This is a genomic window from Salinispira sp. (genome assembly GCF_059431795.1).
Genome location: NZ_JBXWXS010000031.1, coordinates 1 through 115,343 on the forward strand (window position 1 = coordinate 1; position 115,343 = coordinate 115,343).

Consider the following 115,343-nt stretch of genomic DNA (forward strand, 5'->3'; position numbering starts at 1 on the left):
ACCAAATGGCAACAGTTGGAACTCGTTGAAGCTGGACGAGCCTTTAAGGACGGACTGCTAGTTGAGGAGTCAGCAGCCTAGAAAAAATTCCGAGGGATTGCTCATCCACTCAGATTGACAGTATCCCCCCCAAAAGGCTTCCAAGGTGAAATTGGGGTAGGACTAGGAGGCTTAGGATTGGGTTTCTCAGCAAATGGTTTTAACTTTAGTAACAATTAAGAGGAGGTATATGTTTTGAAACGGCCAAGGGTATTTTGGTTATTGTCATTTATTTTTCTTGCAATAGGAATTATAAGTTTGATATTTATTAATATTCAAACATCTAAGATTGGTGGTGATGCAATCTCTGGGATGAAAATAGAAAACAATTATTTCTTCTCAAAATCCTCTGGAGACGGATTTATTAAAGTAAGCAAAATAACATGGTATTCTAATTATATAGGTTGGATATCCTCTATAGTGGCTACATTTATTGGGTTCATATTTTTTGGTATTTCTATTGTTGTGAATTGGCTACCGTTATTACTAAATAAAAGAACAAAGAATTCACTTCACTAGCTATAATGTTCATAATTTTGGGAATTAGATTATATGGCATATTTTACTAGTCTAATATTCCTCCCCATAAGACCCAACTTGAGCTGCGCCGGATTCAATCCCGGCGTCAGCTCCAAGTACCCTTCTTATGGAGATACATTAAAGTATCAAATATCGCAATTGCAAATTTGTAACTACGAATATATAATTATAACTATGATCTTCGAATGGGATGAGCGAAAGAATCAGTCAAATATTTCAAAGCATGGAATCGCATTCGAAGATGCTCGTTTTGCATTCGCCGACCGGTTTGCAATTACAAGAGTTGACCACAGCGAGCAAGAACCGCGGTGGCAAATTATGGGTCATATAGGCTCGGTCTTGCTAGTGTTGGCTGTGTACACTCAAAGAACGGATGATAACGAAGAAATCATCCGTATAATCTCGGCACGGAAAGCAACTTCCGGGGAAAAAAGAAAATATGAAAAAGGTACATGGATATAATCCACTTTCAGATGAACAAAAGGATAGGCTAAGAAAGTTGGCTCAGCTGCCCGATTCGCAAATCGACACCTCTGATATTTCTGAATGGTCTGATGTTGAATTCTCCGAAGCTCAATCCTTTCGGGAAGTCTATAAACCGAAAAAACAACAGATAACTACTCGAATTGATGCCGATGTTCTTCTATGGCTTAAAAGCCATGGGAAAGGCTACCAAACACTCCTGAATGATCTTCTTAGAAAGGAGATGATTGAAGAACTCGAGAAAGGTGCATGACATGTTTGGTCCTACTCGGCCGGAGCATCTCAAATATGCGATTGGTCTTTGAATCACGTCAGTCAGTGACGCCCCCATCGAAGAGCATCTTGTTCCAGCTGAGCAAAAACTCTTCTACAGACCGCTGACTCTTTTGGGAGCCTGCAGATGCTGAAACCGTTTTCCGCTAGTTCTATCCCAGGGAGCGGATGGATATATAACCTCCAGCCTAGTGGCCAGAGCTGGTGACGAAACTTGTTTGAGGATGATAGAGTATTGAATACGATCACATATGGAGGTAAGGATATGTCTGCGCAAGTACAGAAAATGATTGAAAAGCTTGAGCACTTATCTGAAGATCGCCTGGCTGAAGTCTCAGATTTCATCGATTTTCTTCAGTTCAAGGATCAGGAGATCCGATTGAGATCAGATTTCACCAAAGCATCAGATGAGACTTTTTCAAAAATTTGGGACAACGAGGATGATGCTCAGTATGATAGATTATAAATACGGAGACATAGTTCTTGTTAAATTCCCCTTTTCCAATCTACAGACTACCAAACAACGACCAGCAGTGATTTTAAGTACAACACAATACAACGAACAACGTCAGGACTATATCTTAATGGCTATATCCAGTCGAATCCGAAAACCTCTCCAGATAGGGGAGGCATTAATTGAAGGCTGAGAATTTGATCCCCCTCCCATAAGACCCGACTTGAGCTGCGCAGAACAAAAGCGCGGCGTCAGCTCTATGTCGTTTCTTACGAATTTTAAGCTAAGAAAATCCGTTCTTTGACCGATGCCGGGACAGTGACGGATCAATCGAAGAGCTTCTTTCAGCTATTATACTGGAATTTCAAGAAGCTCTCGAAGCTACGAGCTGTGACAGGCTGAAACGCCATGACGGCGAGGAGCGAAAGAGATCATAAAAATCACGTAACAGTCTTTCTTCACCATACGTGACAATTGGTGTTCATCTGTGGTTCAAAACAACTCCCTGATCCGTGCATTTGTTCTCTGATCCTTGCTATCATTCCTTTCCCACCGCCAACAAGAAACAACAACTAACCAGGCCACCCGCCTTAACGGCAGAATTGGCAATTGGCGAATGCCTTGCATGAAGTCAATTCTTCGGGATGTAAATCTCCTGCTCCAGGGCATGAGATTCTTCATCAATAAGCCGGTGCCAGGCATATTTCTGGCTAGCATCCAGCATCTGCCGAAGCCCTTGTTCCTTAATCCGCTGGTGAACAATGCTGCTTTGACCGGCCTTTTTGTACAGGTCCCGCTGACTCATATCCAAATAGCGCTGCAGAGATTCTTCAAACTCATTCTCCAGATTCTCATAAAAACGCCGGCTGATCATTTGGTAGCCCCGAAGTACCTGATTTCCGTATATGGGAATGACTCCGTCGAGACCGCGTATCTGCTCCATTGCAGACAAGAGTGTTTCCAGCATATGTATTGCTTCCCGGTATTGCCGGCCTGAATTATAGCGCTCAAGAGCAATGTCGCAGCTGGAAAGCAGATCCTGTCGGCTGATATCTGCAACGGACTTGGCCCGTGTTTGATGCAGGGCCTGTCTGATTACCCCGATCATTGAAGTAAACACCTGATCCCGCCACAGCCCCTTGCGAAGTGCATTGATGAGCCGCACCAGATCCTTCTGATATGTAAGCTTTGACTGCTGATCCGGCCGGTACAGCAGCTCAAATACCGTCAGCTCCATGCCTTTGAAACGAAACCGTCCTAAAAAGAACACATCGGTACCAGATAAATCATCATCAGGATTACCGGCGGGACGTTTTTTTATCTGATGCGCCAGGTGGTTGCTCAGCAGTACACGGGTATGGTGGGGGTCCAGCCGGTTGGCGAAGCTTTGCAGCCTGGCGGCGGTATTCACAATATCTCCGGAAATATCGCCATCGGAGGTGATCACCATGGACGTATAGGTTTTCCCCCCGGCGATTCCCGCAGAAACAGCCATATCCGGGAGTACAATTTTATTGCTTACATTGCTGCGAAACAGCTCTGCGCCCTTAATTACCCGTTGGCGGGAAAAATACTCGATGATCTTAACCACCGTCCGGGCGATTCCTCTTGCATCGGCGGCCAGCAGGACCAGGCTGTCCCCTTCAATGCGCCAGGAGATCACCTGCTGTTCGGCGCACAGGCGGTGAATGTCATCCCGGATACAATCATCCAGGAGCTGAAGCATGGAGGGGTTTCGCCGGAATTTATAGCAGAAGGCCGAGTATCCGTGAATGTCCACGATGGCGGTGTAGACCGAAGAAATTGACGTGTTCCGTTTCAGCTCCCCGGCGCCGGATATCCCCCGATGGGGAACAACCAGCTCCTTCCACAGCGCAGGATAGCGTTGGGGGTTCAACGGGGAGAACCGACCCCAGTTCAGCTCCCGGATGAGACCGAACGCCTTGGCGTACACCGCATCAAGCTGGCTGCTGCGGGGCAGCTCCTGAACATAGTCCATGAGCTGAGAAAAGCGGAGAAGTTCCCGGTTGATGATTTTCGTGTAGAGATGTTCGAATAGCTCATAGGGCGATGTCTCGCTGCAGTATTCTTCCAAGTGTTTCACAGCTGCTTCCTCATCTGTTCCCCGAAACCCCGGAGATCTTCATAGAGTATATTAAGGAAATATCCTGCATTTTGCTACCGACGGATATCTGCTGTTGGCGTTCGCATTATATATGCTCTCGGTGCAGACCATTATTGAAAAAGAATGGAAAACAGGATAGCTTGCCCTACATTACTGCCCGGTCATAAGGATCGGCGCACTGGAAAAAGGAATATCCATGTTACTACACAACGAATTACTGTGGCTTGTTCTGCTGCTTGTAAATTTCGGGTCAATTCTACTGCTGTACCGGTTCTTCGGCCGGGTGGGGCTCTTCGTCTGGATTCCCATAGCTGCCATTTTGGCGAACATCCAAGTCCTGAAAACCATCGACCTGTTCGGCATACCTGCGACTTTGGGGAATATCGTGTATGCCACCAGCTTTCTGGTAACAGACATCATGAGCGAAAACTACGGCAAGAAAACCGCCCGCAACGCGGTGTTTTTCGGCTTTTTCACCCTCATTGTCACCACTTTGCTTATGAATCTGGCTATCTGGTTCGAGCCCAACAGCTTCGATATTTCCCAGAGTCATATTGAGGCCATATTTGGTTTTTTCCCGGCCTTGGTATTCGCAAGTCTTCTGGCCTTCGGGATAAGCCAGCTCCACGATATCTGGTCCTACAACTTCTGGAAGCAGCGGAAGCCGGATATCAAGTTTATCTGGCTGCGCAATAACCTTAGCACCATGGTAAGCCAGCTTTTGGACAGCCTTATCTTCACCTTGGTTGCAACCCTCTTCGGCGTTTTTCCCTGGGAGGAGTTTGTCCTGCTGTTTCTCTCCACCTATGTGCTGAAATTCCTGGTGGCTATTCTGGACACTCCCTTTCTTTATGCCGCCTCAGTGATGAAGCGCAAAGGCAAAATTCAAGAGCTGGAAGAACGATACTGAGAGCCGCAGCGGCTGGAGCGCTAGCAAAGGGGCTTGCCTGGGAATGGGCGGCCCCTTTTTTGCTGTGAAGAGCCGGGATTTACTCTTTCCAGGGGAAGATCATTCCTTTGAGGGTGCGCTTGCCGATTCGCTGGGAGTCTTCATACACCAGAGCCTTCCAGGGCACATGCTTGCGTTTCGCATCGGGGTGTTCTTCAAAGTAATCGTATTTGTACAGACGGAGCTTCAAAGCCACATGCTGCATCAGCAAAAATCCGCCGGGACCGAATAGCAGAAATGCAGTAAATCCCGACACAATGAAAATGGTGAGGGAAGTGATCAGCAGAAAAATGGAGAATCCGGCGTTATCAAAAAAGAGAATGAACATCTTCTTGAGGATCTTCGAGAGTTTTGTATCGAGCTGAGCCCGGATGGGGAAGAACCACTGCACGGCGAGAATGAATATCACCAGGGTCCAGAACAGAAAGGCCAGTGCAGCCACACTCCAGAGATTTCCCATGTTGCCGTAGAAGGGGACGATAAACGAGAAGGTGAAGATAATCAGGCCCCAGAAGATGCTGTAAAAGACCCCCAGCAGCCATGATTCCTTCAGAAACCTGAAGAATTGCTTTGGCTCCACGCTGCGCTCATGGGCAATCTCATTGATGTACAAGGAGGCCGCCGCCGTATAGGCTCCCAGCCACAGAATGCCGCCGATCATCACGATGAGGGAGAGAACCGGAGAGAAGGATGCGATCCACCCGGGAATTCCGAAGGCCAGAGCCACCGAGAAAACGAAAAACATATTGAGTATGACGAAGGTGAAAAAATTATCCCAGTAGTTGAAAAACCATTTTTTAAGCATAAAACCGAACATTGTTATTCCTTTAATATCTTCCGGGGACTGACACCGCCTGAAAGAGTGTTGAATACCGCCTTATTCTATGTGATAGGGAACCGGTATGTATACAGTATTTCCCGGAACTCCAGAAGTATCCGGGGGTCTCGTGGGGGGGCTAAATCATATGCGGGAGCCGGTTGCCGCCGTTTCTTTTTGTCCGCCTGTTCCCCGGCTGTGTAATCGCTTCAGCCGTTCTATGAGGCTGTCGGCCACCAATTCCCGTTCGCTGTCATCAACCACGATGTGTTCGCTGTCTTTCAGTTCGATAATTTCCACCGACAATGCGTTGGGCATGCGCTTTTTCAGAAATGCGCCGGTGCTGTAATGGACGGTGCTGTCGTTTCTGGAAACCACAATCTGCACCGGGCAGTTGATATGTTTCAGCCGGCGGATTGCCTTCCGGCGCATTTTCATCAGTTCGTTGCCCTGGCGGATCCAGGATCGGTATTTGTACTCGTTGTCCAGAATGATTCTATCGCCGCTAATGGCTCTGCCCATGTGATCTCTTTGTTTCCGGTCTTTCATTCTGGCGGAACTTTCCTCCACCGTGGGGCCCAGGGAGGAAACAAAGGGAGCAATGAATTTCGACGCCCAGAGCCAGGACGCTCCGGAACCGGGGGTGAACAGAAAGCCGGGGGCATGGAGGATCAGATCATCCGCCTTGAACTGGGCGGCCAGCAACGCGGCGATAATCCCCCCCATGGATAAGCCGGCGATCACAATCTTCGACGAGCTGTCTTCAAGCTCCGAGCGCAGTTCCAGCAGAGCTTCGCTTGCACTGCGATACCAGTCGGTCCACCTGCAGCTTTGGAAGTCATCTCCGTTGGTGCCGTGACCCGGCAGACGGGGTACGCGTACCGTGTAGCCTTCCTCTTTGAGCCGCTCAAACAGATATCCCATGTCATGGGGACTCCCGGTGAAGCCGTGGATGAGTAACACGCCGGGTTTGCCCGTCTCTCCCGAGTGAAAGAGGGGGCGGGAGCAGTCGAGAATTCTGGTGTTTCCGGGGGTCTTGAAATGCTGCATTTTGGTTCTCCGTTCCTGATCTCTGTTCCTATGGATTGTTTCTATGGACGACTGTCTTAGGTCAGATATTCTCCGACGCCTGCCGAACCATCAATATCAAACTATATCACCATTCAGGAATTGGCAAGCTTTTCCAGGCTGTCGGGGGTGTACGGGGCAATAGCTCCGCTGACACCCAGCCTGGGGGCGGATCGCCGCATTTCCCGATTATCCGGCCGAAATGATATTGATTATCCCGTCTATTAATACTAAACATATGATTAGTATGTTGATAATGCGAAGCTATTTTTCCCTCCTCAGGGGATGCAAAAGTCCGGAAGATATTGCCGCCCTGGCGCGCACCCGGGGCCTGAAACACGCGGTGATCTGCGACTGGATGAACATGTACGGCGCACTGCGCTTTGTTGCCGCATGCAGAAGAGAGGGCATACTGCCTCACGTGGCGGTTGATATTTCCACAGACCCCGCCGTCCCTCTGCCGGTGCTGTTTCACGGCAGGGCGGGCTTTGCCTTGCTGAACCGGCTGATTATCCGAAAGGGAGCACAGCATATTCGGCCCCGGGACCAGCGAAACAGCCGGCAAGACGGCCTGGGGCAAGACCGTAAGCAAGACCGTCAGCCAGACCGACAGCACAGGCAGGATGCCTCCCGTTTCCATGATCCCCTTGAAAATCTCCTCGGCCTGCTTGAACTGGCCGATTCCCCTGATGAACTTGCGGATCTGAGCTTCATTATTCATCCATCCAGGCTGGTAGATCTTGACAAAATGCAGCAGGGCAGGGGACCGTCGGCCTCTCCGGCCTCTCCGGCCTCTCCGGCCTCTCCGGCCTCTCCGGCCTCTCCGGCCTCTCCGGCCTCTCCGGCCTCTCCGGCCTGCCGAGCGACCCCCGTCGCCCTGAACATCTTCCCGGGCATGTTCCAGGACGTATCTCCCAGAGAGCTGCGCAGCCGGGCCGCCGAGCGGGGCATGAAAGCCGTGAGCATCTGCTGGGGAAGCTGGGAGACCCCCGAAGAGCAGGAGCGTATGGACCTTCTTCGGGCCATAGACCTGTGCATTACCAAAGCCAAACTGCAGGAGTCCCAGCGCACACCCGGCTCCCACAGGCTGCCCGCCCGGGAGGAAGCGGAAAGCCGCTTCGCCATGTTCCCCGGCGAGAGGGAACAGAGTGCCGCAATTCTGGGTAAGGGCTCTGCGGATTTTCTCATGCCCGGCCGGGTCATTTTCCCGGCGTTCCGGGGACTCAGCGAGGAGCAGGCCTGGAAGCGGCTTTCCGGGCTCTGCCGCAGGGGGGCGCTGAAGCGCTACGGGAGTCTGGGGCCGAAGGTGAGTGAACGGCTGGACTATGAGCTGGACATTATCCGGCGGAAGGGGTTCGCATCTTACTTCCTGGTGGTTCACGATATTGTCCGCCAGACCCCACGCACCTGCGGGAGGGGCAGCGCCGCCGCCAGCATTGTGAGCTACACCCTGGGCATCACCCATGTGGATCCCCTGGCGCACAATCTCTTCTTCGAGCGCTTTTTGAACATGGACAGAACCGATCCTCCGGATATCGACGTGGACTTTCCCTGGGATGAACGGGAAAAAACCCTTTCATACGTCTTTGAGAAGTATCCCGGACAGTCAGCCATGGTTGCCGACCATGTGACCTTCGGTCCCCGTTCTTCTATCCGGGAACCGGCCAAGGCCATGGGGGTCGAAGATGAGGAGATCGGCCGTTTTATTCGTATGTGGAAGCTGGGGCAGCGGGACCGTCTACCCGAATGGCTGCAGAGGGAGGCCTCAGCCATCCGGGGCGTTCCCCGCTACATGGGAACCCATCCCGGAGGGGTGGTGATTACCCCGGGGCCTATCAGCAACTATGTACACACCCAGATTTCTCCCCTGGGGTGGCCGGTGATTGCCTGGGAGAAAGATGCCGCAGAGGATGCGGGGCTCATAAAGATCGATATTCTGGGTAATCGGAGCCTTGGGGTGCTCCGGGACTGTATTTCCATGGTGAACCGCCTCCACGGCCGCTCCTTGAGCTGGACTAATCTTAAGCCCCTGAAGGATGCCGAGACCCGCCGTTTTATTGAGGGGGGCAACACCCTGGGCGTCTTTTACGTGGAGAGTCCGGCGACCCGTCAGCTTTTGCGGAAGATGCGCCGGGGGGATTATGAACACCTGGTCATCGCAAGCTCCATTATCCGGCCGGCGGCCAACCGCTATATTAATGAGTTTGTGCAGCGTCTCCACGGCAAGAGCTGGAAGCCCCTGGTTCCCGAGGTGAAGGATGTGCTTGCCGAAACCCGGGGGATTATGGTGTATCAGGAGGATGTGTCCCGGGTGTCCATTGCGGTGAGCGGTTTTAGTCCTGGAGAAGCAGACACCCTCCGGAAGGTACTCAGCCGCAAAGACCGCAGTCTCAAGCTGGAGGACTGGCGGCAGCATTTTGTGCAGGGGGGGCAAAAGCGGGGCATATCCGAAGAAAAGATGGAACTACTCTGGGAGATGGTGCTGTCATTCAACGGTTACTCTTTCTGCAAGCCCCATTCGGCTTCGTACGCTCTGGTGTCATACAAACTGGCCTGGCTGAAGCGCCGCTACCCTCTGGAGTTTTTTACCGCGGTCATCAATAACGGCGGAGGCTATTACAGCCGCCAGACCTATGTGAACGCCGTGCGCCGTCTGGGGCATCCGCTGCTTCTTCCCCACGTTAACCATTCCCACATTCTCTACCGCATTGAACCTCCGGCGGACCGGTACAGGGAAAAATCTCCCCTTCCTGCATTGAGGACCGGACTCATGCAGATATCCGGGCTTTCGGTGAATAACATGGAGCGGATTCTGGCCACCCGGGAGGAAGCCGGGCCGTTCAAAAGCTTCGAGGACTTTCAGCTGAGGGTTCCCGCGGATATTCTTCAGATCCGTGCACTCATTAAAAGCGGCGCCCTGGACGGTTTGGAGGAGGGCCTTACCCGGCCGGGGATGTTCTGGCGGCTGAGCCTGGGGATGAAAAGGCTGCGGGATCTTCGCCGCAGCGGATCGGAGGGGGAACTTTTTGATGAGCCCTTCCTTGCGGATGCCGCCCCGGAGGCGGGAGACTACGGCCCTGCTCAGAAAATCCGGGACGAGGGGGAGACTCTGGGGCTGTTTGTCACCATGCATCCCCTCAGCATATTCCTTCCCCGTGCCGAAAAGCTGGCCCGCCGCAGGGGTCTTGCTCCGCTTATCGTGTCCCGGCAGCTGAGGGGGTTCTGCAACCGTGAAGTCTTTATCGCCGGGTATCTGGTGAGCGGAAAGGAGGTGTACACGAAGCATCGAAAGGCAATGTCGTTTATCAGTTTTGAAGACCGTTTCGGCCTGTTTGAGACGGTGTTCTTCCCCGAGGCCTATGAGCGTCTCGCTCCTTTGCTGGATCTGGCAATGGCATATATTATTCAGGGAGATGTAAGGGAGGATCTGGGTGCTGTGAGCATACATATCTCTCATCTTTATCCGCTGAACCGCCGATATGTGAAGAGTAGATATTTTTCCGATTTCTTGTATACTGAAGGAGCTGGGGGAGAGTGTAGTGGCCGAAAAGTCGGGTGATCACATACTGTTGGGTTTAATATTTCTAAGCAGCGCATCGGAACAGGGAAATGCCCTCCTAGCGCGTCTGGCCTCTGAGTTCAGGAATATTCAGGGGCTTGAGATCGGAAGCAACTGGGAGGATCTGGACGGTGGTGAGCTTGCGTTTCAGCTGCGCCGCTATTCCCACATAGTCATGCTCTTTGATGATCGTGCTCCCGGGTCCCGCTGGCTGAGCTACCTTGCCGGCTACGCCATGGGCAACAGGAGCATGCTTATGCTGTACCGTGAGAGCGGCAAGGATTTTCCCCATTACCTGAGTACAGTTCCTGCGTACGGCGATGAGCATACACTGATCGACGCCCTTCACCGGGAGGTAGAGCGTCACCAGATCTACTGCCGGGTTGAAGAGGCCAGAGAGGAGCTAATCGGCAGGGGCTTCGGCCTGAATGACCAGGTGTTTGTAGATGCTGTAGTGGAAAACCGCCGGGATGTGGCGGAGTTGTTTCTCGCCGTAGGATTTTCTCCCGACACCTGCGACTCAAACAATGTTTCCCTTCTCAACCACGGGGTTCGCAGCGGCCATAATGATATCCTGATGATGCTCTTGGAAAACGGGGCCGATCCCAATGCGGTCAGCGGTGACCGGGGGAACACCCCGGTAATGGATGCCGCATCCACCGGTCAGACCGAGCTGGTGCGTCTGCTTTTAGCCGCCGGTGCGGATCCGGATGTGCGGAGCAAGAGCGGACAAACCGGACTCATGATGGCGGTGGGTGAGGGATATGCCCAAATATCTTCCCTGTTTATTGAAGCCGGCTGCGATCTGAGTATTACCGATCAGCTGGGAATGACTGCGGAAAAATATGCCCGCTTGTTTAATACTCCGGAAATCGTTAGCTTATTTGAATAGATGATGAACAACAAACAACGATTAATATTTCTTCTGGCCGACGGTCGGAACCTGCCATTTATTATCCATCCGTTCTCAGAAGGTAACCGCATCGGCAGTATCCCTGACGATGCGGTCATTCAGGGGCGCTACGGATCGGATCCGGAAGTGGAAGCTATGTCCCTTGTACGGAATACGCTCTACAGTGAAGTTGACCGGGAGGTCAGGGAATGGATGGCTGAACACCGTTTCTTCCCCCGTTTTCTTCTTTCTCTGGGAGTGTTTTTTATCGTCTTTTTCATGCTTTCTTTTGCCATCAGGGACGTGATTCCACTGGTGGATGAGCTTCTGGTCGCCACTGCGGCGGCGGTGACAACATATCTGGTAATGGACCGCAAGGGTCAGCTGAGTAAACCCGCCCTGGAACGGAAAATTCTTCTGAAAAAGAAGGTGGACCGGATCAACTTTTCCCAGAGCAGCCATCTGGTAAAACTGGAAAAGATTTTTCAGCAAATAACCGCTCCGGGAAAGAAGGATGCATCTATGCCGGCGGATCTCTTGGTACAGCTGCGCAGTGAATTGAACAACGACGGCGATAATACCGCCCTTCGGGAACTCAGTATTCTCCAGCAGCAGCTGGGAGATATGCTGAAACCTCAAAAGAAAAAGCGGATCGATAAGGCGGTGGAAAGAAACAGCAGAGGCAAAGAAGACAATGAGGGGGAGTCCAGCCTGTCACCTGCGATCTATTCAAACAGAGATGAGCAGCTCTATGCCATTATTCGGCTGCTTCGTTCTGATCTTCCTCTGTCCGATTCTGTTCAAAATCCCTGAACTCTGCCTCACGTTCAAGAGTGGTGCGTGCAACTTCCCGGGTGCGGTATGCCGGGGTGAAGCTGGGATCAAGTCCTGTTTCACGGTCGATAATACTGTTGCAGAGTTCAATTACCTTTTGAAATTCCCCGTTGCTCAATGCGCTAAGGGCCTGAATGTAGATATCATCCACCATCTTCTGCAGTGCTTCCCGGCCTTCGTCACCGAAGTTGATGGCGGCGGCAACGGAAAAATTATCCACACTGTTGAGTGAAGTGCTCAAGTCCAGGGTGTAGTTTACCTGAAAGCTTACCGGCTCCAGATTCACATCTGCTCCGAAACTTATGGAAGGGTTGTACCCCTTCCAGTCCAGACCGGTTTGAATGGAGAAAAAATCCACGAAACGAAAATCCGCACCCAGGGCAAAACCCAAGCCCTCTGATTTGGCAAAATCCACCAGGTTCATCATGTAATTGATATCCGAGCTGATCATAATAAACCGCAGAGGACGGTAGGAAAATCCCGCCACAGCCTCGGTGGGCAGGGCATCTCCCTTTACCGGGGGACCTAAATTGAGCACTGTGGCGCCAACGGAGAAGTTTTTGTCCCGGGCGGCGTATCCTTTAAGGAAATTAAAACGGGAGAGAAGCCCGATGTCACCCATAAATGCAAAGAGATTCTGATTGTACTCTTCGGGATCTAAAACCCCGGTGTATAATTGTCCCGGGACGTTCCGGTGGGCAAGCTTGAGGTTTGCACCCAGGGCCAGACCGCTGGAATAAAAGTTATCCAGAAAGTTATAGGACGCGTTGGCGGCAAACACCATTTCACTGGGGTTCGCAGCAGCTAGCTGATTTCCCCGGCTGTCCATTCGGGTGAATTCGAAATGAAGAAACTTTCCCGCAAAACCGTAGCCAAAGTTGTTGTGCCGCCGGGTAAAGAAGACCGAATCCAGACTTACATCGCTGATAATGTTACGGTGATAAAAGGCCAGTTCGGTGAACTCAAGAATGGAGCTTGCGGCCGCATTCGCTTCAATGAAAGAAACATCCCGTGCAACCGCCGTGTATGCGTTCCCCAGGTTCCGTTGTTCACCGCCGGCGGAGATTTCCAGTACAGGGAGGGTGGTGAGACCGGTGTTTTCCGGATTCTGCAGGCCGGGAAAGCTGTCGAAAATGTCTGACAGATAATCCTGGTATTCCTGAGACCATGCAGAAAAGCCGGTGAAACAGATGTACATTACAATTGTCATTACTATGGGGAAAAGTTTTTTCATTCCATTTGATATTATAGCGATGATATCGGTAAGTTTCTATGCGAATCTTCCGATTTACAAAGTAAGATGCCGGTTTCATCCAATTGGAGGTTTTGAATCTGTGTGCAGGCTCTAAGAAGCTGATATTTCTCATTCTTCTCACTCTGTTCGCCCTTAGAGTCCCGGGATTCCTGTACGCGGGAGGTGTGTCCGAAGAGCGTTACGGTCAGGCCCGCTCTCTGTTGCGGGAGCGGAATCTTGAGGAAAATCAGCAGGTGGAAAATGGCAGGGAAGCCTCCCGCATTCTCCGGGAGCTTCTTGAAGAATTTATCACCCAGCCCGACCGCTCCGATTCTGAAATTGCCGATGTACGAATGCTGCTTGCCGATGCCCTGTTTCAGGCCAAAGAATATAATGCCTCCATCGAAATGCTTACCCAGGTTATGGCTTTTCATCCCCAGCGCTTCGATGAGGCTGAGCAAAAGATTGGGGTAATACGGAATGTACGCAGCGAGTACAATACCCTCCTGAACGGCCTTCTGGCGGAACTGCGGAAAGATCCCAATGATCCCGACGATCCGTTTGATGAAGAAGAAGCCCTTGCAATTATCAGCCGGATGGAATCCCTGTTTCCCGATCCCGATCCGGGAACCGCCCGGCAGATTGCGGATAACAAGTCCCGGGTAAAGCTGGCGGTGGACCGGGGGTATCGGGACCGGATCATCGAACAGGCTCACGATCTGATCCTTCAGGGTGAATACCTGGCAGCCATAGACCGGTATCTCACTATCGATGATATAGATGAAAAGGGGTTTTATTCCCGGAGTTTCGATCTTCAGCGGGAAGAGTTTCTTGCAACCGGCCCTGCAGTTCTCTATTTGAATCAGGTTGATAATTTTATTTCAAGCGTCACCGAAACCAGCCGTTCCTACATCAGCCAGGCGGATGAAACAGGGCAGAGTATTGCACTGTTCGGCAACGATTTTAACCGTTTGTTTCCCTCCGAATCCTCCGGGGCTTTACGCGCTTCGCTTCCGTTGGAGAACCAGTCAGTGATTGATGCAGGCGTTCAACCGGAAGCTGAGAACGCTGAAGTCGAGCAGGGGGAAGATGGAGCTTTGGACAATGATCAGCAGGGCGAAGCCGGCCAGCAGGCTTCTGCTCTGGAGTCGGGAGTGTACCGCAGTGAAGAATCGGTGGCCGCACTTTATGAAGATTTACGCTCCCAGGCGGCTTTAAGAGACCGGCTGAGGGAGTCCGCCCGACGCTCTCGGGAGTTAAGGGAAATTTTTTCCGGCAATGTATCCCAGGCCGGTCCCGGTGAAGATTCCGAATACCTTCTGTATCTGCAGCAGTTCATAGACGGTCCCGCTCAGTTCGATAACGAAGGGATCCGGGGATCGGCGGAGCGCTATATCCGAGAGCAGAAAAACCTTGTGTTCGATTTGATCCTTCCCAGGATTCAGGAGTACGCTGCCCAAAGCGATGCCCTGTACGAAACCGAAGAATATGACAGCGTAGAACAGAGCCTGATCCCGCTCAGAGATTTAGGAATTTTCGCCTTTCAGATCTGGCAGATATACAGCGGTGAAGACGATACCGCCGTCTTTCAGCTCACAAGCGGAAACATGCAGTATGTCCCCCCGGAAGATGTAAGGGATGCGGCCGCTTTGCTGATCAACCATCAGCGCCTTCAGGGAAGGGGAGCTCTTGCATCACTTGCACTGGACTACCGCCGGCTTAATGAATTGACTCCCCTTTCAGCCCAGGACGCGTTGGCTGCCTATAACTCGGGTCTGGATATTTTGAGTCGGGTGGGAGAGTTCAGTGAACCCTTTCTTTCATCCCTTAACCAGCTTCCCCAGCAGCTTTTTGAACAGGTTCCCGAGCAGGTCTCCGTCCTTGTCTCCGATGCTGCGGACCAGCACAGCAGCGACAGGGCTGGGATTGTCTCAGGGCTTGAGACTGCGATAACCGGGTATTTCAACGATTACCTGGTGTTCCTCCAGGAGAATGCCCCTGAGCGTCTTGCTTCGGCGGTGGATCAGATCGATGAGGCCGACCGTCGTCTTGAAGGGGTCGAGCAGGAAAACGGGCTTGTCTATTACTATCCCGGGGAAGCCCTTCAGGCGTATACCGATTCCCTGGATGAGCTGGAAAATATTGTGAATATATCCCTGGATATCAATGCCCAAATCGCATCCAGTCCCGATTTTGTCCGGAATGCAGCTGAATTGGAGCAGCTGCAAAATATTTCCTCCAATGTTATTGACCAGGCCCGGGAAGAGATATCCCAGGTAGAACCGAAGATCAGCATCGCTGCCCGCCAGGTGGAGGAAGCTTCGGATCTGCTTCAGGATGCCCGTGTCGCCGAACAACAGACCCGTTCGGCAATAGCTAACAGCCAATACGAACAGGCTCAGAGTCAGTTCGACCTGATGATAGAAAGCTACGACGATTCCCTGGCCATACAGGATGATCCGACAGTTCGCCGGGAACGGGAGAACATACGCGATGAACTTGGCCAGGAGATTGGGGATCTGCTTGTGAGAATTAGTACGGACAGAAAACGAGAAGCCCTGGCCAGTGCCAAAGCAAGCTATGATGACGGCGATTATGCACCGGCTCTCAACTTCCTTGCGGATGCCACAGAATACCATGAGATAATCAGTCCCGACGAACCCGATCCTTCCATTGAATATTTGGAGGAATTAATTGTCGCCGCCAACAGCCTTGCACAGGAGCGGGAGCTCAACGAAACCGACCCCTTGTATCCAACTGTGAGTTCCTACCTGAATCTGGCGTCTTCAGCAGTATCCCGGGCCAGAGAAGCAGCAGGACGGGGAGACGACCAGGCTCTCAGGCGGAATATCAGCTCTGCGGAATCGAACCTGGTGAGCGTCACCCAGCTGAAGCCGTCAAACTTTCAGGCCGAGCTGCTGCGCCTGGAACTTCAGCGTTTGCAGAATCCTGAAGACTTTGAAAGCTATTTTAATGAACAGGTGGATGAGATTCTCCAGGATGTCCGGGAAGAAAACACCGAGCCGGGACAAAGTCTTCAACAGTTTCGGGAAGTATCCCTGACCCGTCTGGAGGCCCTGGATGAGATCTCCCCCGGGGATCCCCGGATTACATCGGCCATCCGGCAGCTGGAAGTGGATTTGGGAATTCGTGAATCTCCTCAGGAAGTAGCAAACAGGAACCGTTCTGAGAACCTCCTTGCCCAGGCCCGTCAGCTCTATACCAGCGCAGCGGCTGCAGGAAGTGAGCAGCAGGCGGTGAACCGACTTGAGGATGCTCTGGCTCTGGCGGAAGACGCTCAGCAGGTGTATCCGGCCAACCTTCAGGCTGGGAATCTCATCGATGATATTCTCTATGAGCTGGGACGTCCCACCACGGTGAGTCTCTCCTCGGTGGATAGTTCGCTTCTGGAACAGGCGACCACAGACTGGTATGTGAATAACCGTCAGATTCGAGCCAGAAATATTGTTGACGACTTATGGCAGGATGAAGAGAACCGCCGCTATCCGCCCCTTCGTGAACTTCGGGAAGAAATTTATATCAGCCTCGGTCTTCCATTAAACTAGGCGGGGAGAATATACTGAATATTCATATGCGGCGGGAACGGAAAGGGTATATCGGTACAGATTATGGGCATCCACACAGGATTTTTCCTCCTTCCGGGGTCTTGCTTCCCCTTCTGGCGGTACTGCTGACAATTCTCAGTGCACCGGGGGGGCTGTGCGCCCAGGAGGTGGGCAATACCCGTATTTATTTAGAGCCGCCACGGCAGGTACTTCAGGCGGATGTCAGGGTTCCGGAACTTATTTCTTTCGACAATAAACTCTACCTTTTCTATCAGCGGGTTCTGGGCGGAGAAGGGCGAAGCATTTCCGTAGCATATATTACCAGCGAAGACGGCAGACAGTGGTCCGAAGAGCAGTTCATCCGGGAGGAGATCCCTCTGGAGAGCGACTCAATTCCCCCGGTATACGCAGTGGCTGTGGGGGAAAATGAGATTGCGGCGGCCGTTACCGTATCTGAGAATGACGTGGAGCTGTATCACGCCCGCCGGGGACAATCCTTCCGTCTTGAGGAAGAGATCAGGTCCGGCAGCACGGTTGTAAATCCCGTGCTCCGCCCCCGGGACGAAGGGTTTATCCTCTTCCTTTCCCAAAGAAGCCAGCGTCTTTCCCAGGATGCGGTAATCGCCACCGAAGTGTTTAATATTGTATACAGTCTGCGAAGTTCCTCAGGGGGATGGAGCGGTCTTCAAACACTGAATACCCCGGATAACCAGCGACAGATTTTCAACCCCGCATTTCTGGATACAGGGGAGCGGGAATATCTCGTGTATGAAGCCAGAAATATCTCCGCAGAATTCGGGGCATATAATCAGCTGTACAGTATGGTGAGCCAGGATAACGCTCTTACATGGAGCGAACCGCTCAATATTACCGACTTTGTGGACTTTGAAGACAGCAATAACAGTTCCATTGTGTACCAGAATTACACCAACCAGAATCCCCGGCTCTCCCTGGGTGAAGACGGTCTGCCGGTGCTGCTCTATGAGCGAAACCGCCTGGGGTTGAATGCCCGTATAAGCCTTTCCCGTCTGGATCGTTCCGGCCTTGTACGGGTCGAGCGGAACCGGCGGAATGTATATATCAGCCCGGAAAACCGGGCTTCCGGAGCGCCCCGGCATATTCTTTTCCGGGGTGAAGAGTATGTGCTGTTCTACTATGATCCTCTGGGGCAAAGCCGGGTTTATCTTGCCGGGCGGGACATCCCCGACTGGGATACATACGAACTCACCGAAGGGTTTTCAGGGGTCTTCCCCCGGTTTGCCGAACACAACGGAAGGCTTCATATTATCTGGCTTCGTCGAAATTTGCAGGAGGGCGGCCCCGGCTCCCTGGTATACCGTGAACCGGACCAGTTTGTTGAACCGCCGATTGCCCGGCCGCTGAACTTTCAGCCCGGTGTACCGGATAACATACGGGAGCTTGCATTCGATATTCAACTTCCAGATGATCCCGCAGGAATTCGTTCCATTTCATACCTTTGGACTCAAGAGGATCGGGCGGAGCTGAGGGATCTTCAATCGGTGGGGCTTACCGGAAATATTATCCTGAACGCCGACCGTCATGGCCCCTGGAATCTCTTCATCAGCGCCCGGGACGGGGCAGGAAACCGTTCCCAAATCAGCCGAGTATCCTATGAACTGGATCTGGAACCTCCGGGAAAAGTGGAATTCCCCCCCTTCCCGGTGGACGATGAGGGATATCTGGAATCCAATAGCATCACCCTGCCGTGGAGAGAAAGTGAAGCCGACGACCTTGCAGGATACCAGCTCAGACTTGAATATATCGGTGAGTCGGACCTGGAACTGGTAAATCCTGAAGAAATTACCCGGAGGGTTAGGGAAAACTTTGCAAACCGTGTGTCCATTTTCCGTGAGGAAAATCGCTTGCAGCTGTCCAATGAAGACAACGGTTTGTGGGCTCTGGCGGTGAGAGCCATAGACCGGGTGGGCAATACCGGCGAAACCGGGGTGACGCTGATCAGGATGAATAAATACGTGCCGGTGACCCTCCTGAATCTGATCACCCTGGATGAGAATATTTTGGGTGAGAAACTCCTTGAATTCCAGGGCAGGGGATACACCGCCAACGGCAGAATTTCCCGAATTGTCTTCGACCGGGACGGAGCTGCGCCCTGGGATTACGAGCTGCTGCTTTCCGACGGCGATTACCGCATAGTTTCGGACCGGAGGATCAGCGGTATTTCACTCAGAGACGTGAGTACCGGTGATTATCAGATCGGTCTGTTCCATGAGGATCGGGGCTGGTATTTTTACTCCAGAAGTCTGGCACTGGATGCCAGCGGTGCGGTGAAGCTGGGGCGCTATGAACTGAATCCCCCGCCGGAGGTATCGGTAATAGGTGAGCAAGTACGCAGGCTTTCAGCCATGCAGATCTCTGTTATACTTATAATACCTCTGCTGATATTTGTGATTATCATAAGTCTGATCAGGATGCGGTCGATAATACGGGATAACAGGGCAATTCAGCAGGAAGTACTGGCTCTCATTGAGGGCAGTCAGAGCCCGTCATCCAGGGACTTGGAGGAAAAAGTTTCTACAATGCAAAAGCAGGGCATGGGCTTGAGAGCCAAGTTCACCATATTTATGCTCATTCTGGTTATCGCCGTGGTTGCCGTGGTTTCCCTTCCTCTGAGCACATTTATTCTCACCAATCAGCAGGAAACCCTTGCCCAGGGACTGGAAGACAGAATTGAGGTGATGATCCGCAGTCTTTCCACCGGTGCCGCCGGAGTATTGGATGACTCCAGCGCGTTGAATATTATTCGGGGCCTGGGGGATTTGACCAACCAGGTATCAGCCATGTCCGAGATCGAATACGTAACCATCACCTCCAGACCCAATGACGTGCAGTTGGACCAGGACAGCCGGGAATTTATCTGGGCAACCACAGATGATTTACTGTTCATGGACGAGGAGCAGCAGAACGAGTACCTCAGCCGCATCACCGAAGTATATCAGAATGATGAATATTTTATTCGGAGCACCGAACCCCAGGCTGAGAATCTGATCGCCGGACGTCTGCGGATCCGGGATTCGGTGAGTGAGGAAATTGTGAATCAGGTAATTCCCGATTTCAATGATTCCCTGGACGATCCCGAACTGGGGCAGATTATTGATGATTTACAGAGTCTTCAGGAAGCCCGTTCCGGTGCCAGTGATGAGGAATTTCAGCAGCTGCTGAATCAGGAAGATATTCTACTGGACAGACTCTCATCCGAACTTGAGCAGGAAGCGCAAATCCGCAGCGAACCTTCATTCAGTGTTCAGAATTACGATCTGGATTCCCAGTATTATACCTTCTATTACCCGGTGTACTGGATAGAGAATGATTTTTCCGCGGAGTACCAGGGAACCATCAGACTGGGAATTTCCACCGAGTCCATTAACAGCCAAATTCAAAGCACACGGCGTACGATTCTTATTCAGGTGGGAATCTTTGCCGCCATCGCCGTTGCGGCGGGTATTGCCGGGGCCCTTCTCTTGGCTTCCATTACCGTCAATCCTATTAAGCAGCTGGTAGCCGGCGTGGAACGCATCCGCGATACGGAAAAGAAGTCGGATCTGAAAGGGGCTCCCATCGTGGTGAAAACCCGGGACGAACTGAACTTTCTGTCGGAAACCATCAACCAGATGACCGCCGGTCTCATTAAAGCAGAAGCAGCCAATGAATCGGTGATGATGGGTAAAGACGTCCAGAAGATGTTTATTACCCTGGACCCAAACCCCCATGATGCAAAAACCAAAGCCACCACCCGGCACGAAATTACCGATGAAGTTGAGTTTTTCGGCTATTACGAGGGTGCCAAAGGGGTATCCGGAGACTACTATTATTATCAAAAGATAGATGACCGGAAGTACGCCATGATTAAGTGTGATGTTTCCGGCAAAGATATCGAGGCGGCCCTGATTATGGTGACCGTTGCCACCCTCTTCCTCCAGCATTTCGACAGCTGGCAGGATAAACAGCTGAGGGAGCGCCGGATAGCCCATGCTCTGAAGCAGAAGGTTCAAAGCGGGGCCCGGTTATCCCAGCTGGCAACCAATATCAATGAGATTATCTACGCCCGTGAGTTTAAGGGGAAATTCGCCGCATTCAATATGCTCACCCTGGATGAGAAAAGCGGTGAGATCACCTTCTGCAATGCCGGAGACAACATAGTTCACCTCTACCGGCGAAGTCAGAAGAAGGTGGTCCAGATCCAGCTGAAGCAAACCCCGGCTGCAGGGGCGGTGAGCGAACGGGTCATGGGAATGCCCATCGAATTCCCTGAAGAAACAGCCCGCCTGGAAAAAGGCGATATAATGCTTCTGTTCACCGACGGGTACGAGGAAGCCCGGCGCTATCTCCGCTATGAAGACTGGAGCGTGTACAAGGCCGATGATTTCAGTGGTGAAGAAGGGAAGAAAGCGATGGATGCCCTGGAAGAGGAAATGAAACCCTTTATTATGGGGCAGGATGAAGACGGTCTCGGGGAATCTTTCAGCATCCCCCGTATCCACGATGTGGTGGAAGCGGTAATGAACCGCCAGATGTACCGGCTTACCAAATTTCGAAATCCCGCCGGAGAAGAGGATCTTCTCTTCGATTTCACCGCCATGGAATCAAATCTGGAAAATCTGATTCTTGCTCTCATGTCTGTGGAAAAGGTGTTCCGTCTGGTTCCCGTTCCAGGTCTAACCCATGAAGACCGGATTAATGTGGATAAGAAAATCGATGAATTTCTAAAGAAGTATTTCCTCCAGTACAGCCGATATTTTAATCATCCGCTGGAAACCGACGAAAACAGTCTGTATCAGCGTTTCAGTCATATTAAAGAGGATTCTCAGTATGACGATTTGACCATTCTGGCGGTGGAGAAAAAATAGGGGAGTCTATGGAATGTCTCATGAATTGGAAAATGTCTATGACGAAAATGTCTGCGAAAAAAACGTCTATGACACAAAAAACTGCAGTATCGAATACCCGAGTGTATAATCATCCCCAGAGTCGAAGGATGTGCCTGGCCCCGTTCTTACTCGTCTTGGCAGCGCTGACAGCAATGGCGCCCCTCTCCGCCCAGTCCGGGAATGCGGGCATTGTAAATACCAGCGAAGGAACGGCCTATATTATTTCTCTGCCCACAGATTCCCGGCAGTTTCGGCAGCTCCAGGAAGCTCCGCTGAATCTGCCCGGCCTGATTCGTCAAAATGCAGGGAGCACAGTAGCCATTCCCGCCGGGGGAATCTCCCGGATGGTGCCCTCCTACCGTCAGGAGAGTCTTATTACAGGGTATGTGCACCTCAGCGGAAGTCTCCGTCATCCTCTGATTCTCATGCGGATACCGGCGAACTCGGCGGGAAAACTGTTTCAGCTGGATTCTTCCCATTTTGTCAGGGATGAATCCGGTGGACTGGTTACTGTCAGCAGCATGGATGATGCCCTGCCGGGAACCGGAAGTCAAAAAATCGACGGTCGGGTGGTGGACTGGATTCAAATTTCCGATACGCTGCGCTTCAAAGCCGACGCAGTTCCCCTGCGAATCCGGCGTGAGAGTCCGGGTACCAATACCGCAATTCCAGCCGAAGATTCCCTGTTTGTATCCCGGGGCGGCACAGGTCTGGACAGAGTCAAGTTCAGCTCCGACGATTTGGGACTGTATGGCATGTTTACCACCCACCAGCAGATTGTGGACGGCATGAGTTTCATTCTGTATTTCTATTCAGACCGCAGGGGGAATATCCGCAACAGCTACACCATTGAAGTTCCGGTTGCAGGGAGCAGCGGTCATGTCGTATTGTGGGGGCAGGACGGATCTGCCGAAATTGCCGGGAGCTACCGGCGTGGAGAGTTTTTTCTTGAGTTTCACATAACCCGCGAGATGCTTCCCGGTGAGATTACCCGGAGTCTTGAGGGCGGCAGCCAGGGCAGTTTTGACATCAGCACCGGATTCACCGATGGTCAGGTATATGAGGAATTTATGTACGCCAGTATACCTGCCGCAGGGTTGATATCCCGGTAAAAGGGGGGGATGTGTCAAAGGTTCATTTTTTCTGCGAGCATTGTGGTAAGGAAGTAAAAGCCAGAGATAAGGTATGCCCCCATTGCGGAAAATTCTTCTCTCAGGTCAGATGCCCCGAATGTGATTATCAGGGACCGGCGGAACATTTTATTATGGGCTGTCCCCAATGCGGGTACAGTGGTCATGGTAAGATTGAAGCGGTATACGAAGATGTGGAGCTCAGTGAATCACGAAAAAAGACACCGGGATATCTACGAAAATCCTCCAGTCCCATACCCGATTGGGTGTTTGCCCTCATGGGAGCGGTGTTCTTGGCGGCATTCGTAGGCCTGGTAATCGTCTACATGATCACCCGCTAAACGCGATTTTCCATTACACTTTGAGCAACGGAAGGAGCCGACGGATAAAATGGCGGGACGGAATCGAAAAATCATAGATCTCAAAGCTTTTTTTCAGACGGTCCGCGGATTGTTTCTCGACTTCCGCAGGGAGCGTCTGTTCTCCCTGCTCATGGTATTCTTCGCAGTGGTGATCTTCGGAGGCATCCTGGTATTTTTCACCGAACGGTTCATGGATGTTGAGAGCTATGATTCTCCCCTTGATGCCCTCTGGTGGGGTATCGTGACCCTCACCACTGTGGGTTACGGGGACTATGCGCCGGCCTCTATTCCGGCCCGGCTTCTTGCGGTGCTCATGATGCTCACCGGAGTGGTAATTACCAGCATTTTGTCCGGTACTATCGCTTCCATCTATGTTGAACGGAAAATACGGGAGGGTAAAGGTTTGCAGGATATTAATTATAAGGATCACATAGTTATTCTCGGATGGAACCGATATGCCCGGGGGCTTATCGAATCCCTGATTGCACGCTTTCAACAGGAAGATCTACGGGTTGCCCTTATTAACGAAATGACCCCCGAAGCATTTGATGAACTGCGGGTGGGGTTTCCGGACCTGGACATGAAATTTGTCCGGGGGGATATCGCAAGTGAAATTATCCTCCGCAGGGGAAACATATTGGCAGCCCGAAGCTGCATTATTATCCCCGATGAATCGGGGGGGAAATCATTCCTTGCAGCGGATGATAAAACCATTCTCTCTGCACTGGCGGTGAAAAGCATTAATCCCGAACTTACTCTCAGCGCCCAGGTTATTCATGATCAGAATGCCACCCATCTTCAGCGGGCTCAGGTGGATGAGATTATTTTTGGAGATGAAATTCTCAGACATATTATCAGCAATAGTACGGTGATGCATGGTATTCCCGGATTATTGAAAGAGCTCCTGGATCCTAATTCAAGCAAGAGGCTCCATCTTGCACCCATCCCGGTCTCATTTTCCGGAAAAAGCTTTAAAGATTTCGCCATGACATATCTGCAGGAAGACAAAGGGATTTGCATCGGGGTGCTCAGTGAAGAAAAATCCATGAGTCTTGTTGATATTCTCAGCGAAGATTCCTCAGGCATAGACGCGTTTATTAAAAAGAAATTCACCGAAGCGGAGATCAATCTTGAAAATGAACAGGAAGTGACTCTTCAGATCAATGTAAATCCCGATCCCGGCTATAAGATTCATCCTGATGATTCGGCCTTCGTCATAGGAGGTCTGGAATGACAAAGGTGAACCGGTCTGAATTCCAGACGCTGAAAAAGATAAACATCCTGAAAGATCTGGATGAGGAAGAGCTGAAGATTGTAATCGACCGTACCCGCAGGGTGGAAGCCCCGGCAGGTATGGTAATAATGGAAGAGGGCAGCATGGGCAATACCATGTATTTCTTCGTTAACGGAGTTGTGGATATCACCAAGTCACTCACATTGAAAATTGACCGTAAGGGATTTGAAAACGTAGAAAAGTCCATGATTAAGCTGGATTCGAACGTAGTTTCTTTTTTCGGCGAAATGGCTCTCATAGAAGAATCCACCCGGAGCGCCAATGTGACCGCATCAACCGACTGTCTTCTGTTGGAAATCAATAAGGAAGACTTTGATGATATCTGCGATCAGCATCCGGCGGTGGGATTGAAAATGCTCAGACGAATTTCCCAGGTCTTAAGCAGGAATGTCCGAAAGGGCAATGAAGATGTGCTCAAGCTCACCACCGCATTGAGCATCGCCCTCTCCAGAACCTAGGGAGCACTGCATGAACTCAACCGGAAAACGGCTCCAACTGTTGTTTTGCATCTGTCTCATGCTTTTTGCTCTCCTGTTCCCGGTAATGCTCGGTGCACAGGAAGGGGAAGCTCAAGGGGATACACAAGGGGAAGAAGCGGAACCCGGGGAAGATTCCCCCTCCCCCGGGGAAAATCCAGAAAAGGAATCTCGTCCCCTTCCCAGAGGATTTACCGATCTCCTGCTGGGGAGCGACCTGGAAGAGCTGAAACAGCGTCTTGAAACCAACCGTCAATTCGATTACCGGGGCGACCCCGATATACGTCTCAGTCCCTCCAGTAATCAGGCGCTTATCCGTACAGAGGGGCGGGGCTTTATGGAGTCAGGAGTGTTCCAGTTTCATGAAGAACGCTTGTTCTCCATTACCCTAAACATCGACATCGAGCAGATGGACTATTTTACCATGTTTCGGGATCTCACACAGAAATACGGTGATCCTGACTATCTTGACCCCCGGCTCAGCTACTGGAACGGAGATGGGATTCGGATGGTGTTGGAAAAACCTCTGTCGGTTAAATATATCGATATGCAGGCGTTTAACCGGATTCGCGAAGCCGGTGCCGCAGAGGAGAGCATGGGGGAATTCTCCCGCGAGCTGTTCCTGGACAATTTTTAGATGGAGCAGAATGTGCTGAAGAAACAGAACCATTACCCGGGAGATAAATCATGAAAAGAGGAATCGGCGCAGCAGCAACCCTTGTATTAATTACAGTGGTATCCATTTCCTGCTCCGGAGAAGATCAGATCTACTATCCGCTCAAAGTGGGAGACACATTGTTTCAGGTGGAACTCGCCCAAACACTGGAGGAGCGTGCACAGGGGCTCATGTATCGTCGGGAGCTGGATCCCGACAAGGGAATGCTTTTTATTTTCGATGAACCGCAACAGCTTTCGTTCTGGATGAAAAACACCTACATCGATCTAAGCATCGCCTATATAGATTCCGACGGGGTAATTATCGATATTCTGGATATGGAAGCCCTCAGCGAAGCCTCGGTGCCAAGTTCCGCTCCTGTGCAATACGCCTTGGAAGTGAGACAGGGAGGCTTCGACGAAAATGGTATTTTCCCTGGAGACAGGGTGGATTTGTCCACCATTCCCTTGAACTGACCCTCTCCCGACAACAAAAATTCAGCTGAATCGGCTACTCTTCTTCTCCGGTAAAATTATCCAGTTCGGGAAACAGATCCAGAACCGCCGGCTCATCCTTCCCGGCCGGGGCCTTCACCAGCTTTTCGATTTTTCCCTCAACCGAGGCCAGCTCTTTCTCAAGCCCCTTTGCCAGTTCTATACCTTCTTCAAATAATCTGGTAGCTTCCTGGAGTTCAACTTCACCGGTGCGAATAGTGTTACTTATCTGTTCCAGGCGCTCAAGCCGCTGTTCAAAAGATTTCATGTATGTTCCTCTGTAGTGTTAAGATCTCTCATCTTGGTGTTCCGGACATCTGCTTCCGCGGTCCCATCCCGGAATTGAATCCTAATATCGCTGCCGGTATGCAATGCATCAATACCGGATACCACACCCTTCCGGCTGTCCCTGACGATGGCATATCCCCGGTTCAGTACATCATAGGGGTCACAGGCGTTCAACTCCCGGAATGCACTTTGCAGGCGGCTTTTTCTCCTTTCAAGATATCGCCCCATCCCTTCCAGAAGCCGTTCCCGGTTATCGTCCAGTGCAAGCTGATGGGGTTGGGTGAGTCGTCGGAAACTGTCTTCCAGAAGTTCGGGGCGGAAGGGTTTCAGGGCAATGATCATTCTCCGCCGCAATTCGCCGAATGACTGGATAATCACCCTGCCGGCGCTGAGGACCCGGCTGCGAAGTTCCTCGCCGTTCACACACAGCATCTCCGCCGCAGCCGAAGGAGTGGGCGCTCTCATATCGGCGGCAAAATCGGACAGCGCCCAGTCAATTTCATGTCCCACTGCGGATATTACCGGGATTGAACAGGCGTGAATCCGGCGAACCACCTCTTCATCGCTGAAGGGCAGAAGATCCTCCAGGCTTCCTCCGCCCCGCCCGATAATGATCACATCTCCGAGCTTATGTTGATCGGCCATCTGCAGCTGCCGGCATATGGTCTCCGGGGCTTTTTCCCCCTGTACAGGAATGTTAATCACCACCACATCCATCCAGGGTGCCCGCCGACGGATTACCCTGATAATATCCCTCACTGCAGCTCCCGACTCGGAACTAAGGACTGCGACCCGCCGGGGAAAACCCGGAAGGGCCTTCTTGTGTTCCGGATTAAACAAGCCTTCAGATGCCAGGCTGCGCTTCCGTTCCTCAAGCATCTGGAGAATACGCCCCTCTCCTGAGGCCTCGAGGGAGGAACAGATGATCTGATAATTCCCCCGTTTGGCGTAGACCGAAATATTCCCCCGGACTTTCACCATCTGGCCGTCAGAGGGTACCATGCTCACAGAACGCTGGGCGCCCCGGAACATTACGGCCTGAATCATCGCGTCTTCATCCTTTATGCTGAAATACCAATGCCCGCTGGAAGCGGGCCGGAAATTACTGATCTCCCCTTCAAGAAGAATCTGAGGATATGAGCCTTCAAGCATCAGCTTGATTTCCCTGGTGAGTTGTGAGACCGTGTACGGCCGTTGTACAGTTTCATTCATTGCGGGTATGATACATGAGGCATATTCAAAAATCAAAGATTTTTGATAACCATTGACGCATATCTGTACGAAAAAATCGATAGAGGAAGGTCTGTGATGAAACATTCCGGCCCGGCTCAGAGGGTCTTCCCCGTTGTAAACTTCTCCCATCAGCGAACCCAAAAACTGCAAACTTCTCATTTGCAGGAGCTCGCATCTTTCTTGAAGAGCTTTAGCGGAACCCATGCTTCAGTGAGTTCCGATTTTCTTCTCATCTGCTCTTCTGAAGCCTCCCGGAGCGAAAGGGAACAGGCAGAAATTCGGGAATTCTCAGATTTCATTTCCGCCATGGAAGAGGTGAGTCTGCGCATAGCAGCATTGCCCCGGGGTTCTAAGAAAAAAACCGCAAACGGACAGCCCGAGCATACCCCCGACATGGAGTCCCTGCTTCAGGTCCTTCAGAGTGAGGTGGGGGCGGGGTACAATCCGGACACAGAAGAGCTTCCTCCGGTAATTTTTCACTTCTGGGCGGACGCGGCGTTTCTGAATCTCCAGGTGAACGGAGAAATCCTTAAGCTGCATGAAACCTACCTCAGCGAATATGTGTTCGCCGAGGGCTTTCCCGGAGGAGTTTCCGGGGTGCTGGTCAGTGCGGAAATCTTTCCCAAGCTGCTCCACGATGCCGGGGGTGCTGCCCTCACTCGGGACGGATTTTTCAATGTAATTCTCAAGGATTTCAACGCCTACGACATAGAAACGGTGGTTTCACCTTCAGATCTGCGCATGCTCAGGCTGGAGCTGTACAGGGACCGCTCCCTGAACTCCATGGTATGCGATTCGCTGAGTTCCTCCATAGATTCGGGTACTCCGGCAGACATGCTATGCAGCATTATTGAGAAAAACCGTGCTTCCTACCGGAGTCTTCCGGCCCATATTCTCATCGAAATACTTGAAAGTCCGAAACATATTCCTTCCTATCTTCCTCCAGGCCCAAAGAACACAGGGGAGCTCAGCAACGGTAATTTCAGCCGTATTCTGGATGCAATTCTTGATGTTGTGGAGGATCCGGTTATCACCATCGGGCCCCGTCATGAGCCATCTGTTCACAGTGATTTCCCGGCGATCCTGCGGACAATGGCCGCATACGCCGGAGCCGTAACTTTCGTAATTGAAACCTCCGGAATCGGTTGGACGCCCCAGGCCCTCCAGGCTTTGCAGGAGATCCCCCCACACTCGCTAAATCTGATTGTCTGTTTGGATGCGGTGGATCCTCAGCTGTATACATCCCTGAGAGGCGGCGGGTATGAAGAGGCCATGGGATTCATCGATCATGCAAGCCGGGAATTGAGCTGCGGATTTTTTGTACAGGCAGTTCGGATGAAGGAAAACGAAGAGCATCTGATGACCTTTTACAACCACTGGAAGGAGAAACATATCCAGGTGATTATTCAGAAATATACCGATTTCTCCCAAACCATGCCGGACAGAAAGGTAACGGATCTTTCACCCCTGAATCGGCATGAATGCTGGCATCTGAAACGGGAGCTGTACATCAGATTGGATGGTTCGGTCTTTGCCTGCCTGAACCATGCTATTATTCCCGGCGAGGAAACATTCAATTTCGGCAATGTGTATACCGACAATATGAACAGTATTTGGGAGGCAGGCAGGCATCTGTATCTCCGGCATCTGGAACATGATCTGCCGGAAGTGTGCCGAAAATGTGATGAGTGGTATACCTTCAACTTTTAACTCTTCAAGGAATTACACGGTTTTGGGCCGGGGCCCGGCGGGGCGTGACAATTCCATGAATTATAATATCTCGGTAATACAGCTGATTAGGGGCCGGAAATACCAGCGGGTGGAAGATATCCGCCGTCTGGCTGCAAAAAAAATCGCAGATACCATAGTTGTAATGCCCCGGGATGCTTCACTCCCCCTGGATGATCTCACTTCAGAATTCCCCCATCTGCGCATTGTGCTTTTTCCCCGTGAAATGTACTACGACACCGCTTCTGCAGGAAGTTTGATAAATATCAGCATGGGAGAGGCCAAACGGGATTTGGTATGCGTTATTTGGAACGATATGGAGCTTCACCTCTCTGAAAGCGCGTTTCGCGGCCTTGATCCCTCGGTGCTTTGCTTTTTACCCCTGCTGAAAGATTCCAAGGGAAATCCTGTTCCAAGCCTCTTTGTTCCCGCAGGAAATCCTTCAATGAAGAGCCTCACCTTTCGGGAACCCCTGGGTATTCTTCCCGACGGCCGGGAGCAGGAGAGCCTGTTGGCAGCCGACTACTGTGGTGTGTATAACAGACAACGCTTTATACGAAGCGGCGGCTATGATGAAGAGCTGACAAATCAGCATTGGCAAAAACTGGAATTCGGATACCGCAGCAGATTATGGGGGGAGCGCTTCGTGTCTCTCAATGCTCTGCGCTTTCAGTATCTGGAAACCATCTCCGCCGAGGAAAGTACGCCCGATGAGGATTATCTGAGATTTTATCTGAAAACCCTTGCTGTCAGATATACCGGAGACCGGGCTGAACTCCCCTGGGGGAAATTTTGGCCCTTTTATCGTGCCGGGAGAATTGGTGTGTTTCAGGCTTTGGATCAGTTCAGACGTCTGCGAAAATGGGTTCGGGAACACCGCTATAATTTCCGTTGGGATGTCCGTCAAATGATCGAACTATGGGGAGAACATCATGTTTTCTAATTATCCGAATATGCGTACCGGAGTTTTTCTCCAGGCACGCCTGGGCTCAAGCCGCCTGCCTCACAAAATACTGCTGGATCTCCAGGGCCGCACGGTACTGGAACATGCCATGCGCCGGCTTTCTCTGGTGAATACCGACGTGCATGCGGTGCTCACAGACAGCCATAGCTATTCCGTTATCAATAAAATTTGTGCTTCCGTTCCCGGCTGGGAGTGTTTCGAAGGACCTGCAGAAGATGTGCTTGCCCGCTATGTGTTTGCAGCCCGGCATTTTGCTGTAGATAGAATTATACGGGCAACCGCCGACAATCCCCTGGTGAGCTACAGGCTCGCAAATCTGTTACTAGATTTCCCCAATGGAGCACCCGGGCCCCGGCATAAATCCGGGCATCAGGAATCCGGGCATCAGCAATCCGGGCCTCGGCATAAAACCGGGCAGCAGCAATCCGGGCAGCAGCAATCCACCGTCCCGGAAACTGCCTCCGGAATAGGCCAATTCCCGGACGATCCGGCGGATTATCTTGCCCACAGCGGAATTCCCTACGGTTGTGGAGTTGAATCGGTGGCAAGCGCCGCACTTGAGCAGGCTTTTGTTGATTCTGTGGATCCCTATGACCATGAGCATGTATGTCCCTATATCTATAATCATCCGCATATATTTACGATCCGCACCGTTACTGCTCCACGGGAGTTTCAGGGGGCTGAACTCCGACTGACTCTGGATACCCGGGAAGATTACCGATATCTCAGCAGTCTGTTCCACAGCCACGAGATGGATGCTCTTCCTGAACTTCCTTCCATTCTCAAGAGCATTTATTCACTGGCGGTCTGAACATGGAAAAAGAAAAGCAGATAATCCTCGTTCCCGCACTGGAGCTTCGTAACGGAAGCGGCCACCTGGTACGAATCATCAGGCTCCATATGGAGATCGGCAACAGTTCCGTTTTCATTCCATCGGAAATGCAGCAAGGCCTTTTGGAGCAGTTTCCCCTGCTGAAAGAGTGCCGGTTGACCGGAGATCTGAATACTGCCCATGGTTCGGCTCCGCTATTCTATGTAATCGATATGCCCTTCATAGAATATTCCCGTCTCATGGAGTTGAAAGCACTGGCTCCGGTTGCGGCAATAGATCTTGGCGGCGAAGGACGGATGTACGCAGACTATCTTCTGGATAGCCTGCCGTATCCCGGAACCTACCATCATCGCAAATATTTCAAAGACCAGAGATCCGCATACCCTCCGCTTCCCCCGATTCCCGGTCTTAGCGGTATGAGCGCTATGAGCGGTATGAGCGGGAGTCGCGAAGGGGAGGCTTCAAACCTGTATGATCCGGGAATGCTCCGTCCCCGGCCAACCGATGGGGGACAAACCTCACTGACCCCGAAAATCGCGGCTGAGGCATCCGGAAATCAGGTAAGATCCTCCGCTTCCGGCAACCTGATACGGGTAAACAGCGTCCTGGTCAGTTTCGGAGGAAGCGATCCCGGACAACTCACTGCCCGTTTTGTTGACCTTCTCAAAGAACATAAATTTTTACGCTCCGTCTCTGGAAATATCATTTTTCCCCGCAGGCTGTCGAACTCCATACTCCCGGAACTTCCGGACGGCTGGAGCTGGATGAAACCGGTGGAAGACTTGACGTCCCGGTTCTCCGGCTACGAATTGATGATTTGCTCCTACGGTCTCAGTGCCTGGGAGGCCCAATTCAGCGGATTACCGGTTCTCATCGTGGATGCATCAGATTACCACCGAAGACTATCTCTGCTCTCGGGGTTTCTTTCGGTGCAGCCGGATAGCCTGGGAACCGCCGTGGATCAGCTGCAATACCCGGAGCTGGCTCGACAGCTTGTATCCCAGGTTGAACGGGTATGCGCAATCCCGGCCTCATCTCTTGGGGAACGGGTTCGCTCCATCCGACCTCAGGGAAATTCCTGTTGTCCATGCTGCGGCAACAGCGGTCCAAATCCGGTAATTTCCAGAGCAGAAAACCGGAGTTATTCCGCCTGCTCCCGATGCGGAACGGTGTATCTTTTTCGGGTCACGGCAGACAGCTTCGACTACGATGAAAGCTATTTCTTCAGCCAATATAAGGCACAGTATGGAAAAACCTACATGGAGGATTTTCAACACATTCAGAATATGGGAGCCCAACGGCTGAAGTACATCCGGAAGCATCTGTCTATCCAGAACGAACAGCCCTCCCTTCTGGATATCGGTTGTGCCTACGGTCCGTTTCTCCAGGCGGCCAGGGAGGATGGCTTTTCCTGCCAGGGAATAGATATCAGTCCTGCGGCGGTTGAATATGTACAGAATACGCTCCAAATTCCTGCGGCAAGCGGCGACATATCCGATCCGGAATTCCGACGGCAGTATGAAGAAAACGCGTTTTCCGTGGTTACCATGTGGTATGTGATTGAACATTTTTCAGAATTGCGCGACATTCTTGTCTGGATTCGGAAGATATTGAAGCCTGGGGGGATATTTGCTTTTTCCACTCCCAGCAATCGGGGAATCAGCGGCCGCCGGGATCTCTCCGGGTTTCTTCAGAACGGTCCGGAGGATCATTTTACCGTCTGGAATCCCCGGCAGGCCGATGAGCTGGGCAATATGTACGGCCTTATGCTCGCTGAAAGCCGTTCAACCGGTCATCATCCTGAGCGATTCCCTGCACCCTTCTCTCATCATTGGCTGAGGGGAATGAGCATGAGTGTGAGCAGGGCTCTGGATCTGGGCGACAGCTTCGAAGCCTATTTCATCAATATCCCCGAAGAAGATTAACCGCCTGTGAGGTACTATGTATCACCCTGATCTTGCTCTGAATGAACGAACCAGATCCTTTGTTGAATCCTGGAAAGCCGATTCCCCCCGGGGACGGCGCCTGTTGTTTCTTGGAGCCAACACAATGCAGCTGCCGGCCATCCATATTGCCCAGGCCATGGGGCTTGAGCTGTTCATTGCCGACGGAAACCCCCATGCTCCCGGTGCAGGAAGTTCCAGCGGTTTTTTTCATATTGACCTTAAAGACCTGCAGGGGCTCACCGGTGCCGCAGCCGAGATCAAAGACCGTGGAGGGCTGGACGGGGTGCTCACTGTGGGAACCGATTTCTCCGCTTCGGTTGCATGGGTGGCGCAGGCCTTCAACCTTCCGGGAATCCCGTATGAGGCGGCTCTGAACGCCAGCAGAAAGGACCGGATGCGCAGGGTGCTTCATGAACATAATATCGCCTGCCCGGGCTTCGTTTCTGTGACGGTCGAAGAGGCTGAGGTTCGCACACCCCAAGAGATCGCCGACCGCTTGCTGGGGGAAATCCGGCGGGAGGGGCTTAAATATCCCCTGGTTATAAAACCGGGAGATAATATGGGCGCCCGGGGCGTACGGCGGATTAGTTCACATAAGGATATTGCCCCTGCAGCCGCACAAGCGCTGGAATATTCCCCCGGCTCCACAGTGGTACTGGAGGAAGAGATTCAGGGCGTCGAGTATAGTCTCGATTCACTGATTTTCGATAATACCACGATGCCCATGGGTGTTGCCCGGAGAAACATTGATTACCCTCCATACTACATCGAGCGGGGACACGATTTTCCCAGCGGACTGAATGAAGATGAAGCAGATGCCATGTTTTCCATTCTCTTCCGGGCCGCTAAGGCCCTAGGGATCACCCGGGGTGCTGCCAAAGGGGATATTTTTATGACTTCCAGGGGACCTGTGATCGGTGAAGTTGCAGCTCGTCTATCCGGAGGATATATGTCCGGCTGGACCTATCCCCTTCACAGCGCTGTCCATCCCGCCGTGGGTGCCGTACTCATGGCACTGGGCGAGAATCCCGGGACATACTCGGGCTATTTTACCCCGGCCAGCGATTTTAGAGTGTCCGAGCGGGGAATTATCTCAATTCCCGGCAGGCTGAAAGATGTGATATTTGACCGGCGAGTTATCCCTGCGGGCGCTGCTCCCGGTTCCCGGGAAGAAGCAGGGGAGTTTCACTTCATCACGGTACGGCCCGGGGACGTATTGCAATTTCCCAGAAATAATGTGGAAAAATGCGGAAATATTATTTGTCGGGAATCCACCGGCCCTGAAGCTGCAACATCCGCCCAACTTGCGGAGGCGGGAGTCACCGCATATCTTTTCAGGCTGCAACCGGTAAGTTTCCGGGAACTTCAGAGTATTCTGCGCAGTGATTTCCCCCCTGCGTATCCAGAACTTTTAAAGACCTTTCTGCATGAGTACGATTCGGGGAACCGGAAATCTCAACTTCACCGCCCCGCAGAGCAGTTGCCGGGAAAATGGAAGTTTAATATACCTGCGCCCTATCTGAATTATGAAGGGAAAGACTGGAACTATCGAAGCATTCTCAACTCATTGCAGGACAGCGCACGTATAATTCCTGATTTCCGCTGGGAGGCTGGAGGGGATGCCTCCCGGAATCCTGAAATGCTGTTCGTCCTTCTAAGAGCAGGGTATCAGGGGCTTTGTTACTATCTGGATGCAGAGAACTCTCAAAATCAGGGAGATTCTACCGACATTAGTATTGATGAAGCTATCCGGAAGATCATTCAAGAGTTCAAAGACTCCCCAAGAGGCTGATGTGCAGTGGTTACCTGGCTCTTTCCATAATCAAACCATCCTCGGCTTTTTCTTAGCGGGGTGCATTCTTCTTCTTTTGCCTGCCGTTGCAGTTCATGCAGATGTTTCTCTGGAGAAGCTGCTGAACGATAATGAACTGGATCTGTATTGGGATGATATTTTGAACCGGGGCATGATTTGGAGAGGAGATGAAGTTCTCACGTTTATGCCGGATGTCCCTCTGATGACCCATAATTTCCTCGATACTTCGGTAATCAATCCTCCATATTTCCAGGACGGAAGACTCTATTTTCCCCGAAGCACGGCCGACCAGATTCAAGCGCTGTTTGTGAATCCGGAATCCGGTGATCAAAGAGAAATCTCCACCATTTTTATTGACCCCGGACATGGCGGCAAGGACCCGGGAACCATCGGCACCCTTGCCAATGGTGATCCAATATATGAGAAGAATATCGTGTTGGAGGTGGCCGCAGATCTTGCCAGACGCCTTGGCGACCGCTATCCCGACAAGGAGATCGTCATTTCCCGGGAGGACGACAGGTATCTAACCCTGGAACAGCGAACCGCCTTGGCAAACGGGTTAAGCAGCGGGCCGGATGAAAAGATTGTCTTTATCAGCATTCATGCGAACGCGGCACTGAGTTCCCGGGCGAAAGGCATTGAAGTGTGGTATCTTCCTCCTGAATACCGAAGACAGTTGCTGGAGCCGGGAGATGTGGATTCGGACAACACATCGGTGCTCCCCATTCTGAACAGCATTCTTGAAGAGGAATACACGGTGGAGAGCATCATTCTTGCTCAGAATATTGAACGGGGAATGCTTGCCGAACTGGGCGGATATACCACATCCCGGGGCTTAAAAGAGATGGACTGGTATGTGGTGCGAAAGGCGCACATGCCGTCGGTTCTGGTGGAAGTGGGATTTGTGACTAATTCTGAGGAGGTTGAACTGCTGAATAATCCCCTCTACTTGCAGAACATCAGCAAGGGAATCTATAATGGCGTAACCGATTTTATCCAGGATTTTGAAAGTGTATCTCAATAAAATAAAAAACAGTCTCTATACAGACCATAAATGGCTCATGGCGATTATCGCGCTATTTTTCCTTTCAGTGCTCCTCTATGGCGTATCCAACTTCCAACATGAAAAGGTGATTCTCTATTTCCCCGATGCAGTGGAGGGAAGGGTGATTGCCGAATACAGAACCCTTCCAAGGGAAACCGGACGGCGTCAGAGAATTGAGCAATATATAGAAGAAAGTATTCTCGGCCCCGCCAATATCCGCAACTATCATATTTTCCTCAGAGATACATCGGTCCGTTCAGTCTTCTTCCCCGGTGGCGGAGAACTGGTGGTGGACCTGGACAGGAATGCCATGAAACGCATTCCCGGAAAAGCCCTGACCCTGGAACAATCATTTAAGATTTTAGAGGACGGAATCAAATTGAATTTTCCTGCGGTGCGGCGGGTTTTATTTCTTCTGGAGGGGCAGGAACCCTATATTCCGCCCTATACTGCACCGGCGATGGGCGAATAGTCGTATCTCAGGCCTTTTCTCCATGATTTTTCCATGAACTCCCGGGAATTCAGTAAAAAGATTTGACAAAGAAATGGGTATAGATATAATTTGATAGAGCGAGTACATCGAATAAGGCTTGAAAATAAAGGAGCGCAGAATGAAAAGGTTCTTCATTCTTATTCTGGTAGCAATAATCGCAGGCACGTTCGTGTTTGCCGAGGAAGCGACACTGATTGATTTTAACACCCTGACTGCAGATTATCCCGCGGATAATCCCGTACAGAATGAAGCTACACTGATAGACTTCAGCACTGCCGCAGGGTCAAGTTTCACAGAAGAAGAAAAGGCTCAGATGAAAACTTCACTATACGTGGAAAACTGGGAAGTTATTCTGAACTCTTCAGCACGTTCTGTTGGAAACCAGTCCAGGTCCTATACAGCTGCAGCCCCCGTGCGGGACGATGCTGTACAGTACCCCGGCGAAACAACACTCGGTGTGCGAATCCATTTTCCCACCGAACCATTCAATGCATGGGGTATAGTTCAGCCTCCTTTCGAAATCCCGGCGTATTCTGATGTGAAAACAGTAAATGCCGACGGTACGCTCTCTGTAGATCCTGCTGATGAGGGTCAGGGCGAACAGTACGATGGATATGGAGTATTGAAAAATGTAGCTGTTGTAAAAAGTATTTCTGTGAATGTTCACGGTCTGAATTTTCCTCAGGGATTCAGCGTAATTCTTAAGGATCATGAAAATCGGGAACGGGAATACTTTCTCGGGTATTTAGATTTCGACGGATGGAGAACAATGACCTGGAGTAATCCTGCATATATCGAAGAAGTACGGAACAGGGAGCTTACAACATATCCTCTGTATCCTAAACTCGCGCCTATGGTAAAACTTGTAGGTTTTCGAGTATATCGTGATGCAGCCCAGGAAGGCGGCGACTTCGTAACCTACATTAAGGATGTGAGCGTTGTGTACGACAAAGCGGTTCTTACACTCGAACGCGATATCGATGATGAAGCTATATGGGGAATCCTCCAGCAGCGCGAAGAATCCCGGCGCAATGCGGAAGTTGAACGGCTTGGTAATATCCAGGTTCTGCGCTATCTTGAAAGCCAGAAAATGGATAATCCCGCCGATCGTGAAGGCGCAGACGAACAGCAGTAAGTTCACATTCACATACTGTATTGATCACACACGGCAGACCTCAGGGTCTGCCGTTTATAATTGTTGATTTTACAATGCAACAAGTGGAAGATAATTACGACGCTACCAGTTACTGGGTATTAAAAATTACGTATTGATTAAGTAATAATGATATAATTTCTATTGCATGGATTCTTCAAAAAGAGTGCGTAGAAGGATGCTTTGGAAAGATTTAATAAACAATTCATATTCAGTATTTTTTTCAATTCAAAGTCAAATATTTACATTTTAATATTGACTTACCATTTCATTAGTATATGATTTAAAACATGAGCGATTACCTAGATCCAAATAATGAAGAGCTGTTAAAAGATTTTTTTGTTGAAGCGGAAATGCAGGTGGATCTGCTTGAACAGAATATTCTTGTGCTTGAAAACGACCAGTCAAATCAAGACTCCATAGATGAAATTTTTCGGGCCGCACACACCCTGAAAGGCGCTTCTGCCACCGTTCAGATGACAGAGCTGTCTGAGTTTACCCATATTGTAGAAGATGTCCTTGACGACATCCGTGCCGGAAAACTCAAGATTAACGAAGCAATTATAGACACCCTGCTGGATGCAATAGATATTATTAAAGCCATGCTTTCTGAACGCTCACAGGGCAGCGTGTATGAAGAAGATATCAGCTCCACCGAAGAAACACTCAAGGGATTTTTGAAGGGCAAGACTGAATCCTCCAAAAAATCCAAGGATGGTGGCAAATCTGCTAAAAAAGCCGTAAAAGCTTCAAAAAACACCTCCGATGCAAAACCTGAGAAAACAGTTGCTTCAAATGAGCGAAATACTGCTGACCAGGTGAAACTTTCAGAGTACGATCTGCTGGAACTTCAGGAGAATGCCGATGAGGGCGATACTGTCTACCAGGTGATTGTCAATTTTAATCCCGATAATCCCATGAATACCGTGGGAGGAATCCAGGTATTCGCAGCATTGAAAGCCGAAGGTACTGTATTATCCACACGTCCCCAGTTTGAAGCATTATATGAAGATAATTTTTATCCCCAGGTGGTCTATTACCTGGCCACACAATCAGATGCTTCCCGACTAGAAACAATCTTGCAAATTCCGGATGTCACCACATCCATTGAAATACACCCCTTGTCCGAGGTTGAATCTGAGCCGGTTATCCAGGTTCAGGCAGCAGATACAGACCACGATAGCGAAGCCTACGAAGATGAACATACCCCGGCAGCGTTAGACGAAGAGACTGAAGCCGATGATGTTTCGAACTATGACAATATGGATGAAGAGGAAGATGAATCCGATATCCAGGAGGTCATTGAATCGGCAAAAGCAGGAATCAAGAACAGTGAAGCAGCCCCGAAAGAAATCGGAGAACCCCGTAAAACTGCTTCCAGTTCAATTCTCCGGGTGGAAAGTAAACGGATCGACGATCTTCTTAACCTGGTAAGTGAGACCGTAATTAACAAGGCGACATTTAATCAGGTGAGCAACCAGTTCACGGAAAATCTCAGCGATCTTCAGCAGGTACAGACCCAGTACCGCCAGCTAATTAAAGAACTCTTTGACTCCCTCCCTGATTATTTGGAGCAGATACAAAGCGGCAAAGGCATGAAAGATGTGAAACGGGATATGATTGAACAGTTCGGCCAGCTGTCTACCTTCTTCGACGGTTTCCATGGTTCAATCAAAACGTCCATTGCCAAATTCCGCAATACTGCGCAAAATCTTGGGCGAATTACTTCCGAACTGCAGGAAGGCGTAATGAGAATCAGAATGGTTCCCATATCTCAGATATTCTCCCGCTTTCCCCGCCTTGTAAGGGATCTCAGCAGGTCCCTGGATAAAAAAGTTAAGCTGGAAATCGAAGGTGAAGACACAGAGCTCGATAAGAGTGTAATAGAAGACCTTCTGGACCCCTTGATCCACTGTGTGAGAAACTCACTGGATCACGGTATTGAAACCGCTGAAGAGCGGAAAAAAAGCGGAAAACCCCCCGAAGGCAAAATTCACCTTAAGGCCAGCAATGAGGGAAATATGATCCTCATTGAAATTTTTGATGACGGCCGCGGAATAGACGTAAATAAAGTTAAGAAAAAAGCCATAGACCGGGGCATTATTCATCCGAACAAGGCTCTGACGGATATCGAAGCCTATAACCTTATTTTCGAGCCCGGTTTTTCTACAGCGAAATCCATAACCAATATCAGTGGTCGTGGTGTAGGCCTGGATGTGGTGAAAAAGCAGATCGAAAAACTGAACGGAAATGTTTCAGTCTGGTCATCCCAGGGAAAAGGATCGCGCTTCACCATTAAAATTCCTCTTACACTTGCAATTATTCAGGGACTTCTTGTACGGGTTGGTAAAGAATTGTATGCAATTCCCATTACTGCGGTTTTGGACAGTCACCGTATAAAGCCTGAAGAGATCAGAAAAATTGACAATTATGAAGTATTCAATGTCCGGGAAGATGTGGTGAGCCTGATGCGCCTGAACCGTATTTTTAATATTCCCACCGACGAGGATAAAGAACATTTCTTTGTTGTTATTGTTGGAAGCGGCGATAAGAAAATGGGGCTGATAGTGGATCAACTCATTGGAGAGGAAGATGTGGTAATTAAACCTCTCAGAGATCATTATACCAATGCACCGGGTATAGCCGGTGCCAATATCACCGGTGACGGAACTGTATCGTTGATTATCGACGTGAGTCAGTTGCTTGAGCTGGGGCAAAAGATGGAAATCGAAGCGCGGCAGAGAAGGGAAGTTTCACCCCGGTAGTGAGGAAGATGCATGAAAATTCTAACCAAATCAAAGAAATCAGCACATGCCCGGGCGGTTGAAGATCAGGATGCCAAGGTAGAAAATATAGATTTCAAAATGGTAACCTTCACCCTTGGCGGGAAGGATTACGGGATCGATATTATGAAGGTGAAAGAAATTGCAAAGTTCATTAATTTCACCTATGTGCCCAATACTCCCCCTTTTGTACGGGGGGTATACAATCTTAGAGGCGAGATTATCTCAATTATCGATCTGCGTGAAATGTTTAATCTTCCCCATGAGGACGATGAAACTCTGGATGAGGAAAATGGCCTCATTCTCCGCCTGGAAACAAATATGATCGGGGTTGTGGTCGATAAAATAGATAAGGTTGTGGGCATTTCAAAAGACACCATTCAGCCCCCCCATCCGATCTTCGGTGATATTAATATCAAATATATCAGCGGAGTTGTAGAAAACGATGGGCGGTTGTACATCATTCTGGATGTGGAACGCATTCTGGGAAAACCCGAAGAAGAAAAAAATAAAGAAAACCAAAATGAAATGGTCCGACAGGCTCAGCGTCAGGCCTTAGATACATCTCGACAGACTGAACACAGGGAAGCTGATGATGCGTCAGCCCAACCATCGAAAAAAATCCAGAAAAAGGCATCACCGAACAAACAGAAACAAAAAGAAGACAGTGAAGCAATTAACAAACAGTTTATTATAGAGACCCTAGAAACTTTCGAACACTTCTTCGTCAGCGAAATAAACAGAGACTGGTTTGAAAGCCGCTTTCAGGAGTGGAAGGACGAACGCAGTAAAGATAATATTCAGCTTTCCAATAAGTCTGATGCATCTCAGTTTCTTACAGGGTTTTCATCGAGATATACATCCCGGTTGTGGGAAAAAGACCTTTTCGATGCTCTGTATAACGCACTGCCCGATGAAGTGGATAACCAACTTCATATCTGGAATCCAGGATGTGGAAAGGGCTATGAAACCTACTCCCTTGCAGTATTGCTCAAGAAAAAGTATCCTAAGGCTAGATTAAAAATATGGGCCAGCGATAAGGATCTGCTTTCTGTTTCCAGTGCACCGAATATGATTTTTGATGAAAATGCAGTGCCTGAACTATACCGGGACTTTATGGTCAGCGGCCCCAACGGATTGAGTTTTAACCAGGAAATCAAGGATGCGATTCTTTTTGAATATCACGATATTGCCCATGCTCATGCAATGCCTCCCATCCAGTTACTGGTTTCCAGAGATTTGCTGTCGTATTTGAGCCGTGAAGATTCCAGTCGTTTATTGGAAGAACTTGATGAGCGGATGAAGGCCGGAGGTATTGTCATACTCGGGGATCATGAAAGAATACCTGATGCATACCCCTGGGAAGAGAAAACCGATAAGGAATTGCGTTTTTACAGAAAGAAATCAAACTGAAATAGGAGTCTTAATTTATGCGCGTAGAATACATTAACCCTTTTGTCGAATCTGCCTATAATGTTCTCACGGAAGTCTTAGGCACTGAGGTAAAACGGGGGGAACTGTACTTGAAATCAACCAGTATGTCCGTTCTCGGAGTTGCAGCAATCGTAGGGCTGGCAGGGGATGTTGAAGGGAGGGTTCTGTTTGATATGTCAAAAGAAACTGCTCTTGGTATTACATCCGTCATGCTTGAATCCATGGGAATGGATCCGGTGACCGAAATGAATGACATGGCCAAAGCCACCATCACCGAAATGGCAAATATGATTACTGGTCAGGCTGTAACAAAACTGCACAATCTGGGGTTTAGTTTTGACCTTACTCCCCCTGCAATTTTGACAGGAAAGGATATGGAAATCAGCGATAACAAGGTGGAAGCCCTTATTGTGCCCATGGACATGGAACTGGGTAAGATCGAAATCAATGTAGCCGTCCGGGAACGCAGTTAATCACATACAGGAGTCATGATACATGAGATCAAAAGGCGATTTTCCAAATATCAATGAACGAAAGGCTACAGGGATGGATCCTTCTGGACGGTCTTATAAGGTATTGGTCGTGGATGATTCTATGTTTGTAACCAAGCAAATCACCCAGATTCTGACATCAGAAGGATTTGATGTTGTTGCAACTGCTGAAAACGGTGAAGACGGCTTCGAAAAATACAAGGAACTTCATCCGAATGTAGATCTGGTGACCATGGACATTACCATGCCGAAAATGGATGGTGTAACATCCCTTCAGAAAATCATTGAGTTTGATAAGGATGCACGAGTAGTAATGATCAGTGCCCTTGGAAAACAGGACTTGGTTAAGCAGAGTCTGATGATCGGAGCAAAAAACTACATTGTAAAACCCCTGGACCGAAAAAAGGTACTGGAGCGTATCTCAAGTGCAGTAGCCCCCGATTAAGATTCAGCCCCGTCTTTCATTGACAGTTGGCATCTTTCAAAATTACCTCTTGAAAGATGCTGAATCGTAGTACGGAATCATAAGCCTTTTACAATAATGAATTATGATTGTTAAAAGTCTTAGCAATTTCTTTATGGTTTGATTTGCAGGCCCTTGTGAGGGCTTGTTGTGGAATCGAGAGTAAAAATATTACACGGGGGCGGTTAGCTCAGATGGTTAGAGCACCAGCTCGACACGCTGGGGGTCGCTGGTTCGAGTCCTGCACCGCCCATTCTGTTAATGAAGTCACTCACAATAGTGATACCCCATACATAGTAACGACCCACAAAGCGTCCTGAAATTTCTATAGCAGTACCCCAGGCCGCCGGCCGGATCTCCGACCATGCACTTCTTTGTCAGCTCTTGTGTAGCATTTCAGGACGTAATCTCCGAACCTCTTGACATCAGTACTTTTCCCGTTCGCACCAACTCAATTACCCCGTAACCTTCGAGAACCTTGTACACGCTGTCTATCCGCTCACTGTCACCAACTGTTTCCAGAATCACTGCATTTTCCGAAACTTCAACTACTTCGCATTCCATAGAACCGGCAAGCTGAAGTACTTCAAATCGGGGTGCTCCTGTGCACCCGACCTTGAATAAGGCCAGTTCCTTTTGGATAATGTCCTCATCGGTGCGATCTTTTGCAGAGACAACATCAACAAGTTTATTCAGCTGCTTGAGTATTTGATCAAGTACTTTAGCATCACCACGGGCAACAATATTCATGGTGGAAAAGCGGGGATCACTTCCTGAGGAAACCACCAGGCTGTCTATATTGTAACCTCTCCGGGCGAAGACCAACGATATTCGAATGAGTACTCCCGGCTTGTTTGCTACGAAAAGGCTTATAGTGTGCCGTTTCATTCCTTGTGCTGCTTCCATGATTTCTTGTGCTGTAACAGGATTTTTCACACTCCGCTCCTTACATATTCCCTGAATTACTTTCCGCCAATCCCTGCTGACCATCTGGATGTTCCAGTTAGTGAGGGTTAAGATCTACCTGAAGCATTCTCAGGTGGATCCCACAGGTTTTGCCATCTTTTGCTTGGGTTCTTCCAGAATCATTTCTGAAAGAGAAGCTCCGGCAGGGATCATGGGAAAAACGTTCCCTTCTTTTTCAACCATTGCGTCTATCACCACAGGTCCTTGAGTATATTCAAGAGAGTTCCGGATAATTCTTTTCACATCGGCACTGCGTTTGATCCTGAAGCCTTTGGCTCCGTAACTTTCTGCAAGTTTTACGAAATCAGGATTGCCTTCCATATCCACGCCGGAAAGGCGGTTATCGTAGAATAGATTCTGCCATTGCCGTACCATTCCAAGGTATCGGTTATTCACAACAATTATTTTCAGCGGGAGTTTGTGGATCACCGCCGTAGAAAGCTCGCTGAGAGTCATTTGAAACCCGCCATCTCCCACCACTGCAACCACCGTCTTCTCCGGATGGGCGAACTGAGCCCCGATTGCCGCAGGGAATCCGAAACCCATCGTACCGGCACCTCCTGAACTTATCCAGTGAAACCTATCGTTGGTGCGGCAGTACTGGGCGGCCCACATTTGGTGTTGGCCCACATCGGTTGTGACTATAGCTTTTCCACCGCTTTGGATATGCATCTCATCAATTACATGCTGAGCTGACAGCTTTCCGGTTCGCCGGTACTTAAGCGGCAGGTCCTTTTTCCATTTCTGTATCTGTTTGAGCCACGCGGAAGTGTCACCCGGCTGAACGGATTTGAGCAGGGAGGCGATAACGGCTTTGGCGTCGCCCTGAATAGTCACATCCATTTGAAGTATTTTGTTGAACTCCGCTGGATCAATATCAACGTGGATTTTTTTTGCATCCATGCAAAAGACTTCAGGTTTACCGATAATCCGGTCATCCCAACGGGAACCAATGGACATGATCAGGTCGCAGTCCACCACCGCCTTGTTCGCATAGGCGGTTCCGTGCATTCCCAGCATACCGAGACTTAATTCATGATCTTCCGGAAAGCAGCCTTTCCCAAGCAGGGTATTGGTAACCGGAATCTGAAGAGATTCGGCAAGTTTTTTTACTTCCTTTTCAGCCCCGGAGATTACCGCTCCGTGTCCCACGAGAAGGACCGGACGGCTGGCTTTTTGAAGAAGCCGTGCTGCGGTTGCTATAGAGTCTTCGTCACCTTCGTTCAGGATGCTGTATCCCGGCAGATGGAAATCCTGCTCATAATCCGGCTCTACAACCATGGAGGAGATATCCTTGGGTATATCCACCAACACCGGTCCGGGTCTTCCCGACTGACATATATGAAACGCTTCCTGCATAATCCGTGGCAGGTCATTCCCGTCTTTTACGAGATATGAATGTTTAACCACGGGAAATGATATCCCCGAAACGTCGGCTTCCTGAAAAGCGTCCAGCCCTAAATTCCAGGTGGTGTTTTGTCCTGTGATTATTACCATTGGCACAGAATCCATTTGGGCTGTGAGAATTCCTGTAATGGTGTTGGTTGCACCGGGGCCGGAAGTTACCAGTACAACTGCAGGTTTGCCTGTTGCCCGGGCATAGCCGTCCGCCATATGCGTAGCTCCCTGCTCATGTCGCGTGAGAATCATTTTAACAGGTGAGTCAACCAATGCATCGAAGATCGGAATAGCGGCTCCGCCGGGTAATCCGAAGATATATTCGATGCCTTCCTGATGTATTACATCCACAATTACTTCTGCGCCTGTTCTGGTTTTCGTATCCATATATCCTCCAGCTCTGTCTGAATACTAATTATTACTAAAAAAACATCAAAGTCAATGCGTTTTGGAGAATATACTGAAGAAATATACAAAAAAACATATAAAAACACGCTTAAATGGAAAATATTCTAGAAAAATTAACAAAATGAAACGGAAGATATAAATCATGATGCATTTGCAGAAGAAAAATAATTATTATCCGGTCACAATTGTAATCCAAAAACAATTGCTCAGACAGTATCCATATCTTCGCCAGAATTGAGAAAAAATTATTGAATATTTCAGTATGTGATTTTATATTGTCCCAAGTACCGGACTATATTAATTACTGCGAATGGGAGATGTGCATGAAACAGGCATTGGTTATCGGCGGCGGTTTCGCCGGAATGGCAAGTGCTGCCAAATTGAGCAAGCAGGGCATGGAGGTAACACTCCTCGAACGTCACGACCGCCTTGGCGGTCGGGGAAGAAGCTGGGAAAAAAACGGGTACACCTTCGATATGGGGCCATCCTGGTATTTAATGCCTGAAGTTTTTGAACAATTCTTCGAAGATCTGGGGAAAAACCGAGAAGAATATTACAGCCTGAAAAAACTTGCACCATATTACCGGGTCTTCTTTGAAGGAGAGGGAACGGTAGATATCGGTCCGGACAGGGACGGTATTAATAAGGTGTTTGATGATTTGGAGGAGAACGGAAGCGAAAAGCTTAAAAAGTATCTGGGGAAAGCCAGTTATAAATACAAGGTTGCCATTGAAGAGTTCCTCTATCGGGAATACCGTTCCATCTTTCAATTTATCAATCCCCGCTTAGTTCTTCAGGGAAGCCGACTGGGTGTGTTCGGCGATTTACACTCTCATGTTAAAAAGTACTTTACGGATCATCGGGCTCAAAAGATTCTTGAGTATGCAATGGTATTTCTCGGAAACAGCCCGTCCAACGCTCCTGCCTTGTATTCGATAATGAGCCATGTGGATCTGGTACAGGGAGTGTATTTCCCCCATGGAGGAATGAATAAAATGGTTGAGGGTATGCACAGCCTTTTGGAAGACCTGGGAGTGAAGATCAAGTTGAATACGGATGTAACAGGGATTACCTATTCCAACGGCATGGCTACCGGAGTAGAAACAAATACGGGGAATTTACCTGCCGATGTGGTGTTGGCCACAGGGGATTATTATCAGATTGAACAAAAATTACTGGATCAGAAAGTACGTAATTATTCCCCCAAATACTGGAACAAGGCGGTGGTGGCGCCTTCCATGTTCATTATGTATCTTGGAGTCAGCAAAAAGCTTACAGGTTTAAAACATCATAATCTGTTTTTTGCAAAAGAATGGAACAATCACTTTGATGAGATTTTTAAGCATCCCGAATGGCCGGATAATCCTTCATATTATGTGAGTGTCACCAGCGACGATGATGACAGCATGAGTCCCGAGGGAAAAGAAAATGTCTTTGTTCTTGTACCCGTGGCTCCAGGGCTTTCAGCGGATGAACAATTTCGAAAACAGTACGGAGATAAAATTATCCGTCATTTGGAGAACCTTTGCGGCGAAAAATTCCGGGACAGCATTGAAGTTCAACGATATTACAGCGGCGAGGAATTTACTGAAGATTACGGGGCACTTAAGGGCACCGCTTTGGGATTGGCGCATACTCTAGGTCAAACTGCAGTGTTCAGACCTTCCATGCGAAACAAGCACTTGAAAAACATGTTTTATGCAGGGCAGTATACACACCCCGGAGTGGGAGTTCCCATGACGCTTATTGCTGCAGATATCGTTTCAAAGGCCATAGGCAAAGAATTTAATGGCTGAAATTGGCACATATATCCGGCGGTGCACAACCGCAGTGGCTTGGATAATCCATAGGCTTAGGGAGGGCATTGAGCATACCCGCCAGTTGTCTCCAGTTGTGAAGCAGCGGAAGAGAGTTGGCAAGTCTGCCTGTCTCCCATCCGGGAACATCGGATTGGCGGTTGAACTCTGAAATATTTTGAGGAAACGAGATGAATGAACTGTACAGGTACAAGAAAGAAATAGAGACCAAAATATCCCTTCACATCCGAAGCTTTCTACAGAACTACGGTAATGTCAGTTCATTCAGCTCACAGCTGGCAGACAGACTGACAGATTATACACTCAGGGGAAAACATATCAGAGGTAGTCTTGTACCGTTTTCATACAGTCTGTTGCCGGGGCAGGATGTTTCCAGGGATACAGTGATGGATATTGCCGCCGCATTGGAAATTCTTCAGAGCATGCTTCTGATACATGATGATATTATGGATCAGGATGAACTGCGCCGGGGAAAAGCGGCCATGCATGCCCTGTACATCAATGACGGTAAAACCCTGACTGTTAAGGATCCCGCGCATTACGGGGACAGCCTGGGCATATGCGCCGGAGATGTAGCCACCTTCCTTGCCATGAGAATTATTTCTTCAATTCAGGCCGAAGATACTTTGGTGCGCTCCGTAGAGCGCTTTATTGAGGACGAGCTGATGCTGGTGGGGCTTGCTCAGATGCAGGATGTCCACCATGGTCAGATTGATGTTTCGATGGTCACGTATGATGATATTATCCGCACCTACCGATACAAGACGGGACGGTACACGTTTTCCCTGCCCATGAGTCTGGCGGGGCTCTTGCGAGGCAGCAGCCGGGAAGTAAGGGATGCGCTTGAGAAAGCAGGCGAACTGATCGGCATTATTTTCCAGATAAAGGACGATGAACTTGGACTGTTCGGAGATCCCGGGAGCACCGGCAAGCCCAACGATTCGGATCTCCGGGAAGGAAAGAAAACCGTATACCTACAGCTTCTCAGGGATCAGCTTGATAACCAGCAGAGGACCAAACTGGATGGAATTCTTCAGCATTATTCGGGCACCGAAGACCTGGATTGGTTGTTGGAGCGGATGGCCGAGCATGGAATTAGAGAGCGGGTCGATTCCGATCTTCAGGGATTCAGGAATGAGATCACGGAGGTTCTTTCCACCCTGCCGCAGGAGTTCGTCGATCTGCGAATAGGCTTGGAGCACCTGACCGATTACAACATGAACCGCTCACACTGATCAGAGTCTCTGGAGAAATTCAAGCATCAACTGGGTAGCTCTCTCCTGCTGGGCTTCAGGAGATATTCCCGCTGCCGCATCTCCGGCCTGGGGTCCGTAGCTACCAAATTGGGCGTGGTTTCCTCCGTAAATGGTAATAAGCTTTGCATCGTCGGGGTAGAGATTCATGCTTTCGCGGATTTCCGGGAGGGATATCAGGCCGTCACGTTCCCCGGCAACGCTGAGAATGGTCAGATCGCTGTCGCTGAGGTCATTTCCTTCATTGCTGTAGGATGCAAGATATATCATGCTGTCAACCGTAAAATCCGGCGGATCATCTCCGTTCCGTTCTTTATAATTTTCCAGTGCTTCCCAACCGGCCACCGTTCCTCCCAACGAATGACCTGAGAGAGTCCACCTTCCAATGGAGCTAAACTGAGGCATTGCCTTGTGTCCGGCGTTCTGTTCAAGAATTGCAAAATGAAAGGGGAATTTCAGGATAATTACCGGGTATCCCCGGGCGATAAGGGGGAGAAGCAGCGGGGAGTATGCGATGCCCTCAACCTTTGCTCCGGGGTAAAATACCAGTCCTCTGTCGGCTTTTACGGAAGAAGGATTAAAGCCGTTCCCCCCTGACTCCCCCCTGTTGCTGCCAGGGAAACTGCCAGAAAATGTTGAAGCAGGGATCAGCGCAGTGAAATCTTCACCCCGGTAAATAAATACATCCTCTTCGCCGATATCTGCCTGGGATATAAATTCCTCAAGCGTGTATTCCGCTTCATAGTAGGTGGTGAGGTAAAACAGAAGAGCGAGAAAAAGCATAAAACCGATTAATGTGCCGTACGTAATGAGCTTGATTTTTGTCCGCCGAGTCATTGTTCCTCCGTCATGCCTATAAAGTACTTATGAATTCGTTCGTCATCGGTGAGTTCAGGGTGGAAGCTGGCAGCAAGAATAGTCCCCTGGCGCACCAGCACCGGTGCGGAATTAAACTCTGCCAATACCTTCACTTCATCGCCCATTTCTTCGATTTTCGGAGCCCGGATGAAAACTGCAGGAAAATTGGGAATGCTGATATTTTCATCCTGAATATCAATGTGAGCTTCGAAACTGTGGACTTGACTGCCGTATGCGTTTCTCAGAATACTTGCGTTTAATGCAGCAAAGCTGTGCTCCGAACGGCCGTCAATATGCCGGGACAAGAGAATCATCCCCGCACATGTGCCGAAAACCGGCATTCCATTCTCAATCCGACGGCTGATGTGATCATGAAGCCCTCTGCGCTTCATGATCATTGCAATGGTGGTGCTTTCACCCCCGGGAATGATCAAGCTGCTGCATTTATCCAGTTCTTCACTGTGTCGAACCGGGAGTGGGTGGGTCCCCAGGCGGCTGAGGATATCTATGTGCCGTTGAAATCCACCTTGGAGGCTGAGTACGCCTATATGTTTCATGTTCTTCACCTTTTCTGTGGGTTGAGATCTCGGGGGATCAAAAAGCCGGCGTATGAAGAAAACAGGTTTCTGAATAGAAAAAAGCCGATCTTCGGGAACGCCCCGGGATCGGCTTTTGAAATAACCGGGTAATCCCGGAGAGAAACGTTACCAGCCCCTTTGGGCCAGTCTTTCATCTTCGGACATGCTGCTCACATTAATCCCTGTCATTGGCTCTCCCAGATTCCTGGAAATTTCAAGCACTTTCGCCGGTTCATTGTAATAGCTCACGGCGTCAACAATGGCCCGGGCCCGTCTCTTGGGATCCCCGCTTTTAAAGATCCCTGAACCCACGAAGACTGCTTCCGCACCCAGCTGTACCATTAGTGCCGCGTCCGCAGGGGTTGCCACTCCGCCGGCGGAGAAATTGGGAACCGGAAGTTTGCCGGTCTCTGCAATCTCATACACCAACTCGAAAGGGGCGCCCAGATTCTTGGCTTCGGTCATCAGTTGTTCACGGCTCAAACCCTGGAGACGCTTCATACCGTCCCGTACGGTGCGCAAATGACGAACGGCTTCCACAATGTCTCCGGTACCGGCTTCCCCTTTGGTCCGGATCATGGCGGCACCTTCGCCGATCCTCCTGAGAGCTTCGCCGAGATTCCGGCACCCACATACGAAGGGTGCTTTAAAGTCATGCTTCCAGATATGATACTCATCGTCAGCGGGGGTTAATACTTCACTTTCATCAATAAAATCGACACCAAGGGCTTCCAGAATCTGGGCTTCGGCAAAATGCCCGATTCGCGCTTTCGCCATAACAGGGATTGAAACGGCTGATTTAATTTCTTCAATCATGGCCGGGTCGCTCATCCGCGCAACTCCGCCGTACTGTCGAATATCTGCGGGAACCCGTTCCAGGGCCATAACCGCCTGTGCACCGGCGTCTTCTGCAATTTTTGCCTGCTCAACATTAATAACATCCATGATGACGCCGCCTTTGAGCATTTCAGCCAGCCCCACCTTGGTTCGCCAGGTGGAAACCTGCCGTTCTGACCAGAGTGTAGTACTCATTATCTTTACCTGCCTTATATCACGTTATGAATGCCCCATCTTATTCCAAAGGAACTGGATGGTAAATAGGGCACTGACTCTGTGTTTGTATTTTGATACTATAGTATAATGATGAACAACATAGCCGGCAATTACAGCCGTATACAGGAACGAATTGGCAACGCCGCCCAACGATGCGGCCGCCAGCCTGAGGAAATCACCCTTGTGGCAGTAAGTAAAACCCATGGTTCCGATCAGATAGAGGAAGCTATTTCCGCAGGAGTCCGTGTCTTCGGGGAGAACAGGGTGCAGGAGATTCTGCAAAAATTCGACCCTCCACCGATCCCGGATGTTGAACTTCATATGATCGGTCATCTTCAGTCCAATAAGGTAAAGGATGCCGTGCGTCTGAGCAGCTGGATTCAGAGCGTAGACAGCGAAAAGCTGCTTCGCAAAATCAGCTCACAGGCGGAGAGTCAGGACAAAAACATGGATATTTGCATAGAAATGAACACCTCGGGTCAGGACAGTAAGTTCGGTCTGCGAACGGCAGATGAACTTTTTCATCTTCTGGAAACCGCCGAAAACCTACCAGCCATCCGCTTGAGAGGGCTCATGACCATCGGGCCGCTTCTCAGTGACGGGGAAGTTCCTGTCCGCCGTGCTTTTGCCTCTCTGCGGAAAGACTTTGGTGAATGCGTTGGACGGTTTCATCTTCCCCACTGGGACAGCCTCAGCATGGGAATGAGCAACGATTTCGAGATTGCCGTTGAGGAAGGAAGCACTATGGTGCGGGTGGGAAGCTCAATTTTCGGCCCTCGGGAGTACGCATAATGCCCATTAACAACAGAAATTCAATGCCATTGGCAGCGATTCTGCTTATGATTGCCTGGTTGTTTCTTTTTCCCGGAACAATGCGGGCTCATCCTGCCCCCGGCGTAAAACCCGGGGCATGTATAGAAACCGGGGCATTAATCCAAACCGGGACAATTCTGGGGACACAAGGCTCCCCCAATAGTCTGGGCGTGCTACAGGCAGCAGCCGATCTTGAGGGGCCCGACCACAGAAACACCGGAAGCATTGAAGACGGCAGATTCAAAAGCCCCGAATATGGGATCCTCGAATATCGAAGCCTCGAATATCATGGCAACGGCGGGAATCCCGATGGGGGACAGGAGGGAGGAGGAACAGGTTCTGCCTTTTTTTCCGGTCTCAGGCGCTTTGAGATAATCAGTTTCGGAACGTTTCCGTTTACCTTTCTGCTCAGCAACATCGCTTACGATCTTGGAAGATATGGAGTAAGTGTGTTTCGCTACGGCTCAGAGGATGAGCGGAGCGTGGAACTTCAACCCACGCTTTTCGGTGAGAGGAATCTGGAGCAGAACGAACGCTATATTATCCTGGGCAGTGCTGCGGGTCTGAGCCTTCTTCTGGCAGCTATCGATTTACTCATTGAGAATCGAACTGCCGGAAATGTCCGTGATGCGCAAGTAGGCGGCGGCCCGGGGAGTGGAGAATGAGCCGCCCCGATTCAATTCGTTTTGAAACCAGGGCGGAACAGGATGCTTCCCGGCTGGACAGTCTGGCTGCCAAGGAGTTTGAACTTTTCAGCAGGAGTCAATTCAAGCAGAGAGTTCTCCAGGCTTTTGTAAACGGCAAACCCGCCAAAGCCAGCAGCAGTGTGAAGGTCGGCGATTTGCTTTGTATTGATTACCTGCCGGAGGTTCCGGTGTCATTGGAACCCCAGGCCATGGAGCTGGATATTATCTTTGAGAATCAGGATGTACTTGTGGTGAATAAACCCCGGGGACTGGTGGTTCATCCCGGCGCAGGAAATCCCGACGGAACCCTTGTGAACGGTTTTCTCCACCACTGTCTCAACGGCCCCCATGGCGGACAAACCAACGGTAAAGGGGGGAATTCCCTGGAGGGAGAATTCCGGCCGGGTATAGTTCATCGTTTGGATAAGGACACCTCGGGGGTAATCATTCTGGCAAAGCACAGCAAAGCACTGGAGCATCTCTCCTCACAGTTTAGAAACCGTGAGACCCGAAAGAAGTATGTGGCCATCGTTGAAGGGGTTTTTACCGGCCCGCTTCGGGGCTATATCCGGGGATTTATCAAGCGTAGAGAACGACAGAGAATTTTGTTTTGTCACGATGAACATGAAGGAAAAGCGGCGCACAGCGCGTACCAGGTTCTGGACCAAAATAGCGACAGCGGGAAATCTCTTGTGGCCCTCACCCCCCATAGCGGCAGGACCCACCAGCTGAGAGTCCATATGCAGCATATCGGGCATCCTATTTGCGGCGATCCCCTCTATAACCGAAAGCAATACTCCCACCCGCTGATGCTCCACGCCTTGGCCCTGGAGATACTCCTGCCCGGCGAAGATCTTCCCCGGGTTTTTCAGGCGGATATCCCCGAAGATATATTGAGTACCGCAGAATCCTACGGCCTGAACTTCAAATCAGTCGGGATAGAGGATAATCGGGACAGAGGATAGTCGGGACAGAGAATAGTCGGGCCAGAGTTCCGGACAACCGATGCATCATGACTCCTGTAGACAGGGCAGGGCGCACTACTCCAAAAGATCCTGAATAATGATGTTGGTTTCTTTTTCAATGGCAACCGTACTGGGCGGACCAAAAAGGGGTAGAATGAGACTGTGATCGGTAAGGTTGTACACAGATTCCCGGATGCATTGGGCCATAAGCGCCCTGCCATAACTGTCGTCCGCAAGCACCAGATTTCCCGCGCTGAGAATATCGCCGGTGAATAGCAGCCCGTTTAAAAGATACATCAGCGAGTCGCTGTAATGCCCCGGAAGAAAGAGGGGATCCACCGCAAAACCCGCCACATAGAAGCGTGGAGTTTCCTTCACATTTTCCACATCAATATGGAAAATAGAATCTCCCCCGCCGTAAAAAACCGCATGGTGATATATTTTGGGAATTGTTTTCACCGCGGTAAAATTCTTTTCATCATGGTGGGTGAGGAGCACAGCGGTTACCTCAAGATCATTGCCTTCAAGAATCTCAAAGAGTCCGCTGTCCAGGACCACAGGATCGATGAGCATCGCTTCCCGTCTATCCTTATGCCAAACCACATAGGTGTTCATCATGGTATCTGAGCTGAAATAGGTGTATAACTGGAGGTCATTGGCTTGAAATAGCCGGGAATTGTTGGGCTCTCTGGATTTTTCAGTGCTCATATTCGAATACCGCATCCTCTCTATTAGAATATTTAAAGCTCACTTCCTTCAGTTGGCTTCCGGGAAACATCACCCCTTTCACATTGCAATCTTCATAGTTGCTATAATGAATGTTGCAATTAATAAACCGGGAATACATGAGATCCGAACCGCTGAATGTGGTATTAATAATGGCGCAGCCGTTGTAATTGTTCTGGACAAGATCCGAACCGTCGAATTTGCAGTCCTTAAACGAGGAGCAGGCGAAGACACATTCCAAAGCCCTGACATTTTGAAAACTGCAGTTAATGAAATGGGAATGATTCAACACTGCAAACTGAAAAACCGAGGCATCGAAACGGCAATTTTCATAATAGCCGTAGCTGAGATCGCAATTGATTAACTGTTTGGACCGTAAATCCGCATCTGAGATCCTGAGTCCGGGAAAGAAAAAGTCTCTGATGAGGGTTGTTTCCCTGATATAGTTTCCGGCCAATGCATTTAATGCTTCACCATCATCATGATGCTCCAGACACAGTTCGCTGTTAGGCAGTGCCCGGGAGCTGCAGCCCGGAGTACTGCAGGTTTTCCGTGTATACATGGGTTCAGACTAGTGCAGTTAAAAAAAGAATTCAATATACTTGTTTCATGGAAAGTGAATGTTTCCGCTGCAAAACTCCTCTTCAAATTACTCTTCCGGTTTCACGTAATGAAACCTGCCCATCCTGTGATGCGGATGTGCGGGTTTGCAAGAACTGCCGATTTTACAGCCCAGGATCATACCGGGACTGTAAGGAACGCATTCCTGACGAAGTCCGAGATAAGGAGCGAAATAATTTTTGCGATTATTTTTCCCCCCGAAAGGGCTCTTCGGCAAATGGCGGGGACAAAGATCCAGGAGCCAAAGCCCGGGATGCATTCAACAGTTTGTTTTCCGATGACCTGTAAGTTTCTCATGACCCGCAGAGCCCAAATATGATATACATTAAAAATACATGAAATCGATAGCATTTATAGATTCGGGCATAGGCGGCATACCCTATATGCAGCATGCTCTTCGGCATATTCCCGGTATCACCACACAGTATTTTGCCGATACGGACTTCTTCCCTTACGGAATACGGAAACCCGCTGAGCTGACTCAACGTCTCCACCGCCTGGTAGAGCACATTGAGAGGCAGTACAACCCCCATTTATACGTTCTCGCCTGCAACACCGCAAGTGTAGTTGCTCTGGAACATCTTCGCCGCAGCTTTTCCAAGGCGATCATAGGAACTGTGCCGGCAATCAAGCCTGCATCTCTGTACAGCGTAAACCGCCGGGTGGGGATCATGGCAACCAGGCAAACCCTGCAGGATCCATACCTTGAATATCTCATACAGGAGTATGCCTCAGATCTGCAGCTGCAGAAAATCGCCGCCACCGATCTCATAGAGGGAATCGAGCATGATTTTTTCCGGAGCAAGGGAAACGGGTATTTGGAGGATATCGCAGAAGCCTTTCTATCCGGGAAAAACGATACGGTAGTACTCGGATGTACCCATTTTATTCATCTGGAAAGCCGGCTGAAATCCCTGTGGAAAAACAGAATCCGTCTGGTGGATTCCCGTGAGGGAATAACCCGGCAAATTCTCAGGGTGCTGAACAGTCTGCCCCTGGACAGCTTTCCCCCATTGGAGCCGGTGCGCCCCATGCTCCAGTGTTCTCAGATGGCGGAACGAAGCAGTTTTCACATCACTTCATCCCAGAAGATGGAATATTATCAGGATATCGCCGCTCATTTTTGCAGCAGTTTTAAGGATGTGCTTCATGTCGGATAAAATGGCCGTGGTGCTCTGGGGAGCAAACAACATATTCTCTATTGCCGATGCGGTGGACGACAGAGTGTATGAAGCCCGGATTAAGGGGAAAAAGCTGAACACCGGAAGCGCCCAGTATAACCCCTTGGCACCCGGTGACCGGGTTATCTATGAACCGGTTGGCGGACCGGATGATTCACAGGCCTCCGCCATGATTCTCAGCCGGGTGGATAGAAGAAATGAACTCACCCGTTGGAATAAAAAGAGGAAGCAAAAACAGAGCATTGCGGCGAATATCGACGAGCTCTGTATTCTCAGCTCGGTGCAGAGTCCGCCGTTCCGCCCCAGATTTGTAGACAGAGCTCTGGCCCTGGGGGAATACAACCGTCTCTCCACCCGGATAGTGATTAACAAGGCGGACCAGGGAATCGACGACGAACTTGAACTGAGGGCGGCGTATTACCGGCAGATCGGGTATGCGGTATCGGTCATCTCCGTAAAAGCAGGTATCGGAGTGGACGATCTCCTTGATCAATGGGTGAATAAGGAAATTTTGCTGCTGGGGCAGTCGGGGGTTGGCAAATCATCGTTATTGAAGGCAATATTTCCCGGACAAGATATCCGTATCGGCGATATTAATATGAAATATAACCGGGGAAGGCATACCACCGTTCTTGCCAAGGCCTATCCCCGGCCGGGCCACCGGGGATGGATTATCGACACTCCGGGAATCCGGGAACTGGATCTGTACGGTATTCCGCCGGAAGATCTGGGGTTTTACTTTATCGACTTTATCCCGTTTGCGGAAAAATGCAGCATACGCTCCTGCAGGCACGTACATGAGCCTGACTGCGCGGTTAAGGATGCAGTAGCTGAAGGCAAAATTCTGGAGGATCGCTACGATTCCTATTTGAACAGCCTTATTGTTATGGAAGAGAGCGCACGAAAAAGCAAAGATTGGAACTATAATAAATTATGAATCAACACAGTATAGAAATTCTTGAATTCGACCGGATTATCCGGATCTGCAGCAATTACAGCATATTCAGCTCCTCGTCAGCGGAGTTTCCGTTTTTCACCGATGCTTCCCGTCTTTCCCGGGAGCTGGAACTGGTCCGGGGGATACGTAAGCTGCATCAACATCGGGCACACGGTCTGCAGGAGCTTTCAACAATTCAAGATATTCTTCCCCTTCTGGACAAAGAGGGGATGGTACTGGAGATGGAGCAGTTTTCCAGGCTGATGACGCTTATCAATGCCTTTGCCTCCATGCTTCAATGGCTGAATCAGGAAGACGGGCAAGATGTAATGAATCCTGTTGAATATGAGCGACTTGAAGAATTCCGGCAGGATTTATACCACCCCCGGGAACTGCTGAAAATTCTTTCTCCCTATTTCGATACCTCAGGCAGGTTCCGGGAGGATGAAATTCCCAGCCTGAGAAAAATTATCAGCCGTATTCAGAAGATTCATGGAAATATCCAGGAGACAGCCCGGGAATTTATTTCCGGACGGAAGGATATCTGGAGCAGTGATGAAATCGCCCAAAGGGACGGACGGGTGGTTCTTGCCCTGAAGAGCGATCACCGGGGAAAGGTTGACGGGCTGGTGCACGGCAGCTCCAACTCCGGCCAAACCATTTATATTGAACCCCGCCAGCTGTTGGAAGAGAACAATGCACTCAGCGAGGCGAAAAGCGAATATCAGGTGGAGGTACACCGGATTCTCAAGGAATGCAGTGCAGCCCTGAGGAATTACCGCAGCGATTTGGATATGTACCAAAGCCGTCTGATCCGCTTCGATTCCCTCCAGATGCGCTCCAGACTGAGCCTTTCACAGAGAGGCATCAGCCCGGAAATTTCCGAAACAGGAATCAGTCTCCTCAGCGCCCGTCATCCTTCCCTGGGAGGAAACGCCGTGCCCATTACCATCGAGATGAAGCCGGGCACACGGATTCTGGTGCTTTCAGGCCCCAACACCGGCGGGAAAACGGTGAGCATGAAAACCCTGGGGCTGCTCACCCTCATGCACCAAAGCGGAATGGAAATCCCCGCAGCCGAAGGAAGCGGTTTACCCCTGTTCAGTGATATTCTGGTTGATATTGGTGATGAACAATCCATCGATGCAGGATTGACCACATTATCTGACCATCTTAAGAACCTCAGTGAGGTGGTGAAGGGTGCCAAGGATAATGCACTCATCCTCCTGGACGAGCTTGGCAGCGGTACGAACCCCTCGGAAGGTTCCGCCCTCTCCATGGCGGTGATGGAACACCTTGCAACAACCGGCGTGTACGCAATGGTGACCACCCACCATGATGCACTGAAAGCCCATGCATTCACCCGTGAAGGAATGGAGAATGCATCGGTGGAGTTCGACGGGGAGAGCCTTGAACCCACGTATAATATCGTTGCCGGGGTTCCCGGTGAATCACATGCCCTGGATATTGCAGCACGGGTGGGAATGGATGAAGAAATACTGAAGCGGGCCAGGGAGTACAGCAGCGACGACGGCCTACGCATGCAGGAGCTGATCGAAGACCTACGGAGTTTGGAGCAGGAGCTCAAAGATGGGAAGCGAGATTTTCAGCGACGATCAGATGAACTGAAGGGCAAAGAAGAGGAGTACGGCCGACGTCTTCAGGAGCTCCGCGAACGGGAACTGAGGGTGAAGGAGCAGAAGCTCAGGGAGCATGGAAGCTTTATAGATACATCCAGGAAGGAAATCGAATCCCTGCTTCAATCCCTTCGGGCCAAAGACCGGGATGGATCATCCGAAGATTTGTCCGCGGACTTTCAACGATCCCGGGAGCTTCTCTCAGATATCTCCCGAACACAGAAAGATGAGCTGGAACAGAATCTCGACGATCAGGAAGTTCAATACGAAGCTAAAAAATACCGCAGCGGCCGGGCACATGTTTTTCAGCCCGGTGCCATGGTCCGCTACAAGGGCAGCGCAAAACCCGCGCGGATCGTTGAAGCGGGAAAGAAAAAGAACAGCTGGGTTATCCTGGCGGGAAGCATGAAGATGACGGTACAGGAGAAGGATCTTGAACTGGTAAAAGCAGCTGACGCAGCCGATGCCAGCGGCCGGGTGCATGTGGAGTACGAGCAAAACTCCGGTGGCGGAACTGAAGTGTCCGGCAGCCGCTCAAGGGGACGTTCTGCTTCTCAGACGGTGCATCCGTCACTTACCCTTGATATCCGGGGACGCCGACTTGAGGATGCCTTGAAAGAGTTGGAGCGTTTTATGGATGCTGCGGGAGTTCAGGGGCTGGGGTTTGTCGCCATTATTCACGGCAAAGGCACCGGGGTTCTCCAGAAAGGGGTGCATGAATTTATACAGGAACATTATGATATTCAGGGCATTCAATTTGCACCCCCCGAGGACGGCGGTTTCGGGAAATCTTATGTATATCTCTAATGCGGCTTGAAACATCTTCCCGGCTTCGGATACGATGCACCTCGAATGTTTTAGCTTTCATGAGCGATAAACCCCATCGTTCATGAAAATTGTCTGCAATCAGATATGTCCGGGGCGGAGGCGCCAATGTACCATCCCAAAATGAATGAATTCAACAAACGGATGAAGGTGATGTTTGACGAGGTGGACGACTATCTCGAGGATACCTATGGGGAGAAGCTTCGTATTCACCCCAATAGACCGGAGCGGGGAACAACCTCTAACAAGGCTCACGACGGGGTTTTCAATGTGGGCCCCCAATTCACACCAGGGTACGGCAGCGAATACGGCAGAGGCTATGTGGTGGATCTCCAGATATCCACCATTTCAAAGCTGGACGATCAGCAGCGCCGCAGGATCGAAGATGATCTCCAGAAAATTCTGAATGAGAAAATCCCCGCCCATTTTCCCGAACGGGAGCTTGAAGTGAAGCGGGATCTCAGGGGATTGAAAATTGTGGGTAACTTTAATCTGGGAGCAATGTAGCATCCCTGTACATGAGGGAATGCTTGCGGCGCTCGGTAAAATTTATATTATAATACGAATTAACTTATAAGATATTGTCGTGTTTGATGATAAATATAAGTATTTCGATAAAAAATTATTTACATAATAGCTTGTTGCAGTAATAATAATCTCCTACAATTTAGGTAGACTATTAAAATCTCGATCATTAGCCGGGGGAAAGAATGGAAGTACAGGTACAGGATCTCCTGAACACGATTAAAAAAGAGGGCGTTGAAAGCGCCAGAAAGGAAGCGGACGATATTATCGCCAAGGCCAAAGCTGAGGCGGACTCAATTATCGCCAACGCCAAGAAAGAGGCCGGACAGCAGAAAGAACAAGCCAAGGTTGAGGCAGAGCAGTTTGAAGCATCCGCCAAGTCGGCAATCAGTCAGGCGGGCCGGGATATTCTTATCACCGTCCAGAAGGCATTGCAGAGATCATTTGACCGGATTGTGGAAGAGGCAATCGCCGAGGATTTTTCCGGAGACAAGCTTGCGGATGCGGTCAGCACAGTAGTGAAATCCTTCAAGATATCCGGTGAAATTGATGTGCCTGAGAAGGAAATGAAGGTGTTGGAAACACAGCTGAAGGCCAAGCTCGGGGAAGAGTTCAAATCCGGACTTGAGCTGAAAGTGGGCAAAGGATTGTCCGGCGGATTCATCCTCAAGGAAAAAGACGGTAAAGCATATTACGATTTCTCTGAAGAAAGCATAGCCGAGGTGATTCAGAATTATCTCAGTCAGAGCATTTCCGAATTAATCCGCGTACAGCAGTAAGGAGGTAATCCATGGGTTCCTACTACTATGCTGTGGCGAGTCTGCCGTATCTCACATTCGAAACAGAACAGGTTCCCGGAAGGGAAGAGTTCCTGGAGATCTGCAGGCAATGGGGGACACAGCGGGATCTGGAAATTCTCACCCGGATCTCTCTTGAGCCGGATGCATCAGGTCTTCATCCCCTGCTCGACAGATATCATCGCTTTGAGACCGGGCTGCGCAATGAACTGGTGAAGCAGCGCAGTCAGAATCTCCAGCGCGACCCCCAGGAGTATATTCACAGTGATAATATGGGAGATGATCATACCGCAGTGAGCGGGCTCAGCGAACAGGTGAGAGCCGCCATACAGGCTCCGACCCCCCTGAAAGCTGATGAAATACTGGACAGACTTCGCTGGCAATTTCTGGATGAACTGGAAATCGGTCAGTTTTTTAATGTTCAGCAGATGATTGTATATTATCTGCGTCTGCAGATTCTTTTGCGGAGAAATGGCCTGACCAAGGAAACCGGAAGAGACGAGTTTGACCGACATTACGAGCAGGTCCGCTCTCAGATGCAGGAAATTCAGAACGATAATGGAGTGCAGGCATGACAAAAACATCAGGAAAGGTCATCGGTGTAAACGGGAATATGGTATCCGTTGAAGTGGACGGTGACGTCGCACTTAACGAAGTTGGATATATCCTGGTAGGAGATAAACGGCTGAAATCCGAAGTTATCCGAATCAGGGGCAGCCAGGTTGAACTCCAGGTATTTGAAATGACCCGGGGTATCGGGGTGGATGACCAGGTTGAATTCAGCGGGGAGATGCTCGCCGTGGAATTGGGTCCCGGACTGCTCAAACAGGTCTATGACGGATTGCAGAATCCGCTGCCCCAGCTTGCCGACCAGTGTGGTTTCTTCCTCGACCGGGGTGTGTACCTAAACGCCCTTGACCGTGAAACAAAATGGAAGTTCACACCCTCTGCCAAAGCCGGGGACCGTGTATCCCGGGCCGATACCCTGGGAACAGTTCCCGAGGGGATATTCCAGCACCGAATTATGGTACCTTTTAACTTTCCCGACGAGTACACGGTTAAATCCGTTGCATCTGAGGGTGAGTACACGGTGAAAGAGACCATTGCCGAACTGGAAGACAGTAAGGGCGATATCCACAAAGTCAGCATGATGTTTGAATGGCCGGTGAAACGGGCCATTACCAATTACGAAGAACGTCTGAGGCCCACCGAACAGTTAATTACCAAGGTGCGTATTATAGACACATTCCTTCCGGTTGCCCGTGGGGGAACATTCTGCGTACCTGGTCCTTTCGGAGCGGGAAAAACCGTTCTCCAGCAGGTGATGAGCCGGAATGCTGAGGTGGACATCGTAATCGTTGCGGCATGCGGCGAACGTGCAGGGGAGGTTGTGGAAACTTTGAAGGAGTTTCCCGAACTCATCGACCCCCGAACGGGAAAAACTCTCATGGAACGTACGGTAATTATCTGTAACACATCATCCATGCCCGTTGCCGCCCGTGAAGCCTCGGTATATACCGCGGTAACCATCGCCGAATACTATCGGCAAATGGGACTCAATATTCTCATGCTTGCGGACTCCACCAGCCGCTGGGCTCAAGCCATGCGGGAAATGTCCGGACGTCTTGAAGAAATTCCCGGGGAAGAAGCCTTTCCGGCCTACCTGGAATCGGTAATCGCCTCCTTTTATGAACGGGCGGGTCTGGTTCGTCTGAAGGACGGCTCCACCGGTTCGGTTACAATCGGCGGTACGGTAAGTCCCGCCGGCGGTAACTTTGAAGAGCCTGTGACCCAGGCGACTCTGAAAGTCGTGGGGGCCTTTCACGGTCTCAGCAGAGACCGGGCCAATGCCAGAAAATATCCCTCCATCCATCCCTTGGACAGCTGGAGTAAATACGAAGGGGCAATCGACTCTGCCAAGACCGAGTACGCCCGTTCTGTGCTTTTCCGGGGAAATGAAGTGGGACAGATGATGAAGGTGGTTGGTGAAGAAGGTACCAGTCTTGAAGATTATCTGGTGCATCTGAAAAGTGAATTCATCGATGCAGTATATCTTCAGCAAGACAGCTTCGACCCTGTAGATGCTTCGGTCAGCAAGGAGCGTCAGGAATATATCTTCAGCATCCTCCTTGATATTATTACTGCGTCTTTCGATCTGGCCAGCCAGAAGGATGCCCGGGATTATTTCAACGATCTCCGTCAAAACTTCAAGGATTTCAACGGTTCAGAATGGATGGGTGAAGATTTTAAGAAACTGGAAAAGGTCATCAAGGATCTGATCGCCCGGCATAAAACGGGTGTGGTTCATGGTGCTGAAAAGATCATGGCAGAGACACTGTAAGGGAGAATTCAGATGCGAAAAGTATACAGCAAAATCGAATCCATTGAAGGAAATGTTATTACCGTCTCTGCGGATGGTGTGCGATACGACGATCTTGCCATGGTTACCTCGCCCCATGGTTCATCCTTGGCCCAGGTAATCCGATTGAACCGGGAGAAGGTGAGCCTTCAGGTGTTCACCGGTGCCCGGGGAATTTCCACCGGAGACGAAGTGAGATTTCTGGGACACCCTATGCAGGTATCGTTCAGCGACAACCTTCTGGGGAGAATATTCGACGGATCAGGCCGTCCCAAAGATGGGGGACCGTCCCTGGAAGAAAACATGATTGAGATTGGGGGCCCGTCTGTGAACCCCGCAATGCGGATTATTCCCCGGAATATGATCCGTACCGGAATCCCCATGATCGATGTTTTCAATACCCTGGTTGAAAGCCAGAAGCTTCCTATTTTCTCTGTTTCAGGAGAGCCCTATAATCAATTGCTCTCAAGAATTGCCCTGCAGGCTGAGGTTGATGTAATTATTCTTGCGGGAATCGGGCTGAAAAACGACGACTACCTGGCGTTCAAGGACGCTCTGGAAGAGGGCGGTGCGCTCAGCAGGACCATTTTCTTTGTGCACACAGCGGCGGATCCGGTTGTAGAAGCACTGCTTGTACCGGATATTTCCCTGGCGGTTGCAGAAAAGTTCGCCCTTCAGGGCAAGCGGGTGCTGGTGCTCCTTACGGACATGACCAACTTTGCGGACGCCATGAAAGAAATTGCAATTACCATGGAGCAAGTTCCCTCAAACCGTGGGTATCCCGGTGATCTGTACTCCCAGCTGGCCAGCCGCTATGAAAAGGCCGTAGACTTTGAAGGTGCAGGATCCATCACCTCCCTTGGGGTGACCACCATGCCGGGTGATGACGTGACCCATCCCATTCCCGACAATACGGGTTACATCACGGAAGGGCAGTACTATCTGAGAAACGGACGGATTGAACCCTTCGGTTCACTCAGCCGTCTTAAGCAAATGGTGAACAAAGATACCCGGGAGGATCATCGGGCCATCATGGACTCAATGATCACCCTCTACGCCAGCTATAAAGAATCTCTGGAAAAGAAATCCATGGGATTCCGTATGTCCGACTGGGATGAAAAGCTGCTGAAGTACGGTGAGCTTTTTGAGGATCGGATGATGGACCTTTCGGTGAATATTCCTCTGGAAAAAGCCCTTAACCTGGGCTGGGAAATTCTTGCCGAGTGTTTTGAACCCAATGAGACCGGAATGAAAACCGATTTGATCAATCAATTCTGGCCGGCTACGGAAACGGTGTAAGTACACCGGAGGGGCAGTATGGCAACCGTTAGGCTTACAAAAAACGAGCTTAAAAAACAAAAAGATGCCCTCAAGCGCTTTCAACGATATCTGCCCACGCTGCAGCTGAAAAAACAACAGCTGCAGCTGGTTCTCCGCCAGATTCAGCAGAAACAGGCAGAGATCGAGAAAGAGAGAGATGAGCTTCAGCAGGCCATCGATCAGTGGATAGCGATATTCTCCGATCACCAGGACCTTCCTTCATTTATTCATGTAAAGGATATGAAGACCTCGGTGGGGAATATCGCCGGGATCGATATTCCTGTCTTCGAAAATCTGGAATTTGAAATCTCAGAGTATGATATCTTCACTATCCCCTTATGGGTTGATCAGGCTTTGGAAACATTGAAGAAGATACTCAGTCTGGATGCCGAGCTGGAAGTGTTAAAAGAGCAGTATCGTCTCATAGCTGAAGAGTTGAGGGTAACCTCCCAGAGGGTGAATCTCTTTGAAAAAATCAAAATTCCCGAGACAAAAGAGAATATTAGAACAATTCAGATTTACCTTGGCGACCAGCAAACCGCTGCGGTAGTGCGGGGTAAAATGGCCAAAGGAAAGGTTGTGAAGGGGGGCAAGCAGTGATTGTACCCATGAAAAAAGTCCGGGTCCTGGCTCTTTCGCATAAAAAGAAGGATGTCACGGCGGCTCTCGGGAAACTGGGAACCCTCCATATTGAGACCCGTACGGCTCAGAGTCAAGATCTCGACGCCCTCAGGGAGCAGTATCAGCGCTGGCAAAGGGCGTTTTTAACCATACCAGAAGACAAATCCGCGTCAGTACCCTCTGATCCTTATGCGGACCTTAATTCGGTGGAGGAAATCGCGACAAAGGTGCTGGAAACATCCGGCGAATTAAAAGATGCGGAAGATACGGCAGTCAGTTTACAAAAAGAAATTAATAGGGTCGAATCCTGGGGTGATTTTGATCCCGAGCTGTTCCGGATGAATCTGGGCAGCGAACAGCATCTTTATCCCGCTGAGCTGAATAAAGATCATTTCAGAAAAATTCCCGAAGAACTGAGGTATATTCTTCTTCCTTCCGGAAAGGATATTAAACGGGTGATCTTTCTCGATAATCCCGACCAGGCCGGAAGTGATTTACAGTATGAGGCCTTTCGTCTCCCGGAAGATTCATTATCAGTTCTGAAGAAACACCGGGATGAAGCTCTTGCAGAAGCAGACCGTCTCAGGACCAGCATCGAGTCCTTCCAAACCGAACGGGCTCAGCTGGAAAAGGGCTTGAAACTTCTGGAAGCAGAACAGGAATTCGCTGCGGTTGAAGCAAGCCTGGAAGACTATGAAGAACTCCAGCTCATTACTGAGATTGAAGGGTTTATCCCGGAGAAAAAAACCGATGAGCTGAAAAAATTCGCATCCCGGGAAGGATTAGGTCTGGTAATCCAGGATCCTGCATCCGACGATAACGTACCGACTCTTACCGATAATCCCAGAGCAGTTCGGATTATTAAGCCGATATTCAACTTTATGGGTACAACTCCCGGCTATAACGAACTTGATATTTCATTCTGGTTTCTTCTGTTCTTCACCATCTTCGTTGCAATGATTATCGGAGATGCGGGGTACGGTGCAATCCTTGCGGTGGCTGCGGTATTCTTAAGCATTTCGTCCAAGGTGAAGACCGGAAAAATTCCCGATGGCCTGATTCTCTTCAATGTGTTGAGTTTCGCAACAGTTGCCTGGGGTGCTGTGACGGGAAACTGGTTTGGATACGGCCCCATAGCCGATCTTCCCGTACTGAATCAGCTGGTTATACCTGCTCTTGACAGTTTCGATGTGGAAAATTCCCAGGCTGTAACTCAAATGATTCAGTTAATCTGTTTCGTGATCGCCTTGGTGCATCTGGTGCTGGCCCACCTGCTGGCATTCTCAAAAAAGATCCGGGAACGTCCCCGGATTCATGCCCTTGCCGATCTGGGGTGGCTCACAGCAATCATAGGGTTGTTCTTCCTGGTACTGAATGTGGTAATCAGCGTGGAGCGTTACCCGGTTCCCCAGTGGTCCATGTATCTGATCGGCGGCGGTATCGGGGCGGTGTTTATTTTTTCTGCCCAGGAAGGGGACGGATTCTTCAAAGGGATCGCCAGAGGGCTTGGTAATTTCATCAATATTGCCTTGGATGGTGTTAGTGCTTTCGCGGACATCATTTCCTATATACGTCTGTTCGCCGTAGGTCTGGCATCCATTGAAATCGCCAGAAGTTTCAACGATATGGCCGAAGGGATGATGGAAAGCGGCGTCGGCGGAATTATCGGCGGTATTGTGGTGTTGGCCCTTGGACACACCCTAAATTTAGTAATGGGAGCACTCTCAGTAATCGTTCATGGTATACGCTTGAAGATGCTCGAGTTTTCATCCCACGTAGGAAACGAATGGGCGGGGTTTGAATATAAGCCGTTCAAAAATTAAATACCGGAAAACTTTACACCGGAAGGTGCGAAAGTTTTCACAATGGGGTACAAATACATTCGTATCTGATCAATGGATATGTTTGGTTTCTGAAGGTTCTGGCAATTTAGAAAATCTTCGATTTCTTAAATTGCCTCACTCTACAAGTTTAAGGAGTAAGACATGAATTTTGGTTTTATTGGCGTGGGCGCAGCCCTCGCAATTGCGGCAATTGGTTCAGCATTTGGTGCTGGTAGTGCAGGTATGTCAGCGGTGGGTGCCTGGAAAAAGTGTTATGTTCAGAACAGACCGGCTCCTTTTATGCTCGTTGCATTTGTTGGTGCTCCCCTGACGCAGACCATTTACGGCTTCATACTCATGGGACGTCTCAGAGCAGCTGCGGAGGCCGGAAGTGCCGACCCTTGGCTTCTTCTGACCATCGGGGTTCTGGGCGGTATGGCCATGGGTTTCTCAGCCTGGTTTCAGGGCAGAGCAGGTGCCGTGGCATCCGATGCATTGGGTGAAACCGGAAAGGGATTTGGTAACTACATCCTTGTTCTCGGTCTTGTGGAAACCGTTGCACTGTTTGTGATGGTATTTATGCTGGGGCTTCTCTAAGAACCCGGTGTATTGAAACACAGGCAACAGATCTATTCAGTTCACACTGAATGACGCAGCAGGAACCGGTGGTAATGCTCATGTGGCAACCGCCGGTTTTTTTAAATTATCTTCCCATTCCCGCCGTATCTGGTCATCCTTGAGACTGAGACATGTGCGGCAAAAAAAGGTTGAGTGCAGCCACCTGTGTTACGATGATAATAGTATGAAAATCCCAGCCGCTGTCTGTCTCCTGCTGTTGCAGGCGTTAACTATTTTTGCCCAGCAGGGAATGGTCAGCACCCAGGTTCCCGATGACCTCACCACCATTAGCAGAGAATATCCTGCCTGGCTGCTGCGCAATTGGGGACGTTCTGCCAGAGAGGATCGTCGAATCAGCGATGCCTTTTTACTCTTAAACCGTTCCCTTGAGAAAGACCCCAACAACCCCGAAACCCTCACCGAACTTGCGTTGACCTACTTTGCAAGCAACGATGTTCAACAGGCAACCTTTAATCTTGAGCAGGCTCTGGAAAATCGTGTGAGGCTCAGCAGCAAGGATTTGGAGTATTCAATTCTGTATGAACTGGCGGATATCTATCGCAACGGGAATGAGTATGTAAGAGATTATGAGCGAATTCTTCTGGATATAGTTGCGCAGGATCCGGCGTTCGCAGGATCGGACGAGTTCAGTACGAATCTCAAGGAAAGCATCATCGATACCCTGAATGAAGGAACCCACCGGGGATACGACAGTAGTCTTGATCATGTTGTGACCCTGTATCGGCTGGAAGATTCGTTTAGTCTTAAGGCCCATGTTGAGCTCGGCGTTTTCTATGTTCACTCCGGAAGATACAGGGATGCACAGGAGCATCTGATATTCGCCGTTCTCAAAATGTACAGCAGGCTCATCAGTCAAATACGGGAGAACGACCCCCTCTATGCCTTTGAGGACTCGGCGGGTTTTTTTCAACGGGTTTCCCGCCGACCGTCCTACCTGACGTATCTCCAGGAATCGAGGTTCGCTCAGGCCCTGTACTATCTGGGATCCGCATCCTACGGCAGCAATACTGCACGCAGCGGGGTGTACCGGGGAATATGGAATACCGTAAGCCTTCTACCCTTCGATACTCCATTCAAAGCCCGGGCACAGCGGCAGTTGACTTCGCCGATACTTGAAGACATTCTGTATGGAAGCCGGCAGTATCAGAATGAAGTCAATTCCCGCAATTAAGCGGTTTTACTATTTTACTTGATTCTCCCACTGCATCTCATGTAATTTGCTTGATATGAGCAATATAATCATCAAAGGCGCCCGGGTTCATAATCTGAAAAATATTGATATTGAACTTCCCCGGGACCGTCTCATTGTAATCTCCGGACTCAGCGGGAGCGGAAAGAGCAGTCTCGCATTCGACACCATTTTTGCCGAGGGACAGCGGAGATACGTTGAATCCCTTTCGGCATATGCCCGGCAGTTTCTGGGGAGAATGGATAAGCCCGATGTTGATTATATTGAGGGTTTGAGTCCTGCAATATCCATCGAACAGAAGACCACCAATAGAAACCCCCGCTCCACGGTGGGAACCATCACGGAAATTTATGATTACCTGCGCCTTCTCTATGCCCGGATCGGTACACCCCATGACCCGGTCAGCGGTGAGGTGATCGAAAAGCAGAGTGTGGATCAGATTATCGAAAAAGTTCTTGATCAGCCGGAGGAATCCAAGCTGATGGTTCTTGCACCGGTTATCAGGGGACGGAAGGGGGAGCATAAAAAGGTACTGGACGATGCCAAGCGGGCCGGTTTTGTGCGGGCCCGGGTGGACGGTGAAGTGCTCCAGCTTGAAGATGACATTTCTCTGGATAAAAAAAAGAAGCACGATATAGACGTGGTTATCGACCGGCTGATCAACAGGTTGGATAACCGGGCGAGAATCGCCGAGGCCATTGAACAGGCTCTTGAACTCGCTTCAGGCTTAATGAAACTCTACGTGAATGACGGGGGGCGGGAATATGAGCTCTCCTTCAGCGAGCATCTGTTTTATCCAAACAGTACCGTATCCTTCCCGGAACTTGAACCCCGGCTCTTCTCTTTTAACAATCCGTTTGGTGCCTGCCCCGGCTGCTCGGGGCTGGGGACAACCAAAGAATTCGATATTGATAAAATTATCCCCGATCCCTCCCTGTCTTTCGATGAACGGGGTTTTATGCCGTATAATCCCGATGCAAACTGGTCGCGGAGTAAATTTCAGGCCCTGGCGGACCATTTCGGTTTCAGGCTGGATCAAGCGATTAATCAGATTGACTCATCGGTAATGGATGCCATTTTGTATGGAACTACGGATGAGATTGAATTTCATTATGTAAATAAAAATCAGACCGGCCATTTTGAATACCGGGGACGTTTTGAAGGGATCACGAAAGATCTCGAGCGCCGTTACCGGGAAAGCAGCTCTGCGGGGATCCGGGATTGGCTCGAAGGTTTCATGACCATGAGCCGCTGTGTCCAGTGCGGCGGAAAGCGTCTAAGGCCTGAAGCGCTGGCGGTGCGCATCCAGGGGCAGGGAATCTTTGAGGTGAGCGAGATGTCGGTGCGGGACGCCCTGATGTTTTTCCGTCAGCTGGAACTTCACGGCTCACAAAAAGAAATTGCAGCCCAGATTCTCAAAGAAATTCTGGATCGACTCAGCTTCATGGAGAGTGTGGGGCTTGAGTACTTGACCCTGAACCGTACCGCCGGCACCCTCAGTGGAGGAGAGGCCCAGAGGATCAGACTGGCCACCCAGATCGGCAGCCAGCTGGTAGGTGTGTTGTACGTTCTAGATGAACCAAGCATCGGACTTCATCAGAGGGATAACGAAAGACTCATTCACACCCTTGAGCATCTGCGGGATTTGGGAAATACCCTGGTGGTGGTGGAACACGATGAACAGACTCTCAGAACCGCCGATTACATTGTGGATCTTGGGGTGGGTGCCGGTGTGCACGGCGGTCATGTGGTGGCTGCCGGCCCCCTGCAGACAATTCTGGATTCATCGGAAAGTCTTACCGGTCAGTATCTTCGGGGAGATATTTTTCTCACCCCCAGAGAGGAACGCCGGCCGGGCAAGGATGAGTGGATAGAAATTCTGGGAGCCAGTGAACATAATCTCCAAAATATAGATGTCCGTTTTCCTCAAGGGGCATTTACGGTGATCACCGGGGTATCAGGTTCGGGAAAAAGCACCCTTATGTCCGACATCCTTTTCCCACGGATTGCCAACAGTTTGAATAGAAGCCATCACAGTGAGGGGCAGGCCACAGAAGTGAAAGGCCTGACGGAGCTGGATAAAATTATCAATATAGATCAGAGCCCCATAGGCAGAACCCCCAGGTCTAATCCCGCAACCTATGTTGGTCTTTTTACGCCAATTCGGGATCTGTTCGCACGGCTTCCCGAATCCAGGGCCAGGGGCTATAAACCCGGACGTTTCAGTTTTAATGTTAAGGGGGGGAGATGCGAGAACTGCGAAGGAGCAGGGACCAATAAAATTGAAATGCACTTTCTACCGGATGTGTATGTTACCTGCGAGGTATGCAAGGGTAAGCGCTTTAACCGGGAAACCCTTGAAATTCAATACAAGGGAAAATCCATCCACGATGTACTCGAGATGACCATAGAAGAAGCAGCTGATTTTTTCAGCAGCATCCCCACCGTACACCGGAAACTTGATACCCTGCTCTCGGTGGGGCTGGGGTACCTGAAGTTGGGCCAATCGGCACTGACCCTCTCCGGGGGAGAAGCCCAGCGGGTGAAGCTTTCCCTGGAACTTTCCAAACGCAGCACCGGGAAGACGCTCTATATTCTGGATGAACCTACAACCGGTCTTCACTTTGCAGATGTCCAATTACTGATGAATGTGATTCAACGATTGGTCGATAAGGGAAATACTGTTATTCTGATTGAGCATAATCTCGATGTGATTTCCCAGGCTGACTGGATTGTGGATCTTGGTCCTGAGGGAGGCGATAAGGGCGGCCTCGTTGTGGCTATGGGCACACCTGAACATCTCATGACCGTTGAAGAATCCCATACAGGACGCTTCCTGGCGGATCATTATCGAAACCATCCTGCAGCTGCCCTGAAAACTGCTGTAGACAGTCCGGAGGAATAAGGAGACGCCAGCCCGTTATCCTAAACTGCATGATTACACCCCGCATTCGGATCATTACAGGTATTCTTATTGTACTCTCCTTTTCCGTTCTCTCTGCTCAGAGCGATTCAGCTGTCAGGGATTTTTCATCCTACAGCTATGAGCAATTGGTGGAACTGGCAATTAAAAACGGTCTTCCGTTTTCCGGGGATCGGGTGGTCCTTGAAGCACGGCTTGAGTCCCTGCTTGCCGGGGCGGAAATACAAAGGACGGTAATTCCCGAATCGGATGAATCCTCTTCCAGTGTAGAACAGGCAGATTCCGGCTCGTATGTGACAAGAGACGGGGGCAGTGAGCTGGAGCTGCTGGGAAATGTGATCATCAGGGTGGAAGATGATGCATACAGCGTCATTCACAAAATTTCTGCAGATAGAATTGTTTTTAATGATGATCTGGGGCAGCTGTCCGCAAGGGGAAACGTGGATTACCTCATGCTTGGTCCTAACCGAGAGGATCGTTTTCAGGGCGAGGATCTTCTGTTTATCCTGGATGATAATGAAACCCTGTTTTTAGAAGGAGAAGGGGAGACCCGCAGCGAAAGCGAAAGCGAAGCGGCTGAAATTGCCCGGCGACTCGGCCGGGACAGTCAGCTCAGCTACCGATACAGGGGGGAATTTATCACCAGGAATCAGGATAATGTAATTATTCTCGACCGTGGAATGATCACTTCTTCTGCTTCTCCCTCTCCATACTATCGGCTCAGGTTCAAGAAGCTTTGGATTCTGTCTCCAGGGGAGTGGGGTATTGAAGGCGCAAGCCTGCTGGTGGGAAACATTCCCGTCCTGGCTCTGCCGTTTATGTATTTACCCGGCAACGATGTCCTTTTCCACCCGGTGGTTCAGTATGAGGGAATACGCGGGTATGGAATTAACACAACCACCTATATTGTTGGGAGACGGGAGGCCGACGACAGTCCGTTTTCTTTTCTGCAAATGACAAACGAAATGGAATCCAGCGGACAGTCGAGGATGGGGATGTTCCTTCAGCCCGATGACAGTTCCCCTCCTGATACATGGGCTCAAAATAATTTAGATATCATGAAAATCTATGCTGACGTCTACAGCATCCGTGGGGTCACCCTGGGTCTCGCCATCCGGAGAAATTCCGATTCGGGTATTGATATCGACGGCTTGACGGTTCTGGCTCTGACCCGTGAGCTGTATCGGGGCTCTGACGGCAGCATTACCGCATTTTATCCTGAGAAGGAAATTCCCGAATCCAGCTGGCACACGTCCCGGTTCATGGATATTCCATTTCCCTTTCGCTATATTTTGGATCTGAACGGTGAACTGCAGGGAAGCTGGGGAAGAGTCAGTCTCGGGCTCCCCATCTATTCTGATCCTTATATTGACGATGAGTTTCACAGGCGAAGTGAGCGGATGCCCTGGGAAAATATTCTTTTCGGGGGGAGTTCAGATACCGCATCGGGCTTCTCCCGCTCATCCATGGACTGGACTCTGAGGTTCAGCCTCACTCCTTCAACGCCCGCTGTGCTGCAACCCCTCGTCAGCAGTTTTCGCATAAGCAATATAAGCACCAACGTAGAGTTCACCACCGAAGAGATTCCCGAACCTCCTGCGGCTCTATCTGATGCCTTGAACAGCCCGGTGCTTGAGCAGTTCACCCCCTCCGGGGTTCAGTTTCCCTCTGGGTCTGCGGTGCTGAGCGGCACCCTGCTGCGTTTCCCCGCTGGGGAAAACACGCAAAACTCCGCCGGGGAGAGGGAAGAAGACACGGATTCCGGTGAGATGCCTTCCGGCAGCGAAGAGAGTCCGGGCCGGGGAGATAGCGGGCTTCCCGAATTGCTTCCCCCGGGCTTTTCATCGGATTTTTCCTTCGGGTCAGCGAGTCTGGAAAGGGCAAATTCCCCCGATGCATTCCCTGGGGGGGGAGATGCCGATGAATCCGCCGCCGGAGGCGAAGCAAGCAAAGCTCGGAAACCTGTTTCAGGGGAGTTCATCCTTCCCCGTCTGGAGGGGGAAAACATTCCGGGGCTGGGCAGTAATGGGGCCGGAAATTACCGGTTAAGCTATTCTGTGTCAAACAATCATTTCCTGGCATTGCTGATTGAAGAGACATCGGATGAATCGGAAGATGACGGAGCAATTCAAAACCGGTCATATTATAACTTTCAAAACTCCCTGAATGCTTCCTTAACCCAGTCTCTGGGAATCCTTGATTCCCTTGGAACACTTCAAAATATCCTACGCTACAGTAACGTATACAGAAGAAACTATGGATTCTCCGAAAACTATGATGAGGATTTGCAGCAAAGTCTTCAGGAAAATGCTCTGGATCAAAACCGACAGGAACTGACGCTTCAGCAAACGAGCTCTGTGAATCCATTTTCCCTGCTTTATTCCCCGTCTACCCTGGGAATTACCCATAATCTATCCTTCAAACTGTGGTCCCGGGATGTTCTTCCGGACGCTTCGTATCTGGATGAATCATTTTCCTGGGATAAAGAGCATATATCCGACCATACAATCAATATGAGATTGAACATTCCGGAATTGTTCGCCGGAGAGGATCATGAATTCGACATAGGGTATCAGCTTCCTCCCCTTGACCAGGAAATCAGCCTGGGATATGGTCTGCAGGCCCGGGGTTTCAACCTTGGTTTCCGCTGGGGTGCGGCGTTAAACGACGATGCCTGGGAGTTCGAAAATATCCGGGCGGATATGATTCTCAACGAAATTGAGTGGATCACCCCCTCTCTAAATATTGAACTGAATACCCGGGAGGATAGACTCGAAAAGAGCGAGTTGAAACTCTCCGATGTGTTTGATATCTACGGAGCATCGTTTTTGGCAGAATATGGGGAAGATTATGAACTGAATCAAAATCGGACCGCATGGATCGAAACCGGCGAATCCAGTTTTACTGTTTCCCAGCTGAACCAGCATATCTCAATTCCCTGGGAGTACACAGGCCCCGGAGGCGCGGAGTTCCGCGTAGACGGCCGACTGGGATGGAACCAGGATTTTGTGCAGTTCACCCAATCTCGGGCGGACTTCCAGCTGAGCATTTCATATTTTCTTCCTGAGTTTCTGCTGCTTCGGATCAGCAGCAAGAGCAGCAATTCCCGTGTGTACCGCTATTTCCAAACCTACAGTTCGCAATTGGGGCTGCAGCGCCGTTCATTATTCCAGGATCTTCTCTGGAGCGTAAATGTTTTTGACAATTCCCGCCGGGAAGCGTCGTTTTTCAATCTGGATTCCTACTCAGCTGAGCTACTTCATGACCTTGGAGACTGGATGCTTCGGCTTGAGTATGAATGGGTTCCCCGGCAAATAACCGGTGATAACGGATTAAACCGGATAGAAATTGATAATACACTCAGCTTTTTTCTCCAATGGCTTCCCATATCCGAGTTGAAAAACGAATTTGATCTCACCATCAATTCCGATGAGGTGATCCTTGAATATTGACCAGGAACTGTCCAGAACATACAATTGCTTTATACCTGTAAGCCCTGGGGATCACGATGACGGGGAGCGGGCAATGGAACAGGAGTTACCCGAAGCATGAGCAAAGAGGTGTGCGCACATTGACGAATACTGCCAATATTGACTTCAAAGACAGCCAGGAGTTCGCAGATATATGCGGTGTGAACGATAAAAATCTGCATATAATTGAACGCTTGCTGGGCCATCAGGTGTTCAGCCGGGGCGGTACCCAACTTGCCGTACAGGTGGAAGATCCAAAAAAGATCTCTCTCTTCCGTAAGCTGATATCCGAGCTCATTCAGCACCGCAACCAGGGGCAGACCATCAAACCGGCACTTATTGAGTCCGTATATACATCCCTGACCGAAAATCCCGAGCGAATCCAGGAATTGAGGGAAAAATCCATAGATATTCCCCAGGGTTTCTCACGAATTTTTCCCAGATCCTACAACCAGAGTGTTTTTCTCGATGCCCTGAACCAGAACGATCTCATTTTCGGAGTGGGTCCTGCGGGAACCGGAAAAACCTATCTTGCGGTTGCCCATGCTCTTTCTGAAGTGTTGAATCATCAAAAAAGAAGACTTATTTTAACACGGCCTGTGGTAGAAGCAGGTGAAAGCCTGGGATTTCTTCCCGGCGACCTTTCACAAAAGCTGAATCCCTATCTCAAACCCCTCTATGATGCAATGGATTCACTCATACCCGGTGAGATTATTAATCGTCTTGAATTAAACCGGGTAATTGAAATCGCTCCTCTGGCGTACATGCGGGGCAGGAGCCTCAAGGATTCCTATATTATCCTGGATGAAGCCCAGAACACCACCAGGGAACAGATGAAAATGTTCCTCACACGGCTAGGAGAAGGAACCACTGCAGTAATTACCGGCGATATCACCCAAATCGATCTGCCTAAACACGGAAGTTCAGGTCTCATCCATGCTACGAAAATCTTAAAGGATATCGACGGAATCCATTTCAGTTATTTTCAGTCCAGGGACGTGGTGCGAAGTGCCCTGGTAAAGAAAATTATATCTGCCTATGAAAATGAATAAGTCGGACTCATTCGTTTCCCGAAGCGGGGAAGGAGAGAAATGACCATGGACGAACAGGAAAAGCAGAGCCAAATTCATGAAATTGATGTAATGTGTTTCAACATCAGCGAACCTGAATGGCTCAGCGCTCTGGAACGGGTCTGCATGCAAATTCTGAATGAGCTGGAATATCCCCCCTGGAGTCTTTCAATTGTGCTGTGTGATGACTCTTACATCCGGGGGCTGAACCGGGATTACCGGGGCAAGGATGCTGCCACAGATGTACTCAGTTTTCCCCAGGATGAAAGCGCTTCAGGGAACGAAGTTCCTGAAGCAGAAGAGAATGCACCCTTTTATGCAGGAGATATTGTGATTTCCCTGGATACTTTGGCCGAAAATGCCCGCTACTTTGGTGTTAATGAGGAAGAAGAATTGAAGCGACTGCTTATTCACGGTATTCTACACCTTGCAGGTTGGGATCATAGCGATAACTCACCCGAGCAGAAAATGCTTCAACTACAGGAGAGTATCCTTGCTGGACTCTCAGAGGAGAAAATTTACTGACATGAAGACGTTCCTTTCCCGACTGTTCCGACAGAGTGAAGATGAGGAAGAACCGTCGTTTAGATCATTGAACCTTGAAGAGAAAGACATGATCCGCGGTGTAGTAGAGCTTTCGGATACCAATGTGAAAGAAATTATGGTTCCCCGGATTGACGTGGTGAGTTTGTCCTCTGAACTCGACCAAGACACCCTCTTTCAAAAAATCATAGAATCGGGACATTCCCGTTTTCCGGTGTATCAGGAGACCATAGACAATGTGACCGGTATTCTGTATGTGAAAGATCTCCTCAGCAACCTTGCTCAGAATATGGAAATTCAACTTCAGAAACTGAGCCGAAACGCATATTTCGTTCCCGAGAGCATGAAGCTGGATGCTCTTCTTCGTGAAATGAAGCGGAGACGGGTTCATATTGCCGTTGTGGTGGATGAATACGGAGGTATGAGCGGGATTGTCTGCATGGAAGATATCCTGGAAGAGATCATTGGTGATATCCAGGATGAATTTGACAACGAACGGGAAGATGTCATTAAAATCGGCGAAGGGGTGTATCTTTGCGATGCCCGGGTGAACATCGACGATTTAGATGAGGAGCTGGGAATCAATCTTCCCTTCGACGATTTTGATACCCTCGGCGGGTATGTGTTTGACCTTTTCGGAAAAATCCCGGTGAAATTCGAAAAAGTGGAGAAGGATAACTGTACCTTCATAATCCAGGAAATGGACGGTCATAAAATTCGTAGCATTAAACTAATCGTTCGCCCGGCGGGAGAGTTCAATGGAGAGTAAATTCTCCAGACTGACGAAATATTACCGGATCCTAATTCCGATTCTCCTGCTGTTCCTGTTGATCCCTGCGGGCAGAGGGGTGTTTGCTCAAACCGTGGAGAATCCTGCCATTCAGGCCTATGAGCGGGCACGGCAGGCGTTTCAAAATGACCGGCTGCTGGAAGCGGTGCGCTATTACCAGGATGCATTGGCTATGAATCCCCGCTACACCGAAGCATACCGGGGACTCGCCCAGGCGTTCTATTTTCTCGATGAACAGGATGAAGCCGCCCGTTATATCCGGCAGGCACTTTCCCGGGCTCCAATGAACAGCGCAAACCGAGCGCTGCTGGGCCGGATTCTTATCGCCCGGGGAGAGATTACCGAGGCTCAGGAAATCTTCCGGGATATTCTTTCAAGAGAGCCGTACAATAGGGATGCGCTGATGGGGCTTGGCGAAGGGGCTCTGAATTCAGGACAGATCATACAGGCTCGGAATTTCTTTAACAGCAGTCTGGAGTATCATCCTGGAGATCACAAAATACTGATCAGCCTTGCATACATCCATGCAGAACAGGGAAGCGCAGAAACCGCAGAAGACTATATCAACGCAGCCATTCAGGCAGACAGCAGAAATCACTGGGTGCAGTATCATGCTGCTGAGTTTTATTTTATCACCGGTGATCTGCGGCGGGCAGAAGCCCACGCCCGCTTATCCATGGAGCTTCAAGAAGGATTTCCCCCGGCGCTGGAATTACTGAGCCGAATTCAGCTTGCCCGGAACGACTATGAATCCGCTCTGGAAAGCATTACCAGAATGCAGATAGAGGATATTCGCAGCAACGCCCTGATTCTGTATACGAAAGCTTTGGCAGAATACAACTCCGGGCGGAGCGAAGATGCATTGCGTACTCTGGCCGCACTTCTGAGGGAAAATCCGGAGGATGAGGTTGGGCGGCTGCTTTTAGAATCCATTATCATGTTCCAGGATAGCTTTGATTCACCCCGGAGAGCCCGTTTTGCCGAATATCATTTCACCCGGGCAGGTGAATACATTCAACGCAACCGCTATGACTCGGCCTTGTATCATTTCCAGAGGGGGCTGAATCTGGCGCCCTTTTCCCCTGAAGGCCGACGTGCATACGCCGAATTTTTCAAGGAAAAGGGTGAGTACCAACGGTATCTGCAGCAGCTTGAATTTTTGAGAGACCAGCTGGAAATTACCGATACCGCCATTATGGATGACCTTGAAATATTTCAGGATCTTCTCAGAGATTCAGTTTCCCGAAACTGGGGGGTGGATCAGTTCACCATGGAACGGAACACTCTCAAGCTGGCAGTTTTTTTTGATCCCACGGTCAGGACCAGACATGACCGTCTGGGATATCTTTTCTCCAGCCATCTCATGAACCGCCTCTATTCCAGTTTCCGGGTTGAATATATAGATCCGGGAAATACAGGGTCGCTGGAGTTCGAACCCATCGAGGCGGTATCCCCGAGTCGGGCGTTCCGGCTGGCCCGGGAAGAAGATGCCGATATGTATATTATGCTCTCGGTTTTTGAGGATGATGACAGCCTCCATACCAGAGCCGCGCTCCATCTTGCAAATACCGGCAGAGTAATCCGGGAATTTTCCGTGCTTCGCAGCGGTAATACCCGGGTAAAAGACAATGTCCTTCAGTTGAGCCGGGAAATTCTTTCCGTCATTCCTTTGGAGGGGCGTCTGATCCAGCGGCAGTTTGAGAGGGGGCTGGTGAACATCGGATCCCACGACGGGCTCACCGGCGGAGAGGAATTTCTCATTCTGAAGGCCGGTTCTGTAGAGTATGCGCCGGGAGAAGGAGAATTCCTGTATAATCAGAGTGATATTGCCGGCTACGGAAGAATTTCCCGGGTCGATTTCCTGATCAGTGAAATGGAAATGGAAACTGAAGGGTTCTTTGACCGAATCAACAGCGGAGATGTGATCGTTTCCGTCCCTGCTTCGGCTGATGAGGGTACCGACGAAAGCACCTCTCAAGAGGCAGACGGCCAGGGCACCGGCAATACGGTAAACTCGGGCATCCAGAGCCCGGGAGGCATCAGCGGTCTTGGAATGAGCATCTATGAACGCATCAGGAATATTCGATGATTCCGGGTCTGAAAGCAGCGCCTTTTTAATAGATATAATTTTATCGATATGGCTCTTGTATAAGTTTTATAAATTCATTAAACTATTCGTGAATTCTATTCATTGACTGGGTGCACATTTCTTGCATAACAGGCAATGAAAATACACCACCATTATTAATTTTACAGGGGGACCGATAATGAAACTCGCAATTAACGGTTTCGGCCGTATTGGCCGCAATGTTTTTAAAATCGCCCTTGAGAAGGGTGTAAAAGTTGTAGGTATCAATGATCTTACCGATACCAAGACTCTTGCTCACTTGCTCAAGTACGATTCAACACAGGGAAAATTTCCCGGTGAAGTAAGCTACGATGACAGCCATATTATTGTAGACGGAACCAAGTACACAGTAAGCGCAGAACGCAATCCCGCAAATATTCCCTGGGGAGCCGCTCCTGATGTGGTTGTTGAGTCAACCGGTATTTTCCGCTCAAAGGAAAGCCCCAAGGGTGGATACGGCGATCACATCAAGAACGCCAAATATCCTGCAAAAAAAGTTATTCTTACCGTTCCCGCCAAGGATGAGATAGATAACACAATCGTACTGGGTGTGAACGATGATGATCTGAGAAAAGAAGATACCTACATTTCCAACGCCTCCTGTACAACCAACTGTCTGGCACCCATGGCGAAGGTTCTTCACGATTCCTTTGGAATTGAAGATGGTCTCATGACCACCATCCACAGCTATACCAACGACCAGAGCATCCTGGACGGACCTCACGCGGATCTCCGCCGTGCACGGTCTGCTGCGGTATCCATCATTCCCACCACTACAGGTGCTGCTAAGGCTGTAGGCAAGGTTATGCCCGACCTGAACGGAAAACTTAATGGTCTGGCAATGCGTGTACCCACACCCACTGGATCCATCACCGACCTGGTTGCAACTCTTAAAAAAGATGTGACCGCTGAAGAAGTGAACGCTGCATTCAAGAAGGCAGCAGACGGACCCATGAAGGGAATTCTTGAGTACACCGAAGATCCCATCGTTTCTGTGGACATCATTCACAACGCCCATTCCTCCATCATCGATGCCCAGAGCACCATGGTTATTGGCGCAAATAAAGTGAAAGTTCTCAGCTGGTACGACAACGAGTGGGGTTACTCCAACCGTGTAGTCGACCTTGCCATCAAACTTGAAAACTATCTCTAAAGAACCAAGGCCGGCATATCTTCATGCCGGCCTTTTTTTCTGATTTTCATATTGGAAAATGCATTGGAGGTCTCGCAGAGTATTCTGCGGTACATTCAATGCAGCGCAACCACCGCTGTATCCCCAAATTTTTCATAAAGAGGTAATCCCATGGCAGTAAAAACAATCAATGATGCCGATCTGAAAGGAAAGAAAGTTCTCTCCAGGGTGGATTTCAACGTTCCCCTGAAAGACGGAGTCGTAACAGACGATACCCGCATCCGCGCAGCCCTTCCCACCATAGAAGCTATCCTGGCGAAGGATGCATCACTTGTACTCATGAGTCATCTGGGCCGTCCCAAGGGCGAGAAGAAGCCCGAATTAAGTCTGGCTCCCGTTGCCCGCCGGCTTGCGGAACTTCTGAACAAGGAAGTTAAAATCGCTCCGGATGTTATCGGAAGCGAGGTGGAAAGCATGGTGTCAGCACTGAAGCCCGGTGAAGTACTTCTTCTGGAAAATGTGCGCTGGTATGCCGGAGAGGAAAAGAATGACCCCGCTTTTGTATCCGAACTGGCCAATTTCGGCGAAGTTTTCGTAAACGATGCTTTCGGAACAGCCCATCGGGCGCATGCCTCAACAGAAGGCCTTGCTCATAAAATGCCGGCGTATGCAGGGCTTCTTATCGAAAAGGAAGTGAAATTCATGGAACCCTTCGTTACATCTCCCGAACAGCCCATGGTTGCGGTTGTCGGAGGAGCGAAGGTATCTTCCAAAATCGGTGTTTTGGAAAGTCTGCTTCCCAAATGCAGCTCCCTTATTATCGGCGGAGGTATGACCTACACCTTTCTGAAGGCTCAGGGCAAGGAGATTGGAAATTCTCTTCTTGAAGAGGAATACCTGGAAACGGCGAAATCGCTTTTGAGTCAGGCGGAAAAAGCAGGTGTTGAAGTGATTCTCCCCGTTGACCATGTTGTTGCATCCGATTTTAAGGAAGACGCAGCACCCGAACCGGTGGACGATGTAAACGTACCTTCAGGTAAAATCGCAATGGATATCGGTCCCAAAAGTATCGCAAAATGTAAGGAAGTGATCGCCAAGGCCAAGTCCATTGTGTGGAACGGTCCCATGGGCGTATTTGAATTCGATGCTTTCGCGAAGGGTACCGAAGAAGTTGCCCGGGCCATCGCCGAATCATCAGCGGTAAGTGTGGTTGGAGGCGGAGATTCAGTGGCTGCAGCCAACAAGTTTAAGCTGGCAGACCGGATGAGCCATGTTTCTACCGGCGGAGGCGCAAGTCTTGAGTTTCTGGAAGGCAAGGATCTGCCGGGAATTGCAGCTCTAAAGTAACCGGGCCGCAGCCCGGTTTCCGGGCAAGCAATCAAGAAGATCAAAATTACAGGAGAAAAGAATGAGAAATTATTTCCTTGCAGGTAACTGGAAAATGAATAAAACACCCTCTCAAGCAAAAAGCTTTGCAGGGGAACTAAAGGCATCCCTCAAAGGTGCCGGTCACAAACTGATGGTTGCACCCAGCTTCATTGCAATTCCCGGTGTTGCCGAAGAGCTGAAAGACAGCAATATCCTGGTTGGTTCACAAAACATGTCAAATGCCGAATCCGGAGCCCATACCGGAGAAGTCAGCCCCGAAATGCTGAAGGATGCGGGCGTGGATGTTGTGATACTGGGACATTCCGAGCGCCGTGCAATTTACGGTGAAACTGATGCGTTTATTAACGAGAAGCTGCAGCTGGCATTGAAGCACGGGTTCGAAGTGATCCTCTGTGTTGGTGAAACTCTTGAGGAACGGGAAGGCGGCAGGCTGGAAGAAGTGGTGCGCACCCAGACGGTTGAAGGGCTGAAGGAAGTATCAGCATCTGCTCTGAGCAAGGTGACGATTGCCTATGAGCCGGTTTGGGCCATCGGTACCGGTAAGACTGCAACTCCCCAGGATGCGGACGATGTACACGCGTTTATCCGAAAGGTGCTTGCCCAGATTTATTCAAACGATGCAGCGGAATCCATGATTATTCAGTACGGCGGATCGGTAAAACCCGGCAATGTAAAAGAGCTCATGGCTAAGCCTAATATTGACGGAGCTCTTGTGGGCGGCGCAAGTCTCAAAGTTGAGGACTTTACAGCCATCGCAAAATTTGATACATAATACCCTGCCGTAAAAAGCATTATGCGGGGGTGACTAAAAAGTGAGGCGCTGACAGTCCGTTTTTTACGGATGTAGCTGTTCACGCCTCCATTTCAGTCACCCCCGATTTTTATTTTCAGGATAAGGATAAAATCTATGGCAGCATTATCAGTTCTTCTTCTGGTTATTTTTGCTATTTCTGCAATTCTCCTGCTCATTGTTGTACTCCTTCAGGATGAACAGGGAGAAGGTCTGGGCGGTATATTCGGCGGCGGCGGAATGTCAGGACAGATCGGAAACAGAAAAGGCAATTTTCTCACCAGAACTACAACCCTTCTCGGTGTCATTTTTCTTCTCAGCAGTCTGGGGCTTGCATGGGTTAACCGCAGCCCGGACACCAGCGATATTGAAGCCGCAGCGCTTCAGGCGGAACGGGAAGAAACCAGCACTGAATGGTGGACGACTCCCGAAGGCGATGAAGACGGCGAGTAATCAGTTCTTTGCCCGCCGGATCGCCTCCGGCAGGGCAGTTCTCTTCTTTTTCCCCCTTTTTTCGTGTATACTCTAAATGATTGTTCATTACTCGTGTATTGAACGGTCTTTTCTTTGGGGGTCAAAACGTAAATATATACTATATATATTTACTGGTTCCAATGGTACCGGTGGTTTTGAAAGTCCGCGATTTTTGAAATGGCCGCCCCGCTGATTACATGGAGTACAGCCTTCAGGAGACGTACATATGAGAGTAGCAGTGGTCTTTTATCCCGTAAAAAATCGGGACAAAATTCTGAAAGTCAGCAAAGCGCTTGCCAAAGGTCTGGAATCACAGGGATTTCAGGTCGATTTAATTGACGCCGGAATGGACGTAAACAGTAAACTCACCATTTATCAATACATAGCATTCGGAACTGAAGTTCCCGGTCTCTTCAACCAAAAGCTTCCCCGCCAGGTGGGCGATTTTCTGAAAAATTCGGGCATGGTGGCGGGCAAACGCTGTTTCGGATATATTTTACCGAAACCCTTATTTGCCGCAAAGTCCCTGAACAGGCTTATGTCAGTAATGGAAGGCGAGGGAATGTTTCTCAAGTTTTCCGAGGTGATCGGCGATGAAGCCTTGGCCGAGGAAATCGGAAAGAAACTTGTGGTTCAGCATTGATTCCTGATTTTTCAGCCGGCTGATACAAAGACGCGGATGTCATGGATTATGTAGACGGATTCCCAGATTATTATAAACTTCTCCAGATAGATCCTGATGCGGACAGCCAGGGTATTAAACGGGCGTTCCGCAGAAGAGCTAAAGAGATACACCCGGACACCGGGAACAGTTCCCCCAAAGCATTGGCAGCAATGCGTGAACTCCTCAGCGCCTACGAAACCCTCATTGATCAAGGTCTCCGGAGAGAGTATGATATCCGGTATAAACAGGTGTTTCCCTCCGGCGGCTTCGATTATCGGGATTTTCTCCTTTCCCGGGAAGATGATCTGGACTCTCAGGGAAAACTGATTTTTTTTGACCTTCTTCATGCACACGAACGTGAGGCGGTGGATTTATACGATACCCTCGTCCGGGAGAAGGACTTTGATCTCAGTATGCATCTGGACAGGGAAGATTTCATGGATTGCAGTTTCCTTCTTGCGGAGGAATACGAGGATAATGGCGATTACCCTGCAGCGTTTAACATCTTTAAAACGCTCATCGATTTTGAACTTGAGCGTCCCTATTTCCGGCATTTTTTTCAGGAAGTCCTGGATCGGATGCGAGTTCTGGTGACCCAAAAAATGACCGGTAATGTAACCACATTGGTGCACATTGATTTTGTATTAAAGATGGCCCAGCTTCCCTTGGCAATGAAGGAGCGGGCTGTATACATGAAAAAGCTCGCTGAATTGCATCTTGCCGCTGCGGATAAACGGAAGGCACGATTTTTTCTCAGCGAAGCCAAGAAGATGAACCCGAAGATTCAGGGAATACGCGGTCTTGAAAGCCGGCTTTCCCGAAGAGGGTTCAACTCATAATTACCCCGGAAAACACTATCCGGAGGTAAAATTTATTATTTAGGTGATACTATGATTAACAGACGAAGAATCATTTCATCAGTCCTCATACTGACGGTTTTTTCCACATTTCAGCTGACTGCACAGCTGCTGGACAAGACCTTAGCCACAGTCCGCCTCACAGAAACAGAAGTGGTGAGCCAGAGTGAGATGGACGACCAATTTGCAATGCTGGAACAGCAATTCCAGGGAAATCTTAACGCCCAGCAGAAAGAGGAAATCTTTCAGTCCCGGATAAATAGCATTCTTATTAATCAGGCCGCGGACAGGGAAGGGCTCACTGTGAGTGATAATGAGTTATCCAACGCGGTGCAAATGCAGAAATCTAGTATGGGAGTTCAGGTAGATGATGCCCGGTTCCGTCAAATGGTTGAGCAACAGACGGGCATGAGCTGGGATGAGTATACCGCTCAGCTTGAACGCCGGATCATCCAGGAAAAATACATCGGTGCCGCCAAACCCCAGTTACTGCAGAATCTAGCTGCACCAACCGACCAGGAAATCAATTCTGTGTACGAAGAGAACGCCCAGAGTTTCCTCTCTCCTGCAATGAGCGGCTTCACTCATATTTTTATTGATACACGGCAGATGAGCGATGCCGAAACCGCCGATGCACGGGAGAAAATCGACCGCTTTGCCCGCAGGGTGCGAAACGGAGGAACCCAGGAATTTGATGCCATTGTGCGTGAAAGTCTCGATGATGCAAGCTACACCGGAGGGGATTTTGGATATGTAATTAACGGTGATCCCAATGCAGTTCAGGTTCTGGGTCAACAGTTTGTACGGAATGTACTTGCTCTCCAGCAGAATGAACTCTCAGGGGTTCTGGAGTCTTCCATCGGGTTTCATATCGTTAAAATCACCGATCGGCGCCGACCAAGGCTCCTGGATATTGATGATCCCCTGCTTCCCGGGCAGAAGCTCACTGTACGCCAGCAGATAACCCAGTACATCATGAATCAGAAACAACAGGCTGCCATACAGCAGGCTCTGGATGAGATTATTTCAGATCTTCGCAGCGAAGCCGAAATTCGTATCGTCGAAAATAATATTTCCTGGTAGGTGGTAGCATGCTCTCAAGGCGGAAAAGCAGGGTCCTGGTAATCCAGGCCCTGTACAGTCAGGAGTTCAATCAGCGTGACATGGGGAGTCTCCTTGATTTCCCGTGGTACGAATACCAGGGAAACGACCGGGACGAGAAACTTTTGTTTTCCCGAATGCTCCTTCATGGTGTGGTGGAGCATCTTGTGGAAATCGATGATCAAATTAAAAAACATTTAAATCATTGGGAATTTGAACGGCTCAATAAACTCGATCTGGGAATAATGCGCCTGGGCTGCTATGAATTAGTGTATACCGGCGATACACCTGCCCAAATTATTATCAATGAAGCCGTGGAAATTGCCAAAGATTTCGGTTCAGATCAAACTTTCAAAATAATCAACGGCGTCCTGGACGCCATCAGAAAGGAACATGGCTGATTTACGGGACTGGATAGACAGGCATCGGCGGAGCATTACGCTGTTATCGCTGATCTTCTCAGCTCTGATTCTCACAATTGTCACAACCCGGCTGCTCACTATGCGAAGCAGCGCAGCCTATCGGGAAAATTTAATCCAAAGCGATATATATTTGGAAGAAGAACGCTATGATGCGGCCCTTCAGAAGCTAAAGGCCGCATTATCCGCATCCCGCAGTTCAGTAGATTTTCTCCGGATTATCAAGCGGGGAGAACAGCTGAAAGAGCTGGGAATTGCAGACGGTTTCCCCGGGGAAGTAATCAGAAAAGGTCAGTCTAAATTCCCTGGAAATCAGCCGCTTCTGGCACTGTATGTGAACTATCTCCTCGAACAGGAAGAATTCCAGGCCGCAGCCGCCAAGGCCCTGGGGTTGGATTCAGACCGTTTTGTGCAGCTGAAGATCGAGGCATATCTGCGGGGAGGGATTAATCCCGGAAGTCTGGGCGGAACACCTTTTCTTGAAGATTCTATCCTTCCACTCACTCCCCAGGCCATGGCGGATCCCCAAGCCATGTATCAGGCAGGTCTGCTTACCGGCGATCATAGATATTTTGTGAATGCAGTGCTCATGTATGCAGCTTTGGGAGATGTTGATAAAGCTTTTGAAATCGCATATGCCAGGAAGGAGCTGCTTGCATCCCGGGGTGAGGCGTTACTGCTTACCCGACTTGCCTATGACGCCGGATTGTTCACTCGCGGGGGCGAGCTTTCCACTTTGGTACGTTCAAAAAATGATCCCGTAAGCTCTGAGGTCGATCGTATGCTGGCCGACCTCTACTTTTTCAGCGGTGAACCGGCAAAGAGTTACGGAGTGCTGGAAATGCTTGCTCTGAATTCTAACGATCCGGGGTCCGGAGTCTATGAGAACCTCATCGCCCTGGAGCATGCACATGGAGTGCTGCCCGGCGGCAGAGTGGCGGGAACCGATCTGAGAGAACGGGCTGCTGAGGCCTATCCGGGCTCAGAGGTGCTCAGCGGGCTTCTCAGCAGCACCGGTGCCCGCATGGAAAATCAGGATTTTAAAGATCTCAATATATTTTATTTCAGAAACCTTCCCGGTTCTTATCGTTCGGATATACTTGTAATTTTAGATCGATATCTGAGCGAAACCGGGGATTTCGCCATAGAGGACGGAATTAATTTCTTTTGGGATTTGTACAATCAACATCCCGATGATACGGAGCTGAGAAATCTTCTTCTGTATTTTCTGAGTATTCATGATCACCGCAGAGAGATTGATCAGCTTATCACATTAAACTCAACTGCAGTTGACCGGGATATCAATCTATATCGCGGATTTCTCCATTTTCTCAATGGTGAAGAGGATGCAGCCAGGGATTATTTGCAGGCTGCCTCGGATGCAGGGAGTTATGCCGCTTCGTTCAACCTGGGACGGCTGGAATTATCCCGGCAGACTCCCAGGGCTGCACAGAATTATTTTCGCCTGAGCAGGTCTCAGATCCTGACCCGATCAGGCTATACCGCAGGAAACAACGCATTGTTGTACACAAAGGAATACCGGGAAATTCTGGTGTATTTGACACTTTCCTATCTACTGAATGAGCAAATAGATGAAGCCCGGGAGCTAATGAATGAACTTCATGCACTAAAAAGCAGACACATATTGATGCCCAGGCTCGAAGAAATGTTTGCTCAAACCCAACGCAGATAATACTTTAGACATGAGGAATATATGATAAAGATAAAGAACCGTGAACAGCTTGAAGGTATCCGCATATCCTGTCGGCTCCTCGCCGACCTTTTTGATGTTCTAGAACCGGAAATACAGCCGGGGGTTAGCCCTAAGGAACTCGATCGCATGGCCCGTACATTTATTTCAGATCACGGCGGGACTCCAGCATTTCTGGGATACGGCGGCTTTCCCGCAGCTCTGTGTACGTCGGTGAATTCCCAGGTTATTCACGGAATACCCAACACCAATCCGTTGGAAGAGGGGGATGTAATTTCCATCGATTGCGGAATTAATCTGAACGGGTATATCAGTGACAGTGCCTACACATTTGCCGTGGGATCCATCTCGGAAGAAGTTACTGCACTCCTGAAGACCACCGAAGAAAGTCTGTATAAAGGGATTGAAGCCGCAGTATACGGAAATAGAATCAAGGATATATCCCGGGCCGTGTATAAACACTGTAAACCCAAGGGCTACGGAGTTGTCCGAGAGTACTCTGGACACGGTGTAGGACTGGACGTTCATGAGGAACCCAGCGTCCCCAATTATCCCGGCAGCGGTCCCAATCCCAGGCTCAAACCGGGAATGGTAATTGCCATTGAACCTATGATCAATATGGGTGGAGATTCCGTATACGTTCAGGATGATGATTGGACGGTTGAAACCAGAGACCGGAGCATATCCGCACATTTCGAACACACTATTGCCATCCATGAAGATCATACAGAGATTCTCACCCTCCGCCGAGAAGCCAGATGAGAACTCAGCATTGGAGACGGCAGAGAAGCCAGATGAGTACCCTATGAAGGGCGATTTTTTATTGAGCTGACGATTTCGTTACACGTAGAATTGGTTAGAGATGTAATTCAGGAGGAAGGTATGAAAATTCACAACAAGATTCTTTTTGCAGGTATAGCGGCGCTACTTCTTTTCAGTGCTTGTAATTCCACCGGCGAACCCTCAAGTAGCCAGGAAGCTCCGGTAAGAGTTTCCGCACCGGCTGTGATGGATATGGAGGAAATGCAGAACTCCTTCCGTTCAGTCATTCAGGCAGTACTCCCGGCAGTTGTGAGAGTAGATGTGGTTGAAGTGCGGAATGTGCAAGTTCCCCGGGGGGAGAATGGCATCCCTTTTTTCGATTTCTTCTTTAGCCCTGACGGCGAAGAGGGAGAACAGGACCGGGAATTCCGCAGCGAAGGTCTCGGGTCGGGAATAATTGTTCGCAGGGACGGCAACAGTTATTATGTGCTCACCAACGCACATGTGGTGGGTGACGCGGAAGAGATCACCATTCGTCTGGATGATGGCCGATCATATGTTGCCAGTCTGGTCGGAAGGGACGAACGCAAAGATTTAGCTCTTGTGGAATTTACATCCAGAGAGCGGGATATTGTCATTGCCACTCTGGGCGATTCGGACACTCTTCAGGTGGGTGACTGGGTGTTAGCCATGGGCTCTCCTCTGGGTTTTCAATCAACTGTTACCGCGGGAATTGTTTCTGCTGTGGGCAGAACCGGCGGACCTCAAGGGAATATCAGCGATTTCATCCAGACTGATGCGGCAATAAACCGGGGTAACTCCGGTGGTGCACTGGTCAATATTTACGGAGAAGTGGTTGGAATTAATACCTGGATCAGCTCACAGACAGGAGGCAGCATCGGATTGGGATTTTCTATTCCCATCAATAATGTGAAGAGAGCTGTGGATGATTTTATCGAGCAGGGAATGGTGGAATACGGTTGGCTTGGCGTAAGCATCATTTCAATTGATGAAACCATAGCCGAAGGTCTGGATATTGAAAATACCAACGGGGCCTTAATCAACTCAGTGTATCAGAACTCTCCCGCGGGACGATCCAGTCTGCAGCCCGGTGACTTCATTACCTCAATCAATGGAATGGATATTTCCAGTTCAGACGCCCTTGTTCGGGAAGTGGGAGATCTTATTGCCGGTGAAACCGCCGAATTTCAGCTTATCCGCAATGGTGAACAGATAAACCTCCAGGTTGAGATTACTTCCAGGGATACCGAGGAAGAGATAGCCGGGCAGTCACGAGATCTTTACCCGGGCTTCTCCGTATACCCCTTAACCGATGAAATTCGTGAACAAATTGAAGAGATTTCTGATTTGCAGGGCGTCATAGTAAGTCAGGTCATCCCCCGTACACCCTCCGCCATAGCAGGTCTTTCTGCCGGAGATATTGTCACCGCTGTGAACGAAAGCCCGGTTTCAAATCTTGTGGAGTTTTACGAAGCACTCGGTCAATCGGAAGGAGAAACCGAAATCAGTTACTGGCGGGAAGGTGTTGAACTGAAAGTGACTATCGTAAAATAAACCGCTTTGTAGTATAGTTTAGTAAGCACATACAGCCCGGTATTCTCAAAATGCCGGGCTGTCCAATTCATCCCGGCTTGGGAAATCCGCAACCGTGGTTGCAGCCATAGAGGAAAAGATTGAAAGAGTTTATCAGCTACAGAAAAATCCGCGACAATGCCATCAAACTGGCACATCGGATTCATCAGGATGGATTTATCCCCGATGTGATCTATGTCAGCCTCCGGGGCGGAGCGTATCTCGGAAACGTAATCAGCGAATATTTTAAATTGGTCCGAAGGGATGATGAGCGTCCGGTATTTTATGCCGCCGTCGTAGCACATTCTTATACGGGGGTGCAGCAGCAACAGCATATCCGCATCGATGGCTGGACCTATGATCCACAGCATCTCCGCCACGGGGACAAGGTCCTGATCGTAGATGATATTTTTGATTCTGGACGGACCATTAATTATCTGGTTGAGGTCATAGTTGCCAATGGAGTTCCCCGGAATGATGTTCGGATTGCAGTCCATGATTATAAAATCCGCAACTTTCAGAAAGAGCAGCTGGCAATCCACCCTGAATATTATTGCCGTAAAATCGAAATGAATAGCCCCCAGGAGGATAACTGGGTTCATTATCTCAGTCATGAACTGGTTGGCCTTACTGGGGAAGAAATTGAAAGCCATTATTCCCAGGATCCAGAGGTGGCCGGAATCCTGAAAAATCTGAACAGCTGAACGAAGTGATTCATGGAGGAATTGGGTGAAGCGCTGGGTATTGTGCATTATTTTTTGTCTTTTCTTTTCTCTCCATCTGCTTGCCCAGAATCCGAGCCAGGAGCTGGGGCTGTCATCTCCGCCGGGTCGTTATTCACGGGATGTAATTCTTCAAATTCAACCTGAACTGGATTTCAGCGATATTCTGTTCAGGTATACCTCTGCCGGGCAATCAGATTTTGCGCGCTATACTGATCCGCTGGTACTTCGCACACCGGAGAACACCCAGTACCGCTATGAAATTGAGTTGCTGCTGGTCCGAGATGACAAAGTGATCCGAAGAGAATTTATTCAATATACCATTGATAAAATACCTCCGGGTCCCGTCAGGCTGGATCGCCCGGCAGGAAGATACATGAGACGAGGTGAATTCTCTCCATTGGCTTCTGACGCTGAAGAATTTGAAGTAACGATTAGTTCGGGGGCGAGCCGCAGGGAACTTCGGTTGAACGAAGGGGAGCACTTCAAACTTGATGGAACAAGTGGAAAGTTTACACCATATGCAATCAGAGTATACGCCCTGGATGAAGCGGGAAACAGGTCTCAGCCTTCTGATTTCAGGATAGAAATTGATCGGCGGCAGGAAATCGAAGCGGATGCAATTCCCATTGTAAGTCCGGTTCCCGGGGATTTTGCAAATCGCCAACTGCTCTACATTGATGATAGAGGCTTCTCAGCTTTAACTTACACTCTGGACGGAAAAGATCCCCGACTGGGTGGACGCAGCTACTCCAATCCGGTTCTTTTGCCCGCCGGAAATGATATCCGTCTCAGAATACACGGTACTACCCATAATGGTGAGCACCTTCATAAAGATATTGTTTTTTCTGCAGCTGACGGAAACTATGGAAGTCTTGAGCAGGGGTCTGTTTCCAGACCATTACAGGTTCCTGCGGTCCGCAGCGGATTATTCTACCGTGCAGATGATCGGAATGAAGTGAGCCGCTTTGACAGTCCTCTTGACCGCCCACTCCGCATAAGGCCCCAGGAAGGAAGCCTCCGGGCTTTGCCGTTGCGAATTCTTGACAGCAGGGACAACCGTGAATACCGCTATCTTTTTCTTCTCGATGGACGTCGGCCCCGTCTTCCTGCACTGGATCTGCTTTATTTCAATCAGGCGCATGATGATTTTGTTTCCGTTTCTGAGACAGCTACTGTTTCAAGGCGTCTGCGCATACGCAGCAGTACCCAAAACGAACCCGGGATACGGCTTTTTTATACACTGGACGGCAGTGCCCCCTCTGCCGAAAGTGATGGAAACCTTAAAGAAATATTTCTTGACGAAGAAATTCTCTTGCCCGGTGACAGGACAGAAATACAGCTCCGTATTCAGGCACGGAAAAATGAAAGCTCCTGGAGCGAAGTATATGCGCGGGATCTGAGTATTTCCTCCCCTCCGGATTACAGCCTGGAAATCACTGAAGCCAGAGAAGATAATCAAATCACCCTCAACCCTGTTTTGTCAGGACAGACTGCTGCCGGGTCTTCAGGGTATCGGCTGAGCTTTTCTTCAGGGGAGTTTAGAACAGGTTTGATTCCTGCGGATACATCGTTGGAGCTTCCTTTGCTTCCCGGATCCGCGGCTGACCGGGAGATGTTGATTACACGCTACAGTTCTTCCGGTACGGAATCTCAGGAGATATTGTCCAGGAATCTGAATCTCTCGGAGGGACACAACATCGGTCCACGTATTGGAATAGATGGTGAGCAGATTTCAATTACAGCCCAGGAAAATCATGAGATACTGAAGTTGGACTACCGGGCGATCCGAATTCCCGATCCTTTAAAGCCCGATACTTTCAAAGGGGATGAGCCGGATGAAACGGTGAGCGGTTCCTTTCGAAAGTACGATTCGCCTTTTAGTCTGCCTGTCTCTGAAGGCAGCAATATTAATTTTATTATTGAAGCACGCTCTCACCATGAAAATGGCAGCATAGGGATCAATAGAAGCGGAATAGTACCTGTACATCGGCGTGAACCTTCTTCTGCGGAAATTGTCGGAGCAATCCCGGGTGCAGCTGTTTCTGAAAACCCCATTGAATTGGACATTCACCGGCCGGAGCCGGGAGTCCGCTATTATTACAGCGTAGGGAGAAACGGCCGCCAGGCAGAACCCCCGGATACGGAGAGTCCCTGGACGTTGCGCAGCCTGCAGCTGCGTATTTCACCGGACCGAAGCGATGAGCAAATTAGTATACGCGTTTTACCCGTTTCCCAGGGGAATCCCTCATTACGGGGTTCTGAGAGCCGGTTCGACATTCGATACGATACGATTCCTCCTTCACCCCCGGAAGTAAGCGGTGTGGATGAGGGTGTGGAGTACGGCCAAACGCTGGAGTTCCGACTCAGCTCAGATGAGGGCAATCGAATTATTTACAAAATTCGAAGAAAAGACGCTGAACAGTCCATTGAGCCTGAAAGCGTGTATGCCGGTCCGGTTACACTTCCCGGAGTAGATGGACGGCGTATAATATATGAGCTGCGGGCTCAATCGGTTGATCCGGCGGGTAATACCAGTGAACCGGTGGAAATCAGCTTTGCCCTTGACCGGGAAAAGCCGGAACTGCCTGGATTGAGAATCTACCGACAGGGCGAAGTAATCAAGCAACAGCTGGGTCAATATATTTTTCGAAGTTCCGACAATTTACGCATTGAATTCGAATCGGATGAGTCAGTACTGTATGAATTGAGTAGAGACGGAACTCCTCCAGTGCCCGGTACTGCATCAAGTCGTTCGGGAAAGAGCTTGGAATTGCAGGGAGTTCCGGGAAGTGAATTAACCTACACGCTCCTTTTTCGCAGCAGGGATTCTGCTGGTAATCTTGGAGAGGTAAGTAACAGCTTTGAGTTTACCATCGACAAAGAGAACCCCGATCCTCCTCCTGAGCCGGAAATCAGCAGAGACGGCAATAGTGGAAAGATCAGCTGGGCTACTGCGGATGAAAACAAGATAGAGTATGCGTTGGTATCGGGATTGGACAGAACTGCCGATGAATTTTCCCCCTATGAAGCGCCGTTTGAATGGCAAATTCCCGACGATTTCTCACGAATGCGTCTGCTTTACCGAGCGGTGGACAATGCAGGAAACCGAAGCCGTATACAGGAGCGGGTGCTTCCGCGACTTCAGATCGCAGCTGTTCCGAAGGTGTCCGGTATACAGGATGGAGCTGTCTACACATCTTCCCAGAGCATTCAGGTCTATCCGTCTTCCGACGGGATCGTCCGCTATGAAATCAGCTCCGACGGAACTGATCCCGAGGCAGTAGACCAGCGTTCAACCATCTGGAATTCCCGGCTCGATTTCCAGGCCGCCGAAGGTGAAACAGTGCAATATCGCATTCGCCTGCGTCAATTCATACCAGGATATGAACCCAGCCGGGAGCTTCAGTTCAGTTTTACGCTGGACAAAACCCCGCCTCTTCCACCGGCCATTTCCGGGCTTTCTACACAGGAATATCTCCACGAGGATCAGAACATTCGGATGTCTGTAGAGAATGAGGGCCAGGTTGTGTACCAGCTTCGTTCATATATCTATGATTCCGGAAACTTACCCCGGGAGTGGGATCGGGATTTTGTAGCCCCGTCAAGCATGAGCCCCGGCGAATTTGAGAACTATACTGAGCCGTTCACATTACAGGCTGACCCCGGGGAACTCAAGCTCTACACCATTCGCGGATATTCCTATGACCGGGCGGGAAACAGAAGTGCACAGGACCGCAGCTGGAATATCATTATCGATAAGCGAAATGTTTTTGTGGATCCTTCAAGATCGGAAACCGGTAATGGCAGCAGAAGCGAACCGTTCAACCGGCTTGCCACCGCCGTCGGGTATGCCGGAGAGCATAATCTCAGCGAAATTTATTTGCAAAGCGGGAATTATCCGCTGGACGCACCATTGAGTATCCCCATGAATTTGGGCATATATGGATCCTTCGATACTTTTTGGGAGTCAGATTCAGATGAAGATAGCTACCTCTATGCAGATAAATCATTCAGGGGTGAATCTCTTATCGATACCCGTGCCAGTTCTCTGGTTCTCGATTCAGTTTTTCTCAGCGATTCTGCAAAAGATCTTGAGAGTCTTATTAATTCAAGCGGCGGATCCATAGATCTTTCGGCTATACGCATGAGCGTAGCCGGAAGGAGTCGGGGTATTGAATCTGAAAAATCCCGAATTTCACTGATGGATTCACAGATTATCGGTTACGAACTGGAAGAGGGAATGCTGATAAAACTCCGGGACTCCCAACTTCGCATGAGCAATTCCCTTGTAAGTGCTGAAGAACTTCCGGATTTTCTTGATGAGGGAATACACTCCAGTTACATTCTCATACACAGTCAGGAATCCCAACTGGATATTTCTTCCAGTCGGATTTTGCCCGGCTCCGGCGATAATACCATCGCCCTGTATCTCTATAACTCCAGTCTGGATCTTCACAGCAATTCAGTATTGGGCAGCGGATTCGGAAGTTCCACTGCCAATGCGGTGTATGGGGAGAACTCCGAGCTACGACTTCGTGACAGCACTGTGCAGGGCAGCAGGAATGCAGCAGTTGTGAGCCTTCTTGCGGTCAGCAATTCGGACCTTGAACTCAGCAGGATGGAGTTAAATCTTGAAGCCAATTTTGGGGTTAAGGGAATTCTTATTACAGGCGGGCGATTAGCCATTGAGGAGAGCAGTTTTCAGGCGGTGGGAGCAGGAGATTTCGTAAATGCAATTCATGCGAGAAACTCCGCAGAACTTTCCATCCATTCGAGTGAATTTACCGGTCTCATTACGGCCGAATATACCTTGGCATTGCTGGAAAAAAGTTCCGGCGAGTTTACCGGAAATCGTCTGGCACTCAGCGGCGAAGAGGGATTTGCAACTGCCTTTCAAATTAGCGGAGCCGGTAGCTTTTTAATTCAGGACAACAGTCTTTCGGGTATCAGCAGCGCTGCAGCGATCCGGCTGCAGAGCACACTCTCAGATATTTCTCTGGAAGTGGCTTCTAACACATTCGAAAACTGGGGGGTATTACTGGAAGAATTCACCGACAGTTTCCGTAGTTCCGCCCGTCAGGCCGGCCGATATCAGACGCTGCAGGAACTGGAAACCCTGGATAATCAGGGCGTAATATTCAGCAACAATATTATTAATCAAGGATTATAGTACTATAGGAGTGCCCCAAAAAGAGTGCCCCAAAGAGTGTGGATGAAACTTCAATAGCTTGCATCAGCGCTCAACAGAGGCGCTGGGCAGCTGTTTCCACACTCTTTGGGGCATTATCAATTGATATTATTCGCGAACCCAAATGAGACGCTGATCCTGCGAACTTCCACGCCAGAGGGAATTATTCGGTGTAAGAGCGAAGACACTGTTTCTGCCCCCTTGGCTATCATGTACCAGCATTGAAATATGTGATTTGTATAAATCTGTGTAATATAGATTAGTGCTTTCCACATCCTCAGCATCATAATACACGGCACTCTCTTCATCCGTGTCGAGTAATATATATCCCTCGTTCTCTGAACCAGCTGCCAGCACATTATCGCCGAGGGGAGAACTGGACATATAGAGCAAATCGGTGAAGCGCGTGTACACGCCGTCGGGATTAGAGAACCTACGGGGGTTACCATCTGAATCGCTGAAGACGCTCCAGGAGCCGTTCCATGAGTAAATAAACCCTTTGCTGCTTGTTACATACAGAATATCGCTGCCGGTACTTTCCAGTCCGCTGAAACCGTAGGTTTTCAGGTCACCGCTTGAATCCTGGGGTTTGAGATTGTCGTTATCGAAAACGGAGTCTTGAGCATCCAGTTCTGGAATGCTGCTGAAGGTGCTGAGATCGGCTGAATCGGCGCGGTAAATTCGGGAGGAGGAAATAAACCAGGTATCTGTACCGCTGGTTTCCCCATCTACAATGGGTGCGGGCAGATCACTGGCTATTTCTGTGGCTGTAGCGAAGTCGGAACTGAGCTCATAAAGAGTATAGTAGAGTATTCCATCGTTTTCGGTTTTCTCTTGGAGCTGTATAATAATACCGGCTTCGGTGATGAAGAAACCCGCAGGTCGCCCGCCTGATTCGGGATTATTTACTGCGGATACCGGATTCCATTCGGGACTGATCTCTTCATCTGTATAGCTCAATTCGCTTTCAGAGCTGTAATAGAGGCCGGCTGTCAATCCGTCAGAGGTATCATCGTTGAACTGGACCAGCAGATTACCGTTTACCAGCGCAGCTTTAAATGCGTTTCCGTAGCTCGTACCGCTTCCATATACCGGAGCAGTGATCTGTTTCCAGGCATACCCAGTCTCGGTGCTCTCCGAGGCAGCAGCTACGCGGGTGAGAAGGGTGCTGGTAGTGATAAAATATTGTTCGCTCCCGGCTGTGAAACTGCTGATAGGAGCGTCATCAGGCAGATCCCTTCCTTCCTCATCGACTTTCACAACATTCTCCACGCTGTAAAACAGTCCCACTGAATTCCCGCAGGAAGAGATCAGTATGAGGCTTGCAAAAACCACATACAGGATTGAGACTAAATGTCCTGGGGATAATGTATTTTTATTCTGATGTATTCGCATAAAAACTCCGTTTTTGATTATCGAAATTCGTTGAGGCAATTTCATAAATCAGCGATCTTGGAAATTGCCAAGACCCTTAGAAATTATACATTGCGCGAACCGTAACTTCCAGAAAGTTTCCGAACCGCGTCATGCTTGCCGGCGCACCAGAGTCGTTGTCCCGGTAAATCTCCGGGAGCCACCAGTAATTGAGGTTGAGACCGAACGACCAGTCTTCCGTGGCATTCCAGTACACGGCGGTGCCGCCTTTCAACATGAAACTGAAACTCGTGAGGTCTTTATATCGGGAAATGGTGAGTCCGCTTCCAAAGTGAAGTGGCACTTCAAAGGGAAAACTTCGAAGGAAATAATTAGTCTGAAAACCCATTGGTACGATGAAAAATCCTTCGCCGTTGGGGTCGGCGTTGTAGGAGGCGTTTACTTCCAGGCCCAGACTCAGGTTATTGCCTATGAATGCCGACCAGCCAAGGCCGCCTGCCATTCCCATTTTAAGATTCATTGGTTTGACTGCAGATTCGCTGTCAGAACCGGTGGGATCAAAAATGAAAAGAGGTATGGGAGTTCCCAAGCCTATAGTGAGATACTGGTCTCCTAAAACTCTGGAGATCTCAACTCTCTCTTCTTCGGGCTCCCCTTCGGGAAGGTCCTGGGCGCTCAAAGGCAGCGCAGCAATACAAAGGATGCAAAAAACGAATATAGAACGGTATAGGGGGTGGTGTGATTTCACAAACTACTCTCCAAAAATTAGGTTCGCCCTGCTTATTCCGGATTGTGCCGGAATAAACCTGTGCAATAGTAGCACAGCATAAGTGGGGTTTCAATGTGAATAACATCCAAGACCGTTTCTGATTACATAATCTGTACAGGGTTTATCCGGAGAATAATCAGGCAAAACGAATCGAGTTGAAATTTGTTATTAGCTATGCTACATCCTTTCTATGCAAGCAAAAATAATTGATGGAAAACATGTCGCTGCCCAATTACGCAGCGAAATTAAATCTGAAACTGCCGCATTGGCAGAAAAAGGGATCGTTCCCGGACTGGCGGTAATCCTTGTTGGGGATGATCCTGCCAGCAGAAGCTATGTGGCGGGAAAGGAAAAGGCTTGTAAGGAAAACGGCCTGTATTCCCGGGATTACAGGCTGGATACCGATTGCAGTGAGGGGGAGCTTCTAAGCATTATACACGAGCTGAATACCGACAGTGAAATTCACGGTATTTTAGTACAGCTTCCGCTCCCCGGCCATATCGATTCGGATACAATCATTCAGGCCATCTCCCCCAACAAGGATGTTGACGGCTTTCATCCGGTAAGTCTGGGCAACATGATGCTCGGGCAGGAAGGGTTTCTTCCCTGTACACCCCACGGAGTTATTCAGCTATTGAAATCCATAGATGTATCTCCCCAGGGTAAGCATTGTGTAATTGTGGGAAGAAGCAATATTGTGGGCAAGCCCCTGGCAAATCTCCTGATGCAAAAAAGCGATTTAGGCAACGCAACGGTAACAGTTTGTCACAGCCGTACCCCCGATATCGCCAAACATACCCGGGAAGCGGATATTGTTATTGCCGCCGCCGGAAAACCGGGCATGATCACAGCAAATATGATCAGGGAAGCTGCGGTTGTAATAGATGTTGGTGTGAACCGGGTGGAAGACAGCAGCCGCAAGCGGGGGTATCGTCTGGTCGGCGATGTTGATTTCGATGAAGTGTCTCAAAAGGCATCGTACATCACTCCTGTTCCCGGTGGAGTTGGTCCAATGACCATCACCATGCTGTTGTGGAACACCCTTCAATCTGCAAAACGTAGCATGACTGAATAAAACCGGTAAAAGAGTAAACACATGATGAAAGACATCCAAAATACTCCAGACACCAGGAATCTTGCCCTGGATAAAGTGGGGGTAAAAAATATTAAATATCCCATTACAATCCTGGATAAAGAAGAGGCGGTTCAGCACACAAGTGCTGAAGTTGACCTCTTTGTTAATCTTCCCCACCATTTCAAAGGAACCCACATGAGCCGTTTTATTGAGGTGTTCCACGCCCACTCGGATGATATCCGAATGAATAATTTTCTGAACATGCTTGAAAAGATTAAGCATGTACTGGATGCGGAGAAGGCCCTTGGGGAAATTCGGTTTCCGTTCTTTATGGAAAAGCATGCGCCTGTGAGCGGACAGGCGAGCAAAATGGAGTACAACTGCAAGTTCATCGGCGAGGTGAACAGTGACTACCGGGAATTTTTTGTGGGAATTGAGGTGCCTGTTCTTACTCTCTGTCCCTGCTCCAAGGAGATTTCCGCATACGGTGCCCATAACCAGCGCAGCTATATTCGGATTTTGGTTGAATTGGGGGAGTTCTTCTGGATTGAAGATATGATTTCGGAAATTGAATCCTGCGCTTCCGCTCCTCTCTACACCCTTTTAAAGCGGGAAGATGAAAAGTTCGTTACAGAGTATAGCTATGACCATCCGGTATTTGTGGAGGATCTGGTCAGGGAGGTAACGATGCGGCTGGAGCAGAAGTATCATTTTCCCTGGTTCAGCGTGGAAGCCGAGAACATGGAAAGTATTCATAATCATGAAGCATATGCATATATCGAAAGGGGAGAAAAAACCTATGAACATCGTGCAAAAGGTTCCTGATCAAGTGGAGATCAAAAATGCTCTTATCTCTGTCTCCGACAAAACCGGCATACGGGAATTTGTAAGAGGGTTGGTTCGCCATGGGGTGAATGTGTACAGTACCGGCGGTACCTACAGGACAATTCAGGAAGAGCTCGCCGATTTTGACGGCGGAATACATTCCGGCAAGCTTCATCCGGTGAGTTCCTATACCGGTCAACCTGAGATGCAGGGGGGGCTTGTAAAAACCCTGGATTACCGCATTTATCTGGGGCTGCTGAGTGAACCGTATAATCCTGATCACCGAGCCGATATGACCCGCACCGCCTCCATAGATTTCGATATGGTGGTTGTGAACCTGTATCCCTTCAGCAGTCAGATTGCCCGGGAAGACAACACCCTGGAATCTGCACGGAGCCATATTGATATTGGCGGTCCTACCATGCTCAGGGCCAGTGCGAAGAACTATATCCGGGTTGCTTCTGTGTGCAATCCTGAGAGCTATGACGGGATTCTCAGTGCCATGGAAGAGGGCAATGGTTCGTTGAGTCTCAAAAAGCGCTTTACCCTGGCCAGACAGAGCTTCGCCCACACCGCTGAATACGATCAGGCTATCAGTAAATATCTTACAGAATGCAGCATTGAAGAGCTTCCTTCGGTGTATCAAATCAGCGGGGAGGAATGGCGATGAGCGATCTGAAAAAGATGTACAGAGAAATAAACAGTGACAATTTCCCTGGAAAGATGGAGATTGCCTTTGAAGAAAACGGGAAACGGCAGGTTTTATTCTACGAAAAAGCCAGCTGGGATATTAATGGTGAACGCAAGGGGCTGCGCTATGGTGAAAATCCCGATCAGCCTGCAGCTCTGTATCGGCCGGTAAACGGGAACCTTCATCTTGGCGGGGTGGAAACCCTGGAACCGGGGAATTATCTGGCCAGCGACGCGGAATTGCTCCAATCCGGGAAACATCCGGGAAAAATAAACATTACCGACATAGATGCAGCCCTGAACATACTCCGGTATTTGCACTCACAACCTGCTGCTGTGATTATTAAACATAATAACCCCAGCGGTGCGGCGGTGGGCGGTGATCTGTACAATGCGTACCATAAGGCTTTTCAGGCAGACCGGCTGGCCGCCTTTGGCGGAGCGGTGGCAGTTAACCGGCCTCTGGATAAAGAAACTGCCGAATATATGGTTTCCAGTTACATAGAAATTCTTGCGGCTCCTGATTTTGAAGATGGTGTATTGGAAATACTGGCGAGAAGAAAAAATCTCCGGGTCATGAGGATCCACAATATCAACCGGCTTCAGACATACATCGGCACGAAGGTTCTGGATTTTTCCAGTCTCATAGACGGCGGGCTGATCCTTCAATATCAGTTTGAGCCTGCGATTCTATCTCCTGATCAGTTCCTTCCCGCAGAAACCGAATATAAGGGTACGAAATACCAGGTAAGTACAGAACCGAGTCAGGCTCAGCTTGAAGATATGCTATTCGGATGGCTGGTTGAAGCGGGGATTACCAGCAATTCGGTTATCTATGTGAAAAACGGAGCTACGGTGGGGATCGGAACAGGAGAGCAGGATAGAGTGGGGGTGGCGGAAATTGCCAGGGATAAAGCGTACCGGAAAAGCGCCGACCGATTGAGCTGGGAGTTATTCAATACCCCGTTCAATCTTTTGCAGGACAGCCATAAAGAAGCGGAAGTCATGAAACGAACCCGTGAACTCCGGGGAGATCTGGAAGGAAGCATAATGGTGTCCGACGCCTTTTTCCCATTCAGAGATGGTGTTGATGTTGGAATCAAAGAAAAAATCGGGGGAGTTGTTCAGCCCGGCGGCAGTCTCAGAGATTTTGAATCCATAGAAGCCTGCAACGAAGCCGGCATACCTATGGTTTTCACCGGGCAAAGAAGTTTCAAACATTGAATAAGGACTGCCGGATGAGTATTATTAACCTGACAGCCAAAATATCAAAGTGAAATATTATTCAGAGGTGACTATGGAAAAGGATACAAACACTTCCAAGATTCTGGCGGTTTTTCAGCCCCCGGCAAACCAGGACGAGCGAGTTAAAGCCACATCACTTGGCCTGGCTTCGATCACGGCCTCGGTGGGAATCTTCCTGCTGAACGGAATCAGCAGTCTTGCCATTCCCGGCTTGCTCATTGCAGCAGTTTTGGGGAGCATGGCCTACTGGATCCAGCATAAGTATCCGAAATGGAAGTCTATTGCAGCAGTGGTTGCCGGTGTTGCAGGATTGAGCTTCCTGAACATCATACCCGGGATTCAGGTTATCAGCAGTTTCATTCTGGGTGCCGCCGGAGTAATCAGTGCAGGATTCGGTTTGTGGAAAATCGGAAGTTCCGTGTACTCTATATTTAAGAAAAAGTGATGAATCTTCACCTGATAACGCTAGAGGCCATTTCTAAAACCAGCGATTTTGGAAATTGCCAAGACCTATAGAAATCATTTTTCCCGTCGTGTAAAAGGGGTATGATTTCGACCATTTATCCAGCATCTTTCAAAATTCAATTTTGAAAGATGTTCGGCAGTGTTTCAAGAATCCGGAACAGTGCCCAGACGGCATGTTTCGAATTTGTTCAGAACCATAGGAGAGTTGTATGCCCTGGAAATTAATTTCGGTAATTGTTTTTCTTGCAGTGATTATATTACTCATCGGATTTAACTGGGGCTACACCTCCAGCATCTCAATAGGCCTCCATGAATTCTCTGAAGTGCCGATAATTATCACAATTGGTGTTTCATTTCTGGCTGGTGCGGTATTCGCCATACCCTATACCATCAGGACAACTTTGAAGATCAAGAAAAAACAGAATGAGAAAATTGAGCAGGCAAATGCAGATACTAAAGACTCAGGCTCCGCTGGACGGACGAAAAAACGGAAAATGGCAAAAAAGTCCGGTTCCAAACCGGGCAGGAAAGGCGGAAATTCAGCTCCACCGCTTCCGGATACTCCTCCGGAGAATTAAGTTCCAGCTTCAAATGACCCCAGGTAAGTTAATGATACTCTCTGTGCTTCTTGTTCTCCCCCAATTTCTTCATGCAGATCCCGGGAGCGAAACAGATGGAAGAATGGGGGATTCCAGTGCACAGAATGGTTTTTCCCGCTTAGCCGCATGGTCCCAACTTCCCGAAGAATGGCAGGAAAGGTTTAATTACAGGTCCGTTCCGTCGGGTGAAGATCTGCAGGAACGAGTGTTTTCCAATCTCCTGGAATTCTTCAATGAAGTCTATGATGCGGATTCCGGCGAGCCCCATGCCGAAGTTGGTGATGAGCCCGGTGCAGAAGAAGGTGAAAATACTTTGATATCGGGCCTTCAATTCACCGCTGCCCTGCTTAATCGTCTGGAAAGAGTGGAAGAGCGCAGTGCCCGTTTTATCATTTCTGCTCGGCAGAGAGAGTTTGCACTGAAGGTGATGGAGTTTCGCCTGCATCAGTATCTTCTTATGAACAATTTACAGGAAGCCGCTCTTTTATCCGACGAGCTGACTCAGTTTTTCCCGGATCGGGGATTTCTGCTTCAGGCTGCGGAAATATACATGGCCCTGGGAAATCCTTCCCAAGCGCGGAAAAGACTGCAAACATACCTTCAACAGGCTTCTCCGGGAGGGGAAGATTATGACCGGAGCAGTTATTTACTCAGTAGAGTGCTGATCGATGAGGGTTCAACCCCGAGGGCCTTGGATCTTCTCTACCGCAGCTATGCAGAAAGACTTTTAGAAGCAACCGGACTCGGGACATGGAACAGATACAGCATCCAGAATCTTCTTATCCTGAGAAACCTTTTACGCCTGGCGGATAATGATGAAACCCTTTCAGAAGAGCAACGGGAGGTATACGCTGAACTTACCTTTCTCCTGGAGGAATTTGCAGGTCGGAATCCCGAGAGGGCGGTACCAGAACCGGGATTGGAATATTTCCCCGGTCCCCGGGTGCTCAGCACTGCCGAGGATCAGGTTCCCCGCTATATTCGGGGATACATTGGAGAACCGCAGGAACCTCAGGAAATCCAAGAACAATATAAACTCCAGGAAACACGGGAAGCTCCGGAGGGTAATTCTCCAAGCGGTTCCACCCCAGCCGCGAGCTTATCCACCGAAACAGCTGACTCTGATATGGCGCTTATTCAACTCGGAGTATTTTCAAACAGGGAAAACGCCGCCGGATTTCAAAAGCGGCTACAACAGCGGGAATATCCTGTGTTTCTCAGTTTCGATGCCGATAGGGAACTATACCGGGTACTTCTGGACAGCAGGGATGAACAATTAATAGGAAGTGATAATTACGCCAACCCGCGACGCCTATTACTGCAACTCAAGGAAGAGGGCATTGAAGGGTTTGTGGTTGATGAATAAGAGATGATTACTCATCTTCTTCGCGTCGTATCACCTGTTCAAGCTGAATCTGTTCATCCCCAAGGGAAACCGGTCCATAGCTGTTCAGCCTTACTTCCTGAAGAGTAATAATTCGGTGTTCTTCGTTATCTTCACTATACTCCTCGTAGTCGAGTATAAATTGCTGCTTTCTTTCACCGCTTCCATTTAGATAATGGATCTGCATAATGCTGACGCCGTTCAGACTGTAGATCGCATAACCGCCGCTCTTTTCTTCCTCCTGGGTTCTGAACGTTATATATGGGGCCGAGAAGAACATTTCCCAGTTTGTGTCACTGACATACAGCCCTGAAATTTCATGGGGATACAGTTCTTTTCCGCTATTCATTCGTACCGGAGCCAATCCCCGTACTTGTTCACCGTTTTGCTGCAATCGATTATATGTACCAGACCAGAATTTGTTATTCTCCTCGCCGCTGAGTTGAATTACCATGGTATTCAGGTCAAGAACAGAAACCTGCATTCTTCGGATAACGCTGCGGATAATCTCATTTTCCATTTGAATTCGAATACTGCTCCCGAAGCCCCAACGGGAAGAATCGGTCCAGCTGAAATTCAGCTGCCGATCATCGGTGGCAAGCTGGATTGATTCGGTTATCCGTGAGAAGAACACTAAGCGGTTCCCGTCCTGGTGTTCCCAAGGACCATCGATAAAGCGATGGTAGTCATCCAGGTTACCCGAATAAAGCTCTGCAAGCTGATCCTCCTCAACCCTGCTTCCCGGGATTTTTTCTGAAAACGAGAGGAGATAACGCCCCTGGGTTGGACGCCAGGTGTACACGGATCGGACCATATCCAGGGGGTTGTCAGATTCTAGATCCTGGTTCAAAGCCCGTACACTGAAAGCTATGCCCGTACCTGTACCGTTATTATATGCTTCGTTCCGTTCCACCACATCAATATCTGCTTCAATATCTGCTTCCACACTAAGTATGGAGGAAAATTGAAGCCCATAGGCATTGCCGGTTTGCTGCCGGAAAATATCCAGGGTCTGCTCCCCCCGATTATTTGTGCCTATGGCTACAAGTTCCTGCTGCCGGTCACCGATTACATCCTGAGTGTATAGAACAAAGGTTTGAAGACTGGTGGCCTTGGTCATGGACTGCCAACTGATGAAATAATCGTCTCTGATAGGATCGTAGTCGGCTATGAGAAGTCCGATATGGTCATCCTGACCTTCTCTGAATTTAAATACAATTACCTGCTCATCGGGCGCATCCAAATCTAAACTGAACTCGTAAATCTGATGAGGAATATAGGCAGGCGGTATGGCGATCCGGGCGGACAGCTGAACCTCTGTGATGGAATCTTCAACGTCATTTTCCGGAGGAGCGAAAAGCTCAATATTTTCGCCGGCTCTGGGAATGAGAACTCCGCTCTGATCTGTTCCCCCGGGAGCGGGAAGGGGAGTGCTGTCATGACTGCACGATGTAAGCAATACGGCGGTTATGATTACTGAATATATAAAAATTCCTGATATTATGCCTGGTCGATTATTTTTCATACAATTGTATTCATATCCTGAATTAAAATGATTGTGAACACCCACTTTACAAAGCAGGGACTTTTTGTGATTATACGACATGGAACAGCACTCTATTTTCGCAAACATCTCCCCTCTAGATCACCGGTACTACCAGTCGAACAAAGAATTGTTTGACCGGTTACGGAAGTACATCAGCGAAGAAGCATCGGTTCTCTACTGTGCCAAAGTGGAAGCTGCATTGGTGAAAAGTCATCTGCATTTTCAAAATCAGTTGAACGAGGAAATGACACAGGCATTAGACGAGGCCGTGGAGCACACCAAGCCTGTATTGGTGTATGAAGAAGAATCGAAAACCCAGCATAATATCCGCGCTCTGGTGAACGTGATGAAACAGTTCGTTCCCGAAGAAGTCCGCCATTTTTTACACATGGGTGCCACAAGTGTGGATATCCTAGATACCGCAAATGCCCTGAAGCTCAGGGATGCGGTACGCCGGGTGATACTTCCTCAGCTCATTGAATTGGAACAGCAGCTTATCCGGTTTGCCACCGAGCACGCAGAAACTCCCCAGGTCGGCAGAACCCATGGGCAGTATGCCGTTCCTATTACTCTGGGTCATAGCTTCGCCGAGTATGTCTCCCGTCTTGGAAAAAGCATCCGTGAAATTGATATCCGCAGCTTGGATCTCAGAGGTAAGCTTGCCGGGGCAGTCGGAGGCTATAATGCCACCAGCATGATTTATGAGGATCCGGTGGAGTTTGAACGTCATACCCTTTCCTTGCTTGGGCTCAAACCCTCCGATCATTCAACCCAGATGGTGGAGCCGGAACATGTTCTTCGGCTTTTTCTGGAAATCAATACGGCCTTTGGCATCATTGCGAACCTCGCGGATGACCTGAGGCATCTTCAGCGAAGCGAAATAGATGAGGTAAGGGAATATTTTTCCCCAACCCAGGTGGGTTCTTCCACCATGCCTCAAAAACGCAACCCCTGGAACTGTGAACATGTAAAGAGTCTCTGGAAGGCATTTTCTCCCCGCATTATGACCCTGTATATGGACCAGATTTCCGAACATCAGCGGGATTTAAGTAATTCTGCATCCGGGCGTTTTACTGTGGAAATCCTCGGCGGATTTGCTGCGGCCGTTCGGCGAATGGTGAAAATTCTCGAAGGGATGACGGTAAATAGAAAAGGCCTCCAGCGCAATCTGGATAATGCAGGTTCCAGTGTACTTGCCGAACCTGCATATATTCTCCTTTCCAGTCAGGGGGAGGCCGATGCACATGAGATAATTCGGAAATTCACCCTCAAGGCGGAGCAGGAAGAAAAAAGTCTGTCTGAAGTGATGAAAGCCGACGGCACAGTTTGGGAAAAAATCTCCCGGCGACTCCAGGCGGTTGGCGTGGACAATCCCGATGAATTTTTCTCGAACCCCCAGCTTTACCGGGGGCGTACCGCCGAGCGCGCTCGGGACCTGGGCAGCTTTTGGTCACAGGAAATGGACGCCCTCTCTACGGGGCTGAAACACGAAGAATGATTAACACGGTCAGGCGCCCCCGCGCCTGGCCGTTTTTTTTAATCGGCGTGCTCCGCGTACATCGCAGCGGTATGCCCGCCGTCAATACGGAACTGAATACCAACCCAGGAGGTTTATGTATGGAACTTACAGAATCCTACAGTTATGATGATGTGCTCCTGAAGCCCGGCTACTCGCAGGTGCTTCCCGGAGATACGGATGTGAGCCTGGAACTCTTTCCCGGAGTGAAGCTGAATGTACCGGTAATATCTGCCGCCATGGATACGGTAACCGAAGCCAGGCTTGCAATCGCTCTGGCCTTGGATGGTGGAGCAGGGGTGATTCACCGGAATCTAACCCCCGAAGCTCAGGCGGAGCAGGTTGCCAAGGTGAAGCGCCATTTGAACTGGGTAATTGAAAACCCTGTTACTGTCAGGACCAATACCCATCTTCAGGAAGTTAAACGGATCATGGAGGAAGAAGGGATCAGCGGTCTGCCGGTGGTTGATTCCGAAAATCATCTTGTGGGCATTGTTACCTCCCGTGATATGCGTTTTAACAGCGATCTGAACAGCACGGTTGAAGAAACTATGACCCCTGATCCTGTGGTTGAAACGGGAACTCCAGATATTGAAAGCGCTCAGAAAAAATTTGACGAACACAGAATTGAAAAGCTTCCTGTTGTGGATAATACAGGCAAGCTTACGGGACTGATCACCGTGAAAGACATGGAGAAGCACAGAAACTTTCCCAATGCCGCAGTGGATTCCCACGGCAGACTTCTTGTAGGAGCTGCGGTCGGTCCCACAGATATTGATTCCAGACTTTCCCTGCTCACTGCGGCGAAAGCAGATTTCATTGTCATTGACTCGGCCCACGGGTCAAGCAGTAAGGTGATAGAATCGGTTGCCTATATTAAAAAACACTGGGATATACCGGTAATCGGGGGCAATATTGCCACGGCTGACGGTGCCAAACGTCTGATAGAAGCCGGAGCGGACGCCATAAAAGTAGGGGTTGGCCCGGGATCGATTTGTACCACCCGCGTTGTAGCCGGTATCGGGGTGCCCCAGTTTTCCGCAGTCCTCTGGGCGGCTGAAGAGGCCGCAAAACATAACATACCGGTAATTGCCGATGGAGGTATTAAGTACTCGGGAGATATCGCCAAGGCGATCGCAGCCGGGGCGAGTACGGTGATGATCGGTAGTCTCTTTGCAGGACTCAAGGAAGCACCGGGAAGGGAGATTATCTACGAAGGCAGAATTTTCAAAACCTATCGGGGAATGGGAAGTATCGGTGCCATCAGAAGCGGCTCTGGTGACCGATATCAAATGAACGCGGACGATGAGCCCGTACCCGAAGGCGTAGAAGGCAGGGTTCCATATAAAGGCGAGCTGCGGCCGTATCTGCATCAGCTTGTGACCGGCTTGAGGAAGGGGATGGGATACACCGGATGCGCCAATCTGGATGAATTGCGGCGATACAAAAAATTCATTAAGATAACCGCTGCGGGTCTGAAAGAGAGCCATGCACATGATGTGGCCATTACTCAGGAACCCCCTAACTACTCACGCTAAGGATATCTCGTATGAATCTTGTTGTAATTGGTGCCCAATGGGGAGATGAAGGGAAAGGAAAAATGGTGGACTACCTGGCTTCAGAGGCAGATATGATTGTCCGCTTCAGCGGCGGAGCAAACGCCGGCCATACCATCGTTCACGGAGAACAGACGTATAAGCTTCATCTCGTCCCCTCGGGGATACTGTATCCCGAGAAAACCGTTCTGCTGGGAAGCGGAATGGTAATTGATCCCCGCAGCCTCTTCCAGGAATTAGCCGACCTTGAAAAAGCTGGCATTGATTGGAAGGGACGGGTGCTGATATCCAGCCGGGCACATTTGGTTCTCCCGGGATATAAGGAGTTGGATAAACGGCAGGACAGTCAGCGTAAGAAGCCGATCGGAACTACGGGTCGGGGAATTGGCATCGCCTACAGCCTGAAATCTAGCAGGGACGGCATTAGGGTTGGCGATCTCAGCGATGACAACCGTCTGAGTCTTTTAGAAGACGCAGACCGCAAATTTCTGGAAGAATATAAAGATCTGCTTCAAGAAATGATGGTGGATATTACTTCATTTATTCACCGTAACTCACCAGAGCGGATGCTCCTGGAAGGAGCCCAGGGGGTACTCCTGGATCTTGATCTGGGAACATACCCGTTTGTCAGTTCAGGCTATTCCGCAGCTGCAGGTGCCAGTCTGGGAGCCGGGATCGGACCCCGGCAATTAGACGGAATTCTGGGGGTTTTCAAGGCGTATTCCACCAGGGTGGGAAACGGACCCTTCCCCAGCGAGTTCAATCAGGAACGGGATGGGGAACTGGAACACCGCATTCGTGACATCGGCAGGGAATACGGCGCAACAACCGGACGCCCCCGACGCTGTGGATACCTTGACCTGGTTGCCCTCAGGTACGCATGTATTTCAAATGGTATTGACGCTCTGATCCTCACCAAAATTGATGTGTATGACGACTTTGATGAAATTCAACTGTGTGCGGGGTATGAAATTAACGGGAAGGAATTCAGGGATTTTCCCGTTGCGGGTGAGGATTTGCAGAAAGCAGTACCTATTCTGAAAAAATTTCCCGGGTGGAAACAGGATGTATCCGGGATCAGCAGCTATGAGCAGCTTCCAGAAGAAGTAAAAGCGTACATTAAATATATTGAAGATTTCACCGAAACGCCAATTACCGTGGTATCGGTGGGGCCGGAGCGCAGGCAGACAATCATCAGACAGGAATTATGGACACAATACTAATACTCGATTTCGGCGGACAGACCGCCCAACTCATCGCCAGGCGAATCCGGGAACTGGGAGTGTACAGTGAAATTATCCCCGGTGATACCGGGTATGACAGTATTCCGGATGCAGTTAATCCGGATGAAGTAAAGGGCTTTATATTTTCCGGAAGCCCCGAATCCGTATATGATCGGAATGCTCCCGCCCTGGATCCACGTTTCATTGATGACGGCAGACCCATTCTGGGAATTTGTTACGGTCTTCAGAGATTCACCCATGATTTGGGAGGGCGGGTAGAGCAAAAGCATACCCGGGAATTCGGCAGGAACCGCATAAGATTCCGGCAGAAGAGTCCACTCTTCCGGGATATACCCGAAAATTTCATCAGCTGGATGAGTCATGGTGACAGCATAGATTCACCTGCACCGGGATTTCAGATTATTGCGGAAAGTGAGCACCAGCATCCTGCCGCCGTTGCTCACGAAAAATTGCCCATTTACGGTCTTCAATTTCATCCTGAGGTAAGCCACTGCGAGTACGGAAGCGAAATTCTTGCCAACTTCACATTTGAAATATGCAAAGCCCGGAAAGAATGGAACATGCATATGTATATGGAGGAGGCGGCGGAGGCGATTCGGAAACAAGCCGGCTCAAATCCGGTGCTATTGCTGATATCCGGGGGTGTGGACTCCACCGTCGTAGGCGGTATGCTGCTGAAAAGTCTGAGCCATGATCAGGTTCATCTCATGTATATTGACACCGGATTAATGAGGAAAAACGAATCGGTCAAAGTGGAGAAGACCCTGAAGGCGCTGGGCGCTACCCACCTTCATATAATTCACGCCGAGGACGATTTTCTTATTCCTCTGGAGGGTGTTTCCGATCCGGAGAAAAAGCGCGAGATCATTGGCGACGCGTTCATAAATGTACAGGAACGGGAAATTGCAAAACTCGGTGTTGAGAATTCGATTCTGGCCCAGGGCACACTTTATACGGATATGATCGAGTCCGGCAAAGGCGTAGGCAACAAAGCCAAGGTGATCAAAAGTCATCATAACGTAAGAAGCCCCCTTGTTGAGCGCAAACGGGAACAGGGAATGATCATTGAACCACTGGCAAAACTGTATAAAGACGAGGTGCGAGCCCTGGGGCTTGAGCTGGGAATAGATACTGATGTGGTTAACCGCCACCCGTTTCCCGGTCCCGGCCTTGCGGTGCGAATTATTGGGGATATAACCCGAGATAAACTTGAGGTCCTGCGGGAAGCGGATCATATATTTATCAGTGAACTGAAAGCCCGGGGACTGTACCAGAAAATATGGCAGGCTTTTGTGGTGCTCCTGCCGGTACGTTCCGTGGGGGTCACCGGCGATGCACGGGAATACGGCTATGTCTGTTCTCTGAGAGCCATTAAATCCCGAGACGGAATGACCGCCGACGTGTACCCCTTTGAAATGAATGATCTGCTGGAGATATCATCGAAGATCACCAACCAGGTCCGTCATATCGGACGGGTTGCCTACGACATCAGCAGCAAGCCGCCGGCTACCATAGAGTGGGAGTAATTTCATCGGGAGATAGGTATGAGGATCAGGGAGCAGAGCCTCTGTTCAGCTCACCCTCCCAGCGATACATACCGCCGAAATCGCTTACATTGCTGAAGCCCTGTTCGGATAGCATCCGCAGCGCCTGGCCGGACCGGTTACCGCTGCGGCAGTACACAACAATACGGGTATCTTTGGGTACCTCGGGCGGGTTTTTCGGGATATCCACATGCGGAAGGAGCTTGGCGCCGGGAATATGCCCCTGTTCGTATTCCGGCAGGGTACGGACATCCAGGAGGAGAACTTCATCATTGCTTTCAAGCAGGTTTTTGAGATCCTGCCAGCTATTCAGTTCGGTTTCACCCTGAGCACCCTGGGCAGCAAGTACGGTTACGGCGCATACCAGTACAGATATTGTAAGAATTAGTTTTACGTTCATGATAGAAATCATCAGGAATTTTTCCGGCTAAGTCAAGCAGATTTCCCCAGTAGTCTGTGTCATTGTGGATTCTGCATGAGATAGATGAGCCGGGCAGGAGCACATATGAATACTGAAGAAATACTGAATTACAGACATTCGCGGATCATAGAAGTGCGTTTCATCGATCTGGATGCTCTGGGACATGTGAACAATGCAAGATATCTGAACTATCTTGAAGAAGCCAGGCTCGCATACGCCAAAGATGTTCTGGGCTGGGACGGCGATATCCGGCATCTGGGTCTGGTTGTGGCCGGGGTAGAAATTCAATACAAGCTGCCCATTTTTCTTAACGATAAGGTTGAAATCCGGACTCGGGTAAGCAGGATCGGTGGCCGGAGTTTTGAAATGGAGTATCTCATTCTGAACATCGGCGGTGAAGAACCCGCCCTGGCGGCACAGGCGAAAACCGTTCAAGTCAGCATCAACGAAGAAAGCGGGAAAAGTACACGTCTTCCGGAAGAGTGGAGGCAGATAATTAAAACATATGAGCCCGGAGAAATTCAGGGAGCATAACATTAACATCGTATTCAAATCCCCATAGCGCAAAGAAGGGGAAATAATACAATAACGGAGTTGAAAATGAACAAATTTTTTCAGCTTGAGAAAAACAATACCACAGTACGCACTGAGGTGCTTGCAGGTATTACCACTTTTCTCACCATGGCGTATATTCTCGCCGTAAATCCGGCTACGCTTTCTGCTACCGGTATGCCAGCACCGGCACTGTTTACCGCTACAGCACTTGCTGCAGTGGTGGCCACACTGGTCATGGCTTTGTGGGCAAAACTGCCCTTCGCTCTGGCTCCCGGAATGGGACTGAATGCGTTTTTTGCATTCACCGTAGTACTGGGAATGGGAAAAAGCTGGCAGTTTGCACTGACGGCAGTGTTTCTTGAAGGAATTATCTTCCTGTTCCTTACCGCGTTTAATATTCGGGAAGCAATTATCAGTTTGATTCCCTCGAATATCAAGAAGGCAATCTCGGTAGGTATCGGCCTGTTTATTGCCTTCATCGGAATGCAGAATGCAGGAATCATATCCGGTAATTCCGCGGTATTGGTTGAATTAGGGGACTTCTCCTCTCCAGCTGTTCTCCTTGCTGTACTCGGTCTGGTTATTTCATCTGTCTTGCTTGCCTTTAAGGTCAAAGGTGCGTTGCTTTGGGGAATTATTGCTTCAACTTTAGTAGGTATTCCCTTGGGGGTAACAAATCTTGAAGGATTTACCCTTTTCCGCAGGCCTCCAAGCCTTGAACCGATTTTTTTCCAGTTCGAATGGACGGAAATTCTCAGTCTGGAAATGCTTCTTGTACTCTTCACCTTTCTCTTTGTGGATATGTTTGACACCGTGGGTACCCTCATCGGCGTATCAACAAAAGCAAAGATTCTGGAAAAGGACGGGAAAATTCCCCGGGCCAAGCAGGCACTGTTCGCTGACGCCATTGGTACAACCGTTGGTGCCATATTCGGTACTTCCACAGTCACCACCTATGTTGAAAGTGCATCGGGCATAGAGGAAGGCGGACGCACCGGCCTTACCGCACTGGTTACTGCGGCACTATTCGCCATAGCACTCTTTTTCAGCCCTCTCTTTCTCATGGTTCCGGGAGCGGCCACGGCTCCGGCACTCATACTTGTGGGTGTATTTATGATGAGTCCGGTGAAAGACATAAATTTTCAAGATATCAGTGAATCGCTTCCTGCCTTTCTCACCATTATCATGATGCCTCTTGCCTACAGCATCGCCGAAGGTATTGTATTCGGGATCATCTCCTATGTGATTCTCAAGACCCTTACCGGAAAATATAAGGAAGTCCCAGTGGCTACATATATCGTTGCTGCGGTCATGCTTATTAAGTTTTTCATCTGATTACCTTCGGCTTAGCTGCGGGTAATCAACTCTTGCAGCTTTGGCCGGCAAAACCGGGAACCGTTATCTACTATGCGGTTCCCGGTTTAAATTTCATGATGCAATTACCAATCAATTATGCTATGCTCCCCTCACATGGCAGAAGATACAAATCGGAGATGGTTTGCCCTTGATAATGCGGCCCATCTTTTTCCCACCATCGAAAGTGATAATCGAACCGCAGTCTTTCGACTGTCCGTAACTCTCAAACAGAAGATTCAAAAGCAGGTTCTGCAGGCTGCGCTGGAACGGGTATTGGGACGATTCCCAACCTTCCGGGTGCGACTCGTTAAGGGACTCTTTTGGAATGTCCTGGATGAAAATCGTAATCCAATTACAGTGGAAGAAGACGTTCGAAATCCATGTATGCGGCTGGACTACCGACGAAGCAGAGGACACCTGCTGAGAGTCCGGTATTTCAATAATCGGATCGCAGTGGAATTTTTCCACAGTCTTACCGACGGAACCGGCGGTATGTCCTTTCTTTTGACACTTGCCGCGGAGTATCTCGACTTGCTCGGACATAGCATACCCCGCAACGGCATAATTCTGGATACATCCAAATCCCCGGAGGCTGAAGAACTGGAAGATGCGTTTGTAAGATATTATAATCCGGGCAT

The 115,343-nt window shown here is 49.7% G+C and carries 96 protein-coding genes and 1 tRNA gene (1 of these 97 running past the window's edge); 80 read left to right on the forward strand and 17 right to left on the reverse strand.

The genetic code is table 11. The features are described from left to right. Positions 1-753: 753 nt before the first annotated feature. From AC52PS_RS09905 to AC52PS_RS09920, 4 genes are all read left to right on the forward strand, one after another. Positions 754-1,041: a BrnT family toxin gene (locus tag AC52PS_RS09905; protein ID WP_495562904.1), complete on the forward strand. Its 288-nt coding sequence runs from the start codon at positions 754-756 to the stop codon at positions 1,039-1,041. Continuing rightward, positions 1,019-1,315 carry a BrnA antitoxin family protein gene (locus AC52PS_RS09910; RefSeq protein WP_495562905.1) on the forward strand — a complete coding sequence of 99 codons (297 nt, stop codon included), beginning with the start codon at positions 1,019-1,021 and terminating at the stop codon, positions 1,313-1,315. The genes AC52PS_RS09905 and AC52PS_RS09910 overlap by 23 nt, the downstream gene beginning before the upstream one ends. Positions 1,316-1,600: 285 nt before the next feature. Beyond that, complete coding sequence (locus AC52PS_RS09915; protein WP_495562906.1) at positions 1,601-1,801, forward strand: hypothetical protein; 201 nt, start codon at positions 1,601-1,603, stop codon at positions 1,799-1,801. Continuing rightward, positions 1,788-1,982, forward strand: a complete 195-nt coding sequence (locus tag AC52PS_RS09920; RefSeq protein ID WP_495562907.1) for a type II toxin-antitoxin system PemK/MazF family toxin — start codon at positions 1,788-1,790, stop codon at positions 1,980-1,982. Before AC52PS_RS09915 ends, AC52PS_RS09920 begins: the two co-directional genes overlap by 14 nt. Before the next feature lie 438 nt (positions 1,983-2,420). Here AC52PS_RS09920 and AC52PS_RS09925 read toward each other — a convergent pair whose 3' ends face one another. Beyond that, on the reverse strand, positions 2,421-3,893 hold the full coding sequence (locus AC52PS_RS09925; RefSeq protein ID WP_495562908.1) for a nucleotidyl cyclase domain-containing protein: 1,473 nt from the start codon (positions 3,891-3,893) through the stop codon (positions 2,421-2,423). A 217-nt stretch (positions 3,894-4,110) separates the two neighbouring features. On the opposite strand from AC52PS_RS09925, the gene AC52PS_RS09930 reads away from it, so the two are divergent. Next, positions 4,111-4,824: a queuosine precursor transporter gene (locus AC52PS_RS09930; RefSeq protein WP_495562909.1), complete on the forward strand. Its 714-nt coding sequence runs from the start codon at positions 4,111-4,113 to the stop codon at positions 4,822-4,824. Between the two features lie 79 nt (positions 4,825-4,903). Here the strand turns inward: AC52PS_RS09930 and AC52PS_RS09935 are convergent, their stop codons facing one another. Both AC52PS_RS09935 and AC52PS_RS09940 read right to left on the reverse strand, forming a co-directional pair. Then, positions 4,904-5,668: a YesL family protein gene (locus AC52PS_RS09935; protein ID WP_495562910.1), complete on the reverse strand. Its 765-nt coding sequence runs from the start codon at positions 5,666-5,668 to the stop codon at positions 4,904-4,906. Positions 5,669-5,824: 156 nt separating this feature from the next. After that, positions 5,825-6,730 (reverse strand): alpha/beta hydrolase, encoded by a 906-nt coding sequence (locus AC52PS_RS09940; protein ID WP_495562911.1) that lies wholly within the window; start codon positions 6,728-6,730, stop codon positions 5,825-5,827. A 256-nt stretch (positions 6,731-6,986) separates the two neighbouring features. Here AC52PS_RS09940 and AC52PS_RS09945 point away from each other — a divergent pair, with 256 nt between their 5' ends. Genes AC52PS_RS09945 through AC52PS_RS09955 form a run of 3 tightly spaced genes read left to right on the forward strand, consistent with a single transcriptional unit; the run spans position 6,987 to position 12,012 of the window. Further along, positions 6,987-10,307: a helix-hairpin-helix domain-containing protein gene (locus AC52PS_RS09945; RefSeq protein ID WP_495562912.1), complete on the forward strand. Its 3,321-nt coding sequence runs from the start codon at positions 6,987-6,989 to the stop codon at positions 10,305-10,307. After that, entirely contained in the window at positions 10,288-11,199 is a 912-nt protein-coding gene (locus AC52PS_RS09950; protein WP_495562913.1) for an ankyrin repeat domain-containing protein, read from the forward strand. Before AC52PS_RS09945 ends, AC52PS_RS09950 begins: the two co-directional genes overlap by 20 nt. After that, positions 11,200-12,012, forward strand: coding sequence for a hypothetical protein (locus AC52PS_RS09955; RefSeq protein WP_495562914.1), 813 nt, complete (start codon positions 11,200-11,202; stop codon positions 12,010-12,012). Here AC52PS_RS09955 and AC52PS_RS09960 read toward each other — a convergent pair. After that, a complete protein-coding gene (locus AC52PS_RS09960) occupies positions 11,957-13,267 on the reverse strand; it encodes a UPF0164 family protein (RefSeq protein ID WP_495562915.1) in 1,311 nt (436 codons plus the stop codon). The genes AC52PS_RS09955 and AC52PS_RS09960 overlap by 56 nt on opposite strands. Positions 13,268-13,359: 92 nt before the next feature. Between AC52PS_RS09960 and AC52PS_RS09965 the strand changes: the two genes are divergently transcribed. The 8 genes from AC52PS_RS09965 (at position 13,360) to AC52PS_RS10000 (ending at position 26,133) form a co-directional block, all read left to right on the forward strand. Further along, a complete protein-coding gene (locus tag AC52PS_RS09965) occupies positions 13,360-16,833 on the forward strand; it encodes a hypothetical protein (protein WP_495562916.1) in 3,474 nt (1,157 codons plus the stop codon). 26 nt (positions 16,834-16,859) lie between these two features. Next, the gene (locus tag AC52PS_RS09970) at positions 16,860-21,719 is read left to right on the forward strand and encodes a SpoIIE family protein phosphatase (protein ID WP_495562917.1); all 4,860 of its coding nucleotides are present in this window, start codon (positions 16,860-16,862) and stop codon (positions 21,717-21,719) included. 155 nt (positions 21,720-21,874) lie between these two features. Beyond that, complete coding sequence (locus AC52PS_RS09975) at positions 21,875-22,852, forward strand: hypothetical protein (protein ID WP_495562918.1); 978 nt, start codon at positions 21,875-21,877, stop codon at positions 22,850-22,852. Positions 22,853-22,863: 11 nt separating this feature from the next. After that, positions 22,864-23,211, forward strand: a complete 348-nt coding sequence (locus AC52PS_RS09980; protein WP_495562919.1) for a zinc ribbon domain-containing protein — start codon at positions 22,864-22,866, stop codon at positions 23,209-23,211. Positions 23,212-23,260: 49 nt separating this feature from the next. Beyond that, complete coding sequence (locus AC52PS_RS09985; protein ID WP_495562920.1) at positions 23,261-24,466, forward strand: ion channel; 1,206 nt, start codon at positions 23,261-23,263, stop codon at positions 24,464-24,466. Then, the gene (locus tag AC52PS_RS09990; RefSeq protein ID WP_495562921.1) at positions 24,463-24,984 is read left to right on the forward strand and encodes a cyclic nucleotide-binding domain-containing protein; all 522 of its coding nucleotides are present in this window, start codon (positions 24,463-24,465) and stop codon (positions 24,982-24,984) included. The genes AC52PS_RS09985 and AC52PS_RS09990 overlap by 4 nt, the downstream gene beginning before the upstream one ends. Before the next feature lie 10 nt (positions 24,985-24,994). After that, positions 24,995-25,639: a hypothetical protein gene (locus tag AC52PS_RS09995; RefSeq protein WP_495562922.1), complete on the forward strand. Its 645-nt coding sequence runs from the start codon at positions 24,995-24,997 to the stop codon at positions 25,637-25,639. A gap of 50 nt (positions 25,640-25,689) precedes the next feature. Further along, a complete protein-coding gene (locus tag AC52PS_RS10000; RefSeq protein ID WP_495562923.1) occupies positions 25,690-26,133 on the forward strand; it encodes a DUF192 domain-containing protein in 444 nt (147 codons plus the stop codon). Positions 26,134-26,167: 34 nt separating this feature from the next. Here the strand turns inward: AC52PS_RS10000 and xseB are convergent, their stop codons facing one another. Further along, complete coding sequence (gene xseB, locus AC52PS_RS10005) at positions 26,168-26,419, reverse strand: exodeoxyribonuclease VII small subunit (RefSeq protein WP_495562924.1); 252 nt, start codon at positions 26,417-26,419, stop codon at positions 26,168-26,170. Then, a complete protein-coding gene (gene xseA / locus AC52PS_RS10010) occupies positions 26,416-27,651 on the reverse strand; it encodes an exodeoxyribonuclease VII large subunit (protein ID WP_495562925.1) in 1,236 nt (411 codons plus the stop codon). The genes xseB and xseA overlap by 4 nt, the downstream gene beginning before the upstream one ends. Positions 27,652-27,852: 201 nt before the next feature. Between xseA and AC52PS_RS10015 the strand changes: the two genes are divergently transcribed. The 13 genes from AC52PS_RS10015 (at position 27,853) to AC52PS_RS10075 (ending at position 43,070) form a co-directional block, all read left to right on the forward strand. Beyond that, complete coding sequence (locus AC52PS_RS10015) at positions 27,853-29,382, forward strand: spiro-SPASM protein (RefSeq protein WP_495562926.1); 1,530 nt, start codon at positions 27,853-27,855, stop codon at positions 29,380-29,382. A 55-nt stretch (positions 29,383-29,437) separates the two neighbouring features. Then, entirely contained in the window at positions 29,438-30,343 is a 906-nt protein-coding gene (locus AC52PS_RS10020; RefSeq protein ID WP_495562927.1) for a hypothetical protein, read from the forward strand. Further along, positions 30,333-31,175, forward strand: a complete 843-nt coding sequence (locus tag AC52PS_RS10025) for a cytidylyltransferase domain-containing protein (protein WP_495562928.1) — start codon at positions 30,333-30,335, stop codon at positions 31,173-31,175. Before AC52PS_RS10020 ends, AC52PS_RS10025 begins: the two co-directional genes overlap by 11 nt. Before the next feature lie 2 nt (positions 31,176-31,177). Then, positions 31,178-33,121: a methyltransferase domain-containing protein gene (locus AC52PS_RS10030; protein WP_495562929.1), complete on the forward strand. Its 1,944-nt coding sequence runs from the start codon at positions 31,178-31,180 to the stop codon at positions 33,119-33,121. A 16-nt stretch (positions 33,122-33,137) separates the two neighbouring features. Beyond that, positions 33,138-34,934, forward strand: coding sequence for an ATP-grasp domain-containing protein (locus tag AC52PS_RS10035; protein WP_495562930.1), 1,797 nt, complete (start codon positions 33,138-33,140; stop codon positions 34,932-34,934). A gap of 1 nt (position 34,935) precedes the next feature. Beyond that, positions 34,936-35,979 carry an N-acetylmuramoyl-L-alanine amidase family protein gene (locus AC52PS_RS10040; RefSeq protein ID WP_495562931.1) on the forward strand — a complete coding sequence of 348 codons (1,044 nt, stop codon included), beginning with the start codon at positions 34,936-34,938 and terminating at the stop codon, positions 35,977-35,979. Positions 35,980-36,016: 37 nt separating this feature from the next. Further along, positions 36,017-36,472 carry a GerMN domain-containing protein gene (locus AC52PS_RS10045; protein ID WP_495562932.1) on the forward strand — a complete coding sequence of 152 codons (456 nt, stop codon included), beginning with the start codon at positions 36,017-36,019 and terminating at the stop codon, positions 36,470-36,472. Between the two features lie 139 nt (positions 36,473-36,611). After that, on the forward strand, positions 36,612-37,628 hold the full coding sequence (locus AC52PS_RS10050) for a flagellar filament outer layer protein FlaA (RefSeq protein ID WP_495562933.1): 1,017 nt from the start codon (positions 36,612-36,614) through the stop codon (positions 37,626-37,628). Between the two features lie 308 nt (positions 37,629-37,936). After that, positions 37,937-40,411, forward strand: coding sequence for a chemotaxis protein CheA (locus AC52PS_RS10055; protein WP_495562934.1), 2,475 nt, complete (start codon positions 37,937-37,939; stop codon positions 40,409-40,411). 12 nt (positions 40,412-40,423) lie between these two features. Next, positions 40,424-41,842 carry a chemotaxis protein CheW gene (locus AC52PS_RS10060; RefSeq protein ID WP_495562935.1) on the forward strand — a complete coding sequence of 473 codons (1,419 nt, stop codon included), beginning with the start codon at positions 40,424-40,426 and terminating at the stop codon, positions 41,840-41,842. 17 nt (positions 41,843-41,859) lie between these two features. Continuing rightward, a complete protein-coding gene (locus tag AC52PS_RS10065; RefSeq protein ID WP_495562936.1) occupies positions 41,860-42,336 on the forward strand; it encodes a chemotaxis protein CheX in 477 nt (158 codons plus the stop codon). 22 nt (positions 42,337-42,358) lie between these two features. Further along, positions 42,359-42,799: a response regulator gene (locus tag AC52PS_RS10070; RefSeq protein WP_495562937.1), complete on the forward strand. Its 441-nt coding sequence runs from the start codon at positions 42,359-42,361 to the stop codon at positions 42,797-42,799. A gap of 197 nt (positions 42,800-42,996) precedes the next feature. Then, a tRNA-Val gene (locus tag AC52PS_RS10075) sits at positions 42,997-43,070 on the forward strand. 143 nt (positions 43,071-43,213) lie between these two features. Here the strand turns inward: AC52PS_RS10075 and ilvN are convergent. Together ilvN and ilvB are read right to left on the reverse strand one after the other, a co-directional pair. Continuing rightward, the gene (ilvN, locus tag AC52PS_RS10080) at positions 43,214-43,753 is read right to left on the reverse strand and encodes an acetolactate synthase small subunit (protein ID WP_495562938.1); all 540 of its coding nucleotides are present in this window, start codon (positions 43,751-43,753) and stop codon (positions 43,214-43,216) included. Positions 43,754-43,852: 99 nt separating this feature from the next. Next, positions 43,853-45,568 carry a biosynthetic-type acetolactate synthase large subunit gene (gene ilvB, locus AC52PS_RS10085; RefSeq protein WP_495562939.1) on the reverse strand — a complete coding sequence of 572 codons (1,716 nt, stop codon included), beginning with the start codon at positions 45,566-45,568 and terminating at the stop codon, positions 43,853-43,855. Between the two features lie 344 nt (positions 45,569-45,912). Here ilvB and crtID point away from each other — a divergent pair, with 344 nt between their 5' ends. Both crtID and AC52PS_RS10095 read left to right on the forward strand, forming a co-directional pair. Then, complete coding sequence (gene crtID / locus AC52PS_RS10090) at positions 45,913-47,385, forward strand: bifunctional phytoene desaturase/3,4-desaturase (RefSeq protein WP_495562940.1); 1,473 nt, start codon at positions 45,913-45,915, stop codon at positions 47,383-47,385. A gap of 191 nt (positions 47,386-47,576) precedes the next feature. After that, a complete protein-coding gene (locus tag AC52PS_RS10095; RefSeq protein WP_495562941.1) occupies positions 47,577-48,641 on the forward strand; it encodes a polyprenyl synthetase family protein in 1,065 nt (354 codons plus the stop codon). Here the strand turns inward: AC52PS_RS10095 and AC52PS_RS10100 are convergent, their stop codons facing one another. The 3 genes from AC52PS_RS10100 to pdxS all read right to left on the reverse strand — a co-directional run bounded on the left by AC52PS_RS10100 (position 48,642) and on the right by pdxS (position 51,127). Further along, entirely contained in the window at positions 48,642-49,496 is an 855-nt protein-coding gene (locus AC52PS_RS10100; protein WP_495562942.1) for an alpha/beta hydrolase, read from the reverse strand. Next, positions 49,493-50,074 (reverse strand): pyridoxal 5'-phosphate synthase glutaminase subunit PdxT, encoded by a 582-nt coding sequence (pdxT, locus tag AC52PS_RS10105; protein ID WP_495562943.1) that lies wholly within the window; start codon positions 50,072-50,074, stop codon positions 49,493-49,495. The genes AC52PS_RS10100 and pdxT overlap by 4 nt, the downstream gene beginning before the upstream one ends. A 147-nt stretch (positions 50,075-50,221) precedes the next feature. Further along, positions 50,222-51,127, reverse strand: coding sequence for a pyridoxal 5'-phosphate synthase lyase subunit PdxS (gene pdxS / locus AC52PS_RS10110; protein ID WP_495562944.1), 906 nt, complete (start codon positions 51,125-51,127; stop codon positions 50,222-50,224). Between the two features lie 111 nt (positions 51,128-51,238). Here pdxS and AC52PS_RS10115 point away from each other — a divergent pair, with 111 nt between their 5' ends. The 3 genes from AC52PS_RS10115 to AC52PS_RS10125 are packed head-to-tail and all read left to right on the forward strand — an operon-like array spanning position 51,239 to position 53,612. Beyond that, entirely contained in the window at positions 51,239-51,940 is a 702-nt protein-coding gene (locus AC52PS_RS10115) for a YggS family pyridoxal phosphate-dependent enzyme (protein WP_495562945.1), read from the forward strand. Then, positions 51,940-52,626, forward strand: coding sequence for a DUF8521 domain-containing protein (locus AC52PS_RS10120; RefSeq protein ID WP_495562946.1), 687 nt, complete (start codon positions 51,940-51,942; stop codon positions 52,624-52,626). The genes AC52PS_RS10115 and AC52PS_RS10120 overlap by 1 nt, the downstream gene beginning before the upstream one ends. Further along, on the forward strand, positions 52,623-53,612 hold the full coding sequence (locus AC52PS_RS10125; protein ID WP_495562947.1) for an RluA family pseudouridine synthase: 990 nt from the start codon (positions 52,623-52,625) through the stop codon (positions 53,610-53,612). Before AC52PS_RS10120 ends, AC52PS_RS10125 begins: the two co-directional genes overlap by 4 nt. A gap of 75 nt (positions 53,613-53,687) precedes the next feature. On the opposite strand, the gene AC52PS_RS10130 is transcribed toward AC52PS_RS10125, so the two are convergent. Next, positions 53,688-54,320, reverse strand: a complete 633-nt coding sequence (locus AC52PS_RS10130; RefSeq protein ID WP_495562948.1) for an MBL fold metallo-hydrolase — start codon at positions 54,318-54,320, stop codon at positions 53,688-53,690. Further along, on the reverse strand, positions 54,310-54,900 hold the full coding sequence (locus tag AC52PS_RS10135; protein WP_495562949.1) for a pentapeptide repeat-containing protein: 591 nt from the start codon (positions 54,898-54,900) through the stop codon (positions 54,310-54,312). The genes AC52PS_RS10130 and AC52PS_RS10135 overlap by 11 nt, the downstream gene beginning before the upstream one ends. A 12-nt stretch (positions 54,901-54,912) precedes the next feature. Here AC52PS_RS10135 and AC52PS_RS10140 point away from each other — a divergent pair, with 12 nt between their 5' ends. The 32 genes from AC52PS_RS10140 to AC52PS_RS10295 all read left to right on the forward strand — a co-directional run bounded on the left by AC52PS_RS10140 (position 54,913) and on the right by AC52PS_RS10295 (position 96,523). Next, a complete protein-coding gene (locus AC52PS_RS10140) occupies positions 54,913-55,278 on the forward strand; it encodes a hypothetical protein (protein WP_495562950.1) in 366 nt (121 codons plus the stop codon). Between the two features lie 16 nt (positions 55,279-55,294). Next, positions 55,295-56,119: a glutamate racemase gene (gene murI / locus AC52PS_RS10145; RefSeq protein ID WP_495562951.1), complete on the forward strand. Its 825-nt coding sequence runs from the start codon at positions 55,295-55,297 to the stop codon at positions 56,117-56,119. Then, positions 56,109-57,077: a ribosome small subunit-dependent GTPase A gene (gene rsgA, locus AC52PS_RS10150; protein ID WP_495562952.1), complete on the forward strand. Its 969-nt coding sequence runs from the start codon at positions 56,109-56,111 to the stop codon at positions 57,075-57,077. Before murI ends, rsgA begins: the two co-directional genes overlap by 11 nt. Continuing rightward, positions 57,074-59,521: an endonuclease MutS2 gene (locus AC52PS_RS10155; protein ID WP_495562953.1), complete on the forward strand. Its 2,448-nt coding sequence runs from the start codon at positions 57,074-57,076 to the stop codon at positions 59,519-59,521. Before rsgA ends, AC52PS_RS10155 begins: the two co-directional genes overlap by 4 nt. A gap of 126 nt (positions 59,522-59,647) precedes the next feature. Then, positions 59,648-60,046 carry a hypothetical protein gene (locus tag AC52PS_RS10160; protein WP_495562954.1) on the forward strand — a complete coding sequence of 133 codons (399 nt, stop codon included), beginning with the start codon at positions 59,648-59,650 and terminating at the stop codon, positions 60,044-60,046. Positions 60,047-60,249: 203 nt separating this feature from the next. Beyond that, the gene (locus AC52PS_RS10165; protein ID WP_495562955.1) at positions 60,250-60,843 is read left to right on the forward strand and encodes a hypothetical protein; all 594 of its coding nucleotides are present in this window, start codon (positions 60,250-60,252) and stop codon (positions 60,841-60,843) included. Positions 60,844-60,854: 11 nt separating this feature from the next. Continuing rightward, a complete protein-coding gene (locus AC52PS_RS10170) occupies positions 60,855-61,436 on the forward strand; it encodes a DUF2764 family protein (RefSeq protein WP_495562956.1) in 582 nt (193 codons plus the stop codon). Then, entirely contained in the window at positions 61,433-63,202 is a 1,770-nt protein-coding gene (locus AC52PS_RS10175) for a V-type ATP synthase subunit A (protein ID WP_495562957.1), read from the forward strand. Before AC52PS_RS10170 ends, AC52PS_RS10175 begins: the two co-directional genes overlap by 4 nt. Before the next feature lie 12 nt (positions 63,203-63,214). Continuing rightward, positions 63,215-64,519 carry a V-type ATP synthase subunit B gene (locus AC52PS_RS10180; RefSeq protein ID WP_495562958.1) on the forward strand — a complete coding sequence of 435 codons (1,305 nt, stop codon included), beginning with the start codon at positions 63,215-63,217 and terminating at the stop codon, positions 64,517-64,519. Positions 64,520-64,537: 18 nt separating this feature from the next. Then, positions 64,538-65,140 carry a V-type ATP synthase subunit D gene (locus AC52PS_RS10185; RefSeq protein ID WP_495562959.1) on the forward strand — a complete coding sequence of 201 codons (603 nt, stop codon included), beginning with the start codon at positions 64,538-64,540 and terminating at the stop codon, positions 65,138-65,140. Then, complete coding sequence (locus AC52PS_RS10190) at positions 65,137-66,984, forward strand: V-type ATP synthase subunit I (protein ID WP_495562960.1); 1,848 nt, start codon at positions 65,137-65,139, stop codon at positions 66,982-66,984. The genes AC52PS_RS10185 and AC52PS_RS10190 overlap by 4 nt, the downstream gene beginning before the upstream one ends. A gap of 162 nt (positions 66,985-67,146) precedes the next feature. Then, the gene (locus AC52PS_RS10195) at positions 67,147-67,581 is read left to right on the forward strand and encodes an ATP synthase subunit C-like protein (RefSeq protein WP_024268168.1); all 435 of its coding nucleotides are present in this window, start codon (positions 67,147-67,149) and stop codon (positions 67,579-67,581) included. Positions 67,582-67,786: 205 nt separating this feature from the next. Further along, positions 67,787-68,794: a tetratricopeptide repeat protein gene (locus tag AC52PS_RS10200; protein WP_495562961.1), complete on the forward strand. Its 1,008-nt coding sequence runs from the start codon at positions 67,787-67,789 to the stop codon at positions 68,792-68,794. 55 nt (positions 68,795-68,849) lie between these two features. Continuing rightward, complete coding sequence (gene uvrA / locus AC52PS_RS10205) at positions 68,850-71,717, forward strand: excinuclease ABC subunit UvrA (protein WP_495562962.1); 2,868 nt, start codon at positions 68,850-68,852, stop codon at positions 71,715-71,717. Between the two features lie 29 nt (positions 71,718-71,746). Continuing rightward, positions 71,747-75,187 carry a hypothetical protein gene (locus tag AC52PS_RS10210; protein WP_495562963.1) on the forward strand — a complete coding sequence of 1,147 codons (3,441 nt, stop codon included), beginning with the start codon at positions 71,747-71,749 and terminating at the stop codon, positions 75,185-75,187. Positions 75,188-75,297: 110 nt separating this feature from the next. Further along, complete coding sequence (locus tag AC52PS_RS10215) at positions 75,298-76,257, forward strand: PhoH family protein (RefSeq protein ID WP_495562964.1); 960 nt, start codon at positions 75,298-75,300, stop codon at positions 76,255-76,257. 45 nt (positions 76,258-76,302) lie between these two features. Next, complete coding sequence (gene ybeY / locus AC52PS_RS10220) at positions 76,303-76,800, forward strand: rRNA maturation RNase YbeY (protein ID WP_495562965.1); 498 nt, start codon at positions 76,303-76,305, stop codon at positions 76,798-76,800. A gap of 1 nt (position 76,801) precedes the next feature. Further along, the gene (locus AC52PS_RS10225; RefSeq protein ID WP_495562966.1) at positions 76,802-77,587 is read left to right on the forward strand and encodes a hemolysin family protein; all 786 of its coding nucleotides are present in this window, start codon (positions 76,802-76,804) and stop codon (positions 77,585-77,587) included. Then, positions 77,577-79,697 carry a tetratricopeptide repeat protein gene (locus AC52PS_RS10230; RefSeq protein WP_495562967.1) on the forward strand — a complete coding sequence of 707 codons (2,121 nt, stop codon included), beginning with the start codon at positions 77,577-77,579 and terminating at the stop codon, positions 79,695-79,697. Before AC52PS_RS10225 ends, AC52PS_RS10230 begins: the two co-directional genes overlap by 11 nt. Before the next feature lie 178 nt (positions 79,698-79,875). Further along, positions 79,876-80,889 (forward strand): type I glyceraldehyde-3-phosphate dehydrogenase, encoded by a 1,014-nt coding sequence (gene gap, locus AC52PS_RS10235; protein WP_495562968.1) that lies wholly within the window; start codon positions 79,876-79,878, stop codon positions 80,887-80,889. A 150-nt stretch (positions 80,890-81,039) separates the two neighbouring features. Further along, a complete protein-coding gene (locus AC52PS_RS10240) occupies positions 81,040-82,215 on the forward strand; it encodes a phosphoglycerate kinase (RefSeq protein WP_495562969.1) in 1,176 nt (391 codons plus the stop codon). A gap of 61 nt (positions 82,216-82,276) precedes the next feature. Then, entirely contained in the window at positions 82,277-83,029 is a 753-nt protein-coding gene (gene tpiA, locus AC52PS_RS10245) for a triose-phosphate isomerase (protein ID WP_495562970.1), read from the forward strand. A 135-nt stretch (positions 83,030-83,164) separates the two neighbouring features. Beyond that, entirely contained in the window at positions 83,165-83,500 is a 336-nt protein-coding gene (gene secG / locus AC52PS_RS10250) for a preprotein translocase subunit SecG (RefSeq protein WP_495562971.1), read from the forward strand. A 247-nt stretch (positions 83,501-83,747) separates the two neighbouring features. Further along, a complete protein-coding gene (locus AC52PS_RS10255; protein ID WP_495562972.1) occupies positions 83,748-84,164 on the forward strand; it encodes a hypothetical protein in 417 nt (138 codons plus the stop codon). A 41-nt stretch (positions 84,165-84,205) separates the two neighbouring features. After that, on the forward strand, positions 84,206-85,024 hold the full coding sequence (locus tag AC52PS_RS10260) for a J domain-containing protein (RefSeq protein WP_495562973.1): 819 nt from the start codon (positions 84,206-84,208) through the stop codon (positions 85,022-85,024). Between the two features lie 51 nt (positions 85,025-85,075). Beyond that, positions 85,076-86,125: a peptidylprolyl isomerase gene (locus AC52PS_RS10265; protein WP_495562974.1), complete on the forward strand. Its 1,050-nt coding sequence runs from the start codon at positions 85,076-85,078 to the stop codon at positions 86,123-86,125. Positions 86,126-86,133: 8 nt separating this feature from the next. Then, positions 86,134-86,544 carry a transcription antitermination factor NusB gene (gene nusB, locus AC52PS_RS10270; protein ID WP_495562975.1) on the forward strand — a complete coding sequence of 137 codons (411 nt, stop codon included), beginning with the start codon at positions 86,134-86,136 and terminating at the stop codon, positions 86,542-86,544. Continuing rightward, positions 86,537-88,255 carry a hypothetical protein gene (locus AC52PS_RS10275; protein WP_495562976.1) on the forward strand — a complete coding sequence of 573 codons (1,719 nt, stop codon included), beginning with the start codon at positions 86,537-86,539 and terminating at the stop codon, positions 88,253-88,255. Before nusB ends, AC52PS_RS10275 begins: the two co-directional genes overlap by 8 nt. A gap of 21 nt (positions 88,256-88,276) precedes the next feature. After that, positions 88,277-89,035, forward strand: coding sequence for a type I methionyl aminopeptidase (gene map / locus AC52PS_RS10280; protein WP_495562977.1), 759 nt, complete (start codon positions 88,277-88,279; stop codon positions 89,033-89,035). A gap of 120 nt (positions 89,036-89,155) precedes the next feature. Then, positions 89,156-90,610, forward strand: a complete 1,455-nt coding sequence (locus AC52PS_RS10285; protein WP_495562978.1) for a Do family serine endopeptidase — start codon at positions 89,156-89,158, stop codon at positions 90,608-90,610. A 119-nt stretch (positions 90,611-90,729) separates the two neighbouring features. Then, positions 90,730-91,332 carry a phosphoribosyltransferase gene (locus tag AC52PS_RS10290; protein ID WP_495562979.1) on the forward strand — a complete coding sequence of 201 codons (603 nt, stop codon included), beginning with the start codon at positions 90,730-90,732 and terminating at the stop codon, positions 91,330-91,332. A gap of 25 nt (positions 91,333-91,357) precedes the next feature. Further along, entirely contained in the window at positions 91,358-96,523 is a 5,166-nt protein-coding gene (locus AC52PS_RS10295; protein ID WP_495562980.1) for a hypothetical protein, read from the forward strand. A gap of 126 nt (positions 96,524-96,649) precedes the next feature. Here AC52PS_RS10295 and AC52PS_RS10300 read toward each other — a convergent pair whose 3' ends face one another. Together AC52PS_RS10300 and AC52PS_RS10305 are read right to left on the reverse strand one after the other, a co-directional pair. Next, positions 96,650-97,936, reverse strand: coding sequence for a hypothetical protein (locus AC52PS_RS10300; RefSeq protein WP_495562981.1), 1,287 nt, complete (start codon positions 97,934-97,936; stop codon positions 96,650-96,652). 76 nt (positions 97,937-98,012) lie between these two features. Further along, the gene (locus AC52PS_RS10305; RefSeq protein WP_495562982.1) at positions 98,013-98,663 is read right to left on the reverse strand and encodes a TP0733 family outer membrane beta-barrel protein; all 651 of its coding nucleotides are present in this window, start codon (positions 98,661-98,663) and stop codon (positions 98,013-98,015) included. Between the two features lie 211 nt (positions 98,664-98,874). Between AC52PS_RS10305 and folD the strand changes: the two genes are divergently transcribed. The 7 genes from folD to AC52PS_RS10340 all read left to right on the forward strand — a co-directional run bounded on the left by folD (position 98,875) and on the right by AC52PS_RS10340 (position 104,949). After that, positions 98,875-99,759 carry a bifunctional methylenetetrahydrofolate dehydrogenase/methenyltetrahydrofolate cyclohydrolase FolD gene (folD, locus tag AC52PS_RS10310; RefSeq protein ID WP_495562983.1) on the forward strand — a complete coding sequence of 295 codons (885 nt, stop codon included), beginning with the start codon at positions 98,875-98,877 and terminating at the stop codon, positions 99,757-99,759. A 21-nt stretch (positions 99,760-99,780) separates the two neighbouring features. Next, positions 99,781-100,584 carry a GTP cyclohydrolase FolE2 gene (gene folE2, locus AC52PS_RS10315; RefSeq protein WP_495562984.1) on the forward strand — a complete coding sequence of 268 codons (804 nt, stop codon included), beginning with the start codon at positions 99,781-99,783 and terminating at the stop codon, positions 100,582-100,584. Beyond that, positions 100,559-101,254, forward strand: coding sequence for a hypothetical protein (locus tag AC52PS_RS10320; protein ID WP_495562985.1), 696 nt, complete (start codon positions 100,559-100,561; stop codon positions 101,252-101,254). Before folE2 ends, AC52PS_RS10320 begins: the two co-directional genes overlap by 26 nt. Further along, entirely contained in the window at positions 101,251-102,498 is a 1,248-nt protein-coding gene (locus AC52PS_RS10325) for an IMP cyclohydrolase (protein ID WP_495562986.1), read from the forward strand. Before AC52PS_RS10320 ends, AC52PS_RS10325 begins: the two co-directional genes overlap by 4 nt. 73 nt (positions 102,499-102,571) lie before the next feature. Next, positions 102,572-102,964, forward strand: a complete 393-nt coding sequence (locus tag AC52PS_RS10330; RefSeq protein WP_495562987.1) for a hypothetical protein — start codon at positions 102,572-102,574, stop codon at positions 102,962-102,964. Positions 102,965-103,193: 229 nt separating this feature from the next. Beyond that, positions 103,194-103,562 (forward strand): LapA family protein, encoded by a 369-nt coding sequence (locus AC52PS_RS10335; protein ID WP_495562988.1) that lies wholly within the window; start codon positions 103,194-103,196, stop codon positions 103,560-103,562. A gap of 31 nt (positions 103,563-103,593) precedes the next feature. Further along, positions 103,594-104,949 (forward strand): SPOR domain-containing protein, encoded by a 1,356-nt coding sequence (locus AC52PS_RS10340; protein WP_495562989.1) that lies wholly within the window; start codon positions 103,594-103,596, stop codon positions 104,947-104,949. 7 nt (positions 104,950-104,956) lie between these two features. On the opposite strand, the gene AC52PS_RS10345 is transcribed toward AC52PS_RS10340, so the two are convergent. Further along, complete coding sequence (locus AC52PS_RS10345; protein ID WP_495562990.1) at positions 104,957-106,492, reverse strand: pallilysin-related adhesin; 1,536 nt, start codon at positions 106,490-106,492, stop codon at positions 104,957-104,959. Between the two features lie 79 nt (positions 106,493-106,571). Between AC52PS_RS10345 and AC52PS_RS10350 the strand changes: the two genes are divergently transcribed. The 4 genes from AC52PS_RS10350 to guaA all read left to right on the forward strand — a co-directional run bounded on the left by AC52PS_RS10350 (position 106,572) and on the right by guaA (position 112,355). Next, positions 106,572-108,011: a lyase family protein gene (locus AC52PS_RS10350; protein ID WP_495562991.1), complete on the forward strand. Its 1,440-nt coding sequence runs from the start codon at positions 106,572-106,574 to the stop codon at positions 108,009-108,011. Between the two features lie 119 nt (positions 108,012-108,130). Further along, on the forward strand, positions 108,131-109,567 hold the full coding sequence (gene guaB / locus AC52PS_RS10355; RefSeq protein ID WP_495562992.1) for an IMP dehydrogenase: 1,437 nt from the start codon (positions 108,131-108,133) through the stop codon (positions 109,565-109,567). Positions 109,568-109,578: 11 nt separating this feature from the next. After that, the gene (gene purA, locus AC52PS_RS10360) at positions 109,579-110,808 is read left to right on the forward strand and encodes an adenylosuccinate synthase (RefSeq protein ID WP_495562993.1); all 1,230 of its coding nucleotides are present in this window, start codon (positions 109,579-109,581) and stop codon (positions 110,806-110,808) included. Continuing rightward, a complete protein-coding gene (gene guaA, locus AC52PS_RS10365) occupies positions 110,793-112,355 on the forward strand; it encodes a glutamine-hydrolyzing GMP synthase (protein ID WP_495562994.1) in 1,563 nt (520 codons plus the stop codon). Before purA ends, guaA begins: the two co-directional genes overlap by 16 nt. Before the next feature lie 25 nt (positions 112,356-112,380). On the opposite strand, the gene AC52PS_RS10370 is transcribed toward guaA, so the two are convergent. Further along, positions 112,381-112,773, reverse strand: coding sequence for a rhodanese-like domain-containing protein (locus tag AC52PS_RS10370; RefSeq protein ID WP_495562995.1), 393 nt, complete (start codon positions 112,771-112,773; stop codon positions 112,381-112,383). A 105-nt stretch (positions 112,774-112,878) separates the two neighbouring features. Between AC52PS_RS10370 and AC52PS_RS10375 the strand changes: the two genes are divergently transcribed. The 3 genes from AC52PS_RS10375 to AC52PS_RS10385 form a co-directional block, all read left to right on the forward strand. Continuing rightward, the gene (locus tag AC52PS_RS10375; RefSeq protein ID WP_495562996.1) at positions 112,879-113,328 is read left to right on the forward strand and encodes an acyl-CoA thioesterase; all 450 of its coding nucleotides are present in this window, start codon (positions 112,879-112,881) and stop codon (positions 113,326-113,328) included. A gap of 66 nt (positions 113,329-113,394) precedes the next feature. Then, positions 113,395-114,684, forward strand: a complete 1,290-nt coding sequence (locus AC52PS_RS10380) for an NCS2 family permease (RefSeq protein WP_495562997.1) — start codon at positions 113,395-113,397, stop codon at positions 114,682-114,684. A gap of 135 nt (positions 114,685-114,819) precedes the next feature. Then, positions 114,820-115,343: the 5' portion of a hypothetical protein gene (locus tag AC52PS_RS10385; protein WP_495562998.1), read on the forward strand. 760 nt of this gene lie beyond the right edge of the window; only the first 524 of its 1,284 coding nucleotides appear in the window; its start codon is at positions 114,820-114,822; its stop codon lies beyond the right edge, outside the window.

Excerpts from the sequence above, each read along its gene's own strand:
- AC52PS_RS10125 (WP_495562947.1), top strand. The coding sequence starts at position 52,623 with ATGAGCCGCCCCGATTCAATTCGTTTTGAAACCAGGGCGGAACAGGAT.
- AC52PS_RS10340 (WP_495562989.1), top strand. The coding sequence starts at position 103,594 with ATGATACTCTCTGTGCTTCTTGTTCTCCCCCAATTTCTTCATGCAGAT.
- AC52PS_RS10045 (WP_495562932.1), top strand. The coding sequence starts at position 36,017 with ATGGCGATTATCGCGCTATTTTTCCTTTCAGTGCTCCTCTATGGCGTA.
- AC52PS_RS10375 (WP_495562996.1), top strand. The coding sequence starts at position 112,879 with ATGAATACTGAAGAAATACTGAATTACAGACATTCGCGGATCATAGAA.
- nusB (WP_495562975.1), top strand. The coding sequence starts at position 86,134 with ATGCTCTCAAGGCGGAAAAGCAGGGTCCTGGTAATCCAGGCCCTGTAC.
- folE2 (WP_495562984.1), top strand. The coding sequence starts at position 99,781 with ATGATGAAAGACATCCAAAATACTCCAGACACCAGGAATCTTGCCCTG.
- AC52PS_RS10115 (WP_495562945.1), top strand. The coding sequence starts at position 51,239 with ATGAACAACATAGCCGGCAATTACAGCCGTATACAGGAACGAATTGGC.
- AC52PS_RS10170 (WP_495562956.1), top strand. The coding sequence starts at position 60,855 with ATGGGTTCCTACTACTATGCTGTGGCGAGTCTGCCGTATCTCACATTC.
- AC52PS_RS10160 (WP_495562954.1), top strand. The coding sequence starts at position 59,648 with ATGTACCATCCCAAAATGAATGAATTCAACAAACGGATGAAGGTGATG.
- AC52PS_RS10035 (WP_495562930.1), top strand. The coding sequence starts at position 33,138 with ATGTATCACCCTGATCTTGCTCTGAATGAACGAACCAGATCCTTTGTT.
- AC52PS_RS10285 (WP_495562978.1), top strand. The coding sequence starts at position 89,156 with ATGAAAATTCACAACAAGATTCTTTTTGCAGGTATAGCGGCGCTACTT.
- AC52PS_RS10155 (WP_495562953.1), top strand. The coding sequence starts at position 57,074 with ATGAATCAACACAGTATAGAAATTCTTGAATTCGACCGGATTATCCGG.
- AC52PS_RS09920 (WP_495562907.1), top strand. The coding sequence starts at position 1,788 with ATGATAGATTATAAATACGGAGACATAGTTCTTGTTAAATTCCCCTTT.
- AC52PS_RS10120 (WP_495562946.1), top strand. The coding sequence starts at position 51,940 with ATGCCCATTAACAACAGAAATTCAATGCCATTGGCAGCGATTCTGCTT.
- AC52PS_RS10330 (WP_495562987.1), top strand. The coding sequence starts at position 102,572 with ATGGAAAAGGATACAAACACTTCCAAGATTCTGGCGGTTTTTCAGCCC.
- AC52PS_RS09970 (WP_495562917.1), top strand. The coding sequence starts at position 16,860 with ATGCGGCGGGAACGGAAAGGGTATATCGGTACAGATTATGGGCATCCA.
- AC52PS_RS10345 (WP_495562990.1), bottom strand. The coding sequence starts at position 106,492 with ATGAAAAATAATCGACCAGGCATAATATCAGGAATTTTTATATATTCA.
- guaA (WP_495562994.1), top strand. The coding sequence starts at position 110,793 with ATGGACACAATACTAATACTCGATTTCGGCGGACAGACCGCCCAACTC.
- AC52PS_RS10325 (WP_495562986.1), top strand. The coding sequence starts at position 101,251 with ATGAGCGATCTGAAAAAGATGTACAGAGAAATAAACAGTGACAATTTC.
- AC52PS_RS09960 (WP_495562915.1), bottom strand. The coding sequence starts at position 13,267 with ATGAAAAAACTTTTCCCCATAGTAATGACAATTGTAATGTACATCTGT.
- AC52PS_RS10255 (WP_495562972.1), top strand. The coding sequence starts at position 83,748 with ATGAGAGTAGCAGTGGTCTTTTATCCCGTAAAAAATCGGGACAAAATT.
- rsgA (WP_495562952.1), top strand. The coding sequence starts at position 56,109 with ATGTCGGATAAAATGGCCGTGGTGCTCTGGGGAGCAAACAACATATTC.
- AC52PS_RS10210 (WP_495562963.1), top strand. The coding sequence starts at position 71,747 with ATGATTACACCCCGCATTCGGATCATTACAGGTATTCTTATTGTACTC.
- AC52PS_RS10165 (WP_495562955.1), top strand. The coding sequence starts at position 60,250 with ATGGAAGTACAGGTACAGGATCTCCTGAACACGATTAAAAAAGAGGGC.
- AC52PS_RS10175 (WP_495562957.1), top strand. The coding sequence starts at position 61,433 with ATGACAAAAACATCAGGAAAGGTCATCGGTGTAAACGGGAATATGGTA.
- AC52PS_RS09905 (WP_495562904.1), top strand. The coding sequence starts at position 754 with ATGATCTTCGAATGGGATGAGCGAAAGAATCAGTCAAATATTTCAAAG.
- AC52PS_RS10100 (WP_495562942.1), bottom strand. The coding sequence starts at position 49,496 with ATGACTCGGCGGACAAAAATCAAGCTCATTACGTACGGCACATTAATC.
- AC52PS_RS10030 (WP_495562929.1), top strand. The coding sequence starts at position 31,178 with ATGGAAAAAGAAAAGCAGATAATCCTCGTTCCCGCACTGGAGCTTCGT.
- AC52PS_RS10240 (WP_495562969.1), top strand. The coding sequence starts at position 81,040 with ATGGCAGTAAAAACAATCAATGATGCCGATCTGAAAGGAAAGAAAGTT.
- AC52PS_RS10180 (WP_495562958.1), top strand. The coding sequence starts at position 63,215 with ATGCGAAAAGTATACAGCAAAATCGAATCCATTGAAGGAAATGTTATT.
- AC52PS_RS09955 (WP_495562914.1), top strand. The coding sequence starts at position 11,200 with ATGATGAACAACAAACAACGATTAATATTTCTTCTGGCCGACGGTCGG.
- AC52PS_RS10260 (WP_495562973.1), top strand. The coding sequence starts at position 84,206 with ATGGATTATGTAGACGGATTCCCAGATTATTATAAACTTCTCCAGATA.
- AC52PS_RS10065 (WP_495562936.1), top strand. The coding sequence starts at position 41,860 with ATGCGCGTAGAATACATTAACCCTTTTGTCGAATCTGCCTATAATGTT.
- AC52PS_RS10095 (WP_495562941.1), top strand. The coding sequence starts at position 47,577 with ATGAATGAACTGTACAGGTACAAGAAAGAAATAGAGACCAAAATATCC.
- tpiA (WP_495562970.1), top strand. The coding sequence starts at position 82,277 with ATGAGAAATTATTTCCTTGCAGGTAACTGGAAAATGAATAAAACACCC.
- AC52PS_RS09915 (WP_495562906.1), top strand. The coding sequence starts at position 1,601 with ATGTCTGCGCAAGTACAGAAAATGATTGAAAAGCTTGAGCACTTATCT.
- AC52PS_RS10230 (WP_495562967.1), top strand. The coding sequence starts at position 77,577 with ATGGAGAGTAAATTCTCCAGACTGACGAAATATTACCGGATCCTAATT.
- AC52PS_RS10200 (WP_495562961.1), top strand. The coding sequence starts at position 67,787 with ATGAAAATCCCAGCCGCTGTCTGTCTCCTGCTGTTGCAGGCGTTAACT.
- AC52PS_RS10070 (WP_495562937.1), top strand. The coding sequence starts at position 42,359 with ATGAGATCAAAAGGCGATTTTCCAAATATCAATGAACGAAAGGCTACA.
- uvrA (WP_495562962.1), top strand. The coding sequence starts at position 68,850 with ATGAGCAATATAATCATCAAAGGCGCCCGGGTTCATAATCTGAAAAAT.
- AC52PS_RS10370 (WP_495562995.1), bottom strand. The coding sequence starts at position 112,773 with ATGAACGTAAAACTAATTCTTACAATATCTGTACTGGTATGCGCCGTA.
- crtID (WP_495562940.1), top strand. The coding sequence starts at position 45,913 with ATGAAACAGGCATTGGTTATCGGCGGCGGTTTCGCCGGAATGGCAAGT.
- map (WP_495562977.1), top strand. The coding sequence starts at position 88,277 with ATGATAAAGATAAAGAACCGTGAACAGCTTGAAGGTATCCGCATATCC.
- ilvB (WP_495562939.1), bottom strand. The coding sequence starts at position 45,568 with ATGGATACGAAAACCAGAACAGGCGCAGAAGTAATTGTGGATGTAATA.
- AC52PS_RS10265 (WP_495562974.1), top strand. The coding sequence starts at position 85,076 with ATGATTAACAGACGAAGAATCATTTCATCAGTCCTCATACTGACGGTT.
- AC52PS_RS10135 (WP_495562949.1), bottom strand. The coding sequence starts at position 54,900 with ATGTATACACGGAAAACCTGCAGTACTCCGGGCTGCAGCTCCCGGGCA.
- AC52PS_RS10275 (WP_495562976.1), top strand. The coding sequence starts at position 86,537 with ATGGCTGATTTACGGGACTGGATAGACAGGCATCGGCGGAGCATTACG.
- AC52PS_RS10050 (WP_495562933.1), top strand. The coding sequence starts at position 36,612 with ATGAAAAGGTTCTTCATTCTTATTCTGGTAGCAATAATCGCAGGCACG.
- AC52PS_RS10130 (WP_495562948.1), bottom strand. The coding sequence starts at position 54,320 with ATGAGCACTGAAAAATCCAGAGAGCCCAACAATTCCCGGCTATTTCAA.
- AC52PS_RS09940 (WP_495562911.1), bottom strand. The coding sequence starts at position 6,730 with ATGCAGCATTTCAAGACCCCCGGAAACACCAGAATTCTCGACTGCTCC.
- gap (WP_495562968.1), top strand. The coding sequence starts at position 79,876 with ATGAAACTCGCAATTAACGGTTTCGGCCGTATTGGCCGCAATGTTTTT.
- pdxS (WP_495562944.1), bottom strand. The coding sequence starts at position 51,127 with ATGAGTACTACACTCTGGTCAGAACGGCAGGTTTCCACCTGGCGAACC.
- AC52PS_RS10195 (WP_024268168.1), top strand. The coding sequence starts at position 67,147 with ATGAATTTTGGTTTTATTGGCGTGGGCGCAGCCCTCGCAATTGCGGCA.
- AC52PS_RS10020 (WP_495562927.1), top strand. The coding sequence starts at position 29,438 with ATGAATTATAATATCTCGGTAATACAGCTGATTAGGGGCCGGAAATAC.
- AC52PS_RS09910 (WP_495562905.1), top strand. The coding sequence starts at position 1,019 with ATGAAAAAGGTACATGGATATAATCCACTTTCAGATGAACAAAAGGAT.
- AC52PS_RS10025 (WP_495562928.1), top strand. The coding sequence starts at position 30,333 with ATGTTTTCTAATTATCCGAATATGCGTACCGGAGTTTTTCTCCAGGCA.
- AC52PS_RS10335 (WP_495562988.1), top strand. The coding sequence starts at position 103,194 with ATGCCCTGGAAATTAATTTCGGTAATTGTTTTTCTTGCAGTGATTATA.
- AC52PS_RS10300 (WP_495562981.1), bottom strand. The coding sequence starts at position 97,936 with ATGCGAATACATCAGAATAAAAATACATTATCCCCAGGACATTTAGTC.
- AC52PS_RS09990 (WP_495562921.1), top strand. The coding sequence starts at position 24,463 with ATGACAAAGGTGAACCGGTCTGAATTCCAGACGCTGAAAAAGATAAAC.
- AC52PS_RS09995 (WP_495562922.1), top strand. The coding sequence starts at position 24,995 with ATGAACTCAACCGGAAAACGGCTCCAACTGTTGTTTTGCATCTGTCTC.
- AC52PS_RS10185 (WP_495562959.1), top strand. The coding sequence starts at position 64,538 with ATGGCAACCGTTAGGCTTACAAAAAACGAGCTTAAAAAACAAAAAGAT.
- folD (WP_495562983.1), top strand. The coding sequence starts at position 98,875 with ATGCAAGCAAAAATAATTGATGGAAAACATGTCGCTGCCCAATTACGC.
- xseB (WP_495562924.1), bottom strand. The coding sequence starts at position 26,419 with ATGAAATCTTTTGAACAGCGGCTTGAGCGCCTGGAACAGATAAGTAAC.
- secG (WP_495562971.1), top strand. The coding sequence starts at position 83,165 with ATGGCAGCATTATCAGTTCTTCTTCTGGTTATTTTTGCTATTTCTGCA.
- AC52PS_RS10350 (WP_495562991.1), top strand. The coding sequence starts at position 106,572 with ATGGAACAGCACTCTATTTTCGCAAACATCTCCCCTCTAGATCACCGG.
- xseA (WP_495562925.1), bottom strand. The coding sequence starts at position 27,651 with ATGAATGAAACTGTACAACGGCCGTACACGGTCTCACAACTCACCAGG.
- AC52PS_RS10380 (WP_495562997.1), top strand. The coding sequence starts at position 113,395 with ATGAACAAATTTTTTCAGCTTGAGAAAAACAATACCACAGTACGCACT.
- AC52PS_RS09930 (WP_495562909.1), top strand. The coding sequence starts at position 4,111 with ATGTTACTACACAACGAATTACTGTGGCTTGTTCTGCTGCTTGTAAAT.
- AC52PS_RS10000 (WP_495562923.1), top strand. The coding sequence starts at position 25,690 with ATGAAAAGAGGAATCGGCGCAGCAGCAACCCTTGTATTAATTACAGTG.
- pdxT (WP_495562943.1), bottom strand. The coding sequence starts at position 50,074 with ATGAAACATATAGGCGTACTCAGCCTCCAAGGTGGATTTCAACGGCAC.
- AC52PS_RS09985 (WP_495562920.1), top strand. The coding sequence starts at position 23,261 with ATGGCGGGACGGAATCGAAAAATCATAGATCTCAAAGCTTTTTTTCAG.
- AC52PS_RS09945 (WP_495562912.1), top strand. The coding sequence starts at position 6,987 with ATGATTAGTATGTTGATAATGCGAAGCTATTTTTCCCTCCTCAGGGGA.
- guaB (WP_495562992.1), top strand. The coding sequence starts at position 108,131 with ATGGAACTTACAGAATCCTACAGTTATGATGATGTGCTCCTGAAGCCC.
- AC52PS_RS10055 (WP_495562934.1), top strand. The coding sequence starts at position 37,937 with ATGAGCGATTACCTAGATCCAAATAATGAAGAGCTGTTAAAAGATTTT.
- AC52PS_RS10225 (WP_495562966.1), top strand. The coding sequence starts at position 76,802 with ATGAAGACGTTCCTTTCCCGACTGTTCCGACAGAGTGAAGATGAGGAA.
- ybeY (WP_495562965.1), top strand. The coding sequence starts at position 76,303 with ATGGACGAACAGGAAAAGCAGAGCCAAATTCATGAAATTGATGTAATG.
- AC52PS_RS09935 (WP_495562910.1), bottom strand. The coding sequence starts at position 5,668 with ATGCTTAAAAAATGGTTTTTCAACTACTGGGATAATTTTTTCACCTTC.
- AC52PS_RS10060 (WP_495562935.1), top strand. The coding sequence starts at position 40,424 with ATGAAAATTCTAACCAAATCAAAGAAATCAGCACATGCCCGGGCGGTT.
- purA (WP_495562993.1), top strand. The coding sequence starts at position 109,579 with ATGAATCTTGTTGTAATTGGTGCCCAATGGGGAGATGAAGGGAAAGGA.
- AC52PS_RS10320 (WP_495562985.1), top strand. The coding sequence starts at position 100,559 with ATGAACATCGTGCAAAAGGTTCCTGATCAAGTGGAGATCAAAAATGCT.
- murI (WP_495562951.1), top strand. The coding sequence starts at position 55,295 with ATGAAATCGATAGCATTTATAGATTCGGGCATAGGCGGCATACCCTAT.